At 60.3% G+C, this 114,847-nt stretch carries 112 protein-coding genes, 3 tRNA genes and 4 pseudogenes (2 of these 119 cut by a window edge); 57 read left to right on the top strand and 62 right to left on the bottom strand.

The annotated features are described in order from the left end of the window. Positions 1–514, top strand: the 3' portion of a protein-coding gene (locus GRO01_RS01435; RefSeq protein ID WP_062506985.1) for a DUF2272 domain-containing protein. The gene continues 407 nt to the left of window position 1, outside the view; only the last 514 of its 921 coding nucleotides appear in the window; its start codon lies beyond the left edge, outside the window; the stop codon is at positions 512–514. On the opposite strand, the gene GRO01_RS01430 is transcribed toward GRO01_RS01435, so the two are convergent. Further along, the gene (locus GRO01_RS01430; RefSeq protein WP_083541170.1) at positions 490–906 is read right to left on the bottom strand and encodes a rhodanese-like domain-containing protein; all 417 of its coding nucleotides are present in this window, start codon (positions 904–906) and stop codon (positions 490–492) included. The genes GRO01_RS01435 and GRO01_RS01430 overlap by 25 nt on opposite strands. A gap of 57 nt (positions 907–963) precedes the next feature. Here GRO01_RS01430 and GRO01_RS01425 point away from each other — a divergent pair, with 57 nt between their 5' ends. The 4 genes from GRO01_RS01425 to GRO01_RS01410 all read left to right on the top strand — a co-directional run bounded on the left by GRO01_RS01425 (position 964) and on the right by GRO01_RS01410 (position 5,580). Then, entirely contained in the window at positions 964–2,019 is a 1,056-nt protein-coding gene (locus GRO01_RS01425) for a cysteine synthase A (protein WP_062506968.1), read from the top strand. 99 nt (positions 2,020–2,118) lie between these two features. Further along, a complete protein-coding gene (locus GRO01_RS01420; protein ID WP_062506969.1) occupies positions 2,119–2,844 on the top strand; it encodes a response regulator in 726 nt (241 codons plus the stop codon). A 5-nt stretch (positions 2,845–2,849) separates the two neighbouring features. Continuing rightward, positions 2,850–4,445, top strand: a complete 1,596-nt coding sequence (locus tag GRO01_RS01415) for an ATP-binding protein (protein ID WP_062506970.1) — start codon at positions 2,850–2,852, stop codon at positions 4,443–4,445. Positions 4,446–4,533: 88 nt separating this feature from the next. Then, a complete protein-coding gene (locus GRO01_RS01410; protein ID WP_062506986.1) occupies positions 4,534–5,580 on the top strand; it encodes an aldo/keto reductase in 1,047 nt (348 codons plus the stop codon). A 49-nt stretch (positions 5,581–5,629) separates the two neighbouring features. On the opposite strand, the gene GRO01_RS01405 is transcribed toward GRO01_RS01410, so the two are convergent. Then, the gene (locus GRO01_RS01405) at positions 5,630–6,982 is read right to left on the bottom strand and encodes an RsmB/NOP family class I SAM-dependent RNA methyltransferase (protein WP_062506972.1); all 1,353 of its coding nucleotides are present in this window, start codon (positions 6,980–6,982) and stop codon (positions 5,630–5,632) included. 75 nt (positions 6,983–7,057) lie between these two features. Here GRO01_RS01405 and GRO01_RS01400 point away from each other — a divergent pair. The 7 genes and pseudogenes from GRO01_RS01400 to GRO01_RS13670 all read left to right on the top strand — a co-directional run bounded on the left by GRO01_RS01400 (position 7,058) and on the right by GRO01_RS13670 (position 14,182). Further along, a pseudogene (locus GRO01_RS01400) lies at positions 7,058–7,754 on the top strand (YggS family pyridoxal phosphate-dependent enzyme). Between the two features lie 115 nt (positions 7,755–7,869). Further along, positions 7,870–9,897 (top strand): potassium transporter Kup, encoded by a 2,028-nt coding sequence (locus GRO01_RS01395; RefSeq protein ID WP_083541172.1) that lies wholly within the window; start codon positions 7,870–7,872, stop codon positions 9,895–9,897. After that, entirely contained in the window at positions 9,894–11,072 is a 1,179-nt protein-coding gene (hemW, locus tag GRO01_RS01390; RefSeq protein WP_062506974.1) for a radical SAM family heme chaperone HemW, read from the top strand. Before GRO01_RS01395 ends, hemW begins: the two co-directional genes overlap by 4 nt. A gap of 36 nt (positions 11,073–11,108) precedes the next feature. Further along, positions 11,109–12,197: a nucleoside hydrolase gene (locus GRO01_RS01385; protein ID WP_062506976.1), complete on the top strand. Its 1,089-nt coding sequence runs from the start codon at positions 11,109–11,111 to the stop codon at positions 12,195–12,197. 23 nt (positions 12,198–12,220) lie between these two features. Next, the gene (locus tag GRO01_RS01380; RefSeq protein WP_062506978.1) at positions 12,221–12,640 is read left to right on the top strand and encodes a DUF1489 family protein; all 420 of its coding nucleotides are present in this window, start codon (positions 12,221–12,223) and stop codon (positions 12,638–12,640) included. A gap of 160 nt (positions 12,641–12,800) precedes the next feature. After that, positions 12,801–13,745, top strand: a complete 945-nt coding sequence (locus GRO01_RS01375; protein WP_062506980.1) for a VOC family protein — start codon at positions 12,801–12,803, stop codon at positions 13,743–13,745. After that, positions 13,742–14,182, top strand: coding sequence for a hypothetical protein (locus GRO01_RS13670; protein WP_167494557.1), 441 nt, complete (start codon positions 13,742–13,744; stop codon positions 14,180–14,182). The genes GRO01_RS01375 and GRO01_RS13670 overlap by 4 nt, the downstream gene beginning before the upstream one ends. Positions 14,183–14,256: 74 nt before the next feature. Here GRO01_RS13670 and GRO01_RS13490 read toward each other — a convergent pair whose 3' ends face one another. The 11 genes from GRO01_RS13490 to rimP all read right to left on the bottom strand — a co-directional run bounded on the left by GRO01_RS13490 (position 14,257) and on the right by rimP (position 27,449). Beyond that, complete coding sequence (locus GRO01_RS13490; RefSeq protein WP_244926365.1) at positions 14,257–15,093, bottom strand: FUSC family protein; 837 nt, start codon at positions 15,091–15,093, stop codon at positions 14,257–14,259. A 395-nt stretch (positions 15,094–15,488) separates the two neighbouring features. Then, positions 15,489–16,256 carry a hypothetical protein gene (locus tag GRO01_RS13485; protein ID WP_244926362.1) on the bottom strand — a complete coding sequence of 256 codons (768 nt, stop codon included), beginning with the start codon at positions 16,254–16,256 and terminating at the stop codon, positions 15,489–15,491. 4 nt (positions 16,257–16,260) lie between these two features. Further along, positions 16,261–17,679, bottom strand: a complete 1,419-nt coding sequence (locus GRO01_RS01365) for an NAD(P)H-dependent flavin oxidoreductase (RefSeq protein ID WP_062508506.1) — start codon at positions 17,677–17,679, stop codon at positions 16,261–16,263. Positions 17,680–17,743: 64 nt separating this feature from the next. After that, positions 17,744–19,894 (bottom strand): polyribonucleotide nucleotidyltransferase, encoded by a 2,151-nt coding sequence (gene pnp / locus GRO01_RS01360; RefSeq protein WP_062508504.1) that lies wholly within the window; start codon positions 19,892–19,894, stop codon positions 17,744–17,746. Positions 19,895–20,090: 196 nt separating this feature from the next. Further along, on the bottom strand, positions 20,091–20,360 hold the full coding sequence (gene rpsO / locus GRO01_RS01355; RefSeq protein WP_011253110.1) for a 30S ribosomal protein S15: 270 nt from the start codon (positions 20,358–20,360) through the stop codon (positions 20,091–20,093). Next, complete coding sequence (truB, locus tag GRO01_RS01350; protein WP_062508501.1) at positions 20,320–21,321, bottom strand: tRNA pseudouridine(55) synthase TruB; 1,002 nt, start codon at positions 21,319–21,321, stop codon at positions 20,320–20,322. Before truB ends, rpsO begins: the two co-directional genes overlap by 41 nt. A 98-nt stretch (positions 21,322–21,419) precedes the next feature. Beyond that, positions 21,420–21,848, bottom strand: a complete 429-nt coding sequence (gene rbfA, locus GRO01_RS01345) for a 30S ribosome-binding factor RbfA (RefSeq protein WP_011253108.1) — start codon at positions 21,846–21,848, stop codon at positions 21,420–21,422. Further along, positions 21,845–24,601 (bottom strand): translation initiation factor IF-2, encoded by a 2,757-nt coding sequence (infB, locus tag GRO01_RS01340; protein WP_083541314.1) that lies wholly within the window; start codon positions 24,599–24,601, stop codon positions 21,845–21,847. Before infB ends, rbfA begins: the two co-directional genes overlap by 4 nt. Further along, positions 24,598–25,272 (bottom strand): RNA-binding protein, encoded by a 675-nt coding sequence (locus tag GRO01_RS01335; RefSeq protein ID WP_228124168.1) that lies wholly within the window; start codon positions 25,270–25,272, stop codon positions 24,598–24,600. The genes infB and GRO01_RS01335 overlap by 4 nt, the downstream gene beginning before the upstream one ends. Next, positions 25,250–26,803, bottom strand: a complete 1,554-nt coding sequence (gene nusA / locus GRO01_RS01330; protein ID WP_062508499.1) for a transcription termination factor NusA — start codon at positions 26,801–26,803, stop codon at positions 25,250–25,252. Before nusA ends, GRO01_RS01335 begins: the two co-directional genes overlap by 23 nt. Before the next feature lie 34 nt (positions 26,804–26,837). Continuing rightward, positions 26,838–27,449 (bottom strand): ribosome maturation factor RimP, encoded by a 612-nt coding sequence (rimP, locus tag GRO01_RS01325; protein WP_062508498.1) that lies wholly within the window; start codon positions 27,447–27,449, stop codon positions 26,838–26,840. Positions 27,450–27,665: 216 nt separating this feature from the next. On the opposite strand from rimP, the gene GRO01_RS01320 reads away from it, so the two are divergent. The 3 genes from GRO01_RS01320 to GRO01_RS01310 are packed head-to-tail and all read left to right on the top strand — an operon-like array spanning position 27,666 to position 30,497. After that, positions 27,666–28,277: a hypothetical protein gene (locus GRO01_RS01320; RefSeq protein WP_062508496.1), complete on the top strand. Its 612-nt coding sequence runs from the start codon at positions 27,666–27,668 to the stop codon at positions 28,275–28,277. A 33-nt stretch (positions 28,278–28,310) separates the two neighbouring features. Next, entirely contained in the window at positions 28,311–29,564 is a 1,254-nt protein-coding gene (locus GRO01_RS01315) for an AAA family ATPase (protein ID WP_062508495.1), read from the top strand. Between the two features lie 3 nt (positions 29,565–29,567). After that, the gene (locus tag GRO01_RS01310) at positions 29,568–30,497 is read left to right on the top strand and encodes a hypothetical protein (protein WP_062508492.1); all 930 of its coding nucleotides are present in this window, start codon (positions 29,568–29,570) and stop codon (positions 30,495–30,497) included. Positions 30,498–30,516: 19 nt separating this feature from the next. Here GRO01_RS01310 and GRO01_RS01305 read toward each other — a convergent pair whose 3' ends face one another. Together GRO01_RS01305 and GRO01_RS01300 are read right to left on the bottom strand one after the other, a co-directional pair. After that, complete coding sequence (locus tag GRO01_RS01305; RefSeq protein WP_062508525.1) at positions 30,517–32,043, bottom strand: ABC transporter substrate-binding protein/permease; 1,527 nt, start codon at positions 32,041–32,043, stop codon at positions 30,517–30,519. Next, positions 32,043–32,837: an amino acid ABC transporter ATP-binding protein gene (locus GRO01_RS01300; RefSeq protein WP_371857367.1), complete on the bottom strand. Its 795-nt coding sequence runs from the start codon at positions 32,835–32,837 to the stop codon at positions 32,043–32,045. The genes GRO01_RS01305 and GRO01_RS01300 overlap by 1 nt, the downstream gene beginning before the upstream one ends. 189 nt (positions 32,838–33,026) lie before the next feature. Between GRO01_RS01300 and ccmA the strand changes: the two genes are divergently transcribed. Both ccmA and ccmB read left to right on the top strand, forming a co-directional pair. Then, a complete protein-coding gene (ccmA, locus tag GRO01_RS01295; protein WP_052327539.1) occupies positions 33,027–33,662 on the top strand; it encodes a heme ABC exporter ATP-binding protein CcmA in 636 nt (211 codons plus the stop codon). Continuing rightward, a complete protein-coding gene (gene ccmB, locus GRO01_RS01290) occupies positions 33,659–34,324 on the top strand; it encodes a heme exporter protein CcmB (protein WP_011253095.1) in 666 nt (221 codons plus the stop codon). Before ccmA ends, ccmB begins: the two co-directional genes overlap by 4 nt. Before the next feature lie 29 nt (positions 34,325–34,353). Here ccmB and GRO01_RS01285 read toward each other — a convergent pair whose 3' ends face one another. Continuing rightward, complete coding sequence (locus tag GRO01_RS01285; RefSeq protein ID WP_062508491.1) at positions 34,354–34,902, bottom strand: cytochrome b; 549 nt, start codon at positions 34,900–34,902, stop codon at positions 34,354–34,356. Positions 34,903–35,047: 145 nt separating this feature from the next. On the opposite strand from GRO01_RS01285, the gene GRO01_RS01280 reads away from it, so the two are divergent. Together GRO01_RS01280 and GRO01_RS01275 are read left to right on the top strand one after the other, a co-directional pair. Then, positions 35,048–35,626 (top strand): YqaA family protein, encoded by a 579-nt coding sequence (locus GRO01_RS01280; RefSeq protein ID WP_062508490.1) that lies wholly within the window; start codon positions 35,048–35,050, stop codon positions 35,624–35,626. 448 nt (positions 35,627–36,074) lie between these two features. After that, complete coding sequence (locus GRO01_RS01275; RefSeq protein WP_062508489.1) at positions 36,075–37,919, top strand: Hint domain-containing protein; 1,845 nt, start codon at positions 36,075–36,077, stop codon at positions 37,917–37,919. Positions 37,920–38,060: 141 nt separating this feature from the next. Here the strand turns inward: GRO01_RS01275 and GRO01_RS01270 are convergent, their stop codons facing one another. Then, entirely contained in the window at positions 38,061–40,025 is a 1,965-nt protein-coding gene (locus GRO01_RS01270; RefSeq protein ID WP_231490182.1) for a transglycosylase SLT domain-containing protein, read from the bottom strand. A 182-nt stretch (positions 40,026–40,207) separates the two neighbouring features. Continuing rightward, entirely contained in the window at positions 40,208–41,050 is an 843-nt protein-coding gene (locus GRO01_RS01265) for a uracil-DNA glycosylase (protein ID WP_062508487.1), read from the bottom strand. 99 nt (positions 41,051–41,149) lie between these two features. Between GRO01_RS01265 and GRO01_RS01260 the strand changes: the two genes are divergently transcribed. Genes GRO01_RS01260 through GRO01_RS01250 form a run of 3 tightly spaced genes read left to right on the top strand, consistent with a single transcriptional unit; the run spans position 41,150 to position 44,294 of the window. Further along, positions 41,150–42,925 (top strand): tetratricopeptide repeat protein, encoded by a 1,776-nt coding sequence (locus GRO01_RS01260; RefSeq protein ID WP_062508485.1) that lies wholly within the window; start codon positions 41,150–41,152, stop codon positions 42,923–42,925. Next, the gene (locus tag GRO01_RS01255) at positions 42,922–43,866 is read left to right on the top strand and encodes a 4-(cytidine 5'-diphospho)-2-C-methyl-D-erythritol kinase (protein ID WP_083541312.1); all 945 of its coding nucleotides are present in this window, start codon (positions 42,922–42,924) and stop codon (positions 43,864–43,866) included. Before GRO01_RS01260 ends, GRO01_RS01255 begins: the two co-directional genes overlap by 4 nt. A gap of 47 nt (positions 43,867–43,913) precedes the next feature. Then, entirely contained in the window at positions 43,914–44,294 is a 381-nt protein-coding gene (locus tag GRO01_RS01250; protein ID WP_062508523.1) for a hypothetical protein, read from the top strand. A gap of 18 nt (positions 44,295–44,312) precedes the next feature. Here the strand turns inward: GRO01_RS01250 and GRO01_RS01245 are convergent, their stop codons facing one another. From GRO01_RS01245 to GRO01_RS01200, 10 genes are all read right to left on the bottom strand, one after another. Beyond that, positions 44,313–44,651: a hypothetical protein gene (locus tag GRO01_RS01245; protein ID WP_141306733.1), complete on the bottom strand. Its 339-nt coding sequence runs from the start codon at positions 44,649–44,651 to the stop codon at positions 44,313–44,315. Further along, on the bottom strand, positions 44,644–45,039 hold the full coding sequence (locus GRO01_RS01240) for a response regulator (RefSeq protein ID WP_062508482.1): 396 nt from the start codon (positions 45,037–45,039) through the stop codon (positions 44,644–44,646). Before GRO01_RS01240 ends, GRO01_RS01245 begins: the two co-directional genes overlap by 8 nt. After that, positions 45,036–46,094: a protein-glutamate methylesterase/protein-glutamine glutaminase gene (locus GRO01_RS01235; RefSeq protein WP_062508480.1), complete on the bottom strand. Its 1,059-nt coding sequence runs from the start codon at positions 46,092–46,094 to the stop codon at positions 45,036–45,038. The genes GRO01_RS01240 and GRO01_RS01235 overlap by 4 nt, the downstream gene beginning before the upstream one ends. After that, positions 46,091–46,948, bottom strand: coding sequence for a CheR family methyltransferase (locus GRO01_RS01230; RefSeq protein WP_062508479.1), 858 nt, complete (start codon positions 46,946–46,948; stop codon positions 46,091–46,093). The genes GRO01_RS01235 and GRO01_RS01230 overlap by 4 nt, the downstream gene beginning before the upstream one ends. Beyond that, entirely contained in the window at positions 46,945–47,367 is a 423-nt protein-coding gene (locus GRO01_RS01225) for a chemotaxis protein CheW (RefSeq protein ID WP_062508478.1), read from the bottom strand. The genes GRO01_RS01230 and GRO01_RS01225 overlap by 4 nt, the downstream gene beginning before the upstream one ends. 2 nt (positions 47,368–47,369) lie before the next feature. After that, positions 47,370–49,424 (bottom strand): chemotaxis protein CheA, encoded by a 2,055-nt coding sequence (locus GRO01_RS01220; RefSeq protein ID WP_062508476.1) that lies wholly within the window; start codon positions 49,422–49,424, stop codon positions 47,370–47,372. After that, positions 49,421–49,780: a response regulator gene (locus tag GRO01_RS01215; RefSeq protein ID WP_062508474.1), complete on the bottom strand. Its 360-nt coding sequence runs from the start codon at positions 49,778–49,780 to the stop codon at positions 49,421–49,423. The genes GRO01_RS01220 and GRO01_RS01215 overlap by 4 nt, the downstream gene beginning before the upstream one ends. After that, positions 49,777–50,046 (bottom strand): STAS domain-containing protein, encoded by a 270-nt coding sequence (locus tag GRO01_RS01210; RefSeq protein ID WP_062508473.1) that lies wholly within the window; start codon positions 50,044–50,046, stop codon positions 49,777–49,779. Before GRO01_RS01210 ends, GRO01_RS01215 begins: the two co-directional genes overlap by 4 nt. Continuing rightward, on the bottom strand, positions 50,046–51,461 hold the full coding sequence (locus tag GRO01_RS01205; protein WP_231490178.1) for a methyl-accepting chemotaxis protein: 1,416 nt from the start codon (positions 51,459–51,461) through the stop codon (positions 50,046–50,048). Before GRO01_RS01205 ends, GRO01_RS01210 begins: the two co-directional genes overlap by 1 nt. A 176-nt stretch (positions 51,462–51,637) precedes the next feature. Beyond that, on the bottom strand, positions 51,638–52,567 hold the full coding sequence (locus GRO01_RS01200; RefSeq protein ID WP_062508470.1) for a retroviral-like aspartic protease family protein: 930 nt from the start codon (positions 52,565–52,567) through the stop codon (positions 51,638–51,640). A gap of 199 nt (positions 52,568–52,766) precedes the next feature. On the opposite strand from GRO01_RS01200, the gene GRO01_RS01195 reads away from it, so the two are divergent. Both GRO01_RS01195 and GRO01_RS01190 read left to right on the top strand, forming a co-directional pair. Beyond that, positions 52,767–52,843 (top strand) — tRNA-Asp (locus tag GRO01_RS01195). A gap of 73 nt (positions 52,844–52,916) precedes the next feature. Next, entirely contained in the window at positions 52,917–53,267 is a 351-nt protein-coding gene (locus GRO01_RS01190; protein ID WP_062508468.1) for a DUF3147 family protein, read from the top strand. Between the two features lie 9 nt (positions 53,268–53,276). Here the strand turns inward: GRO01_RS01190 and GRO01_RS01185 are convergent, their stop codons facing one another. Next, positions 53,277–54,047 carry an ABC transporter ATP-binding protein gene (locus GRO01_RS01185; protein WP_141306732.1) on the bottom strand — a complete coding sequence of 257 codons (771 nt, stop codon included), beginning with the start codon at positions 54,045–54,047 and terminating at the stop codon, positions 53,277–53,279. Between the two features lie 4 nt (positions 54,048–54,051). Further along, positions 54,052–54,891, bottom strand: coding sequence for an ABC transporter permease (locus GRO01_RS01180; RefSeq protein WP_062508465.1), 840 nt, complete (start codon positions 54,889–54,891; stop codon positions 54,052–54,054). 133 nt (positions 54,892–55,024) lie between these two features. Between GRO01_RS01180 and queE the strand changes: the two genes are divergently transcribed. The 3 genes from queE to GRO01_RS01165 are packed head-to-tail and all read left to right on the top strand — an operon-like array spanning position 55,025 to position 56,918. After that, positions 55,025–55,666, top strand: a complete 642-nt coding sequence (gene queE, locus GRO01_RS01175; protein ID WP_062508460.1) for a 7-carboxy-7-deazaguanine synthase — start codon at positions 55,025–55,027, stop codon at positions 55,664–55,666. Between the two features lie 2 nt (positions 55,667–55,668). Beyond that, complete coding sequence (queC, locus tag GRO01_RS01170; protein ID WP_062508458.1) at positions 55,669–56,394, top strand: 7-cyano-7-deazaguanine synthase QueC; 726 nt, start codon at positions 55,669–55,671, stop codon at positions 56,392–56,394. Further along, entirely contained in the window at positions 56,391–56,918 is a 528-nt protein-coding gene (locus GRO01_RS01165) for a 6-carboxytetrahydropterin synthase (RefSeq protein ID WP_062508455.1), read from the top strand. Before queC ends, GRO01_RS01165 begins: the two co-directional genes overlap by 4 nt. A gap of 20 nt (positions 56,919–56,938) precedes the next feature. Here GRO01_RS01165 and GRO01_RS01160 read toward each other — a convergent pair whose 3' ends face one another. Together GRO01_RS01160 and GRO01_RS01155 are read right to left on the bottom strand one after the other, a co-directional pair. Beyond that, positions 56,939–57,838 carry a fructose bisphosphate aldolase gene (locus tag GRO01_RS01160; RefSeq protein ID WP_062508450.1) on the bottom strand — a complete coding sequence of 300 codons (900 nt, stop codon included), beginning with the start codon at positions 57,836–57,838 and terminating at the stop codon, positions 56,939–56,941. Positions 57,839–57,994: 156 nt separating this feature from the next. Next, entirely contained in the window at positions 57,995–58,600 is a 606-nt protein-coding gene (locus GRO01_RS01155) for a CatB-related O-acetyltransferase (protein WP_062508448.1), read from the bottom strand. Positions 58,601–58,725: 125 nt separating this feature from the next. Between GRO01_RS01155 and GRO01_RS01150 the strand changes: the two genes are divergently transcribed. Beyond that, complete coding sequence (locus GRO01_RS01150; protein ID WP_062508446.1) at positions 58,726–59,568, top strand: SDR family oxidoreductase; 843 nt, start codon at positions 58,726–58,728, stop codon at positions 59,566–59,568. Between the two features lie 16 nt (positions 59,569–59,584). Here the strand turns inward: GRO01_RS01150 and folE are convergent, their stop codons facing one another. From folE to GRO01_RS01130, 4 genes are read right to left on the bottom strand one after another with little or no spacing between them, the layout of a single operon-like run. After that, entirely contained in the window at positions 59,585–60,259 is a 675-nt protein-coding gene (gene folE / locus GRO01_RS01145; RefSeq protein ID WP_080691937.1) for a GTP cyclohydrolase I FolE, read from the bottom strand. Continuing rightward, on the bottom strand, positions 60,256–61,155 hold the full coding sequence (gene folK / locus GRO01_RS01140; protein WP_062508444.1) for a 2-amino-4-hydroxy-6-hydroxymethyldihydropteridine diphosphokinase: 900 nt from the start codon (positions 61,153–61,155) through the stop codon (positions 60,256–60,258). The genes folE and folK overlap by 4 nt, the downstream gene beginning before the upstream one ends. Next, a complete protein-coding gene (gene folP / locus GRO01_RS01135; RefSeq protein ID WP_244926361.1) occupies positions 61,152–61,916 on the bottom strand; it encodes a dihydropteroate synthase in 765 nt (254 codons plus the stop codon). The genes folK and folP overlap by 4 nt, the downstream gene beginning before the upstream one ends. Positions 61,917–61,975: 59 nt before the next feature. Continuing rightward, complete coding sequence (locus tag GRO01_RS01130) at positions 61,976–64,507, bottom strand: putative bifunctional diguanylate cyclase/phosphodiesterase (protein WP_062508440.1); 2,532 nt, start codon at positions 64,505–64,507, stop codon at positions 61,976–61,978. A gap of 227 nt (positions 64,508–64,734) precedes the next feature. Here GRO01_RS01130 and GRO01_RS01125 point away from each other — a divergent pair, with 227 nt between their 5' ends. Then, positions 64,735–65,085 carry a hypothetical protein gene (locus tag GRO01_RS01125; RefSeq protein ID WP_062508439.1) on the top strand — a complete coding sequence of 117 codons (351 nt, stop codon included), beginning with the start codon at positions 64,735–64,737 and terminating at the stop codon, positions 65,083–65,085. A gap of 20 nt (positions 65,086–65,105) precedes the next feature. Here GRO01_RS01125 and GRO01_RS01120 read toward each other — a convergent pair whose 3' ends face one another. Next, entirely contained in the window at positions 65,106–65,864 is a 759-nt protein-coding gene (locus GRO01_RS01120) for a DsbA family protein (protein ID WP_062508437.1), read from the bottom strand. 232 nt (positions 65,865–66,096) lie between these two features. On the opposite strand from GRO01_RS01120, the gene GRO01_RS01115 reads away from it, so the two are divergent. After that, positions 66,097–67,515 (top strand): gamma-glutamyltransferase, encoded by a 1,419-nt coding sequence (locus tag GRO01_RS01115; RefSeq protein WP_062508435.1) that lies wholly within the window; start codon positions 66,097–66,099, stop codon positions 67,513–67,515. Between the two features lie 54 nt (positions 67,516–67,569). On the opposite strand, the gene fliP is transcribed toward GRO01_RS01115, so the two are convergent. Together fliP and GRO01_RS01105 are read right to left on the bottom strand one after the other, a co-directional pair. Beyond that, positions 67,570–68,337 carry a flagellar type III secretion system pore protein FliP gene (gene fliP / locus GRO01_RS01110; RefSeq protein WP_174787379.1) on the bottom strand — a complete coding sequence of 256 codons (768 nt, stop codon included), beginning with the start codon at positions 68,335–68,337 and terminating at the stop codon, positions 67,570–67,572. Continuing rightward, entirely contained in the window at positions 68,334–68,639 is a 306-nt protein-coding gene (locus tag GRO01_RS01105) for a flagellar biosynthetic protein FliO (protein WP_062508430.1), read from the bottom strand. The genes fliP and GRO01_RS01105 overlap by 4 nt, the downstream gene beginning before the upstream one ends. 170 nt (positions 68,640–68,809) lie before the next feature. Between GRO01_RS01105 and GRO01_RS01100 the strand changes: the two genes are divergently transcribed. The 8 genes from GRO01_RS01100 to recA all read left to right on the top strand — a co-directional run bounded on the left by GRO01_RS01100 (position 68,810) and on the right by recA (position 74,550). Beyond that, entirely contained in the window at positions 68,810–69,730 is a 921-nt protein-coding gene (locus tag GRO01_RS01100; RefSeq protein ID WP_062508428.1) for a GIY-YIG nuclease family protein, read from the top strand. Positions 69,731–69,856: 126 nt separating this feature from the next. Further along, positions 69,857–70,249: a flagellar basal body rod protein FlgB gene (locus tag GRO01_RS01095; protein WP_062508426.1), complete on the top strand. Its 393-nt coding sequence runs from the start codon at positions 69,857–69,859 to the stop codon at positions 70,247–70,249. Positions 70,250–70,261: 12 nt separating this feature from the next. Beyond that, complete coding sequence (gene flgC, locus GRO01_RS01090; RefSeq protein WP_011253054.1) at positions 70,262–70,669, top strand: flagellar basal body rod protein FlgC; 408 nt, start codon at positions 70,262–70,264, stop codon at positions 70,667–70,669. A 5-nt stretch (positions 70,670–70,674) separates the two neighbouring features. Further along, positions 70,675–71,022 (top strand): flagellar hook-basal body complex protein FliE, encoded by a 348-nt coding sequence (fliE, locus tag GRO01_RS01085; protein ID WP_062508424.1) that lies wholly within the window; start codon positions 70,675–70,677, stop codon positions 71,020–71,022. 2 nt (positions 71,023–71,024) lie between these two features. Beyond that, positions 71,025–71,297, top strand: coding sequence for a flagellar biosynthetic protein FliQ (locus tag GRO01_RS01080; RefSeq protein ID WP_062508422.1), 273 nt, complete (start codon positions 71,025–71,027; stop codon positions 71,295–71,297). Positions 71,298–71,412: 115 nt separating this feature from the next. After that, positions 71,413–72,228, top strand: coding sequence for a flagellar biosynthetic protein FliR (locus tag GRO01_RS01075; protein WP_062508420.1), 816 nt, complete (start codon positions 71,413–71,415; stop codon positions 72,226–72,228). Between the two features lie 3 nt (positions 72,229–72,231). Further along, positions 72,232–73,308, top strand: coding sequence for an EscU/YscU/HrcU family type III secretion system export apparatus switch protein (locus GRO01_RS01070; protein WP_062508418.1), 1,077 nt, complete (start codon positions 72,232–72,234; stop codon positions 73,306–73,308). A 204-nt stretch (positions 73,309–73,512) separates the two neighbouring features. Next, positions 73,513–74,550: a recombinase RecA gene (gene recA, locus GRO01_RS01065; protein ID WP_062508417.1), complete on the top strand. Its 1,038-nt coding sequence runs from the start codon at positions 73,513–73,515 to the stop codon at positions 74,548–74,550. 64 nt (positions 74,551–74,614) lie between these two features. Here the strand turns inward: recA and GRO01_RS01060 are convergent, their stop codons facing one another. Both GRO01_RS01060 and GRO01_RS01055 read right to left on the bottom strand, forming a co-directional pair. Beyond that, positions 74,615–75,589 carry a ferritin family protein gene (locus GRO01_RS01060; RefSeq protein WP_062508415.1) on the bottom strand — a complete coding sequence of 325 codons (975 nt, stop codon included), beginning with the start codon at positions 75,587–75,589 and terminating at the stop codon, positions 74,615–74,617. Between the two features lie 56 nt (positions 75,590–75,645). Next, the gene (locus tag GRO01_RS01055; RefSeq protein WP_062508412.1) at positions 75,646–76,323 is read right to left on the bottom strand and encodes an ATP-dependent Clp protease proteolytic subunit; all 678 of its coding nucleotides are present in this window, start codon (positions 76,321–76,323) and stop codon (positions 75,646–75,648) included. Positions 76,324–76,500: 177 nt separating this feature from the next. Between GRO01_RS01055 and GRO01_RS01050 the strand changes: the two genes are divergently transcribed. The 7 genes from GRO01_RS01050 (at position 76,501) to GRO01_RS01020 (ending at position 83,660) form a co-directional block, all read left to right on the top strand. After that, a complete protein-coding gene (locus GRO01_RS01050; RefSeq protein ID WP_062508407.1) occupies positions 76,501–77,535 on the top strand; it encodes an OmpA family protein in 1,035 nt (344 codons plus the stop codon). A gap of 118 nt (positions 77,536–77,653) precedes the next feature. Continuing rightward, the gene (locus GRO01_RS01045) at positions 77,654–78,880 is read left to right on the top strand and encodes an LL-diaminopimelate aminotransferase (protein ID WP_062508400.1); all 1,227 of its coding nucleotides are present in this window, start codon (positions 77,654–77,656) and stop codon (positions 78,878–78,880) included. After that, complete coding sequence (locus GRO01_RS01040; RefSeq protein WP_062508398.1) at positions 78,877–80,166, top strand: homoserine dehydrogenase; 1,290 nt, start codon at positions 78,877–78,879, stop codon at positions 80,164–80,166. Before GRO01_RS01045 ends, GRO01_RS01040 begins: the two co-directional genes overlap by 4 nt. Beyond that, complete coding sequence (gene glpX, locus GRO01_RS01035; protein ID WP_141306730.1) at positions 80,163–81,164, top strand: class II fructose-bisphosphatase; 1,002 nt, start codon at positions 80,163–80,165, stop codon at positions 81,162–81,164. Before GRO01_RS01040 ends, glpX begins: the two co-directional genes overlap by 4 nt. 10 nt (positions 81,165–81,174) lie before the next feature. Then, on the top strand, positions 81,175–82,974 hold the full coding sequence (gene recJ / locus GRO01_RS01030; protein ID WP_062508389.1) for a single-stranded-DNA-specific exonuclease RecJ: 1,800 nt from the start codon (positions 81,175–81,177) through the stop codon (positions 82,972–82,974). 41 nt (positions 82,975–83,015) lie between these two features. After that, positions 83,016–83,091, top strand: a tRNA-Glu gene (locus GRO01_RS01025). Positions 83,092–83,198: 107 nt separating this feature from the next. Next, positions 83,199–83,660, top strand: a complete 462-nt coding sequence (locus GRO01_RS01020) for a hypothetical protein (protein ID WP_231490176.1) — start codon at positions 83,199–83,201, stop codon at positions 83,658–83,660. A gap of 357 nt (positions 83,661–84,017) precedes the next feature. Here GRO01_RS01020 and GRO01_RS01015 read toward each other — a convergent pair whose 3' ends face one another. Then, positions 84,018–84,929 (bottom strand): LysR family transcriptional regulator, encoded by a 912-nt coding sequence (locus GRO01_RS01015; protein ID WP_062508386.1) that lies wholly within the window; start codon positions 84,927–84,929, stop codon positions 84,018–84,020. A 138-nt stretch (positions 84,930–85,067) separates the two neighbouring features. On the opposite strand from GRO01_RS01015, the gene GRO01_RS01010 reads away from it, so the two are divergent. Next, complete coding sequence (locus GRO01_RS01010; RefSeq protein ID WP_062508384.1) at positions 85,068–85,553, top strand: lipocalin-like domain-containing protein; 486 nt, start codon at positions 85,068–85,070, stop codon at positions 85,551–85,553. 382 nt (positions 85,554–85,935) lie between these two features. Beyond that, the gene (locus GRO01_RS01005) at positions 85,936–87,192 is read left to right on the top strand and encodes an MFS transporter (RefSeq protein ID WP_062508382.1); all 1,257 of its coding nucleotides are present in this window, start codon (positions 85,936–85,938) and stop codon (positions 87,190–87,192) included. A gap of 28 nt (positions 87,193–87,220) precedes the next feature. Here GRO01_RS01005 and GRO01_RS01000 read toward each other — a convergent pair whose 3' ends face one another. From GRO01_RS01000 to GRO01_RS00920, 19 genes and pseudogenes are all read right to left on the bottom strand, one after another. Then, the gene (locus GRO01_RS01000; protein WP_062108814.1) at positions 87,221–87,616 is read right to left on the bottom strand and encodes a hypothetical protein; all 396 of its coding nucleotides are present in this window, start codon (positions 87,614–87,616) and stop codon (positions 87,221–87,223) included. Between the two features lie 25 nt (positions 87,617–87,641). Next, complete coding sequence (locus tag GRO01_RS00995; protein WP_062508380.1) at positions 87,642–88,202, bottom strand: nuclear transport factor 2 family protein; 561 nt, start codon at positions 88,200–88,202, stop codon at positions 87,642–87,644. Beyond that, positions 88,195–89,046 carry an amidase family protein gene (locus tag GRO01_RS00990; protein ID WP_264787674.1) on the bottom strand — a complete coding sequence of 284 codons (852 nt, stop codon included), beginning with the start codon at positions 89,044–89,046 and terminating at the stop codon, positions 88,195–88,197. The genes GRO01_RS00995 and GRO01_RS00990 overlap by 8 nt, the downstream gene beginning before the upstream one ends. Before the next feature lie 106 nt (positions 89,047–89,152). Next, positions 89,153–89,449 (bottom strand): annotated as a pseudogene (locus GRO01_RS13665) (amidase family protein); the annotation flags it as partial. 30 nt (positions 89,450–89,479) lie between these two features. Then, positions 89,480–89,962 carry a flavin reductase family protein gene (locus GRO01_RS00985; protein ID WP_062508378.1) on the bottom strand — a complete coding sequence of 161 codons (483 nt, stop codon included), beginning with the start codon at positions 89,960–89,962 and terminating at the stop codon, positions 89,480–89,482. Further along, a complete protein-coding gene (locus GRO01_RS00980) occupies positions 89,959–90,717 on the bottom strand; it encodes a class II aldolase/adducin family protein (RefSeq protein WP_062508377.1) in 759 nt (252 codons plus the stop codon). Before GRO01_RS00980 ends, GRO01_RS00985 begins: the two co-directional genes overlap by 4 nt. After that, the gene (locus GRO01_RS00975; RefSeq protein WP_062508375.1) at positions 90,714–91,706 is read right to left on the bottom strand and encodes a ketopantoate reductase family protein; all 993 of its coding nucleotides are present in this window, start codon (positions 91,704–91,706) and stop codon (positions 90,714–90,716) included. Before GRO01_RS00975 ends, GRO01_RS00980 begins: the two co-directional genes overlap by 4 nt. Continuing rightward, positions 91,706–92,641 carry a PDR/VanB family oxidoreductase gene (locus GRO01_RS00970; protein ID WP_062508373.1) on the bottom strand — a complete coding sequence of 312 codons (936 nt, stop codon included), beginning with the start codon at positions 92,639–92,641 and terminating at the stop codon, positions 91,706–91,708. Before GRO01_RS00970 ends, GRO01_RS00975 begins: the two co-directional genes overlap by 1 nt. Then, entirely contained in the window at positions 92,638–93,372 is a 735-nt protein-coding gene (locus GRO01_RS00965) for an SDR family NAD(P)-dependent oxidoreductase (protein ID WP_062508371.1), read from the bottom strand. The genes GRO01_RS00970 and GRO01_RS00965 overlap by 4 nt, the downstream gene beginning before the upstream one ends. After that, complete coding sequence (locus tag GRO01_RS00960; protein WP_062108797.1) at positions 93,369–93,842, bottom strand: aromatic-ring-hydroxylating dioxygenase subunit beta; 474 nt, start codon at positions 93,840–93,842, stop codon at positions 93,369–93,371. Before GRO01_RS00960 ends, GRO01_RS00965 begins: the two co-directional genes overlap by 4 nt. Continuing rightward, positions 93,839–94,795, bottom strand: coding sequence for an SRPBCC family protein (locus tag GRO01_RS00955; RefSeq protein WP_244926360.1), 957 nt, complete (start codon positions 94,793–94,795; stop codon positions 93,839–93,841). Before GRO01_RS00955 ends, GRO01_RS00960 begins: the two co-directional genes overlap by 4 nt. Beyond that, a complete protein-coding gene (locus GRO01_RS13860; protein WP_231490171.1) occupies positions 94,677–95,105 on the bottom strand; it encodes an aromatic ring-hydroxylating oxygenase subunit alpha in 429 nt (142 codons plus the stop codon). The genes GRO01_RS00955 and GRO01_RS13860 overlap by 119 nt, the downstream gene beginning before the upstream one ends. 64 nt (positions 95,106–95,169) lie before the next feature. Continuing rightward, a complete protein-coding gene (locus GRO01_RS00950) occupies positions 95,170–96,327 on the bottom strand; it encodes an acyl-CoA dehydrogenase family protein (protein WP_062508369.1) in 1,158 nt (385 codons plus the stop codon). 137 nt (positions 96,328–96,464) lie between these two features. Further along, positions 96,465–98,837, bottom strand: a complete 2,373-nt coding sequence (locus GRO01_RS00945) for a TonB-dependent receptor (RefSeq protein ID WP_062108791.1) — start codon at positions 98,835–98,837, stop codon at positions 96,465–96,467. Positions 98,838–99,334: 497 nt separating this feature from the next. Beyond that, positions 99,335–101,417, bottom strand: a pseudogene (locus tag GRO01_RS00940) (PQQ-dependent dehydrogenase, methanol/ethanol family). A gap of 11 nt (positions 101,418–101,428) precedes the next feature. Continuing rightward, complete coding sequence (locus GRO01_RS00935) at positions 101,429–102,922, bottom strand: aldehyde dehydrogenase family protein (RefSeq protein ID WP_062508367.1); 1,494 nt, start codon at positions 102,920–102,922, stop codon at positions 101,429–101,431. A 187-nt stretch (positions 102,923–103,109) separates the two neighbouring features. Continuing rightward, positions 103,110–103,577 (bottom strand): MarR family winged helix-turn-helix transcriptional regulator, encoded by a 468-nt coding sequence (locus GRO01_RS00930; RefSeq protein ID WP_062108787.1) that lies wholly within the window; start codon positions 103,575–103,577, stop codon positions 103,110–103,112. A gap of 49 nt (positions 103,578–103,626) precedes the next feature. Beyond that, positions 103,627–104,901 (bottom strand): MFS transporter, encoded by a 1,275-nt coding sequence (locus GRO01_RS00925; protein WP_141306728.1) that lies wholly within the window; start codon positions 104,899–104,901, stop codon positions 103,627–103,629. Positions 104,902–105,033: 132 nt separating this feature from the next. After that, positions 105,034–105,252: pseudogene (locus tag GRO01_RS00920) on the bottom strand (transposase); the annotation flags it as partial. A 224-nt stretch (positions 105,253–105,476) separates the two neighbouring features. On the opposite strand from GRO01_RS00920, the gene GRO01_RS13260 reads away from it, so the two are divergent. Further along, positions 105,477–105,550: transfer RNA gene (locus GRO01_RS13260), tRNA-Ser, on the top strand. A gap of 134 nt (positions 105,551–105,684) precedes the next feature. Here GRO01_RS13260 and GRO01_RS00915 read toward each other — a convergent pair. Continuing rightward, entirely contained in the window at positions 105,685–106,266 is a 582-nt protein-coding gene (locus tag GRO01_RS00915) for a TetR/AcrR family transcriptional regulator (protein ID WP_231490169.1), read from the bottom strand. 155 nt (positions 106,267–106,421) lie between these two features. On the opposite strand from GRO01_RS00915, the gene GRO01_RS13475 reads away from it, so the two are divergent. The 9 genes from GRO01_RS13475 to GRO01_RS00870 all read left to right on the top strand — a co-directional run. Further along, positions 106,422–107,204, top strand: a complete 783-nt coding sequence (locus GRO01_RS13475; protein WP_062508365.1) for a xanthine dehydrogenase family protein molybdopterin-binding subunit — start codon at positions 106,422–106,424, stop codon at positions 107,202–107,204. Next, positions 107,167–108,555: a xanthine dehydrogenase family protein molybdopterin-binding subunit gene (locus GRO01_RS00905; RefSeq protein WP_062508363.1), complete on the top strand. Its 1,389-nt coding sequence runs from the start codon at positions 107,167–107,169 to the stop codon at positions 108,553–108,555. Before GRO01_RS13475 ends, GRO01_RS00905 begins: the two co-directional genes overlap by 38 nt. After that, positions 108,552–109,844 carry an FAD binding domain-containing protein gene (locus GRO01_RS00900; protein WP_062508361.1) on the top strand — a complete coding sequence of 431 codons (1,293 nt, stop codon included), beginning with the start codon at positions 108,552–108,554 and terminating at the stop codon, positions 109,842–109,844. The genes GRO01_RS00905 and GRO01_RS00900 overlap by 4 nt, the downstream gene beginning before the upstream one ends. Next, a complete protein-coding gene (locus GRO01_RS00895) occupies positions 109,834–110,250 on the top strand; it encodes an NUDIX hydrolase (protein ID WP_062508359.1) in 417 nt (138 codons plus the stop codon). Before GRO01_RS00900 ends, GRO01_RS00895 begins: the two co-directional genes overlap by 11 nt. A gap of 19 nt (positions 110,251–110,269) precedes the next feature. Further along, positions 110,270–110,881: a DUF1349 domain-containing protein gene (locus tag GRO01_RS00890; RefSeq protein ID WP_062508357.1), complete on the top strand. Its 612-nt coding sequence runs from the start codon at positions 110,270–110,272 to the stop codon at positions 110,879–110,881. Next, complete coding sequence (locus GRO01_RS00885) at positions 110,878–111,426, top strand: sugar O-acetyltransferase (RefSeq protein ID WP_062508355.1); 549 nt, start codon at positions 110,878–110,880, stop codon at positions 111,424–111,426. Before GRO01_RS00890 ends, GRO01_RS00885 begins: the two co-directional genes overlap by 4 nt. Continuing rightward, positions 111,423–112,265, top strand: a complete 843-nt coding sequence (locus GRO01_RS00880; protein ID WP_062508353.1) for a PhzF family phenazine biosynthesis protein — start codon at positions 111,423–111,425, stop codon at positions 112,263–112,265. The genes GRO01_RS00885 and GRO01_RS00880 overlap by 4 nt, the downstream gene beginning before the upstream one ends. Before the next feature lie 166 nt (positions 112,266–112,431). After that, positions 112,432–113,322 (top strand): LysR family transcriptional regulator, encoded by an 891-nt coding sequence (locus GRO01_RS00875; protein ID WP_062508351.1) that lies wholly within the window; start codon positions 112,432–112,434, stop codon positions 113,320–113,322. 139 nt (positions 113,323–113,461) lie between these two features. Then, positions 113,462–114,847, top strand: the 5' portion of a protein-coding gene (locus tag GRO01_RS00870; protein ID WP_062508349.1) for a serine hydrolase. Its footprint extends 222 nt past the window's final position; only the first 1,386 of its 1,608 coding nucleotides appear in the window; the start codon lies at positions 113,462–113,464; its stop codon lies beyond the right edge, outside the window.

Below are 114,847 nucleotides of genomic sequence, written 5' to 3'. Positions count from 1 at the left end.
GGACTCCCAGGGCACCCGTTTCGAGATCGAGCATGACGGCCATTACGCCTGGTCCGCAGCTTTCATTTCCTATGTGATGCGGGTCGCCGGAGCCAATAACCGCTTCCCGTACTCGCCCAATCACTCGACCTACATCAACGCCGCCGCCAGCGGACAGTCCAGCGGCGTCACGGCGCATGATCCGGGCACCTATGCTCCGAAGATCGGCGACTTGATCTGCGTCGGCCGCGGCCGCAGCAAGACCGTCACCTTCTCCATGCTGCCCACCAGCTACGGCTTTCCGGCCCATTGCGGCATCGTCTCCGCGACGAACCAGAACGCCCAGCCCTTCGGGCATGAGCTGAGCATCGTCGGCGGTAACGTGGATGATGCCGTGGCCCTCACCCATGTTCCCACGGACGCCAACGGCATGATCGCCGATGGTTCAGGCCACAGCTATGACAGCCGCTATCCCTGGTGCGCCGTGCTGGAAGTCCATTACGACGCGGATCAGGAACCCGACAGCGGCATGTGAGTGGACGGCAGGCCGCTGGCACGCCAGCCCTTGTCCGGACCATGCTGGTCCTCGAATCCGTCCACAATATTGCTGACATCCGCATAACCGGCATTTTCCGCCAGAAGTGCAGCATGATGTGACCGCATCCCCGACCGGCACAGGAACAGCAGCGGAGTCTGCTGGTCGGGAACGGCCTCGACCAGAGCCTCCACGAACTCCCGCTGCCGGTCCGGCTGCCAGGTCAGGCACAGGAGCGGCGCCGTCATTGCCGACGCGTCCGGCAGCCCCACATGTACCCATTCCGGCCGGGTCCGGACATCCACGAGAATGGGAACGGGCGCTTCCGGAGCCTGATTTTCGGGTTCTTTTTCAAGCATGTCCCATGCCTGTCTTGCCGTCAGAACCTTCATGCTCTTCCTCATCCTTCCAAAACGCGTTCTATAATTCACCCAGCACAGGAGTGAACTATGACTGACATCTCCCCGAACCGCCAAACCGTCTCCCCGGCCACCACGCCTGGATGGCAGACCACTTCCCCGGGCATGACCGCCGCAATCGGGGGCACACCCCTGATCCGCCTCAGACGCGCCTCCGAGGAAACGGGCTGCGACATCTACGGCAAGGCCGAGTTCATGAACCCGGGCGGCTCGGTCAAGGACCGTGCAGCCCTGGCCATCATCGAGAACGCCCTGAAGACCGGCGCCCTCAAGCCCGGCGGAACCGTCGTGGAAGGCACAGCCGGCAATACGGGTATCGGCCTCACACTGGTCGCCCATGCCGTTGGCTGCAAGGCCGTGATCGTCGTGCCGGAAACACAGAGCCGCGAGAAACTGGACTTCCTGCGCATGATCGGCGCAGATCTGCGTCTTGTGCCCGCCAAGCCGTATCGCGATCCGGGCAATTACGTCCATGTCTCGCGCCGTCTGGCCGAAGAGATCGGCGGATTCTGGGCCAACCAGTTCGACAATACCGCCAACCGTGAAGGCCACCGCACCACCACGGCGCGCGAGATCTGGGAGCAGACGGGCGGCAAGGTCGATGCCTTCACCTGCGCCTGCGGCACCGGCGGCACGCTGGCCGGCACCGCGCTCGGCCTGCGCGATCAGGCCAAAGCCGCTGGCAAGATGGCCCCGCGCATTGTCCTCGCCGATCCGGAAGGCTCCGCGCTGTATGGCTGGGTCAAGTCCAACGACCTCACCGCCACCGGCAACTCCATCACCGAGGGCATCGGTCAGGGCCGTGTGACGGCGAATCTCGAAGGCTCTCACCCCGACGACGCCGAACGCATCCCCGACGTCGAAGCGCTGGAGCAGATTTTCTCCCTGACATCGGAGGAAGGCCTCTCCGTCGGCGGCTCGTCAGGCATCAATGTCGCCGCCGCGATCAGAACAGCACGCCGGCTCGGTCCCGGACATACGATTGTTACAATTCTGTGCGACGGTGGTGCCCGATATCAGTCCAAGCTGTTCAACCCGGAGTTCCTGTGTGCGAAAAACCTGCCTGTTCCCCCTTGGCTGGCATAACATCGCTCCCATCCACACCCTGTCCGGAAATACCGTTTTCCGGACAGGCGGCATGAGCAGTCCGAACGCGGTCACAGCATTCCCGAAAGGCCTCTGGTCATGAGCACGGAAACCCTGCCCCATCTTCTGGTCGTGGATGATGACCGCGAAATCCGCGAACTGCTGAGCCAGTTCCTCGAACGCAACCACTTCCGCGTCACGGCCGCCCGTGATGCCCGCGAGGCCCGTAAGGCCTGGGCCAACGGGCATTACCAGCTCGTGGTGCTGGACCTGATGCTGCCCGGCGAAAGCGGCCTTGAAGTCGCGCGCTGGCTGCGCTCGCAGGACAATGTCCCCATCATCATGCTCACCGCCATGAGCGATGAGACGGACCGCATCATCGGCCTCGAATTCGGCGCGGACGACTATGTCGCCAAGCCGTTCAACCCTCGCGAACTCCTCGCCCGCATCCGCGCCGTCCTGCGCCGGACGGTCGATGTCGAGGACAAGCGTCAGGCTTCCGATACCCGCAAGATCCATTTCGCCGGCTGGTGCCTCGACCCCGTGCGCCGTCGCCTGCTGAACCCGGACGGCGCAGAAGTCTCCCTTACGGGCGGCGAATACGATCTGCTCATGGCCCTGCTCGAGCGCGCCAATCGCGTCCTGACGCGTGACATGCTGCTCGAACTGCTGCGCGGCCGTCAGGCCGGACCGTTCGACCGCGCCATCGACGTGGCCATCAGCCGCCTGCGCCGCAAGCTCGAGGACGACGGCCGCAACGCACAGGTCATCAAGACGGTCCGTGGCGGTGGCTACGTGCTCGCAGCGGAAGTGGAGCGTCTCTGAACCCGATGCACATCCTGCCACGGTCTCTCGTCGCCCGGACCAGCCTGCTGCTGATCGTGGGCCTTGCGGTCGTGGAAGCGGCGGGGCTCGGAATCCACGCGCTGGACCGCTTCGATCTGGAAAAGCGCAGTCAGGTCCATGAGGAACAGGTTCAGGTCTTTTCGATCTATCGCACGGTCGCGGAAGCCAAACCCGCCGACCGACACGATGCGATCGACGACCTGCATATCCCCTCCAACGTCACGGTGCTGCTGATCAAGGAGCCGGACCCGCTGATCGAGGGGCATGAAATCCCGTTCCCGGCGATGGCATCGCCGTCTTTCCTGCACCGCCTGCATGACGATCCATCAGGCCATGAGGGCTTTCCGCCTCCCGGTCCGATGGATCCGGGCATGCCGCATCCCGGCCCCGATATGGGTGGTCCGGGCTTCCCCGGCCCGATGGGACCACCCGGCGGACCGGAGTTTCACTTTCCTCCCGAACACCCCGATGCTGAGCATCCGGACGCCGAGCACCTGAACGGCGATCCCCGCTTTCCCGGCACCATACGCCGCCGCGACATGCCGCCCTTCATGCGCTGGGCGCTCCTGCCGTCCTCGCTCTATCCGCGCAAGGTCCTGATCGGGCAGAAAATGCGCACGCATTCGACCTCGATCCTCCTGCCGGACCGAGACTGCTGGCTCGTGGTACGTTTCGTCACCCCCCTGCCTAATCCGTTCGGCTCCCCGACCTTCATGATCGCCTTCCTCGTCATGTCGATTGCCGGAAGTGCGATGATCGTCTGGGCCACACAGCGCCTGATCGCGCCTGTCAGAACGCTGGCCAATGCCGCCGAAGCTCTTGGCCGGGACGTCCACACGGCGGCCCTGCCCGAAAATGGTCCATCCGAGATCCGCCGCGCCGCCATCGCCTTCAACACGATGGCCCTGCGCATCCGCCGTTTCGTAACAGACCGCACGCTCATGTTGACTGCCATCGGCCATGACCTGCGCACGCCCATCACGCGCCTGAAACTGCGTGCCGAATTCATTGACGACGAAGAACTGCGCAACAAGGTCCTGGCCGATCTGGACGAAATGGAAGCCATGGTCTCGGCCACGCTGGCCTTCGGGCGGGACAGCGCGTCCGCCGAACCCATCGTCTCGCTCGACCTGCGCGCCCTGCTCCAGACCATCATGGACGAGGCAGCCGAAAGCCTGCCAGACAAGGCCGACGACCTGTTTTATGAGCCGCCCAATGTTCCCGTCCGGATCAAGGCCCGCTCGGTGGCGCTCAAACGGGCCCTGAACAACCTGATCCTCAATGCCCTGAAATATGGTGGCAACGCGCATGTCACGCTCATTCCCGCCACCCACCCGGGCGAGAAGGGCAATGTGGTCAAGATCCTGATCGAGGATAACGGCCCCGGCCTGCCCGAAAGTGAGCTGGACCGCGTGTTCGAGCCCTTCGTCCGCATCGAGAGCAGCCGCAACCGCGAAACCGGCGGCAGCGGCCTGGGCCTCTCGATCGCCCGCACCATCCTGCATGGCCAGGGCGGCAATGTCCGCCTCGAAAACCGGCCGAGCGGCGGTCTGCGCGTTATCGTAACACTGGCCCCGTAACCCCGGTCCGGACAGGCCCGCACCTTGATCAATGGTGCCGGGCCTTCCATGCTGGGGGCCTCCCCCATTTTCTGATCAGGTCTTTTCCATGAAACAGCGTGAACTTGGCCGCACCGGCATTGCTGTCAGCGAAATCTGCCTCGGCACCATGACCTTCGGTCAGCAGAACACCGAAGCCGAAGGCCACGCCCAACTCGACATGGCGCTGGACCACGGCATCAATTTCATCGACACAGCCGAACTCTATTCCATCCCGCCCCGCGCCGAGACGCAGGGCTCAACCGAAACGATCATCGGAAGCTGGCTGAAAGCCCGCGGTGGCCGGGACCGCCTCGTCATCGCCAGCAAGGTCGTCGGACGCACCGCCATGCCGTGGTTCCGGCCCGATGGCGAGGAAGCACGCCTGACCCCGCGCCAGATCCGCTACGCCCTCGAAGGCTCCCTGCGGCGCCTCGGCACGGACTATATCGACCTCTACCAGCTCCACTGGCCGGACCGGAAAATCGGCCTGTTCGGCGCAGGCGGCACGACATTCCGTGACCTGCCGGAGGAAACATCCGTCCCCATCAAAGAAACGCTCGGTGTCCTCGGCGACCTCGTGAATGAAGGCAAAATCCGCCATGTCGGCCTCTCCAACGAGACCGCCTGGGGTGTCTCGAAGTTTCTGGAGGCCTCCCGCACCGGCCTGCCCCGCGTGGCGTCCATCCAAAACGCCTACAACCTCATCAACCGGACATTCGAGATTGGTCTGGCGGAAATGGCGCTTCAGGAGAAGGTCGGACTACTGGCCTACTCGCCGCTGGCTCAGGGCTATCTGACCGGGAAGTATCTCAACGGCGCGCGTCCCGCCGGGGCACGCACCACGCTGTTCGATCGTGGCCAGCGCTACCAGAAGCCCGGCGTTGATGAGGCTGTTACCGCCTATCATGTCCTCGCCCGCGAGGAAGGGATCGACCCCGTTCAGCTCGCCATCGCTTTCGTGACCTCACGGCCCTTCGTGACAGCCAACATCATTGGCGCCACCAGCCTCGACCAGCTCCGCACCATTCTCGGAGCGGAAGACGTGACCATCACCCCTGAACTGGAAGAAAAGATCAACGCCATCCATCAGGTCCACTCCAACCCGGCTCCCTGAGGCGGAGCATCCGGCATCGGGGCTTATGCGTCCCCGATGCCGGACGGGATCAGACCTTGATCAGACGCGCGGCAAAGAACCCGTCCATGCCGCCAAGCTCGCTCCACAGGCCCGGATGGGTGCGGAACATCCCATCCCAGGTCCGCGCGACAGCCATGTCGGCCAGTTCGGCTTCCGAGAACGGATCGAACTTCCAGCCACCACGCGCAATCGCAGCCTTGATCCGCTCCGGACCTTCCTCGTCCTGCAGCGAACACACGGCATAAAGCAGCACGCCACCCGGTTTGAGCATCTCATGTGCCGCGTCGATCAGCGCATCCTGACCTTCCGCCAGCGCCGTTACATCCCTCGGCCGCTTGATCCACAGCACATCCGGATGGCGGCGCAGCGTCCCCGTTGCAGAACACGGCGCATCCAGCAGAACCATGTCCACCGGCGCATCCGGACGCCATGTCGCGGCATCCGCCACGACCGTCTTTGCCGTAAGCTTGAGACGCGCGATATTTTCCTCAAGCCGCTTCGCCCGCGCGTCCTCACGCTCGACCGCCACGACATGCGCACCCGCCGTCGCAAGCTGCGCCGTCTTGCCGCCGGGTGCTGCACAGAGATCCACGACGGTCTTGCCCGCCACGTCTCCCATCAGCTTCACCGGCATCGTCGCCGCCACGTCCTGCGCCCAGAACGCCCCGTCCTCGAACCCTTCCAGAGCCGTAATCCGCGTCCCGGCCGGATAGCGGACGGAGCCGGTTGGCAGAACCTCGCCGCCCTCCGGTGCAACAGCCCCCGGACGCAGCGTCAGATCCAGCGGCGCCTCACGATGCAGACCACGCGAAATCGCCCGCGCCCGCTTGCCCCACGCACTCCACAGCCAGGGCGGCACATCCAGCCGGTCCTCGTCCAGACCTTCCAGCAGATCATGCCCTTCCCGCGACACACGCCGCAGCACCGCATTGGCCAGCCCCGCAAACGGTGCCAGACCACGACGACGCAGCAGATCCACAATCGTGCCGACTGCCGCATGAGGCGGCGTTTCCAGATGCAGCAGCTGCGCCACGCCCATGAGCAGCGCACAGCGCACCGGCTCGGGCGGCTCGCGGCGCAGCATGGGCTGAAGCAGTTCGGTCATGCTGCCCAGATGACGCAGGGTGGTCGCCGCCAGACGATGCGCGGACGCACGGTCACGCGGATCCATCGGCCCGGCGCGATCCAGCGTCGTCTCCAGCATCCGGCGATGCTCGACCACACCGCAGACGATATCGAACGCCAGATCGCGCGTCGGATCCGGCGCGGGACGGCGCTCCTGCGTCCTGCCCTGCGCAGGACCCCGCGAACGGCGTGAACCACCGTTCCGGTTTCCGGAGGCTGGATTACGGGGCGACGGATTGGAAGGCTTCTGGGTCATGACTGGCTATCGGTCTCTCGCATCCTGCCGAAATCGCATCTTGCGGCCACGGACGCAATGGCGTCTTCTCCAGACATGTCCGATCTTATTGCCCAGAACCTTATCAGCGGGAACCTCGCCGCCATCCGTCACCGCATCGCCCAGGCCTGCGAAAAGGCCGGACGCGCAGAGGCGGATGTCTCCCTCGTCGCCGTCAGCAAGTTCCACCCGATCGGGAGCATCGAAGCCGCCCTGAAAGCCGGCCAGCGCCTGTTCGGCGAGAACCGCGTGCAGGAAGCGGCCTCCAAGTTTCCGGAACTCCGCAAGACCTTCCCGGACCTGCGGCTGCACATCATCGGCGGACTTCAGACCAACAAGGCGGCTGAAGCCTGCCAGATCGCCGACATGATCGAGAGCCCCGACCGTCCGTCCCTGTCCGACGCCATCGAAAAGGGCGCACAGAAAGCCGGCCGCCTCCCCGAGCTTCTCGTGCAGGTCAATACGGGCGACGAACCGCAGAAATCCGGCGTTCCGCGCGAAGAAGCCAATGCTTTCATCGAAGCCTCGCTCGAAAGATTCGGACCCAAGGTCCGCGGCCTGATGTGCATCCCCCCCCGAAGACGAAGACCCTGCACCGCATTTCCGTCTGCTGCGCGACATGAGCCAGCAGCACGGCCTGCCGGTGCTCTCGATGGGAATGTCCGCGGATTTTGAAACCGCCATTGCCGAAAATGCGACGCTGGTCCGGGTCGGGACCGCCATTTTCGGAGCCCGCCCCGCGCCACAATCCTGACACGCGGCTTGCGTCCGCCGCAGAAATCTTGTCATGAGGGACAGTTGCCCTGATGCGGAGCCGCGCTTGAGAAGCGCTGTGACAGTAGACAGCGGCACTCTATTGACGCCCGTAAATGGAACCAGCGATGCCTGAACATGACGGTGACCACGCCTCCAACCCGCCTCATGGCGTAGGGATTCCCAGCGACTCCGGTGAAGTCGTCCAGACGATCGAGCAGGCCCGCTCGGAGGGACATACCCATGAGATCGGTGGCGAAGAGGACAGCACCAGCCATCAACGTCCCGCAGGGATGGGCGCACTGCTCGCGGTTCTGGGCGTGGTTTACGGCGATATCGGCACAAGCCCGCTCTACGCGCTGCAATCCTCGGTCAGCATAGTCAGTTCTCCGAAGGCCCCGGCCCAGCCTTGGGAAGTCATGGGACTTGCCAGCCTGACCTTCTGGGCACTGATGCTCATCGTCACCATCAAATACGTCATCCTCATCATGAGGGCCGATCATGATGGCGAGGGCGGCATCATCGCGCTTATGTCCCTGGCCCAGCGCGTCTGCAAATCACAACATTTCCGATGGCTCTTCGGCCTCGTAGGCATCGCAGGCACCTGCCTGTTCTTCGGCGACAGCATCATCACCCCCGCCATTTCCGTACTTTCGGCGGTGGAAGGCATTGAAACTTCCGTCCCCTCGGCCAGCCACATCATCATCCCACTGGCGATGGTCGTGCTGGTCGCCCTGTTTTCGGTGCAGGTGCTGGGAACGGGTAAGATCGGCAAGGCTTTCGGGCCGATCATGGTCTGCTGGTTCAGCGTGCTCGCCATTCTCGGCATCAAGGGTATCTTCCTTTATCCGCATATCCTGCTCGCCCTGTCCCCGACCTTCGCACTCGAATTCATCATCATGCACGGCTACCTGTCGTTCATCGCGCTGGGTTCGGTCGTGCTCTCCGTGACGGGTGCAGAAGCGCTCTATGCCGATATGGGCCATTTCGGCCGTGCTCCGATCCGCAAGGCATGGCTGTTCTTCGTCCTGCCATCGCTCACGCTGAACTATTTCGGACAGGCCGCCCTGCTGATCCGCGATCCGCACGCCCTGTCCAACCCGTTCTACCTGCTGGTACCGCACTGGGCGCAGATCCCGATGCTGATCCTCGCAACCTTCGCGACCGTGATCGCATCGCAGGCTGGCATCTCGGGCAGCTTCTCCCTGTGCCGCCAGCTCATCCAGCTCGGCTACCTGCCCCGCACCCGCATCATGCACACCAACGCCTCCGAGGAAGCGCAGATCTACCTGCCCTCCCTCAACTGGATCCTCGCCTTCGGCGCGCTGGTTCTGGTTCTGGCCTTCCGCTCGTCCTCAGCCCTGGCCGCAGCCTATGGCATCGCCGTGACCGGCACGTTCCTGTGCACCTGCGTTCTGGCCATGGTGGTGTTCCGCCGCGTCTTCGGCTGGAAATCCGCCACGGTCGGCATCGTCTTCGGCTTTTTCTTCATCGTGGACAGCATTTTCTTCTCCGCGAACGTGCTTAAGATCCCCGATGGCGGCTGGGTCCCGCTGGCAATCGGCATCATCAGCACCATCATCATGACCACCTGGAAGCGCGGACGCAGCCTCATCGCCGCCCGCCAGCAGGCGGATTCCATGCCGATGGGCTCTTTCCTCGCCCGCCTGCCACAGTCCCGCACGATCCGCGTCCCCGGTCTGGCCGTCTTCCTGACCGCCAACCCAGATGTCGTGCCGAATTCGCTGCTGCATAACCTCAAGCACAACAAGGTCCTGCACGACCACATTCTGTTCGTAACGGTCGAAAACCTCGACAAGCCGGAAGCCGAGCGCGGCCACCGCGCCATCGTTCAGGAACTCGCACCCAACATCCACCGCGTCATCGTCCGCTACGGCTTCATGGAGATGCCCAATCTTCCCCGCGCCCTGCTGGAACTGAACGCATTGGGCGTGGCCTTCGACGCCATCCAGGCATCCTATTTCACATCGCATGAGCTCGTTGTCCGCTCCCGCGTGCCGAAGATGCAGCTCTGGCGGATGTGGATCTTCCTTCTCCTCCTGCGCAATGCCGCCTCCACGACAGAGTTCCTGCGCATCCCGCCTGACCGCGTGGTGGAGTTCGGCGTCCGGATCGCCATTTGACAACCACATCACAACCCGGGCCGCTCTCCCTCTACATCCACTGGCCCTTCTGTCTGGCGAAGTGCCCCTACTGCGATTTCAATTCCCATGTCCGGGAGGTGATCCCGCAGCAGCGCTTCGCCGCAGCCCTGCGCCGCGAACTGGCGCATGACGCTGCCCGCCTGACCCACGATGGCGTCAAACGCCCCCTGCGCTCGATCTTTTTCGGCGGGGGTACGCCCTCGCTCATGGCGCCCGAAACGGTCGCCGCCCTGATCGAGGACGCGCATCTCCTGTTCGACGCGGAAGACGATCTCGAAATCACACTCGAAGCCAACCCGACCAGCGTCGAGGCCGGAAAATTCGCGGCCTTCCGACAGGCGGGCGTCAACCGCGTCTCGCTCGGCGTACAGAGCCTGCGTGACGACGCCCTGCACAAGCTGGGCCGCGAACACTCCGCCACACAGGCCATCCGCGCGCTCGAAACCGCCCGCACCCTGTTCCCGCGCATTTCCTTCGACCTGATCTACGCCCGCCCGGGCCAGAGCGGTGCCGACTGGACGGACGAACTCACCACCGCACTCGATCTCGTGGCCGATCACCTGTCGCTGTATCAGCTCACCATCGAGCCCGGCACGAAGTTCGAAGCCATGCACCGCCGTGGTGAACTCACCCTGCCCGATGAAGACACCGCCGCCCGCCTCTATGACCTGACCGGCGAAATCGCCGCCCGTCACGGTCTGCTCCCCTACGAAGTCTCGAACTATGCCCGCCCCGGCGCGGAAAGCCGGCATAACCTGACCTACTGGCGCTATGCGGACTATATCGGCATCGGCCCCGGCGCCCATGGCCGCCTTACGCTGGATGGCGAACTCTACGCCACGCGCCGCCATCGAGCGCCGGAACCCTGGGCGGAGCGCGTTGAAAAAACAGGCTCCGGCAGTACAGAAGAGACACTCCTCACACCGGAAGAAAAAGGCCGCGAAGCCCTGCTGATGGGTCTGCGCCTGTCCGAAGGCATCAACGAGGCCACCTTCGCAGCCCGCACGGGCCGCACGCTCATGGACTGCGTGGACCCCGCCATGCTCGAAGCCTGCATCGAGGAAAACTACCTTGAGCGGGACAACGGCATTCTGCGCGCGACGGGCGAAGGACGGCTCCGGCTTGAAGCAATACTGGCGCGTCTCGTCACTTGAAGGCATGATCCGGTCTTAATCCATCTGGAAGAGACCATGCGCCGACCCATTCTCTCTGCCCTTCTGGCCGCCTGCACCGTGCTGGCCCCGTTTGCCGCTGCGAACGCTGCCCCCGCTCCGAACTATGTCGTACTCGATAACGACTTCCTCGGCCCGGGCGGCTCCAACATCCAGTCCATTATTCCGCTGCTCAACCGCCCCGGCGTGACGCTGCTGGGCCTGACCTCTGTCATCGGCGATGACTGGGAAAACGCGGGCACGGCGCATGCCCTCCGCTTTCTGGAAATCGCCCGCCAGACGCAGATCCCGGTGGCTGACGGTGCCACCACGCCGCTGGTCAACACGGTGGCCGAGACGAAGCTGCGCGAACAGCAGTTCGGTGTCATTCCGTGGAAGGGCGCCTGGGGCGGTCTCGGCTCCATCGAGCACGTCCCGGCCACACAACCTGCCGTCGCCAAGCTACCGGAAAATGCGCCACATATCGCGGCCGATCCGCTCCCGGCCGCCATGTTCCTGATCCGCGAAGTTCACGCCCATCCGCATCAGGTCACGGTCATTGCCGCCGGTCCACTGACGAATCTTGCGCTTGCCATCCGCATCGACCCGACCTTCGCCGCAACCGCCAAACAGCTTGTCTTCATGGGCGGTCTGCTTGATGCCAGCATGATGTCCGTCACCGGCAATGCCGATTTCGCGTCCGATTTCAACATGATCATGGACCCCGAAGCCGCCCGCATCACCCTGACCGCGCCCTGGGCCTCCATCACCTGCGTCGGCAATGTCTCGAACGACATCATGATGACGCCTGAGCTTGCCAGCCGCATTGATGAGAAGCACAACACCGTTACGGACTATCTGAAAAAGTATCAGGCCCCCCTGCCGCTATGGGATGAACTGACTTCTGCCATCGCCGTTGATCCCACACTGGTCACGAAGTCCGTCACGGCCGTCATGGACATCAACATCGAACATGGCATGGATTACGGCCACGCCCATATCTGGCCGGACTCCACGGCGCCGAAAGCCATGGGCCTGCGCAAGGTGAAGATCGTGCAGTCCATCGACAAGACGCGCTTCATCAACGATTTCGTCTCACAGTCCCAGAACGCTCTGGGCGTGCACTAACCCAAGGAGGGCACCCGACACACATGCTGAACATCATCAAGCTGGCCGTCGGCTGCCCGAGCCTTGAAGTCCTGCGCGAGCGGTTGAACAACTACCGCGTCAACGGCCACGCCACCGTCCAGACCCGCACCATGCCCAAACGGGCCGAAGAGGTACTGGACGGTGGCTCGCTGTACCGCGTGATGGACGGCATGATCCTGTGCCGCCAGCCGATCATCGGGCTGGAAAGCTGCCAGCGCATGGATGGCAGCACGGGCACGCTGATCGTCGTGTCCGACGAAATCATCCCCGTCCAGCCGCGCCCCATGCGCCCGTTTCAGGGCTGGCGCTATCTGGAACCCAAAGACGCCCCGCCTGATCTCGGCAACAGTTTCGGTGACGATGGCATTGCCGAGCTTCCACCCCAGCTCCGTCGCGAGCTGGCCGAACTTGCCCTGATCTAAAGCCTTCCGGACCCAGCCGGCCTCATTTTCGCTGCATTCCGGGAACGGTATGGGACATGAAACGTCATGCTCCTATTCCGGGGAACCACATGACGTTCCCCTCCGCCCTGCCAACGCCCGAATGGTGCTCCGCGCAGGCCTGAACAGAAGGAGTGCCGCCTTGCCCCCCTTTCACCGTCCTTCCCGAGCAGGCACGGCTGCCGTCACGCTCTCGGCGGCCCTTTCCATCGGCCTCGGCCTGACGGCGGCCGCACCCGCCGCCCATGCCCAGACGACCGATACCCAGCCCGCAGCGGCCACCAGCGCGCCCGTCCTGCCGGGCAAGATCGTCTACGCCCAGCTCACGACGCCCGATTTAAGCAAGGCCAAGACGTTCTATGGCAGCCTTCTGGGCTGGACCTTTCAGGACCGCCCCGTCTCCCGCGGCCATTACGCCGAAGCTTTCGTGAACGGCCATGTCGTCGCCGGGCTTGTCGAGCGTCCCCTGCCCGATACCGCCAATCCACCCCACCCGATCTGGCTCCCCTTCATTTCGGCGCCTGACGTGCCGGCTCTGGCAAAATCATCCCGTCAGTGGGGCGCCAAGGTCGTCTTTCGCCCGACGATGATCCAGGGCCGCGGCGAGCAGGCCATCATCGCCGATCCACAGGGCGCCCTGTTCGCCACCTTACGCGCGCCGCAGGGTGATCCGAACGATACGGATACCACCGCACAGGGTGACTGGATCTGGAACGCCCTCCTGACGTCCACGCCCTCGGCCAGCGCCGGGTTCTACCAGAAACTCTTCGGCTATCAGGTCGAGGCCGCACCGGCTCCCGACACCAATCAGCGCTACATCCTTGAATCCCAGTCCGTGGCGCGCGCAACCGTCAATCCCCTGCCCCCACGCCTTCCACCCAACGCACGGGCCCGCTGGCTCAGCTTCGTGCAGGTGGACAGTGTGGGCAGTGCCGCCGAAAAAGCCGTGCAACTCGGCGGCCGCGTTCTGGTCGAACCGCATCTCGATCACCAGAACAGCATGATTGCCATCCTCGCCGATCCGGCAGGCGCCGCTTTCGGCGTTATGGAATGGCATGATCCCATCGCGGCAGGAGACGCGAAATGACCCGTCGGACAACAAAGACCTTCGCCCGCATCGGCGGTGCGCTCTGCCTGCTCGGCATGCTGTCCGGTTGCGTCGGCTATGACGGATATGGTTATGATGGTTACGGCGGCTATGGCGGCGGTGGCTATTACGGCGGTTATGACACCGGTTGGGGTGGTGGCTGGGGCGGCGGTTGGGGCGGCGGCTACGGCGTCGGCCCCTATCGTGGACGTGGCCCCGGCGGTCGCGGACCCGGAGGACGTGGACCGGGAGGACACGGGTTCGGTGGCGGACCCGGTGATCATGGCGGCCCCGGAGGCATGGGCGGACATAGTGGACCGGGCGGCGGGCCCGGTGGAGGCCATGGCGGTCCGGGCGGAATGGGCGGCCACGGTGGCGGACCGGGTGGCGGTGGCCATGGCGGTGGCGGCGGTCATGGTGGCGGCGGCCACCACTGACGCCCTTCCCGGCCTATCGACATAAAAAAAGCCGGAGACGACACCCCGTCTCCGGCTTTTCCTGTTTTCAGGCCCTAGCTGCCTGAAGGAGCCGAATTACGCCCCGCCCGTTCCAGCGCCGCAATCTCAGCCATGACCTCACCATTCTCGATCTTCCGGGCAATATCCGACAGTGACGCCCCGGCCTCAAGCGACGCCGCCGTGGCACGCCACCGCTCCCCGGCCTCGGCATCACCGTCACACAGAGCGGCCGAAATATCGAACCGCAGCAGCGTCGCCTCTCCGCTCAGACGCCGCAGGGCCCGCAACAGCGCATGAGCCTGCGTCGCACGCTCCCCGACAGCCGAGACACCACCAAGGATGGGCAGCGAGCCCCGGGCAAATTCCGCCCGTGTCGTGTCGATCCCTGCCTGCCGCTGGATCCTGTCCGTGACAACCGGATCATCGCGGGTCAGCACGGCCGCCAGATAGCGCAGGTTGCCCATGACCGCCGTCCGCAACAGACCGTCCATGTCCTGCCCCCGCCGCTGCGGACAGACCGTGAAGGCACAGAGCAGCCCAATCACACTGCCAAGCGTGTTATCGAGCATCCGCACCCAGGCCACGCCCTGCGACGGCATGATCATTTCCGTCACGACAATGAACTGCGCACTGATGAACACAACGAGCATGGTGTAATTTACCGCCCGCATCGCGATCGCCCCGATCACGAACACCGCCACCGCCGCCAGCATCTGCGCCGAGCCCGGCAGGAACGGTGTCAGCAACAGCGCCAGCACGCCACCGCCCACAGTTCCGAGCACACGCTCCAGCGCCCGCACCAGCGTCGTCTGCCCGGAAGGCTGGATCACCAGCAGCACTGCTACCAGCGCCCAGAACCCGTAATCCAGCCCGAGCCACCAGCTCGTCATGTAAGTGGCCAGCAGCCCCACCACGAGCCGGAGCGTATGCTGCCAGATCGCCGGCGTCAGGCGCGCCACATGCCGGGGCAGTTCGGCATCAAGCGGCAGACGTGCCTTCTGTGCCAGACCTTCGGCCAGCGTTCCCAGCGTCCGCGCACTGGTCGCCACCAACTCCCCGATCGGACCAGCCGTCGCAGGAATACTCTCCGCCAGCGCAAGTCCTTCCGCCGCCAGATGTTCAAGATCAGGCGTGGGCTCAAGTGCCGCGTCACTGGCATGCTGACACAGCGCGGAAAAAGCCGCGAGCGTGCCCCGCGCCTCGAAATCCAGCCCACGCGTCTCGACCAGATGCTCCACCGCCAGCATGGCCGTGAACAGGCGTTCCGCACCGGCCAGGGACGCAATCAGGCGTCCGCGCATGCCATAGCTGGCGTGCCCTGCATCAATCTGAAGCGCCAGACCGCGCGCCCGCTCAATGGCGGTGCGTACATTCTGCCGATGGATCGTTTCCTGAAGTCGCCCCGCCGCAATCTCGCCCGCCATGACCGAAAGCAGCCGGTAACAGCTCCCCACGGCCCGCCTTGCAGGCGCATAGGGATGCAGCGGCCAGATGACGAGGCACAGGAGCATGGCCCAGACGCCCCCCCCCCCCCGCCGAACGCCAAGCCAATGATGGCCGCGTCCTGAAATCCATGCGCCGGGAACCCCGTCCCTGCCAGCATGACGCATCCCAGAAGCGCGCAAAGCAGCGCCATGGAAGGCGTGAGCGCCCGCGCCATGCCTGTCAGCAGACCTGTCAGCACCAGCCAGGGTAGCACGCCCCAGAGCGGATAATCTGCGACAAGGGAGGTCACCCCGCCCAGAATCGCGCCACCCACCGTGAAAAGTCCAAGAATGCGGAACTGTTCGCGCGCCGTCCCGCCCGGCTCGATCAGGCAGCTCCAGAACGCCGCAAAGGCAGCCCAGGCCAGCACAGCCTGCTGTTCGTAAAGCGCAGGAAGCAGCGCCATGACGGTCGCCACCGCAGCCCGGCTTCCCTCGGCCGGAGCAATCTGCTCCGGACTGACAGGCACGGAATGTCGCGCCAGAAACTGCGTCAGAAAGTCGAACGGCCTGCCCCTGTTGGGGGCAGGCCGGGACGACGGACCAGTAGCAAGAGGATCGCGGACCATGTCCTCAGCGACCGGTCAGGATACGCTCCACGAGCTGGCCGACCGTCGGGACAAAGCCATTCGCGTAGAACGGGTCCGTGCCGAAGCGCCACGCATTCGTGCCGCCGAACATCAGATTATGGTCCATGACCACATCCTCATCCGCACCGGGCGGAATGTGGGAAATGGTCTGGAGCGTCTTCTGGATGCAGAAAGACCGCGGATCCGCCTTCTGACCCGTCGTGTACGGCTCGCGCTGCATCCAGTTGGAGAAGCGGCACTGCGACAGACAGCCCATGCAGGCCGTCTGGTCCGCCAGGATTTCGCGGCTGCTCTCCGGCGTCACAAACACCAGCGTATCATCCGGGGTCCGGAGTGCTTCAGTGAAACCAGCGGCTTCCCACTCCGCAATGCGCGGACGATCAGCAGCCGGCACGAACACCTCGCGCTTGCGGGCACCGACGCCATAGGACGCTTCATACCCGTCACCAGCTTCCTGACTGTAAGGCACCTGACGCTCGGACCGCGCGCGCAGATCGTTCAGGAAGCTGTTCTTGACGGCCGAGGAATAGAACCCGGTCGGGGAGAAGCGGTTGAGATACACATCCCCCTTCTTCATCGTCAGAAGGCGACGCTTCCAGGCATCGGGGATCGGGCTTTCCTGCGTCAGCAACGGACGGGTTCCGAACTGGAAGGCGATCGGCCCCAGTTCCGGATTGCCGATCCAGTCCTGCCATTCCTCAAGATGCCAAACGCCACCGGCCATGATGATCGGCGTCTCGTCCAGACCATAATTGCGCATAACGCGGCGCAGTTCGAGAACGCGCGGATACGGATCTTCCGGAGACAGCGGATTTTCCGTGTTGGACAGGCCGTTATGACCGCCCGCACGCCACGGATCCTCATAGACCACGCCACCCAGCAGTTCAGGCGCCTTGCTGTAGGCACGGCGCCACAGGGCATTGAACGCGCGTCCCGAGGAGATGATCGGGTAATACGGAATTCCGAAACGGACCGCGATGTCCGACAGGCGATACGGCATGCCCGCACCACAGGTCAGACCATGCACAAGGCCCGGAGCGCCTTCGAGGATGCCCGTAATGACTTCCTCGGCCCCGCCCATTTCCCACAGGATATTGACGTTGATCCGGCCTTTGCCGCCCGAAATGTCATGGGCGATCTTCGCCTGGGCGATACCACCATCAATGGCGTAGCGGATCAGTTCCTGCTGACGCTCACGACGGGTCCGGCCATGATAGATCTGCGGAACGGGCTTGCCGTCCTGATCGTAGCTGTCCGCATTGACGGCCGAGATGGTTCCGATTCCGCCGGCGGCAGCCCAGTGTCCGGCCGAAACGCCCGTGGAGACGGAAACACCTTTGCCCCCTTCGATCAGAGGCAGCACATCCTGACCACCAAAACGGAGGGTATCAATAGATTTCATGGGGACTGGCTGTCTCCGATACTCAGAAAAAAAAGGCGGGGCCTTGCGAGCCCCGCCCCAACACTCATTCGGCGTCGCGACGGGGCGGACGGCCCGGCTTGGCCCCCACGCTCTCCGTAATATCGGCGCCCGTGGCCTGATCGACAACCCTCATGGAGAGCTTGACCTTGCCGCGGTCGTCAAAACCGATGACCTTGACCTTCACGGCATCACCCTGCTTGACGACATCGGTCGTCTTCGCAACGCGGCCTTCAGCCAGTTCGGAGATGTGAACCAGGCCGTCACGCGGACCAAGGAAGTTCACGAATGCACCGAAATCAGCGGTCTTGACGACCTTGCCGTCATAGATGCGGCCGATTTCCGGCTCAGCGACGATGCCTTCGATGCGGGCAATGGCCTTCTGGGCCTGCTCGTCATTGGAAGCAGCAATCGTCACGGTGCCATCGTCACCGATATCGACCTTCGCACCCGAATACTCGACGATCTCGCGGATCACCTTGCCACCGGAACCGATCACATCACGGATCTTTTCCTTCGGCACGGAGATCGTGGTGATCTTCGGAGCATTGCCCGAAACGTCCGAACGGCCTTCCGTCAGGGCCTTGGCCATTTCGCCAAGGATGTGGATACGGCCTTCACGAGCCTGCTCCAGGGCGATCTTCATGATTTCCGGCGTAATGGACGTAATCTTGATGTCCATCTGCAGCGCGGTCACGCCGTCAGCCGTACCGGCCACCTTGAAGTCCATGTCGCCGAGGTGATCTTCATCACCCAGGATATCGGACAGCACGGCGTAGCCACGGTCTTCCTTGATCAGGCCCATGGCAATACCGGCAACCGGACGCGGCAGCGGAACGCCGGCATCCATCAGTGCGAGCGAGGAACCGCAGACGGTTGCCATGGAAGACGAACCGTTGCTTTCCGTGATCTCGGAAACCACACGCATCGTGTAGGGGAAGGCTTCCTTGGTCGGCAGCAGCGGGTGGATTGCGCGCCATGCCAGCTTGCCGTGACCGATTTCACGACGGCCCGGGGAGCCCATGCGGCCACACTCACCAACCGAATACGGCGGGAAGTTGTAGTGCAGCATGAAGTTGGAACGGTATTCACCTTCCAGCGCGTCAATGATCTGCTCGTCCTGACCCGTGCCGAGCGTTGCGACCACGAGGGCCTGCGTCTCGCCACGCGTGAACAGGGAAGACCCATGGGCGCGCGGCAGGATGCCGACTTCGGCCAGAATCGGACGGACCGTCTTCAGGTCACGGCCATCGATACGAATACCCGTCTTGAGGATGGAGCCGCGAACGACCTGTGCCTCAAGCTCCTTGAGCATCGGCTTGGCCAGTTCGACGTCCAGACCTTCCTCGGCCAGGATCTCGTTGATCCGGTCCTTGGCTTCGGCGACCTTCTTGTAACGGGCCTGCTTCTGACGCTCCTTGTAAGCGTCCGCCATCAGCTTGTTGCCGACCTTCTCGACGCGCTTGCGAAGGGCGATTTCTTCCTTCGTCAGCGACGGCAGATCCCACGGTGCCTTCGCAGCGTGCTCAGCCAGCGCGATGATGGCGTCGATGACCGGCTGGAAGGAGGTGTGACCCAGCGTGACGGCTTCGAGCATCGTCTCTTCCGAAAGCTCGCTGGCTTCGGATTCAACCATCAGCACGCCTTCGGCCGTACCGGCGACCATCAGGTCGAGCGTGCTGTCCTTGATCTCGTCATGCGTCGGGTTCACGACCAGTTTGCCGTCGATGCGGCCGATGCGCGCACAGGCGACCGGGCCGAAGAACGGAATGCCAGAGAGCGTCAGTGCAGCCGAGCAGCCGATCAGCGACACGAGGGCCGGATCGTTCTCGTTGTCGTAGCTCAGAACCGTTGCGGTGATCTGGACTTCGTTGCGGAAGTTCTCCGGGAACAGCGGACGGATCGGACGATCGATCAGACGTGCGTTCAGGACTTCGGCTTCGGACGGACGGCCTTCACGCTTGAAGAACCCACCCGGGATCTTGCCGGCGGCGTAAGCCTTTTCCTGGTAGTTGACCGTCAGCGGGAAGAAGTCCTGTCCCGGCTTGACGGTCTTGGCACCAACGGCGGTGCAGAGCACGACCGTGTCGCCATATGTGATCATGACCGCGCCGTCTGCCTGGCGTGCGACCTTGCCGGTCTCCAGGATCAGGGGGCGTCCGGCCCATTCGATTTCCTTGCGGAAATAATCAAACATGCATGTTTTCCCAAATTAAGGATGAAACCATCCCCGGGCGTCCGGCAGGTGGCGGAGCAGCGTTTCGGACGGCATGGCGGTGATGGCGGGAAGCCCCCGACATGACACCATGTGGCCTGAAACGCCGGTCGCGCACCCGCACCGCCGGACAGGCGATGGCGGGATGTCCGGGAGCAGGCTCCCGGACAGATCTAGCTCAGCGACGCAGGCCGAGACGCTCGATCAGGCTCTGGTAGCGGGCCTGGTCCTTGCGCTTCAGATAGTCCAGCAGGCTACGACGCTGACCGACCATCATCAGAAGACCACGACGGGAGTGGAAGTCCTTCTTGTGGGTCTTCAGGTGCTCGGTCAGGTTGACGATACGCTCGGACAGGATTGCAACCTGCACTTCCGGCGAACCCGTATCCGTCTCGCTCTGCTTGTACTCAGAAATCAGTGCCGTGCGGCGTTCTGCGGTAATCGACATCGTGTTCTCCAAAAAACTCGTGGTTTTCCAGCATCCGCGCTGCCCTGAGCCGCCCATGACAGACATGACACAGACCCAGCACGTGCTCTCCGATCATCGCGCGCCACAGATGGTCTTCCCCCTGCGACGATGCCGGCAGAGGATGCACGAGGTCCGCGGGGTCTATCGACTGCCCCCAGACGAGCATCCTTCCCTCCGCATCGGTGACGGCCAGCGCCGGGATGTCGACCAGCGCGGTCGCCGCATCCAGCAGAGGAGCCGGAAGAGCATCGGCGTTGTCCACAGTTTGAGTCGATTTGTCCAGTGATATCTGATCGATCGTCAGTGCGTGGCTCAGATCGAACGGCCCGCACTTCGTTCGCCGCAGCACCGAAATATGCCCGACCGTTCCGCAGGCCAGCGCGATGTCACGCGCGAGCGAACGCATATAAACGCCCTTGCCCGACTGCACGTCAAAGACGGCCGTATCCGCATTAGGACGTTCCACCAGCGTTATCGAATCGATCCGCGCCGGACGGGGTAGAAGTTCAGGCGGACGGCCGGCCCGCGCCATGTCATAGGCCCGCTCGCCCCCGACCCGCAGCGCCGAAAAGACGGGCGGCACCTGCATGACATTGCCGGTGAGCGCAGGCAGAACGGCACGGATCTGGTCATCGGTCGGGCGGTTCGGAGATGTCGCCAGAACCTCGCCTTCAAGATCATCCGTCGTCCGGCTTTCCCCGAAAGTCAGGGTGAAACGGTAACGCTTTGTCGCGTCCATGATGTAGGGAATGGTCCGCGTGGCCTTGCCGAACGCGATCGGCAGCACGCCCGAAGCCAGCGGATCGAGCGTTCCGCCATGACCGGCCTTTTTCGCGTCAAAAGCCCATCGCAGCTTGTTGACCATATCCGTGGAGGTCGGCCCCAGCGGCTTGTCGAGAATTAGCCACCCGTCGATATCGCGTCCACGTTTCCTGCCCATACATCCCGTCCTTGCTTTTGAAGGCCGCTGATAGACCAGCAGGGGGGCGGAATGCAAAAACGCCCCTCACCGGAAGTGAGAGGCGTTTTTTGAAAAAGTCACTCGGGCTTGGAGTTCAGATCCCGCTGGACTTCCGGAGACCGCATGATCTCGTCGAGTTCCATGGCGTTATCCAGCGCCGTATCAGGCTGGAAGTGGATTTCCGGCACTGTCCGGAGATTGAGAGCCTTGGAAAGCCCCGTTCTCAGGAAAGGTGCTACCCGCTTCAGGGCGGGCAGGAGAACCTCCACGTCACTCCGCCCCAGACGCGTCACGAAAGCCGTGGCATGTCTGAAATCCGGAGAGATGCGGACTTCCGTCACCGTAATCCGCACATCCAGCAGTTCCGGATCACGGAATTCGGTCCGGGCAAACAGCTCCGCCAGAACCCGGCGAACCTCTTCAGCCACCCGGAGCTGACGGGTGCTGGGCCCGTGAGCGGAGACGCCCGCGGGACCTTTCACGTCATGTCTGGAACGGGAACTCAAGCCGGGATCACTTCCATTTCATAGCACTCGACCATGTCGCCTTCGCGCAAGTCATTGTAACCCGCAAACGACAGACCACACTCGTAACCACGTGCCACTTCCTTGACGTCATCCTTGAAGCGCTTGAGCTGGCTCAGCTCGCCCTCATGGATAACCACGTTGTCACGCAGCAGACGCACGCCACAGCCGCGCTTGACGAGACCTTCGGTGACATAGCAACCCGCGACCTTGCCGGTCTTGGTAATGTTGAATACCTGACGGACCTCTGCGTAGCCGAGGAACTTCTCGCGGTGCTTCGGTGCGACCTTGCCCTTAACCAACTGCTCCACGTCATCCGCCACCTGGTAGATGATCGAGTAGTAGCGGATGTCCACACCCTCGCGCTGGGCCAGTTCACGGGCCTGCGTGGTTGCACGGACATTGAAGGCCACGATGATGGCGTCAGAAGCCTTGGCAAGCTGGATGTCGCTTTCCGTGATCTGACCAACACTGGCGTTCAGGACGCGGACAGCCACTTCCTCATGGGCCAGCTTCTGCACGGTCGTGGAAATCGCTTCCGCCGAACCCTGCACGTCAGCCTTGATGAGAAGGGCAACTTCCTTCTGCACACCGGCCTGGATCCGGGCCAGCATCTGATCAAGGGTACCACGGGCCGCAACCTGCGAGGCTGCTTCCTTCTCCTTGATCTTCCGCTGACGGAACTCGCTGATCTCACGGGCCCGCGCATCGTTCTCGACGACAACGAACGGCTCACCCGCACCCGGCACACCCGTCAGGCCGAGAACCTCGACCGGCAGGGACGGACCGGCTTCCTTGACCTGACGGCCACGGTCGTCGAGCAGCGCACGGATACGGCCCCATTCGGCACCGGCCACCACGATATCGCCACGACGCAGCGTACCCTTCTGGACGAGAACAGCAGCAACAGGGCCACGTCCACGATCCAGACGGCTTTCGATCACGACACCTTCGGCCACACGGTCCGGATTAGCCTTGAGATCCAGCAGCTCTGCCTGAAGCAGGATGCATTCCTCAAGCTTGTCCAGACCGGTACGCTTGAGGGCCGAAACCTCGACGTCCTGGGTGTCACCACCCATTTCCTCGACCACGATCTCGTGGCTCAGCAGTTCCTGACGCACGCGGTTCGGATTGGCGCCCGGCTTGTCGATCTTGTTGATCGCCACGATGATCGGAGCATTGGCAGCCTTGGCATGCTTGATGGCTTCGATCGTCTGCGGCATCACGCCGTCATCGGCAGCCACGACCAGTACGACGATATCCGTCACGGAAGCGCCACGGGCACGCATGGAGGTGAAAGCCTCATGACCCGGGGTATCGATGAAGGTGATCTTCTTCCCGGACGGCGCCGTGATCTGATACGCGCCGATATGCTGGGTGATGCCACCGGCTTCGCTCGCAGCCACATCCGTGGTGCGCAGCGCATCAAGCAGGGAGGTCTTGCCATGATCGACATGACCCATGACCGTGACGACCGGAGCACGCGGCTTCAGATCGGCTTCGCTGTCTTCAACGCCCTCGATACCGATTTCAACGTCGCTCTCGGACACACGCTTGATGCGATGGCCGAATTCCTCGACCACGAGCTCGGCGGTATCGCCATCAATGCTCTGCGCGGCCGTCGCCATGACGCCCATCTTCATGAGTGCCTTGATGACTTCACCCTGACGGGCGGCCATACGGTTGGCCAGTTCGGCGACCGTGATGGTTTCCGGCACGATGACGTCACGCACAACGCGGACCTGATCGGAACGCAGACGCTCCAGTTCGGCCTGGCGACGCTCACGATCACGCTGACGGCGGACCGAGGCCAGCGAACGCGTCTTGTCGTCATCACCTTCGATCGCAGCACGGACGTCGATACGGCCTGCACGGCGATCGCTGCCGCCACCCTTGCGGGACGGTGCGGACGGACGGCGCTGCGGTGCCGCAGCAGCCCCCGGACCACTGCGGCGCGGTGCGGGACGACGCTCGTCATCGCCACCAGCGGCGCCGGAACGCAGATGAAGCGTTTCGTTGTTACGGGCAGGCGCAGAGGAAGACGCTGCCGGACGCGACGGCTGGACCGGACGAGGCGGCATGATCGCACGCTCGGCCAGAGGACGCAGACGCTGCACCGGAGCAGCCAACTGAACACCACCGGTCGAGTGGCTGCGCGGATCGAGCGGAGCCGCCCGTGCAGCTTCCTCGGCTTCGCGTGCTGCCGCTTCGGCAGCGGCCTGCTCGGCAGCGCGTGCCGCAGCTTCAGCCGCAGCCTGCTCACGGGCAGCCTGCTGCTCGCTTTCCTTCAGGGCGGCGATTTCCGCAGCCTTCTGCTCGCTGATCAGACGCTCTTCCTCGGCAGCGCGACGCGCAGCCTCGGCAGCCGACATGATCTGGATCTTTTCTTCCTCGCGCCGCGCAGCCTCTTCAGCCGCGGCCTTGCGCTGCCCTTCAAGGGCGCGCTGGCGGGCTGCCAGTTCGGCTGCCGTCAGGGCACGTCCACCCGCACGGCCACCACGGGCCGCCGCACCGGCACCCGGACCGGACGCATTGCGCTTGGGCTTGCGGACCTCAACCTGCACGACCTTGGAACGGCCATGGCTGAAGCTCTGACGTACGGATCCGGCATCCACAGTACGCCCGACCTCCTGACGTCCAGCAGGGCGAAGCGACAGGCGGCTGCTTCTGGTCTGTTCGCCGCCCTGTGATGGGGTGTTGTTTCCGTCCTGGTTGCGCTCGTTGCCGTCGCTCATAGTTCCGCCTGTTCCTTACTGACCCCTGCGGGGTCTGGGAGCGGACGTCCTGCCACTCCCGAAAATCTCTCATGTTCGGCGATCAGGCGCTGTGCCAGCGCTCCTGGCGCCATCACCGCATAGACCGCCCGGTCCCGGCTGAACGCCGATTCCAGGACCCGATCGGGAACTGTCACCACCGGCAGAGAACGCCGGCCCGACACCAGTCTGGAGAACTCGTCCGGGCTTGCACTTTCCGAACGGATCACCACCCCTACCCTGCCTGAAGTGAGCCACTCCCGGCATTTCTGAAACCCGCAGACCGTCTGACCCGCTCTCCGGGCCAGGCTGACTGCGTCCAGCATCCGCTGCACCAGCGCGGCCTCGACCAGATCGGCCAGGCCGTCCGGTACGATCACCTGGGCTTTTGCCGCTCTGGCAAAAGCCTGTCGTGTGCGGGCGCTATCTAACACATCCCGGCTGGCACTCAACCACATTCCCCGACCCGGAAGCTTTCCGGCGAGGTCGGGCACAACCCGGTTATCCGGGCTGACCACGAAACGGATCATGCCTTCAGGCGGCTTCTGCTCTCGTGTAACGATGCATCGCCGCTCCGAGCCGCGACGCCCTAAAGCACCACGAACGGGACCATTATCAGTATCAGAAATATCAGACGTCGGTCGACTCCTCATCACCATTTTCGGGCTTTGCCGAGTCGGCTTCTTCACCATCGAACCAGTGCGCACGGGCTGCCATGATGATCTCGTTGGCGGCATCCTCGTCGATGGCATCCTCACCGAGGATCTCCACCAGTTCGTCACCGGCCAGATCCGCCAGATCGTCGAGCGTCTTCACGCCCTTCTCACCCAGCGTCACCAGCATCTGGTTCGTGAAGGTTCCCAGCTCGGCCACATCATCCGTGACACCCAGCGCCTTGCGCTGGTCGTCCAGGGCCTGTTCCTTGCTGGCCAGATAGTCGTTGGCGCGATGCATGAGCTCTTCGGCCACGCTCTCGTCAAAGCCTTCGATATCGTTCAGCTCGCCCGGATCGGTGTAGGCCAGTTCCTCGATCGTGTGGAAGCCTTCCGTTACCAGCAGGCCCGCGATCACGTCATCGACGTCCAGCGCTTCAACGAACTGCGAGGAGCGCTTGCGGAACTCTTCCTGACGACGCTCCGATTCCTCGGCCTCCGTCAGAATGTCGATGTCCCAGCGCGTCAGCTGGCTGGCCAGACGCACGTTCTGTCCGCGGCGACCGATGGCAAGCGAAAGCTGCTCGTCCGGCACCACGACTTCAACGCGGCCTGCTTCCTCATCCATCACCACCTTGCTGACTTCAGCCGGGGCCAGCGCATTGACGACGAATGTCGCAGCCTGCGGGCTCCAGGGGATGATGTCGATCTTTTCGCCCTGCAGTTCGGCCACGACGGCCTGAACGCGGGAACCACACATACCGACGCAGGCACCGACCGGATCAATCGCCGCATCGCGGGAAATCACGGCCATCTTGGCGCGCGATCCCGGATCACGGGACACAGCCTTGATCTCGATGATGCCGTCATAGATTTCCGGCACTTCCTGCGCGAACAGCTTGGCCAGAAAGGCCGGATGCGTGCGGGACAGGAAGATCTGCGGGCCGCGCGGCTCGTCACGCACATCATAAATGTAAGCGCGGACGCGGTCGGAATTGCGGAAAGATTCGCGGGGGATCAGCTCGTCGCGACGCAGCAGGGCTTCCGTATGACCGATCTCGACCATGAGGTTGCCATACTCGGTGCGCTTGACCGTGCCGTTGACGATCTCGCCCACGCGGTCCTTGAACTCGTTGTACTGGCGCTTGCGCTCGTATTCACGCACGCGCTGCACGATGACCTGCTTGGCCGTCTGCGCTGCAATACGACCGAAATCGATCGGCGGCAGCGGATCGACCAGATGCTCGCCGGCCTGGATTTCCGGCTGGAACTTGCGGGCGATGTGTAGCGGGATCTGGGTGTCCTCGTTCTCCACATGCTCAACCGCTTCGGTCCAGCGGCTCAGACGGACTTCGCCGCTCTTGCGGTCGATCGTCGCGCGGATGTCCTTTTCATGTCCGTACTTCGCACGGCCAGCCTTCTGGATGGCCTGCTCCATGGCTTCGAGCACTTCCTCGCGGTCGATGTTCTTCTCGCGGGAAACTGCATCTGCAACCAGCAGCAGTTCGGGACGTGTAACAGACGTGTCCATCAGATCGGACCTCCAGCCAGCATGAGACGGGTCATCACTTCTTTCCCGGCTTCTTCGGATTCAGTTTGGGCGCCTGGCGCGCTTCCCCGCCATCTTCCCCTTCGGAGTCCAGCCCTGCAAGGGCCGCACTCGCCTCGATCAGCGCATCCGTCAGGACCAGACGGGCCTTGCGGATATCCACCAGCGGCAGAACCGCCTCGCTTCCATCATCCAGCCGGATGATGGCATTGCCGTCGCGAGCCCCCATGACGGTACCCGAGAAACGACGACGGCCATTGAGCGGAACATCCAGTTCGGCCTTCGCCAGATGACCGGCGAATCGTTCCCAGTCCTTGGCGCGCGTCAGCGGCCGGTCGATCCCCGAGGACGAGACCTCCAGCATCCACGCACCCGGGATCGGATCATCAACGTCCAGAATGGCACCCACGGCGTGGCTGATCTGTTCGCAGTCTTCCACCGAGATCAGGGAGCCGTTCGCACGGTCCGCCATGATCTGGATCGTTGGGGTATCACGTCCCAGCACGGACAGACGCACGAGCTCATAGCCCAGATCGGCGAGCGTCGGCGCAATCCGCTCCGCAATGCGGGCTTCCAGCCCCGTGAGATGGGGCAGTTCGATGTCGGAAGAGGCGTTCTGCTGAGACAAGACAAAAAAGGCGGCCCGTCAGGGCCACCCCCCAAATGAGCGGAAGATGAATGGAATATGCCCTATGTAAGTCACCTCCCCACCAGACGCAAGAGGAACGCAAATCCCTTTGATCCGGAAGCTCTTATTCATTGGGCGAGTCGAAAGATTTGTTTACATTCCCATGCCGCGAAAGCCCTTGTCTTTGGACGCCGTCGGGAGTGAGATGGTTTCGAAATGACTGTCCAGCCAGAGCCCCGTCCAGAGCCGCGCCCGCAGCCCCTGCCATCCGAACCCGCGTCCAGAAGCCGGGCGCTGTGGGGCGGAGGCGGACTGATCGCGGCCCTGACGGTCGGGGCCGGTGCCTTTTTCTATACCCACAACACGGCCACACCACCTGCCCCGGCAATTGCCCCTCCGGCCCAGAACACCCCGGCCGTTCCGGCCGCGCAGACCGCCGCCGTCCAGCTGTCCATGCTCTCCCCCGCAAAAGCCCCTTCCGCCCTTGCCAAAAGCGGCTTCAGCCCTGCCGACCGCGCCCGCATCCTTGCGGCAGTCAAGGACGGCAAGATGCGCCTGGTGGAAATGCCGGTGCTGGATGCTTCCGGCGCTGTGGGACAGACAATCGATGTTACGGTCTCGGGCCTGACTCAGCGCGTCATTCTGACAGGCAAGTTCCAGCATCTGGTTATTCCCATCGTCGAAGCCGGGCAGATCCTTATCGCTCCCGTCAGCATGCCTCGCGCACCGGCCCTGACCATCGGCGCGCTGACGGCACTTGGCCCTCAGGCCCTGCCCGCCCTGACGACGCTTGACCAGCGCGTCCTGCTCAACGTGATCGTCCAGTAAGGAACCGCCCCGGTGTTCAAGTCTCTCGTACCCATGCTCAACCGGGCCATGCCGCTGATGATGGCGGCCTTCCTCATTCTGGCCGTGATTCAGGTCGCGGTCATGCTACACCTGTCGCTGAACGGGCTGTGGGCCGCCATCGAATGGGGACGGCGTTTCTATCTTCCGCTGGCAGGCATCAGCGCACTTCTGGCAGTCACGGGACTGGCGTATGAAACGTCAGCCGAAAAACTGGCGCGTCGCGGACTGCGCCGCAGGAAAGGTCTCATCATGGATGTTCTCAGCCGTCTGACAAACCGCGGAGCCCTTGAAGAGCTCATGGCCCGCGAACAGCGCGAAACCGTCATCGACGCCGACGAACTGGCCGCGTCCCTGCGCGCCCGTGTCATCGGACAGGACCAGGTCTGCGAAGACATCGCCCAGCAGATGCGCCGCCGCCTGGCGCTTCAGGTCCGCGGCAAGCCCGTCGGCATCTTCCTGCTCGCCGGCCCTCCAGGCACTGGCAAGACCTATCTGGCCAAGCAGATGGCCAAACAGATGGAACGCCCCCTGCTGCATTTCGACATGACGCAGATGTCCAGCGCCCATGCCGCAACCCAGCTTTTTGGCTCACCCAAGGGTTATGTGGGATCGGACACCTTCGGCAAGCTAACCGGCGGCCTCAAGGACAAGCCGGATGCCGTGGTCCTGCTCGACGAAATCGAAAAAGCCCATCCGGACGTCTTCAAGAAGTTCCTCACCGCCTGGAACGATGGCCATGTCACGGAAGCCTCCACGGGCGAGCAGGTTTCGACCACCCGCGCGATCTTCATGCTGACGTCCAATGTCGCGACCGAGGCCCTGACCGAAATCGCCGACCGCCTCGCCAACGAACCTGAAAAGATGCGTGCCGAGTCGGTCGAGGCCCTGCGCAAATCCGGCTTCGCGCCCGAAGTGCTGAACCGTCTGGACCGCATCTTTGTCTTCCGCCCCCTGCGCGGACTGGATCTTGCCCGCGTTGCAGCTCTCGAAATTGAAGCCATGATCGAAGGCTACGGCCTGCATGTCGAAACCGGCGGCATCGACGCCGGCGTCCTGTTCCAGGTCATGGTCAAGCAGAAGAACCTCGGCACCGGCGCCAGCGCACGTGACCTTGTCCGCTCCATCGAGGACATGGTCAGCGAAAGCCTCATTGTCGCCCGTCAGCAGGGTGCGAAGCGCGTCCGTCTCGTCACGCAGGAGGACGGCACCGTTATCACCGAAATCGCAAACGATACCGAAACCCAGCTCGGCCGGATGAGCCACTGACCCATGACGGCATTCGGACGGCTCTGGCGGCGCGCGCCCCTGTGGCGCACAAGCGTGATCGTAACGGTAGGCGCCCTCGGTATGGCCGCCTTCTATCCCACTCCGGCGCTCAAGAAAGCCATGCCGTGGCTTCCGGGGCACCTGCCTGGCGCAGCACCGTCAGCCGGGCAGCAGGCCGACCAGACTGCTGCCGGACCGGGGGGCGCACCCGGAGCAGGAGACCAGATCGGCGTCCCTGATCCGGGCATCGCCCAGCATGGAAGCATCATGATCGCCGGCCGCACCCTCCCGCTTCCGGCGGGTGACTGGCACCCGATCCTGACCGCCCGGAGCGGCGCGCATGGTGAACTGTCCCAGCAGATCCTGGCCCGCACCGATCGCGGCGTCGTCTCCGGCGTGATCGTGGTGCGCGCCACGCAGCAGCCCGTCCCGGCCGAACTCGCCGAACAGCTCGAAACGCCATGCCATGATGACCGCGACTACGCGGCCCATATTTCCGAACAGCCCGGTGTCTCTCAGGAATGCAGCTACACCAGCAATGCCGTCCTCGAAAACCAGAGCGTCAGCACCGATCCGTTCATCACGGCCGCATTTTCCCGGATGCGCACGCTCGGCTTCCCGATCCCGAGCCTGATGATCAATGTCGGCTGGTATCATGCGGCCGTGGCCGGCAAGAACACTGCCCATATCGAAACGGTGGAAACCCTCGTCGCCCCGATCGAACATGGTTCACGCCAGTTGCTCGCCCCGCCGCAGTACTGGAACAAGGCGTCGGTTCACAAGAACCCGGACGCTGCCCAGTTCATCGACACGCTGGACCGCTGGATGATCGGCTGGTCCCGCGTCCTGCGTCAGGGATTTGACGGCACGCTGGACACGTCAACTCTCGTCCCGCCTCTGATCAACGACCCTTCCGCTCCCCGTCCGGCCTAAACCGCGCCGGGCACCCTGTTCAGTGGTGCCCGGTTCCTGAAAACCCACGACCCAGCCGCCGTTCCGCCATCCTTGCCAGCCGCACGAACGGCAGCCCGAGCAGCAGGTAGGCCAGGCCGACCATGATCCCCGTTCCGAAATAATCGTAATAGGTGGAGGACAGCCGCACATAGGTCTGGCTCAGTTCCGTCAGCGTGATGACGGAGACGAGGGAACTGTCCTTGAGCAGCGAAATGAAGTCGTTAGTCATGACCGGCACGACGGTGCGGAAAGCCTGCGGCACAATCACGAGCCGCAGCGCCTGCCAGTGCGTCATGTTCAGCGCAATCGCCGCTTCCATCTGCCCGCGGGGCACGGACAGCAGACCGGCGCGATAATTTTCCGCCTCATAGGCCGCATAATTCAGGCCCAGAGACAGCATGCCCGCCATGAACGGCGACAAACGGATGCCGAAAGCTGGCAGTCCATAGAAGATGAACAGCACTTGGATCAGCAGCGGCGTTCCGCGCACCACCTCAACATACACGCCCGCCACGAAACGCAGCGGAGCCGCACCGTAATGCCGGGCCAGCGCCAGCAGAAGCCCGAGTGCCACGGCCAGAACCATGGCCAGCGCCGACACCGCCAGCGTCATGAGCGCCGCCTGCCCGATCAGCGGCAGGAAACTCACATAACGCCGGACCAGAACATGCCAGCCGCTGCCAGTCGTGTTCGCCATGGCCTGCCGGTAATGGTCCCATTCCGTCGGTGTGATGTCCGGCTGGCTGTTATCGCCTGTGTAGTTCGCCATCAGCGGCGTCCACAGGCTCCAGCGCGCCAGAATGCGGTGCAGCGTCCCGTCCTGAATGATCTCGCCCAGCGCCGCATCCACCTGATCACGCAGCGCGCGGTTCTCCGGCGAGAAGGCGATCCCATATTCCATGCTGCCGATTGGTTCGCCCACGAGCTTCATATCCGGGGAGATGCTGCCATAATACAGCGCAATCGGCGCATCGAGCAGGATTGCATCCAGACGCCCGTTGCGCAGATCCGAGAACGCATTCGTCTCTTCTTCATATGACCGCACGTTCGAGCCACCCTGGCGGCGCAGCATCCGCTCGGCCGTCGTATCCTTGATCGTCCCGACCGTATGCCCCTTGAGGGCATCCATCGTATCCAGACCGTTCTGGTCATGCCGGACGATGATGCGCTCGCTCGTCACATAATAGGGGCGCGAGAACAGCACGGCCGCCTTGTGCTCCGGCGTCATCTCGATGCCGTCCAGCACCATCCCGTACAGCCCGCGCGACAGACCGGGAATCAGCCCATCCCAGTCATTCTGGATGAACTTCGCCTGCCGGTGCATCCGCGAGGCGATCTCGTTGACCAGTTCGTACTCGAAACCGGTCATTTGGGATTCATGGGCCGGGTCATGGAAGACGTAAGGCACATTCGCCTCACCATCCGATGCCCAGAGCAGGTCCTGTGAGGCAGTAGGTGCATCGGCCAGCGCGACGGAAACAGGACTGATGGCAAGCGCCAGCAGGAGTGCGAAAAGTTTTTTCATCACAGCAGCGTCCGCAGGAACCGGCGCGTCCGTCCCTCCTGGGGGTTGGCGAACATCAGGTCCGGATCACCGCTCTCGACGATTTCCCCGCCTTCAACAAACAGAACACGGTCCGACGCCGCGCGCGCGAAACGCATGTCATGCGTCACCACAAGCTGCGTCATGCCCTCGTCATCCAGCGCCCGCATTACGGACAGCACTTCCTCGGAAAGCTCAGGGTCGAGCGCGGATGTCGGTTCATCATACAGCATTACGGACGGCTTCATCGCCAGAGCGCGCGCAATGGCCGCGCGCTGCTTCTGACCACCCGAAAGACTGTCCGGATAGCGGTCCTTCACACCTGCAAGCCCGACCTTCGCCAGAAGTTCGCAGGCAATGGACTGCGCCTCGTCACACGACATTTTCTTGACCTGGATCGGCGCCATCATGACGTTGTCCAGCACCGTGCGATGGGGAAAAAGGTTAAAGGCCTGAAACACCATGCCAACATGTGACCGCAGCTTATGGGCCTCAGCCTCATTGGCGCGGCTCCAGTGCTTTCCCGTGCACGCGACCATCACATCCTCGATCCGGACAGAGCCCGCATCCGGATGTTCCAGAAAATTGAGGCAGCGCAGGAACGTGGACTTGCCACATCCCGAAGGCCCGATCATCGAGATCAGCTCGCCGCGCTCCACGTCGAGCGACAGGCCCTTCAGAACCTCGTTCCCACCAAAGGACTTGGCGATACCACTCGCCTGCAGCACCAGATCAGCCAGTTCCGGAAACCCTCGAAAAAAGAGATGCACGATCACATGACCGCGCAGCCCTCATAACGGACCTGCGCCAGTGTATCGAGACCTTAATACAGGCCACGGCACAATTCATACGATCATCATATTCCGCCCATCCGGAGCCCGGCCCTTGCGAAGCACGTCCGCAGGGTCTCTAAAACAGAAAGACACACACCGGGACAGAACCGAACCCGCGCATGAGACCCTTTGATGACCAGCCCGTCTGACTTCCCCACGCCCCCCGTCCCCGGACGACTGCTCGACGTCGAGGACGTCACGGTGTTCCGCGGGGACCGGCTGGTTCTTGATGGCGTGTCCCTGACGCTGGATGCCGGGGATGCCATGATCCTGACAGGCCCGAACGGAGCCGGGAAATCCACGCTTCTGCGCACGATTTCCGGTCTGCGCCGGCCCGATTCAGGGGAAGTCATCCGTTATGGCAACCTGGCCTGGCTCGGTCATCAGGATGCGCTCAAGCCCGGACTGACACTGGCGCAGAACCTGGCTCTGGCTGAAAAGCTCGGCACCAACAGTCTGCCCGACGCCCTTGAAGCGCTGGACCTGACCCATCTGACCGATCTTCCAGCACGCCTCCTGTCCTCGGGGCAGAAACGCCGCGCCGCTTTTGCCCGCGTCATGCTCTCGGGTGCGCCGCTCTGGCTGCTTGATGAGCCGACCGTCGGACTGGACGTCGCCAGTATCGAGCGTCTCGGCGCCGTCATGGCAGCCCATCGCGCCAAGGGGGGCGCCATGATCGTCACGACGCATGTTCCGCTTCCCCTCGACAACACCCGTTCGCACGAGCTGCCCTCGCTCGCACATGTAGAGTCCTTCTGGCTGTCATGACCGCTTTTCTTGCCCTGATTGACCGTGACCTCCGTCTGGCGTTCCGCTTCGGCGCCGACACGCTGGCGTCACTGCTGTTCTTTATCTTATGCGGCAGCCTGTTCCCGCTTGCGCTCGGCCCCTCGCCCGACCTGCTGCGCCATATGGGGCCGGGCATCATCTGGGTCTGTGCCCTGCTCGCCTGCCTCCTGCCTTTGGATCGGCTGTTCGGAGCAGAACTTGAGGACGGCTCCCTCGACCTGCTGATGCTGACCGGCCCGGCTCCGGCCGCCGTAGCCTTTGCCAAGATGGCGGCCCACTGGCTGACGACCGGCCTGCCGCTGCTGATCGCCAGTATCCCGCTCGGTATCATGCTCGGCGTCAAAGGCTCGGAACTTCCGCTCCTGCTGCTCGGCCTTGCGATGGGTACGATGTCCCTCTCGCTCCTCGGCGGCATGGCAGCTTCGATCGTCCTGGGTGCGCGGCGGGGTGGCGTGCTTCTGCCGCTGCTGGTTCTGCCACTCGCAACCCCTGTGCTGATTTTCGGCGCGGCCTCCTCCTATGCCGGGCAGCTTGCAACATCGCCTGCCGCCAGTCTGGATCTGCTGGGAGCGTGCTTGTTCGCCTGCCTGCCGCTATGCCCCCTCGCCGCCGGACAGGGCCTGAAAGCCGCCGTGGGCTGAACCGGTTTTGCAATTCAATACGGGAGCTTTCAGAGCATCCGGTCCATGACCCTGTCCCTGCGGCCATAACGATGCAGCAGCGCCGCAATCACATGCCCGGCAATCAGCACGCCCAGAATCCATGACGAGAACTGGTGCAGCACATTCACCAGCGGCACGAAAACCGGAGCCTTATGCGCCAGTGGCGGCAGATTCACGACCCACATCATCGGGATCGGCAACCCATGAACGGAACTCCGTACCCATCCCGTCAGCGGCACGATCAGCATCATCGCATACAGCCCGAAATGCCCGGCCTGAACCGCCAGACGCTCTTCTTCCGGAATATCCGATGACATGGAGGGCGGTCGATGCGTCGCCCGCCAGACAAGCCGCAGGACCGTGAGGACAATGATGAACGGTCCGATCTCCTTATGGATCAGCAGCAGAAGCGCCTTCTGCGGCGTCGCCGCGTGCGGCATGATCCGACCGACATAAAACCCCAGCAGCCACAGCGGAATGATGATCGCCGCCATGCTCCAGTGAAACATCCTGGCCACAAGGGAATAACGCTGGAACGGCGGAAGGGTCTTGTCCATGAAACGGCAGCACTCCGGAAGAACGGTTCCGTTTCCTATAACCCGTTCCCCCGACGAAACACACATGACGCCGGGTTACGGATTTTCAAGCGCCCACAAGGCGGGTAGGACAGCACCCAGGCTCTTACAGGAATACCCGACCGCCATGCTGACACTGCTTTACAACCGCGTGACCGAACTGGCTGCCTCTCCGCGCGCCGTATGGTGGCTGATCGTCGTGGCCATGGCGGAAGCGTCCGTCTTCCCGCTTCCCGTAGACCTGATGCTCGTACCCATGCTGCTCGCCAACCGCGAACGGGCCTGGTTTCTGGCATTCGTCTGCACACTGGCCAGCGTCGGAGGCGGGCTGATCGGCTGGATCCTCGGCGCATTCCTGATGGAGCATGTCGGCATGCCGATCGCCCATTTCTATCATGCCGACCAGCGCATCCTGAATCTGGAAGCCATGTTCCGCCATTACGGCGTCTGGATCATTCTCGCCAAGGGCCTGACCCCACTCCCCTACAAATTCGTCACACTCGCCGCCGGGGCCGCCCACTTCTCCCTGCTACCATTCATCGCGGCCAGCATCGTCACCCGTGGGGCCCGCTTCTTCCTCGAAGCCGCCCTGCTCCGCACCTTCGGCGAACCGATCCGTGACTTCATCGAGAAACGTCTGGCTCTGGTCCTTATGGCGGCGCTGATCCTCATTACGCTTGGAATCGCGTTAATCGAGCTTCTCTAAAAATTAATTTAATCGTTATGAATGCGGTCTGTTTTTGCGCCATTCCTGAGCGTTTTACGCCGCATTTCAGAAAACCCACACACAGCAAAACAACAGATATCGTCAAAACACGTCGCATATCTGTTAATTTTGCGTTAGCAAGTCTGTGTCAAAAAATTTCCATAAATCAAATATTTAGACCGAGCAGTAGAGCAGGAACAAACCTGCAATCAAGCCCCCTATAGATTGCAATAATACCCCAAACAGCATCGAAATATTCTGTTTGTCAAAAACAATCAAATTCTTTCAAGTCAAAATGAATCTTAGAGTAACTTCTATTTGAGTTAATTTTTTATTGATTAGAATCGCCGCAAAGTACGAAGTAACTACATCCTGTTTCCAAATGCTGAACATCACATCTTAGAGGCAGGATATTATGTTAGTGCAATCCTAACACAGGGGAATTGGCATGACTTCGTATAGCGATGCTGATGCTACTTATACCGTCACGCAGAATGGTTTCCTGGGCCTCACAAGCACTGTAATCATACAGGATAGTTCAGGCAGCACCCTCCAGACTCTTTCAAATGTCCCAACAGGAAACATCATTACTGGGGATAGCTCAGTAAATGTTCTTGCAAGTCTTCTGAGCGGGACTTATGTCAGCGTTCCCGGATCAACCGGTGACATCAATATTCTTCTGAATGCCCTGAGTTCCGTTAATTTCTATATTGGCGGCGACACGACTGTTTCTCTGGGCGTCAGTGCAGTCTCGGGACTGACGCTGAATGTTATTGGCGGCCAGCTGAGTTTTTCCAGTGGACTTGTTGCCAGCGCGCTGCAGGGCTCCACAATCAACATCAGTGAAGGCGGAACCTATGTTTCCGGCTCCAATCTCGCCAGCGTCCTGACAGGCTCTACAATCAGCTTCGGGAATGGCGGTGGCACACTGGTCCTGAATGGTGGCGGAACGCTCATCAACCTGAGCGGAACAAGCATCACCAACTACAATCCAGCCAAAGACACGATCGAGCTGCAGAATACAGTTACCTCAATCAGCGGGTATACAATTTCCGGCACCGGATCGGCGCGCACCATTACGCTGTTTGGTGGCAACAACAATACTCAGATCGCGACCTATACCGTAACACTTGCCAGTGGCGTTACACTCAAGGCCGGCACCTATAATGCCCTGAGCTCGAGCAATAACCCACTCAGCATCACCTATTCCAAGGGCAACACCTATGTTGGTGTCTGCTTCCTTGCTGACTCCATGATCCGTACGCCATCCGGTGAAACACCGATCCAGGATCTCCGCACAGGTGACGAAATCCTGGCATGGCACGAGGGCGCTCCCACAGCCCGCAAACTCATCTGGACCGGCCGTCGGCAGGCCACCACCAACCCGGCCCTTCCGGATGACCAGGCTGGCTATCCCATCCGTATTCTCGCCAATGCCATTGCAGACAATGTCCCTCACAAGGACATGCTGATCACAGCAGAGCACTGCCTGTTCATGGACGGATGCTTCATCCCCGCCAGAATGCTGGTCAACGGCAAATCGATCTTCTACGACCGTTCCCTGACCTCCTATGAATACTTCCATGTCGAGACCAAGGACCATTCCGTCATCATGGCCGACGGAATGCTGACCGAAAGCTATCTCGATACAGGCAACCGGCACACGTTCCGGCAGGACGGAAAAATCCTTTCCATCGGTGGCCAGCACAAGAGCTGGGCGGATGCTGCAGCGCCCCTCGAAGTCAGCCGGGCTGTTGTTGAACCCCTGTATCGGCAGATCGAGGCCCGTGCATACACTCACACCGACTGCCAGCAGCATGAGCCGGCAACCGACAGCGCTCACACGCCCCAAACCACGAACGATCCCGATCTGCACCTTGTCGCATCAGATGGGCAGGTCATCTATCCAATGCGACAGACAAAGGACCGGACCCTGTTCATGATCCCGCCAGGCATCAGTTCAGTCAGGCTCATGTCCCGCACATCGCGTCCATGCGACATGATCGGGCCGTTCGTTGATGACCGCCGTGTCCGTGGCGTTCTGGTCGGGGATATCGTGTTCTTCGATTCCGGGTCCACAGTCGATCTCGAAGCCCATATGGAAAATCAGCCCCTCGATGGCTGGGCAGAACCCGAGAAGGCACACTGCCGCTGGACAACCGGCAATGCCCTCATCCCACTGGGCAATCGGGCGCCGCTCCATTTCGGCGTTCTCTCCGTCACCATTCTGGCAACCGGCACCTATTCCACAGACGTGTTTGCGGAACAGGAACAGACTGCCCTGCGGGCCTGATGCTTCAGAAAAGACTCCTACCGGTTCCGCTCACAACAGCTTTCGCCACTTGTGAGCGGATCCACAGTTTTTCAGACAGCCTTAAATCTTCAGAACAAAAAAAGCCCCGGCCTGAACCGGGGCTTCTTTGACTCTGAGACTTCAGTTCAGCGCCATACGCTCATGCGCCATGGCCTGTTCTTCCCTGAAAGACGGCCACTCAGACCGCGTCAGCGCCTTCAGCGATGGAGAGGGCAGCCCCATACGACGCGCATAAAGCCAGGTGTAGGTCAGCGCGCGATGGACATAATCACGCGTCTCACCATTGGGGAGCGTCTCCATGAAGAACAGTGGATCATGCATATCCGCCTTCTGCGCGCCTTCCCAACGGGCAATGGCCCCAGGTCCTGCGTTATAGGACGCCAGAACCCGCACGAGATCCCCACCCTCAGGCGGACGGACAGCTGCAACCCGGCTCGACTGTGTCGCCAGATACAGGACGTAAAGCTGACCGATCTCCAGATTGGAGGATGGGTTATGCAGACGGTTGACCATATCCGGCGCCACCGGGATCACTGCCACACCATGCGCGTCATACGTCATGTGCGATGTGGTGACGAAACTGGCCGTGACGGGACGGATCTGCATGAGACCATGGGCACCAGCCCCCGAAGTCGCGGATGGATCGAAATTGGATTCAACCCGCGTCAGGGCATAAACCAGCGCCGGATTCATCCGGAAGCCATGGGTGGGCTTCAGGGACGGCAGGGGAAGCGGCGTCGGCTTCGTCACCTGCGCTTCCTGATGCATGATGAGAGAGGCGAGCTGTTCGGACAGATCCTCATAACCCGCGGCCTGAGCCACAAGCTGAAGGGAACGGGACCGCGCACTGTCAGCCGCAACATCCATCCACATGCGACGGATCAGGTTCTCGGCCCGCATCCGCTCGCCAACCTGCAGCAGCGCATAAAGCTGACGCCCCTGCGGAAGGGCGCCCACAGCCTCGACATCGATTTCCGCAAGGACAGGTACGGGATCATGCAGCGTGACCTCTACGCCGCCATCCGGCAGACGTGCATGCCCATGACGCCCAAGCTCAAGCGTCTGGGCCGCCAGAATACCGTAGAATGTCTCGTGATGGATGGCAGCGCGATGCAGCCACTTCACATATCCCGTCATGTCATGACGACGGCCCTCGGCACGTGCCGCCCAGAAGGCAGCCGCCGCACGAAGCTCGATTGCCGTAACAGGAGCATTGGCCGCAGACTGGAACAGATCGTAAGCCGCCTCGATATGGCCCTCGCGCCAGGCCGCAAGCCCGGCCACATAGGCCGGCAGGCCCACCTGGCTGTTCCCACGACTGAATCCTGCACTGCCCTGCCGCAGAGCCAGAAGCGTCTCGCCCTGTGACAGCAGACCAAGCGCGACCTCGCCGTAAAGCTGGGCCGCATAAGGCGCCGTCATTCCCGGCGTAATATCCACAAGATGCAGCGCACTTTCCGCACCACGCACGCCTGTCTGCACCCGCTCCTGAACTGTCCGGTCCAGCAGCGGATTGCGTGCAAAGGCATGCATCAGCGGATCGGCCGGTGCAGACGTTCCCTTTACATCATCAGCCCGCGCATCAGGCGCGAGCGGCCGAATGAAGGACTGCGGCTGCACCGTCCCCGGAAGCGCAACCTTCAGAAGCAACGCCTGAATATTCGCCGCATCGGGTTGGGAAGCATAGTCATGAAGCCATGACCGGAGCTGTTCGGCAGCCGGATGCGCGCCCGGCGCCAGATAACGCTCGGCCAGCACATCCGACAGCAGGACATGATCCGTCACCAGACGCATCTGGTCCTGAACGATACGGGCATTACCCTCCCGCTGGGCCTGAAAGATCAGCCGGTAACGGCTGGCCATGGCCGCAGTCAGTGGATGAGGCAGCGAGACGACGCCATCGCCACCAAGGGCGGGACGGGCTTCGGCAAAAGCGGTTTCATCCCCCACCCGCTCCGGCTGGGGAGGGAGGTTTCGTGTGCTCTCCGCACGCGCTGCCGACAGTGAGCCGCCAGCCAGAATCAGCACGCTGACGAGCATTGCCCGTGCGGTACTGCCTGAAATGAAAGGGGGTATCCTTCGCATAGCAGCGGGTTGCTACCTGCTTTGCATACGATTGGCAAGAACTTGTTAAGTTTCGCACATCCTTGGACTGGGCAATGATATAACCCAACCCCAAAACAATCCAGTGGCAAACACCTGTCTTCGCGCGTTTTTTTACGTTTTCTCGAAGTTTTTTAACGCCAGGATTTGTACCCGATTGGTCCTCATTCTCCCGGATGGAGTTTCTCCATCAAAATCAGGAGATCCTGCCAGGCATTCCGCCGTGCAGCCGCACTTGCCCGCAGCTGAAGCGGATGCCGCATCGGCAGGAGCGGTACCGGAGTCGCAAGCCCGGGAACCGGAACCTCCGTCCACTTCCCCCGCAACCGTCCGACAGCCGCATCCGGCCCCAGCAGCATCTTCAGCGGCGTCACACCCATCGTCACCAGATAGCGCGGCCGACACAGGGCAATTGTCCGCAGCAGCAGCGGATGACAGGCCTGCATCTCCGTATCACTCGGCGTGCGCCCACCCGGAGGACGCCAGGGCAGAGCCGGCGCCATCGAGATCTGCCCCCGATCCATCCCGACCGAACGCAGCATCTTTTCCAGCAGCGTGCCCGCTTCCCCTGCAAAAAGCGTCCCTGAGCGGTCTTCATCCGCATCCGGAGCCTCACCGATCAGCATAAAAGGCGCGTTCTCCACAAAGACTGGCTCCAGCCGATGCGTCGCGGTCCGGGCCAGAAACAGATCGTCAGGCGCCTCCGTCAACTTCATCAACGTCGGAAGATCAGTCGCTTCTTCCACTGCACGCAGACGGGCCGCCGTTGTCGATGCGCCTCCCGTTCTCGCCACGGCTGGACGCCTGCCCCCCTGCCCCGCAGCCACATCCTGCGAACCCCGAGCAGACGCTTCCTGTGCATCCCCCATGCGTGGAGGCAGCTGCGGCGGCGCCTCGGAAAGGCGGTCCACCGGCAGTTCGCACAGAGCCTCGTCGGCTCCCCATTCATACTGTAGCTGGAGCGCGGCCAGCAGTTCGGCCCGGCTCACGACTGGCTGGGGCGTCATGGTCTATCCGTTCTGGTTGCCTCCCGCCCCTCCGTCACAGGCTCCCGAAAGGGATGCCAGTTGGCGTGGGGGGCCAAGAGGGCTAGAGTTTCGTCCATTATGCAGATCACACGCGGCTGGCCCAGATCATTCGAGGATTTTTCCCGTCCGCTCCGTCTGGCGCTTCCCGCTCTTGCGCTGGGCAGCTGCCTGACGGGAGCCGCTGTGGCCGCCGTTCCGCCTGCCCTGCTGCCAGCCGTCAATCCGGAGCACTCCCTGACCGGCTGGATGATGGCCGCCACCGTCATGATGGAGCGCGGCGACGTCCCGGCTGCCAATCTGGCTCTCTCCCACGCTCTGCCACTCGCCCCGCACAATCTTCGGTTGCAGCAGGACGCATTGCGCTATGCCGCAATGGCCGGTCAGCAGGCCGAGGCCGTCAAACTGGCCAATGCACTCCCGGACCACGACTCCGGCAGCGATATCGGTACGCTCATTCTCGCGCAGGACGCCTTCTCCCGGCAGGACTGGGCCGAGATGCGCCGCATCCTGACCCGCAATCCCCATCACGGTCCCCTCGTCGCGATCTCGGCCCCCGCTCTCATGGCCTGGAGCCTCGCGGCCGAAGGACACACCGACAAGGCCCTGAACCTGCTCGCACAGGCCGCCGCCCAGCCCGCGACCCGCAGACTCTATCTTCTGCACGCCGCCATGGTCGCCGAGCGCCTCCCCACACCGCAGCTCGCAGGACAGCTCTATCACCGCACGGGAAATGCGTCCGGTGATCCGCTGACGCTCCAGATCCTGTACGCGCAGCTTTATGGCGGCTGGCTTGAACGACACGGTCACCACAAGGAGGCCAGTGACACCATCGCCGCTCTTGGGGTGACGTCCCCGCTGGCGTCCCTCGTCATCGGTCCGCTCCAGCAGGCCCTGCCACACTTCAAGGCTCCCACCCCGGCCCTTGGCGGCGCCATTCTCAATCTGCAGATCGCCCTGATGGTCACGGACGCCATCCAGCAGGACGGCATCCCCCGGGACCCGGCCATCATCGCCCTGCAACAGGCCATTTTTCTCGACCCCAGCCTGACAATCGCGCGTATCTTCCTGGCCGACACCTTCCGCGAAGCCAACCAGATCGACAGCGGCCTCAAGGAACTGGACGGCATCACTGCCTCCGATCCCCTCGCTGCCCTGGCCGCGCAGGAACGGGTCAATCTCGCCCTGCGCTCAGGCGATCTGGAACGGGAAGCTGATGCCCTGCATCGCGCCCTGACCCTGCGCCCGGACAATCCCGAGTTCCTGATCCAGCTTGCCGAGGTCGAAGACCAGCGTGGCAGACATGCCGAGGCCATCGATCTCTATACCCGCGCGCTCAAGGCCTCCCCGCCCCGCAAGGAAGTCCTGTGGCCCATCCTGCTGGGCCGTGCGATGGCTGCGGAAGAGAGCGGCAACTGGGCGATGGTGCAGGATGACATGAAGCATGCGCTCGAACTTGCCCCGGATCAGCCCGAAGTTCTCAATTTCGTCGGCTATGCCAATATCGAGCACGACGCCGATCAGGCGAACGCCCTCGCCATGCTCAAGAAGGCCGTCGATCTCCAGCCCGCTGACGCCTCCATTCAGGACAGCTACGCCTGGGCCCTGCTGAAATACCGTGCAGACCTCAAAACCGCGCTGCCCATTCTCGTGCAGGCTGCCGAACACGCCCCTACCGACGCCGAGATCGGCTACCATCTTGGCGTTGCTTATTGGTATCTCGGACGGCATACCGAAGCACAGGACCAGTGGAACCAGGCTCTCGACGATAGTCCCCAGCCGCAGGACCGCGCTCTTCTAATGCAGGCGCTCCAGAATGGCGGTCCCCATCTCGCAGCTTTCGAACAGAAACAATGACCTTTTCAGAGACGATGCCCAGCACTGCTTCCACCCAGACCACGGCACAGGCCACAGCCCACGCCAAGATCAATCTGTTCCTGCACATCACCGGCCGCCGTGACGATGGCTACCATCTGCTCGACAGCCTCGCCGTTTTCGCAGGCGCAGCCGACCACGTCACGCTGGCTGGCCCCAGCGACACGATGTCGCTCACGATCAACGGACCATTCGGACAGGGTCTGGAAGCAGACGACCAGAACCTCGTTCTCCGCGCCGCCCGCGCCCTTCAGGTTCAGGCCAGCCCATCGTTCAACGGACTGACGGAAAATTTCCGGTTGGAACTGGAGAAAAACCTTCCCGTCTCTTCCGGGATCGGCGGTGGTTCGGCCGACGCTGCTGCAACACTGCGCCTGCTGGCACGGGAATGGAATGTCGATCAGGCGACACTTTTTCCGATTGCCGAAAAGCTGGGTGCCGACGTCCCCGTCTGCGTCGCCCAGCGTGCAACCCGCATGCAGGGTATCGGCGAAATCCTCGCCCCCGCCCCGATCCTGCCCGACGCTGGTCTGCTGCTGGTCAATCCCGGCGTCGGCGTCTCGACCCCGGATGTCTTCCGGGCTTTTGCCGCAGGCGGTGGCATTGTCGAACGCCCCGAGGCGTTTCTTCCGGAACGCTGGAGCACCGCGCAGGACATGGTCGCCGATCTGAACGCCACCACGAACGATCTGCAGGCTCCGGCGTTATCCCAGTGTCCCGTGATCGGCACGGTCCTGGCCTCAATCGCAAGCCTTCCAGACTGCCTGCTCAGTCGCATGAGCGGCTCCGGCGCCACATGCTTCGGCATTTTCCCGAACCCTGAAAGCGCCCTCAACGCCGCCCGCATCCTCAGTGAACAGAGCGCACGTCTGGGTTGGTGGACATGGGCGGGCGGTTTCCACCACACTGGATCTTCTACCTGATCCCAACAAAATACAGCAGGGAGTCGGACATCATGACAGCGCCACGCATGCAGGTCACACGCGCAGAAGACGGCAAAACCGTCGTCCTGACTTTTCTCGAAGGCAGTGGTGTCTCGGGAAGCCTTTCCCTAGACGAAGCCCAGCTCTCCCAGCTGATCACCAGTCTCGGTCTGGCCCATGCCAGCCTTGTCGAAAAACGCCCGCCCCCACCGATTGAGGGGGCACGCTTTACCCCTGTCTATACGACAAACTGGGCCCTGCAGATCGACGCCCTGACCGAAGGCTCCATGCTGGCCTTCCAGCATCCGGCCTATGGACCGGTCGGCGTTGTGTTCGGCCCGCAGGATGTCGAGCAGATCATTCGCGGCCTGCAGAAACAGCGCACCATGATCCGCTCCAATCCCCACGATGCCAGCCAGCCAAGCTGACGGCGCTTCGCTGCACCGTCAGAAGAGCTCCACATCTCCCGGCTCAACACAGGACCGGGAAGTCTGCCCCACCAAACGCTGACGCATCTCTTCAAGTGTCAGTTCATCCACAATGCGCCGTCCAACATGGAGGTCCTTCACGCCACTTTCGAGACTGAGCTTCTCGCAACCCTGCGCCAGCTGTCCCAGAACCTGCATGATCCGGTCAAAGCCCTGAAGCTCTGACCTGTTTTCAGCAGGCAACATCTCCAGACAGACTGCTTCCAGCCTGCGCAGGTCCTGAAGACTTACGGCAAGCTGAACGCCCATCCCGTCCAGAACCTGACTTAACGAGAGAGTATCCGGTACCTCAGGCACTGCAGATCGGCCCGAAAACGGCTTCAATACGGGATTTGAGCGAGCTGGCCGTAAAAGGTTTAGCAAGGAAATTGTTCACCCCTTCTGCAATCGCCTGCTGCACCAGATCCTTGCTGGCCTGTCCGGTCAGCATAATGAAACCTGTCTTTGCAGTATGCGGATTGCCCCTGACGGCCTTGAGCAGCTCAAGCCCATCCATATCCGGCATATTGAAATCGGAAATGATCAGGTGGACCGGATTGCTCTTGAGATGTTCCAGAGCTTCGACCCCGTTCCGAACCCCGGCGATCTGGGCAAACCCGATCTGGACAAGCGTGTTCCGCAGGATCGAGCGAATGGATGTCTGATCGTCGACCAGAAGAACAGACATGGAAGATGCGGAAATCATGGGTACGTCTCCAGAGAACGGCGTTCACACCGATTGAGAATGGCCTGGCCAATGGCGGAAAGGGGAAGCTGCGTTTCGACCGCACCCAGTTCGAACGCAGCTCTTGGCATGCCGTAGATGACCGAACTGGCCCGGTCCTGACCGATCGTGGATGCACCGGCATGCCGCATGGCCAAAAGCCCCTGCGCCCCGTCACATTCCATCCCGGTCAGGATCACTCCCACAGCATTCTTTCCGACCGTCTTGGCCAGAGAATAAAAAAGTTCGTCCACCGATGGCCGATGACCATTGACGGGCGGCGCAGCAATCAGCTGGCAGATATACTCGCCACGCCGGGCTCCCGGCCTGACGCGCAGATGGCGCTCCCCACCTGATGCGACATAAACCCGACCCGCCTGCAGAACATCGCCGTCCTCGGCCAGTCTGACCTCAGGCTTTACGATCCGGTTCAGACGACGGGCAAAGCTCTCCGAAAACTGCCGGGGCATATGCTGGACGATGACCGTCGCCGGGCAGTCCTCGGGGAAATGCTCCAGGACTTCCGTCAGGGCTTCCACCCCTCCAGTCGATGCACCAATTCCGACAACCACACCGGTTTTCGCGACAGCAACGGTCCTGTCTTCCGGACTCACCACTGCGACGGGAGGCAGCGATTTCGTGTCTGCCGCCCGAACAATCGCATCGCCCAGCCCTGCAAACGGATCCGTCCCGCCCTCAGGGGCCACTTTCGAATACCATTCGGCTGCCCCCATCCGGAGCGCCTGTTCAACCAGCCCTTTTCGACTGGCCAGATGACCCGACACCATCACGACCGGCATCGGGCGCAACCTCATGATCTTCTCAAGAAACTGCAGCCCGTTCATGGACGGCATTTCGAAATCGAGCGTGAGCACATCCGGATTTAAACGCACGATCAGGTCCCGCGCCTCAAAAGGCGTGCTGGCCGTTCCCACAACTTTGACCCGGCCGTCACGTTTGAGTGCGGCCGTGATCAGGGCACGCGTAGTCAGCGAATCATCGACGACAACGACAGTCAGGGGTATCGTCCCGCTCAAGAGTCAGTCTCCCCGAACGAGATCTTACGATAGGCATTGTAGCCGATGCTCTCCAGCCCGAACCGCTCGGGATGCGCGATGCGCTCCGAATGTCCCAGATAAAGCTCCCCACCCGGGAAAATCCGTTCGGCCAGATTGCGCCACAGCCTGTCCTGCGTTTCGCGGTCAAAATAGATCGCGACATTCCGACAGAAAATAGCATGGAAACGGGAAGAAAACGGCCAGGGCTCAACCAGATTGAGCCGCCGGAAACGGATCATGTCCCGCAGCTTTTCAGACATGACAACCCGGTCGCCCTCAAGCCGACAGAATGCCTGCCCTCCTTCATCAAACAGGGCTTCGGATTCCGAGGAATCATAACATCCTGTTCTGGCCTGGGTCAGAATATCGGAATCAATATCCGTCGCCAGAATCTTCGCTTTCAGGCCCGGAACCATGGACAGACACTTCATGACCGTCATGGCGATCGAATAAGCTTCTTCGCCACTCGAGCAGGCTGCCGACCAGATCCTGAGTTCTTCGCCACGTTCAATACGACGGTACATTTTCTGACGGAGCAGACGCTCCAGATACGCAAAATGATGTTTTTCGCGATAAAAACTGGTGACATTCGTCGTCAATGCCGAAACCAGATGCTGACGCTCGTCAACACCTGCATCACTCACCAGAAAAGCACAATACGCGTCAAAAGAGCCAAATCCCTCCTGCCGGACCCGACGGGAAATCCTCGAATAGACCAGGCTTTTTTTCTTTTCCGACAGGGCAATTCCAGCGTAGCTCTTCGCAATTCTGACAATGATCTGGAAATTTTCGTCCGAAATCGCATCCGCTTCCGGTGCGTTGATCACCGTCACTGCAGGCTTCCTTCGAACAGCGAGGAGACGTTCACGGAAAAGATCATGCGGTCGCCCAGCGACTGAATTCCGTTTGAAAAATATTTGAGATTATCACTGGATAATTCCGGAAGAGATCTGAAATCCGCTTCATCAACATCAGAAATATCCGTCACGTTCGTAACCGAAAAACCAATGATTTTACTGCCGTTTTTCAGGAAAATAATGGCTTTCTTTTCGCGCTTCTCTTCAGAAACGCCCATCATCTGTGCCATATCGACAAGCGGAATCACGGCTCCGCGGACATTGACCACCCCTTCAACAAAAGGCGGGGCCGCAGGAAAAGGCGTGGCCTGCGCCCATTCCTTGATTTCTTTCACGGCAGAAATCTGGACGGAAAATTCCTGATCACCCAAAGAAAAAACCAGAGCTTTTTCCATGATTATACTGTCTCCTCCAACAAACTTTCTCTTTTCTTCAGAAGCTCGCCAAAGAGAAATTCTACATCCAGAATGAAAGCCACATTTCCGTCGCCGAGAATTGTCGCCGTCGAAAAGCAGGAAATCTTTCTATAGTTCTCCTCAAGATTCTTCACGACAAATCTCGAATGATCTATAATCTTGTCTACAATAAAAGCGGTTTTTTCTTCGTTTTCGTTCTCAATAACGAAGCATATTTTCTGGCTTTTCCCATCAGGGACTGAACCAAGAATTTCCGCCGCATAAATGACGGACAGATAGCCATCCCTATAGGGATAGCCATACTTTCCTTCTCCAATGTGAAAGGCCTTCGTGGCATCATAGATTATCGTTTCCAAAACATTATTTACTGGAATAACAAAATCCTGCCCTTCGGCTTTGAAGATAATTCCTTCAATCACAGACAGGGTAAAAGGCAGGGAAATTGAAAAAGTCGTCCCCTTTCCTTTCGCCGAGCTGATGAAAATACGTCCATTGATCTGCTGGAGGCTTTGTTTGACAACATCCATCCCGACGCCCCGACCCGAAACGTCCGTGACTTCTGCGACCGTCGAAAATCCCGGTTCAAAAATCAGGGAATAGATCTCTTCACGATCCAGTCTCTGCCCCTGCTCGATAATCTTCTTTTCAACAGCTTTTTTATAAATCCGGTCCGGATCCAGACCCGCACCATCATCCTGAATTTCCACAATGATCCGACCCGAGCGCTGAAAAGCCCGGAGCCTGAGCAACCCTTCCGGATCTTTCCCCGCCTGAGCCCTGGTCTCTGCTTCCTCAATGCCATGGTCAATCGCATTACGAACCATATGCGTCAGCGGGTCAGACAGCTTTTCCAGAATGGAGCGATCGACTTCCGTATCCTCACCTTCCAGCACAAGCCGAACCTGCTTGCCTGTCAGTCTGGCCGTTTCCCGCACAACCCGCCCCAGCTTCTGGAAAACCGTCTTGATCGGATAGGCCCGCATCGTGATGACGTTCTCCTGCAGCTCATGAATGAGCTGTTCCTGGGCGGTCACCACATTTCCAAGAATTGAATCTCCCAGAACCTTGTTACGGCGCATCTGTGACTGGATCGCCCCCTGGTTGATCACCAGTTCACCAATCAGATCGACAAGTTTGTCGATCCGCTGGATATCAACCCGAACTGTCGCAGAATCCTTACGCTCAACCGGGTTTTTTACCTGAGGATCCGGCTTTTCCTCCCGTGGAGCAGAAGACGGTACGGCAACTGCTTCGGCTTCAGCATGATCGGGCAGCCGGGTAATAACCGCATGCACGTCATCACCAGACCACTCGAAAATCTCATCGATACTCGCGCGCGGTTCTGCCGTCGAAAGCAGGATTTCCCATACCAGATAGCTCTGACACGGTGAAATATCACCGAGTTCAGGAACAGGATCTATATCTACCGTGACCTGACACTGTCCCAGCCCATCAAGAGCAATGAGAATATTCCGCACGTCATCGCCACGCTCATAGAGCTGTGGCGACACCGTCATGACAATCGAATACTGCTGCTCTGTGGGCTCATCAATCTCGATTTTAACGGGAGCAAAGGATAGTCCGAAAATATCATCCATTTCGACATTTTCAGGCTCCGGTTCGACAACGGGAGCGTCCGAATGGAGATATTGCTCCAATTCAGCGGTTGTGCCGGGATCGACTTCATAGCTTTGCGCACCGCTTTTGAACGCAGCAACAATGTCGTACAGCGCATCCTTGCATTTCAAGAAAGTCGCGATGCTATCGGCATCCACAGTACATGCGCCAGATCTGAACCGGTCGAGTACGCTTTCAAAGAGATGGGAAAACTTTACCAGATCGTCCATTCCAAAGGCAGCGGCGCCTCCTTTGATGGAATGAACACAGCGGAAGATCGTATTGATCTTCTCTCCGTTCTCCGGTTCGTCTCCAAGTGTCGTCAGTTCTTCTTCGAGAAGGGCAAGCTGCTCGTCACACTCATCAAAAAAGATCTGCCGGATTGCGTCCATATCATCGGAGAAATCTTCTGCGCTCATGAGCTGACACGCCTCACTGCCGCAAGCAGCTTGGGACCATCAAACGGCTTCACAATCCATCCGGTCGCTCCAGCTTCCCGCGCGGCACGACGAAGCTCGTCCCCGGATTCTGTCGTCAGAAAGATAATCGGGACATATTTTGTCTCTGCCCGTGCCCGCAACGCTTTCGTCAGCTCCAGCCCGTCCATGCGTGGCATGTTCAGATCTGTTATGATGACAGCGGGCGAAAAGCTGCCGATCTTGTCGAGCGCATCAACACCATCTTCTGACGTTTCTACATCATAACCGTCTTTGCGAAGCTCTCGACTGACGAGATCCCGCATGGTCCGGGAGTCATCAACCACCAGAATATTCATGCCTTTTCTCCTGCAGTCAGAAGAAAATCTCCCCCCATAATGCGAAGACTTTCTCTCATGGCATCCGAAGCATTTCTGATTTCAAAGCTGGCATTCTGCTGCTGTGCCGTACGATAGGCTGACACCATCAACTGAAAGCAGAGCCCCCCCACGCGAGCCACATGGCTCCCATCCAGACAGAAGCCTTTGTCCTCGTTTTTAAGGAGTTCTGAAAAAGGAACGGCATAGCCAGTATCCAGCATTTCAGGCAGGACCAGAACGTCCATCAGCGAAACTCCTCCCATCCTTCATCCGAAGTCTGAAAGGAATTGCTGCCCCACTGCAAAGACGGAAGCGCTGCGTCTGATGCTTCTCCGTCAAAAGCCGGCTCGCCTTCATCCTGATTTCCCTGCAGATGAAACCGTTGCAAACTACCGACAAGTTCCTTGGCTTCCGCACTCAGATTGTGGCTGGCGGCCGTAGCTTCTTCCACCATCGCGGCATTCTGCTGCGTGTTCTGGTCCATCTGGCTGACCGCAACACTGATTTCCGACAGATCATTGGCCTGACTACGCGCCGCCGTCGCGATCTCTCCAATCAGAACGCTGATTTCGCTGACGTTTTCCACGATGGATTTCATTGCAATCCCCGTTTCTTCGACCAGGGAAGTTCCTCGGCTGACCTGCTGCGTACTTGAGGTAATCAGCCCCTTTATCTCCTTGGCAGCGTCTGCGGAGCGCTGGGCGAGAGCACGCACCTCAGCGGCCACGACAGCAAACCCTTTGCCGGCGTCACCTGCCCGCGCAGCCTCGACACCTGCATTCAGCGCCAGAAGGTTTGTCTGGAATGCGATATCGTCGATCAGCCCGAGGATCTGCGCGATATGGATCGAAGACTGCTGGATATCCTGCATGGCCGCCGTGGCAGCGGTCATGACTTCGCCGGACCGCTCCGCCCGGTCCCGCGTCTGGCTGGCCACTTCGCTTGCATGCACAGATGCCGCAGCAGTCTTGCGAACGGTTTCCGTGACGTTCCCGACCGAAACTGTGGTCTCTTCAAGGCGGGCAACCTGCAGCTCTGTCCGACGTGCCAGATCATCTGCTGCAGATGCAATTTCCGCAGAGCCGGAAGAAATGGTCGAAATGCTGTCGTTCAGCGAAACCATGACCTTCTGCAACGTCGCAGCCGTATCATTGAAATCTTCCCGCAGCCGCTCATAACGGGCCGGCAGAGCCTCCTCGAGGCGAAATCCCAGTTCCCCGTCCCGAAGACCGGTGATGGCGTTCCCCAGAATACCAATGACCCGTTCATGCTCGGCTGCCTCGTCCTGCGCCGACTGTCGGGCTTCCTCGGCTTCAATCCGGGCAGCCGCCAGAGCAGACTGCGCCTGCGACGCCATGACTTCGCTTCGTTCAGAATTTGTCCGGGCTTCCCCGAGCATGACCTGCAACCGAATGAGGCTGGATTCCCTCACGTTACGCGGCAGCGTTCCCTTGGCGGCCAGCTGCCTGACGGCACCAGTCAGCTCATCACCACAAGCAGCCGTCTGGAAATAGGCCACGACAATGGCGACCAGAAACAGCCCTACAATCGTAATTTCAGGAAAAACCGAGTGCCGGGCACTTTCGACAGACATGCCACCCGCCGTCAGTTCCCACCCGATCCCACCGACACAGAGCAGCACTGGCACAACGAATGCCATAAGCAGCCTCCTGCGCAGAGAGAAACTCCTTTGCATGGGAACGTCGCGTATGTCGGACATGCCAGACCGCCTCCAGAAACTCAGATCACATCCCGGCAGCCACACGCAGCCGACCAGATGCTTTCCTTCCTAGAGAACAGTTGATTGAAACTCCGTTAATGCCCGCTCAGACAATCTCAGGGAGACGCAGGAGGAATATCGACATCATGCTGGACAAACATGCGGCTGCCTTCACGTGGGATCCAGATCCGGTAGTGCTTCAAAACATCCGCCCCCAGCAACGCATCCGTATCAGGAAGAGCACCAGTGACCTTCAGCATGACATCCCGGAACGTGATGTCGCCCACCTGAAGGGTCTCAAAATGATGCCCGTAATTTTTGACCGGATCGCGTGTCAGCCCATATCCGATCGTCATCGGATCTTTCTCAAGCATGGCACGGGTGACACCTGCAGCGCGGGCCGCATCACGACTGATCAGGGTTGTCGCGGCCCCCGTATCCAGAACTGCTTCCGTAACATGCCCGTTCAGCCGGATATTCAGCGTAGTGCTGTGACCATCGTTATAGGGATGATCAATCGGAACCGCATGAATGCGTCCCGTCCACCCGGGGGTTGGCGTGCCACAGTCTTCCGTCTCGACCAGGCGCACCCGGTGCCCCGGCATATCCACGACGGTATCATACCGTCCCAGAAAATCGCGTCCGAACAGTCCTACAATCGGAAGGCCGGCAATCTGCCTGGTAAATTTACCAACCCCTGCAACCGCAACATTGCGTGCCTTGGAACTTCCCATATCCAGTGTGTCGATCGTCACGACACGCCCGTAATCCGCGCCTCCCACACCGCGCACGAACACGGATCCGCCCGTATCATTCAGACCAAGTGGTTCGATGAAACTCTGTCCGATCGTCGTAGAAAATGCACCTGTATCAATGACAAGCGCGACAGGATGCCCATTGATCGAAGCCCGGACGATCGGACTGCCCCAGTCATTCAGGATGGGCATGTCCCCACTTACAATCAGCTTGCACTGACGCGGTCCGCTTTGACATCCGGTAAGCAGCGCTCCCGTTACCAGCAGCGCCCCCAGTCGACCGAGCCTCATACCCGCCTCCACGTATCGTTTCGTTACAAGGGACACAGTCTTCCAGCAGCGGGCAAGACAGTTTTTTCAACTCAAATCGCATTTTTTTCCAAATCCCCTATTGCCACCCCCCGGGCAGGCTGATACATCACCGCCACCGACCGAGAGGAAGCCAAACAGCTTCCAAACGGAAGGCCCCAGGATGCTGAAAAGCAACCTTGCGGGTGTAGCTCAGTTGGTTAGAGCGCCGGCCTGTCACGCCGGAGGTCGCGGGTTCGAGCCCCGTCACTCGCGCCACTCCCCTTGAGGAGTTGGCCACTTTCTCCCAGAAAATAATTCCCGAAAACGATGGCTTACCTTAGGTAAGCGTATGGTTTTCTTCATTCTGAAATGTCTGATTTCGGGGCTTCTGATCGCAGCGGCTTCAGGCGTCGCCCGTCGCTATCCCGCAGCCGGAGCCCTGATTGCGTCCCTGCCTCTGGTCTCGGTCTTGGGCATGATCTGGCTCTGGATGGAAAAACCTGACCGTCTCATCATGAGCCGGCACGCCGAAGCAACGTTCTGGTACGTGCTTCCATCCCTTCCAATGTTTCTGCTGATCCCGCGTCTGCTCCGCACAGGGCTGCCTTTTTGGCTTGTCCTGACAGCAGGCTGTGCCCTGACGATTATCCTGTATCTCGGCACGAACTGGGCCCTGACCCGTTTTGGTTCAGGCGGCTGATAACAGAAATCAGCCAGCCTCTTCCAGATAGACGTCCAGAACTTCATCCGGCGTACCATCCATCCGGATATGTCCGTTCTCAAGCCAGATTACACGTGTGCACCACTGCCGCATGATTTCCGGCTGATGGGTCGAGAGCACCAGGATTTCAGCCTGCTCGACAAGCTCTTCCAGCCGGGCCTTGGCCTTGTTCATGAAGACCCCGTCGCCCGCCAGAAACCACTCATCCATCAGCAGGATCTGCGGAGAGGACGCCGTCGCAAGTCCGAACGCCAGACGCACGCTCATGCCCGCACTGTAAGCCTTGACCGGCATATCCATATACGGCCCAAGCTCGGCAAAATCCTGCACATCCTGCTCGATCCGGTCGATCTGCTGGCGGGACAGTCCTTCATACCGTCCCTTGAGACGGATGTTTTCACGTCCGGTCAGTTCCGGATTCATGCCCAGACTGCTGTCCAGCAGCGTCCGCATCGTCCCCTTGAGCCGGACCTGCCCGGCGACAGGCTCGTATATTCCCGCCAGCGCCCGCAGAAGCGTCGTCTTGCCGGCACCATTGCTGCCGATCAGCCCCAGCCGTTCGCCCGAATGCAGTGTGAAACTGATTTCCCGCAGCACACTGACAATGGTGCGTTCCCGCATATCGTGCATCAGATGAGCCGAAGGCGAGGATGGTGCAAACCGGGCCAGCGTCTTGCCAACCTGCCGCTTCAGGGAGCGGCTCTGGCCGTGATACAGCGGAAAATCAATACAGAGACGGTCGACAACAATACCGGGCATGACGTCAGATCCAGTAAGGAATACGCGAGCGCATCCGGCAGAACAGGATGGCCGCCAGAAGCCATAGAAGCACACTGTGCCCGAGAGCGGCCTCCCAGATCACCGGGTCCACCGTCTGCCCCAGGAGAGGCGCGCGGACGATTTCGAGAAGCGGATAAAACGGATCGAACAGCAGATATTTACGCCCCGTCGTAATCAGTTCCGGCTTCCAGATGACCGGCGTGACAAAGAAGAAAATCTGCATCAGGGACGCCACGATCGGCGCAATGTCCCGAAAGCGCGCACCCAGCATCCCGATCAGCAGGATCACGCAGAAACTGTCCAAAATCCAGATCGGCAGACTGAACAGCAGGCTCCAGATCTCATGCGGCCAGACATGGAAGATCGCAAATACGACAACGACAACAACCATGTTGTGAAGCAGGATCAGCAGATTCCTGACGATTACCTGCATGACAGGCAGACTGACTGGAATCCGCATCGAATGGAATAGGGACGTATTCTGCGTAAACACCGTTCCGGCATCATTGACGACCGTCCCGCCATATCCCCACAGCACGAGCGAGAGCGACAGGAAAGGCAGATAGGCTTTCAGATCCGTATGGAACAGATAGCCATAAACCACACCCATCGCACCGATCATCACGGCCGTGGACAGCGTCAGCCAGAGCGGCCCCAGAATGGACCCGCGATACCGCATCTTGATATCCAGCCAGCCGAGCGTCACGGCAAGCGGCAGCAGTTGCAGCCCTGCCTTCAGATCACTCCAGGCGGCGCGGACAAGCCCCCAGCCCCGAAGGGGCTCAAGCGTCAGAACAGGAGAACGGGCATTCATGTCTTCCATGCGCTCTCCCTACCATGAAAGCGGGCCCTGCCCATCCCCCCTGCCGCCGAAACATCCCTCTTGTGGCGCTGCATCGACCCGAGTTGATGATTTCCCTTGCATCCGGCGCCAACCTCGCCGACATGCTGCGGTCATGTCATATGCTGTGAAGGAAATGTTCGTGACCCTCCAGGGCGAGGGTGCACAGACAGGCCGCGCGTCGGTGTTCTGCCGCTTCGCCGGCTGCAACCTGTGGTCGGGCCGCGAGCAGGATCGCGCCACGGCCGCCTGCACGTTCTGTGATACCGATTTCATCGGCACGGACGGTGAAGGCGGCGGGCGTTTCGAGACCGCCGAAGCCTTGGCCGATACTATTGCAGCCTGCTGGACTGGTACGGCCGATGACAGCGGCCGGCGCTATGTCGTCTTCACGGGCGGCGAACCCCTGCTCCAGCTCGATGACGCCCTGATCGCCGCCGTAAAGGCCCGCGGCTTCGAGATTGCTGTGGAAACCAACGGCACCATCGCGGCCCCCGCGGGAATCGACTGGGTCTGCGTCAGCCCCAAACCGGGCGGTACACTCGTGCAGACCGAAGGCGCGGAACTCAAGCTGGTCTATCCCCAGCCGGAACTCCCGCCCGAGCTGTTCGAACAGCTTTCCTTCCGTCATTTCTGGCTCCAGCCGATGGACGGCCCCGACCGCATCGCCAACACACAGGCCGCCGTCGCCTACTGCCTGCGTCATCCGCGCTGGCGCCTGTCGCTCCAGACCCACAAGCTGATCGGAATCCCCTGACCATGACCATCAGCAGCAACACTGCTCTTGTCCTGTTTTCCGGCGGTCAGGATTCCGCAACCTGCCTCGCCTGGGCCCTCTCCCGCTTCGACCGTATCGAAACGGTCGGGTACGCCTACGGACAGCGCCACGCCATCGAACTCGAATGCCGCGAAACCCTGCGTAACGAGATGGCTGCCTTTTCGCCGGACTGGAAAGCACGCCTCGGCGAAGATCACACGATCGACCTCGCCTCCCTCGGCGCCCTGTCCGAAACGGCCCTGACCCGCGAGGCCGAGATCGGCCTGAGCGAAAACGGCCTGCCCAACACCTTCGTACCGGGCCGCAATATCATCTTCCTGACCTTCGCTGCCGCCCTTGCCGTCCGCCGCAATGCGCGCCATATCGTCACCGGTGTCTGCGAAACCGATTATTCCGGCTATCCAGACTGCCGGGACGACACGATCAAGGCGCTTCAGGTCGCCCTGAACCTCGGCATGGACCAGCGCTTCGTCCTGCACACACCCCTGATGTGGATCGACAAGGCCCAGACCTGGGATCTGACCGAAGAACTCGGCGGCCAGAAACTCGTAGATGTCATCAATCGTGACAGTCATTCCTGCTATATGGGCGACCGCACGCACCGGCATGACTGGGGTTACGGCTGCGGCACCTGCCCGGCCTGCAATCTGCGTGCCGAGGGCTGGCGCCGTTACCAGCAGAACCGCTCTGAGGGAGGCGCCGCATGACCGCTGAACTGGTCTTCACCCGTCGCTTCTGCATGGGACACCGGCTTATCACGGGCGCCAGCGAACGCTGCGCCATCCCGCACGGCCATAACGAATATGTCCGCGTGACGCTGCGCCCGGCGAAACAGGCCCGGCTGGACGGCCATGCGAACATGATCCTGCCTTTCGCCGAGGCCAAGACGCGCTGGCACCATTTCGTGGATAACAGCCTCGATCACGCACTCCAACTTTCGGAAACCGATCCGCTCCTCGCATGGTTCCGTGAGAACGAACCCGAGCGCGCCAGCCGGATCGTCGTCACGCCAGGTGATCCGACAACCGAGCTTATGGCCGCTCTCATGCTCGCCAAATTAACCGCCATCCTTGCGGATCAGGGCGATATTCTGCGCGTGCACGAGATCGAACTGGAAGAAACCCCGACCAACACCGTGCGCCTCGGCGGCAACCCGCAGCATTATCTGCCCGCCGTATCCCGCCCACCCGAACAGTGCTGGTGGAACCGGCCGGACGCCAGCATTTCCTGACATCCGGCCAAAGGCCTGCCTCAGACCTTGTTGACCGACGCCTCGTAGATCTCGTCGATCGCCTCTGCGAGCGTCGTATCGAACTGCGCATCATCCATCTGATGCCGCAGATCGCCAATCAGGGCACGGGAGAAGCTCGCAATCATCCAGTGATTGTGCCGCAGCTTCTCGCAGGCCTGATCCAGCGGATACCCGCCAGACAACGCCACAACCCGGACCATACGCGGATCACGGGCAATATCGTCATACAGATCCGCAACTTCCGGGATCGTCACCTTCAGCATGATCCGGGCGTCTTCGGGAAGCTTCTGAAGCTCTTCCAGAACACAGTCATGCAAAAGCTGCTCACAGGCTTTCTTGTCCGGGCTCTTGATGAGCACTTCCGGCTCAAGGATGGGCACCAGCCCATGCTTGCGGACCTGCTCCGCCACGGCAAACTGCTGCTGCACAACGGCCCGGATCCCGCTTTCAGAAGGCAGACGGATCGTAGACCGCTCCTTCGTCCCATAAACGCCCAGCTTTACAGCCCGCTCCAGCAGATCATCCAGCCCCGGCATCGGCTTCATCAGCTGAACACCGTCCGCCTCCGCTTCCAGCCCCTTGTCAATCTTCACGAACGGAACAACACCCCGCTCCCGCCACAGATAGGCCGGGACAGGCTCGCCGTTCACGTCGCCATCCATTGTGCGCTCAAACAGGATGGCCCCGATCACCTTGTCCCCGGTAAACGCAGGCGCCGTGATGATCCGCACCCGCATTTCATGCATGAGCGCGAACATCTCGTTCTCGCCGGAATAGTCACTTTCCGGGATGCCATACTGCTTCAACGCACCGGGCGTGGAGCCCCCGCTCTGGTCCAGAGCAGCAATGAAGCCCCCTTTTTCCGCCATCTGCGACATCATCGTTTCCGCGGTGCTCATCAAGATCCCCTTCGATACAGGGAAAACCGTCACCACTTCCGAAGGACCAGACCGATCGCCCCATGTCGCGGCACGTTTCCCGACAGGAGCCAATCGCGCCAGCACTTGGAATGGTTCCTGCGCCCCCGCTTCAAAAAACCGTACGGCAAAGTCCCCTCAGGGCTCTGCCTCGTTCTCCTGCGGCGCCTCATACAGATCCAGAAACGCCTCGATATCGTCGCTCATCAATCCAGCAGACCGCTCTTTCACGACCTCTTCCGGCCACTCCCACCAGGCCAGCGCCAGCAGTCGGGAGATCACGGATTCAGAAAACCGGTAGCGGATCACTTTTGCGGGATTCCCGCCGACAATCGCATAAGGCGGCACCGGTTTCGTCACGAGCGCCTGCGCGGCAATGACCGCCCCGTCCCCGATCGTCACTCCCGACATGATCGTGGCATGCGCCCCCAGCCAGACATCATTACCGATGACCACATCGCCTTTCGACGAATGATCCTCCTGCCCTTCCGCAGCCGGCGGCCAGAAATTTGAAAGCGTTTTAAACGGATAGGTGCTGACCAGATCGGCGCGATGGTTACCCAGAACAATCGTGACATTCGGCCCGATCGAACAGTAATCGCCCATCCTGAGCCCGGCCTCCCCCACTTCCAGAACCGTAGGCGCACCATAGGTGTGCGGGCCAATATCCCAGCCCCATTCATCAATCTGGGCCGCCAGCGCATAGCGCGTCAGAGCCTGAAAAACGTTGTTTCCAAAGGACATGGGCATCACTCCTTCATTCTGATGCCGGACATCCGGACCTGCCAACCGGGGCAGAAGAAACGGAACGACGGAACTGACCGGCGCGTTGGGATAAGGGTAACCTCCTCAGGTCAGGAAAGAACAGCATGAAAACCATCCTCATCACAGGCGCAGGCACCGGATTCGGGCATGAAGTCGCCCTGCGACTGGCTGCAAAAGGATTTAACGTCATCGCGGGCGTAGAAATCGCCGCACAGGTCCATGCCGTTTCCGAAGACGCAAAAAAACGCGGCGTCTCCCTGCGGGTCGAGAAGCTCGATGTGACCTGCGAAGGTGATCGCCAGAAAGCCGCAGACTGGGACGTGGACATCCTGCTCAACAATGCCGGTATTTCCGAAGGCGGCTCCGTCGCCGACATTCCAGCCGAAAACCTCCGCCGTCAGTACGAAGTCAATATCATTGGCCCCGTCATGCTCACGCAGCTCATACTGCGGAAAATGGTCGCGAAGAAGAAGGGCCGCGTTGTCTTCATGTCTTCCGTCGCCGGTCTGACTACAGACCCGTTCGCCGGAGCCTATTCATCGTCCAAACACGCCCTGGAAGCCATTGCCTCCGCGCTGAGCCAGGAAGTGAAGGAGTTTGGAATCGAGGTGGCCACCGTCAATCCGGGTCCGTTTCTCACCGGCTTCAACGACCGCATGTTTGAAACATGGAAGAGCTGGCAGGACGATCCTGCCCGGCGCCTGTTCGATTACAGCAAGATTGCCTTCCCGCACGAGCAGTACGATCCGGAACCCGTCTTTGAGACGACAATCGGCGTCCTGACTGGTGCCATCGACACCTACCGGAACGTGGAACCGAAAGAGATCATTCCCCAGCAGCGCGAACAGCTGGACGCCATCTGGAGCCAGAAGGTGACGGACGGCCTCGGCAAGCGTCCCGAACTCGTGCAGAAGGCCTACGACATCAAGCCTGCCACGCCGGTCTGAAGCCGGAAGAGCTGTCTCAGCCCCGCAGAAGCGACATGATTTCCATTCTGGCTGCGCTATCCCGCAGCCAGGTGCCCCGCGCAATGGAGGTCACGGTCGTGGACCCGGGCGAGCGCACGCCGCGCATGCTCATGCACATATGCTCGGCCTCGATCACGACCAGCACGGCTTCCGGCGCGAGCACATCTTCCATGCCCTGCGCGATCTGGTCCGTCAGGCGCTCCTGAAGCTGCGGACGACGGGCAAAGCCCTCGACCAGCCGTGCAATCTTGCTCAACCCTGTCAGGCGGCCACCTGCTGGCAGATAGGCAACATGCGCCTTGCCATAGACCGGCAGCAGATGATGCTCGCACATGGAATGGAAGCGGATGTCCTTGACGATCACCGCGCCATGATGCCGATCCGCCGAAAACTGCGTCTTCAGATGATCCCGCGGGTCCTGATGCAGGCCACTGAAAACTTCGAGATACATCTTCGCCACGCGCTGCGGCGTATCGAGCAGGCCTTCACGCTCCGGATTTTCGCCCAGTGCCTCAAGGATCTCCCGCACGGCACCCGCAATCCGCACTTCCGCATCCGCTGGCAGCGGCAATGCTCCCATGGGACGCAGTTCTTCGGAAGAAAGGCTGTCCTGACTGTCCGACAGACGTGCCGAGGCGGCGGTCATGATCGTGGCGTTCAGGTTGGTCATGCGGGTTCAGGCTCCTTGATGCCCCAACGGCCGGTGCCGTCAGGTGCGCGCCGGGTCACATCCCCCAGGCTCCGCGGCAGGACTGCTAGCGCGTCCCGCACGCGACGTCCACCAATGACGTGATCTGGATCAATTTCTGCAAGGGGCTCGAGCACAAAAGCCCGCTCGAACAGATACGCATGCGGCAGGGTCAGAACCCGGTCCCGGACGTCCCGCGCTCCATAATAAAGAATGTCGATATCAACAGCCCGCGCGCCCCAGCGCACACCCGGCACACGCCCCAGATCGGCCTCGATCGCCTTGCAGACCCGCAGAAGCGCATGAGGCTCCAGCGTCGTCCGCCCGGTGGCGCAGATATTCACAAATGCCGGCTGCTCCACCCCGCCCCAGGGCGCGCTGTCATACAGTGACGACACATCCGTAATCTCAAGCCCGTTCACAAGCGACAGCCGATCCACCGCCGCCGCCAGAACAGCCTCGCGCTCCCCCAGATTGCTTCCCAGCGAGAACGCAACCTCATGCACCCGGGCCTGCTCCACGGACACCGCCGTCCCTGAAACCGCATAAGGCACTGGCGCGGAAGGCTTGCGCACCTCGACCCGCACCCATTCCACACGCTCCAACCCCGCCAGCACCATCTCGGCGATACGCCCCGCCACTGTTTCGATGAGCTGAAGAGGCTGTCCCGTCACGATGGCCGAAGCGATATCGCACAGCGTCCCGTAACAGACGGCCTGCTCGTAATCATCGCCCGCAATCGCGCCTGACAGATCGGCCCGGATCTCGATATCGACCACAAAGCGCTGCCCGATCCGCGTCTCTTCCGGCAGCACACCGTGATAGCCAAACAGACACAGATCCCGCACGAAAACAGAAGTCAGGGCAGGAACGATCATCGGACATCCTTCAGAATCTGGCGCATTTTCAGCGCATCCACATGTTCGCGCACGTCATGCACCCGCAGGATCGCGGCTCCCTGCTCCGCTCCATACAGATTGGTCGCCAGCGTTCCCGCCAGCCGCTCGGACGCCGCGCGCCCCAGAAAATGCCCGAACATCGACTTGCGAGACACCCCCAGCAGAACCGGCAGTCCATATTCGGACCGCAACTCCCCAAGCCGTGCCACAGCCTCGACATTCTGAGCCTGCGTCTTGCCAAACCCGACACCGGGATCGAGCACGATCCGCTTCCGCGCCAGCCCGGCCCCCTCCGCCAGCTCCAGTGATCGGTCGAAAAACCGTCGCCAGTCCGCGCGCAGATCAAGCGCCGCATCCACCTCATGCCGGTTATGCATCAGCACGGCCACCGCATCCGAATCCGCCACCACAGATGCCATTTCCGGATCAGCCTGCAGCCCCCACACATCATTGATAACCGTAGCACCAGCCTCCAGCGCCTGCTTTGCGACGAACGCCTTGGTCGTATCCACTGAAACGACGGCCCCTTCCCCCACCAGCGTTCCCACAACAGGCGAAAGCCGCGCCCATTCCTCCTCTGCGGATACCGGTTCAAAACCCGGCCGCGTGGATTCCGCTCCCAGATCCAGCAGATCCGCCCCGTCCGCCAGCAGGGCGCGCCCATGCTCAAGCGCAGCCTCGGGCCGCAAAAACTGCCCCCCATCGGAAAAAGAATCCGGGGTGACATTCACGATTCCCATCACCGCCACAGATCCATTTTCAGACGGGATCTTCCAATGCTTCCCCATTGCCACCCCTTTCACAGACCCGCCACATTCCGTCTCCAGCACAGGGGCACAGTCTCTTCCGGCACAGGTGGTCCCAGAAAGAACCCCCGCACCTCCGTGCAGCCATGCTCCTGCAGATGCCGGTAATGCTCCGGTGAAGACACACCCTCCGCTGTCACCGCAATTCCCAGATCCATCGCCAGTTCGATCACGTTCCGCACCACTGCCGCACTGCGCGCATCCTGAAGCATATCCTGGATAAAGGCCGCATCCAGTTTGATCTTGGAAAAGGGAAACTGCCGCAGATACATCAGCGTGGAAAAGCCTTTGCCAAAATCATCCAGCGCAATCCGGACGCCCCGGCGCTCCAGTTCCCGGAACGCATGATAGGCAAGTGGCCCGGCTTCAAGCGCCCGGGTTTCCGTTACTTCAACCTGCAAGCGCTGCGGCGGCAGCCCGGTCCGCTCCAGAACATCAAAGATGCGATCCGCAATATCGGGAAGCGAAAAATGCGTCGCCGTCATGTTGACCGACACCCACAGGGACAAAGGCCATTGCCGCGCCGTGCGACATGCCGTCTCCAGAACCCAGAAATCAAACTCCAGCCCGTTCCCGGTCTCGATGATTATGTCGATGACTTTCTCGATCGACAGATATCCGTGAGACGACCCTTTCCACCGGCACAGCGCCTCAAAACCAACGACCTGACCCGTCCGGGCACTGGCGATCGGCTGATAGACGAGCGCGAACGCCTTCATCTGAAGCGCCTGACGCACATCCCGGAACAGGTTCTTCTGACGACTGTCCGCCAGTTCACCGCACGGGTCGAAAATACTGTAGCGCCCGACCCGCTCGCGCCGCGCATCTTTCAGAGCCGTCTCTGCGGCCTCCACAAGCGCATCCCCGTTCTCCACACCCGAGACGGCCATGCCGATCGCCGGCTCCAGCGTCACCACAGCGCCGCCCGGAACCTTTACCACGCCACTCAGAACTGACAGCATTTCCTGCGCCAGCGCCGCCGGGAAGCGTCCCTTTCCGTCGCGCGGCACATCCACCATAACTGCCAGATCCATTACGCCGTGCCGCGCCACAAAGCGGTTCCCCGCCCCGGCATGATCCTCACCCCGTTGCTCAGGCAGCGCCCCAAGTCGCGACGCGCTGACCTGCAGAAGATAAGCCGCTTCTTCGGCACAAACTTCATGCCGGCCTTCCGGTCCTGAAACATCCAGCGATACCAGTGCAAGCACAAAGTCCTGTGCCCCACGCGTCACTTCCAGCAGTCTTCTCTGGACATGTTCCAGACAGGCAAGACGGTTCGGCAGTCCTGTAGGTGCATCGACCCTGACCCGATGAAAATGCTGCTCCCGTGTCGCCTGCAGGGCCGTGACATCCATTCCCACGCCCCGATAGCCTCGAAAGATCCCTTCCCGGAACACCGGCTGCCCCGTCAGCATCCACCATTTCCCCGCAGGCAGCGCCCTGACCGCCAGTTCCCGGAATGCAAGCCTGTTGCCCAGACAATGCGCCAGATGCAGATCCGGTGACATCGCACCAGAGAGTTCCGCCCTGAGGAGCGTATTCCCAGGAGCTGAATCCGGAAGCCCCAGCACAGTGTACAGACTTTGCCCCGCAACCTCCGCTTCGACCCGCCCCAGCATCTGACACAACCCTGCGGACGGATTGCGCAGGCGTCCCTCTTCATCCGTCTCCCACAGCCAGCCACCACCCTGTGATACAGACCGTGGCATGAGAAGTGACAGGATCTCCGACTGTTCCCGCTCTTTCAGCCGCGTCATCTGCATGCGCCACAGCAGGACGTTCACCAGCCGGCTGACCCCGGCGACAAACAGTCCGCAGACCGTCACCTCAATGACAAAAGACGCCGTAAACGGCAGGGAACGGTGCAGGCATCCCTCCAGCAACGCGCCATACATTCCCGCCAGGATCGGGACCATCATGGCCTCAACCGCCCCCGCCACAGGAGCACAGAGCAGCAACGGCGCCATGAGACCCGCACATACGCCGATCGTCAGCACATGAACGTCTTCCCGATGCAGCCGGAATGCCAGAATGATGAAGACGAACCAGACGATGCCCAGAGCACCATTCAGTTGCCGAAGAGCCCGCCGGACCGAGCGGTCATCTGCGCATGAATAGTCCCGCAGTCTCTGAATTCTGGGCTGAATGGCAAGAATCCAGACCAGCAACGCTCCCCAGACACCTAAAAGCGGCACCGCAGCCAGCCAGCAGCCTGAAGACCACACGCCCAGCGCCACGACCGGCGCGCTGACGGCCTGAGCCAGAAGATGCAAGGGAAGAAGCAGCCGCAGCGTTCGTAACTGGCGCCCCTTGAAAGCGCTTTGCAGATGCGTCGGAACCTGTGGCGCCAGCACCCCGCCGCGATGGCCGCGGAGAAACCGGAATGCCACCCATCGCAGCAGCAGGGACCGCCGCCCCCAGGCCCTGAAACCGCCACCTGTCCCCGGGCCATCCGCAGCCGGATCTTCCGGTTCTTTCCCCTTTCCGGCGCTGCTCCCTGCGCCGGGACCTCTGTCGTCTGTCATACACCGTCATACCAGTGGAGCACGTCGAAAGCCTGAAACGGTCACCCGGACCGGAAGACCATTCCTTCGAAGGTCAGGAACCATACCCGTAAAAACGCTGTTCCCCAAACCCGGAACACGGAATTTTAACGGCCAGCCCGTTACCGGAGTTGCCACCGGGAACCTCCGGAGCATCACTGTGTTGTCAGACCAGCGACGGTCCCCGTCCCAGAGAAAGGAGAGACCCTATGTCCCGCATTGATGACACCGCTTTCGAGGGTGAAGACCGCAAGTACCGTGTAGCCACCGCAGAGGCGGAAGCCGCCCTCCGCGCCCGCGATAGCGGAGACAACACTCTGGCCGAGCGTCTGCTGGACGAGGCCGAGCATACGGATCCCGAAGCTCTTGCCAATGTCCTGCAGCGCGACAGTGACAGCCCGGCAGGCCGTGGCCACAGACCGCCCCCACCCGCATCGGATGAAGAAGTCGCAGCCATCACCCGCACGGTTCAGCCGGGCTCTGATGCACCGTCCCGAGCCGGAATCGTTGACGGCAACGGAGATATGGACGGCTCAGGCGCAGACAGCGAAAAGCGCTGAAACCGCCGCGCCCGCAGGCCTCAGGCCTTCCGGGCGCGATCCAGAAACGCATCCATCTGGTCCGGCTCAAGCGCACCAGGGGCCACGGCGGCCGTACCAAAAATGAAGGTCGGCGTTCCGTCCAGACCGACGGACCGTCCCTGATCCAGATTGGTGTTGATCAGCGTGATCGTCTGCGGCGAGTTCATGTCAGCTGCCAGCTTCTTCGCATCAATGCCATTGGCCTGAGCCAGTTCGGCAATCCGCTCCATGCTCGGCTTGGTGGTATCTTCCATCAGCGCCTTGCGCATGGCTTCATACTTGCCCTGCATGCTGGCCGCGAAAATGGCCCGCGTATCCAGCACACTGTTGTTACCCAGAACCGGCACGACCTTCTCGACCAGCCGCACATCCGGGTGACGGTTAAGGAAACTGTCCACCTCGCCCATCATGGACCGGCAGTACGAGCAGCGCGGATCATAGAATTCCACAACCGTGATCTTGCCATGCGGATTGCCCCGGATCGCAAAAGCAGGCGCAGTCTGTAACTCGCTCTGATGCGCCCGCACGGCCGCAAGCGTCGAATCCTGCTTCTGCTCTTCGGCCTTTTCACGGATCGAACGGATGGCATCCGTCAGGATGGTCGGATCGTTCTGCAGAGCCTCACGCATGATGCCGACGATCTCCGCCCGCTGGGCTGGCGTGAAGGACTCTGTCGGCGCCGCCAGAGCCTGACCGCCTACGAAAAAGGCCATTCCGGCAACAACGGCGCAGGCCGTGGCAAGAAGATGGTGTCTCAAGGAGGACGCTCCGGTTCAGCTGGGTGGAAAAGACGACTTCAGGTCCATACGCCATAAAGAACGCACGAGGCAAAGAGAAGACACCAACTCGCCCCTCCCACAAACTACAGATTACCGTTATGAGGGAATAACAGCCGGACCGGACCCACGGCGCAGACCCGTCTGCCCGCGCCCGTCACCCGCAAAGGCCACGAGGCCGGACAGTCGTGACCAGACAACGGAGAAACGCCAGGTGGCGCATCGTCAGCACCAGATTTCCACCCCGGACGCCCCACAGGGCCGTCGCGTGTCTTCCCGCTTCCCGGCCGCGCTGATGGCCACGGCTGCCTCAGGCCTTCTGCTGGGCGCCTGCTCGTGGATGCCCGGTGTCCAGTTCATCAGCAACAACGAAACCGCCGCTCCCGCAGGTGGCAGCATCGGCACGGTGGTTGCAGACGAGCCCCAGGCCGCTCTGATCGGTCATGACGTCCTCGCCCGCGGAGGCAATGCCGCCGACGCCGCAACCGCCACGGCCCTTGCCCTCGGCGTGACCCTGCCGTCCCGTGCCTCCTTCGGCGGCGGTGGCGCCTGTCTTGTCAGCCGTCCCGGCGAACCCGCCCAGGCCATCACCTTCCTGCCCCGCCCCGGCACCAGCAAAGGCGGCGACCGTCCGGCTGGAACAGCCGCCGAGTTCCGTGGCCTGTACCTGATGCAGCTCCATTACGGCACCGTCGATTTCAACGATCTCGTTGCTCCAGCCCTGAATCTCGCCAGCACCGGCATCACTGTCAGCCGCACGCTCGCCGCCGATCTGGCTGCCGTCCGCCCGGCACTTCTGGCCGACGACAACGCCCGCGCCATCTTCGGACGTGGCGAGGCCACGACCGTGGCCGCAGGTGACAGTCTAGCCCAGCCCCGTCTCGCAGGCTTCCTCGAACGCATCCGCGTCGCAGGTGTCGGCGATCTCTATAACGGTGCCCTCGCCGATGTTTACGTCACCGCTGCCCAGAAGGCTGGCGGCGGTCTGAACGACGAGGACATGCGCCAGACCCTGCCGGTCCAGACGGCTACCCTCACAACCCGTCAGGGCGGTGTGGACGCCTCCTTTCTGGCCCCGCCCGCCGATGGCGGCCTCGGCGCGGCCCTGCGCTATACGACCGGCGCTTCAGCCCAAGGGGCTGTCGCCGCATGGCGCGCTTCCGGCAATACCACGCTGGCCGCCGCACAGGCCGCGCTCGACAGCGGCCATTCCGGCAATGGCACCCTCCCGGCTCTTCCCGCCTCGACGTCCTTCGTCGTGACGGATCACTCCGGCATGGCCGTCGCCTGCGCCGTGAGCGAAAACAACCTGTTCGGTACGGGCCGCATTGCCGGCAGCACAGGCGTCGTCCTCGGCGCGTCCCCGGCCCGCACGCCGCAGCCCCTGCTCTCCGCCGCCGTCCTGCGTGACCAGCGCAACCTGCGCGCCGTCATCGCAGCCTCCGGCCAGAACGAAGCCGCCGATGCCGTCGGAGACGCTGCCCGTGCTGCCGCGCATGACACCCCGATCCCGCATGAAGGCGCCGGTCGCATCAACGCCATCCTCTGCCATGGCAACGATTCGTGCCGCGGTTCCACGGACCCCTGCGCCGCCGGCCTCGCCGCAGGCACCACGAACGACAGCCGGAACTGACAAAAAAAGCCCCGCCACTTTCAGACTGTCGGGGCTTTTCCCTGATCCAGACCTTTATCCGGTAAAACTTCGCACCAGACTTCCCGCCACAAGCGACCACCCGTCGACTACGACGAAAAAGATCAGCTTGAACGGCAGGGACACCGTACTCGGCGGCAGCATCATCATGCCAAGGCTCATCAACACGCTGGACACCACCAGATCGATGACCAGAAACGGCAGATAAAGCAGAAATCCCATCTCGAACCCGCGGCGAAGTTCGCCAATCATGAACGCAGGCACCAGCACCCGCCAGGGCGTATCACTGACCTTCGCCGGCGGCTTCTCATGCGCAATGTTCAGGAATGTCGCCACATCCGCAGGCCGCGCCGTCACAGCCATGAAATCATGGAACGGCTGGGCCGCTGCCGTCAGACCTTCCATTTCCCCGACCCGACCCGCCATCATCGGCTCGATCCCGGCATCCCAGGATTTCTGCAGCGTCGGCTGCATCACGAACAGCGTCAGAAACAGCGCCAGCCCGATCAGAACCGTATTGGGTGGCGTCCCCTGCGCGCCCAGCGCACTGCGCAGCAGCGACAGCACGATCACGATCCGCGTAAACGCCGTAATCATCACCAGCAGGCTCGGCGCCAGCGACAGAACAGTGATCAGCGCCGTCAGCTGCACCAGCCGACTGGTCGTCCCCGCACCACCAGAAGCACCATTCTGCCCCAGATCGATACTCACGGCCTGGGCATGCGCCAGATGCGGCATCCCCAGACACGCCAGCAGCACCAGAACCGGCAGCAGAACCCGAAGAACGCAGGCCATCTTCCTCATGCCACGTCCTCCGCGTCCGACGCATCCAGCGCCGACGCAAAGGTCTCGCGCTCCGTCCAGTCCATCAGGATGTCCTGATTGCCGCCCGTCAGAACCAGCACTTCGCGCGCGCCATACCGCACGACCGAAAGACGCCGCGTCCGGTCCAGAGCCATCTGCCCTACCAGCGACAGCCCAGCCTGCCCGTCCCGCGCCCCGCTCTTTTTCTGCTCCAGCAAACGGAGAAGTGGCCGCGCACAGAAAATCAGCACGATAATGAAAATCAGAGCGGCAATCGCGTTCACGCACTCATGCAGGGTCATAGGTCAGTCATCCTCATTCCCCGGCATGATGCCCAAGACCGGTTAATGACCGCTTAATTGCCCATCAGTTTTGCCAAAGATACTGCCCAAAAAGCAGAAAGCCCCTGTCCTGAGCGCCCTGTCCCTGTCACAGATATTTTTCTCAATGTTTCTGCGCAGGACCAGACGTCGTGAACGCCCACCCCCAGACGATCCAGATTTTCCTTCCCTCCGGCGATCCACAGGGAATCCGTACCGCCTCCATCACCACCCGGATCGTGCAGGTTGTCGAAATCCCCCGCCTGCGACTGGAGGAATTTCTGAAGCGGCCCGAAGCCAACTCGGTTGGCATCTACATCCTGTTCGGTGAAAACGACGAGACGGAACGGCCGAAAGCCTATGTCGGACAGACCGGAAATTTCGGAAACCGCCTGAAGCAGCACAACGAGAAGAAGGGCCTCTGGTGGAACCGGGCTGTCGTCGCCTTCTCGCTCACCCAAAGCCTGACCGTCACACACGCGCACTATCTGGAATGGCTCGCCCTCAGCCATGCCGCACAGGCCCAGCGCTTTGAAATGGACAACGGCACAGGCGGCACAAGACCCCATACCCTTCCCGCGCTGGAGGCAGAATGCCGCGAAGTCTTCGAAACGATCGACATCCTGCTGACGACCCTGGGATACCCGATTTTCGAACCCCTCATACGTAACCGCAATCCTGTCGCTGTCACTCAGACGACTGAACCTGTTCTGGATTCACAGAAACAGTCCATCCCAACCGAATTTTATTGTCACGCATCCGGCGTGGACGGACGCGCCCAGTATACGCAAGAAGGACTGGTGGTACTGGCAGGCTCTTATGGCCGCGCTGAAGTTTCTAGCAGTTTTAATTATGCTCAGAAGCGACAGGCCATGCTGGAGCAAGGTCTTCTCCGCATTGAAGGCGACCGCATTTATTTCACCCGCGACGTACTGTTCAAAGCCCCAAGTCCTGCGGCCACCGCCCTGCTGGGACATTCAGTCAACGGCTGGACGAAGTGGAAAGACAGCACCGGAAAGACTTTAGAAGAGGCTATGAATCGCTCTACGCCCGGTAACGACTACGAAGCCTGACGAGATCCCCTCACACTCTTCCCCCGCCGCAGAATCGATGGCTCAAGCAACCATTTATTAAAGATTTCGCGCCATCATGCGCTTCGCCGGGATTTTTCCGGCACCTGCATGATGGAGACTGTCTCGATGCGTAACATCGACCCAACCAGCGCAGGCGGCACCGACCTTTTTTCTCTGGGCCGTGACCGCATGAACTGGCTTCAGGCGCGCCAGCAGGTGCTGGCCGGCAACATCGCCAATTCCGACACACCGGACTATCAGGCCAAGGACGTATCCCCGTTCGAGGCGGCGATGAGCGAGTTCGACATCACGCCCACTGTCACCCAGCCCGGTCATATCGGTTACAACGCCTCAGGCACCCACACCATCGAGACCACATCCGAACAGTCCCTGGACGGCAATCAGATTTCCCTGGACCAGCAGATGGAACAGGTCGCGGACGTGAACGACCAGCAGCATCTCGCCGTGAACGTCTATTCGAAATACCTGAGCATGTTCCAGACGGCACTCGGCAAGTAAGGAGCCTGACGGATGAACCTGTCCACCACCATCGGCATTTCCGCAAGCGGCATGGATGCACAGGCCCAGCGCCTGCGCATCGTCGCGGAAAACCTCGCCAATCAGGATACGACCGGCTCCCAGCCCGGCGCGGATCCCTATCGCCGCAAGACCATCACCTTCGCCGAACATGTAGACGACGAAACGGGCGCTTCAACCGTGGATGTCCAGAATGTCGGACAGGACATGTCGGACTTCGATACACGCTATGATCCCTCGCATCCGGCCGCTGATGAACGCGGCTATGTCAAGGTTTCCAACGTGGATTCCATGACCGAGATGATGGACATGCGTGAAGCCGAACGCTCCTACGAAGCCAACCTCAACGCCCTTTCAAGCACCCGGACCATGCTGTCCCGCACGCTTGACCTTCTGAAATAACCCTGATGCTCACATCCCTCTCCCAGGCCCACAATGCCTACGCCGTCCAGAGCCTCCAGAGCCGCCTTCAGGACGTCACGGATGACGTCGATGACGGTATCCGCTCCTCCGCCTCCACCAGCGACAGCAGCTCCGGCACGGATTTCGGCTCGGTTCTGTCCCAGTCTATCGGCAGCGTCATCGACGGTGGCCATGATGCCGAAACCAAGGCCGCACAGGGCCTGACAGGCGGCGGTGACATGACGCAGATCGTCACAGCGGTCTCCAATGCCCAGCTTGCCCTCCAGACCACGACCGTGATCCGCGACCGCATGGTCCAGGCGTATCAGGACGTGATGAAAATGACGATCTGACCATGCAGGCCATCGATCTCGGCGCCATTTTGGAGCAGACCTTCCTTGTCGCTCTCAAGCTGAGTGCTCCTGCTCTCCTGACCGCGCTCGGGGTCGGCCTTCTGGTCTCGCTCGTGCAGGCCGTCACCCAGCTCAACGAGGCCACACTGTCCTTCGTCCCGAAGGTTCTGGCCATTGGCGCCGTCATGGTCATGGCCGGTTCCTTCATGACGGCCACACTCGTCGGCTTCACCCGGCATCTTTTCGATCAGTTGATCCTCGTCGGCACGACCTGAAACCACGCCGCCTTTTAAATCCGGAGTTTGCCAACGTGTCCGTGCTCAGACAATCCAACCTGAAAGACGCGTCCCGGTGAACTCTGGCCTTGCAGACACTGCCGGAGCGTCCACCATGCCGGGTCTGGACCTCAGCGGCCCGGCCCTGAGTATCTGGGCCCTGGCTTTCGTTCTGGTCCTCTCCCGTACCGGCGCGGTTGTCATGGTCATGCCGGGCCTTGGCGAGCAATCCATGCCCATGATGATGCGCGCGGGATGCGCCATCACCCTCACTGCCCTGCTGCTTCCGCTTGTCGCACCTTTGCTGATGCAGGCGCATCTCGACACCCTCGCTCCTATTGCACTGGGAGGCATGATTGCCGTTGAACTCTTCGCAGGTGTCCTGATCGGCTGGATGGCCCGATTGATCTGCATGGCCTTGCCGATCGCCGGCCAGATCATCGCAGTCTGCATGGGCATTTCCAGCGTGCTCCAGCCGGATCCCGATCTCGGTTCGGGCAGCTCCGCCCCCGCCCGCTTCCTGAACCTGCTGGCACCTCTCGTGCTTCTCGTCACCGGCGCATACATTCTTCCCATCCGCGCAATCCTCGGCAGCTACAACATCATCCCGCCGGGCGGCGCGCTGTTGCTCACCGCCAGCCATGCTCACTGGAACCTGCTGGGAGACTCCGCCCAGGGCATCATCCAGCTTACCGAGCACAGCTTTGCCCTCGGACTGGAACTCAGCGCGCCTTTCCTGATCCTGTCGCTCGTCTGGCAGGGCATGCTCGGCATCATGACGCGCCTGCTCCCCACGCTTCAGATCTACAATGCCGCAAGCCCCCTTCAGCTTCTGGGCGGCATCGCCCTTCTTGGACTGACCCTCAGCACCATGATCGCGGTTTGGCAGGGACAGGTTTTCGACGTGCTCCGCGCCCTGCCCGGCCTCTGAACGATGTCTGATTCTGACGACAAGACAGAAGCCCCGTCAGCCCAACGGCTCCAGAAAGCGCGTGATGACGGCCAGATCGTCATGTCACGCGAGGCCATGAGCTTCGTGGCACTCCTCGGTGGCTTTACCGGGATCTTCATGCTCCTGCCCTATCTTGTAGCTGATTTCGTCCACAGCATGCGGGCGCTCATGGCCAATGCAGGCACGGTCCCGATGGCGCAGGGCGGCCTGCTCAACAGCACGAATCACGCCATTGAGGCCGGCCTGTCCCTGGCCGTCCCGATCGCCGCAACCGTTGCCGTATTCTGCCTCGCCGCAGGCTTCCTGCAGACCGGCTTCCTCATCCATCCCGGTTCGCTGCTGCCGAAGTTTGAGCGCATCTCTCCGCTCGCAGGCTTCAAACGCATTGCAGGCGGCGGAACACTGCCGGACACGTTCAAGGCTCTCGCAAAATTCGCTGTCTTCGCCATCATCATGTGGAACATCTCCAGAAACGCCATCCCTACGGCAGCACGGATGGTCGGACTGGAACCCGGTCCCCTTCTGAAAATGATGTCGGATCTGGGCTTCCGGGCGGCTGCCGCCATGATCGGCGCCCAGTTGGTCATCGCAGGGGCCGACATTTTCTGGATGCGCTTCCGTCACATCTCCAAACTGAAAATGAGCCGCGAAGACCTCAAGGACGAATACAAAAACACGGAAGGCGACCCACACGTCAAAGGCCGCCAGAAAGCCCTGCGTGCCAAAGCGGCCAAACAGCGCATGATGGACGCCGTCAAAACCTCAACAGTCGTCGTGACCAACCCCACGCACTACGCCGTCGCCCTTGTCTATGAACGCGGAGGCGGCGGGGCACCAAAGATCGTAGCCAAGGGCATGGATGATGTCGCAGCGCGTATCAGAGAAATTGCACAGGACAACCGCATCCCAATCGTTGCCAATCCGCCCCTGGCCCGCGCGCTTTTCACGCTCCCGCTCGACAGTGAAATTCCAGCCGAGCATTTCAAGGTTGTCGCGGCAATCATCGCCTATGTCTGGAAACTCAAACGGCCTGCCAACCGTTCTGCACCTCTAAGATAACCAGGGGTCCGCCCGCAGGAAAAAATCTTCCTCCAAAGCCTTCCTCCCCCTTGGCGTGACCGGGGGCAGACATGATATGTCTGCCACAAGAACATTTGTGAACATGGAACGCTGGCAGCCGCAGAAATCACGGCTCTTTGCGAGAATGGCCACCCGGTCTATCGTATCCTGTAAACGCCAGCCCCAACCTATTGCGAGGATTGAATGGACAAGACCAAGGCGCTTGAAGGCGCACTCAGCCAGATCGAGCGCGCCTTCGGCAAGGGCTCGATCATGCGCATGGGCCAGCGTCCGAAGGTGGAAGCCAATGTGATTTCCACCGGCTCCATCGGGCTGGATATCGCTCTCGGGATCGGCGGCCTGCCGCGCGGTCGTATCGTGGAGATCTATGGTCCGGAAAGCTCGGGCAAGACCACTCTTGCCCTGCATGTCTTGGCCGAAGCCCAGAAGAAGGGCGGCACCGTGGCCTTCGTCGACGCCGAACATGCGCTCGACCCCGGCTATGCCCGCAAGCTGGGTGTCAATATCGACGATCTTCTGCTCAGCCAGCCCGATGCCGGCGAACAGGCGCTGGAAATTGCCGACACGCTGGTCCGCTCCGGTGCTGTTGACGTGCTGGTCGTGGACTCCGTGGCGGCCCTCGTTCCCCGCGCCGAGCTTGAAGGCGATATGGGCGACAGCCATGTCGGTCTGCATGCCCGTCTCATGAGCCAGGCCCTGCGCAAGCTCACGGGAACGGTCTCGCGCTCCAATACGCTCGTGATCTTCCTGAACCAGATCCGCATGAAGATCGGCGTGATGTTCGGCAATCCGGAAACGACGACGGGCGGTAATGCGCTGAAATTCTACTCATCCATCCGTCTGGATATCCGCCGCATCGGGTCCATCAAGGACAAGGACGAAGTCGTCGGCAACCAGACGCGCGTCAAGGTCGTGAAGAACAAGATGGCGCCTCCGTTCCGTCAGGTCGAGTTCGACATCATGTACGGCGAAGGCATCAGCAAGATGGGCGAACTGCTCGATCTGGGCGTGAAGGGCAACATCGTCGAGAAGTCCGGCGCATGGTTCTCCTTCGACAGCCAGCGCATCGGACAGGGCCGTGAAAACGCCAAGCAGTTCCTGCGCGAGCATCCGGAGATGGCCTCCGAGATCGAGCGTCGCATCCGCGCAGAAGCCGGCGTCCTTTCCGACGCTCTGATGACAGATCCGGAGCCCGACGCAGACGGCAACCCAGAAGACTGAAACGAAAAAGGGCTCCTTCCGGAGCCCTTTTTTTATGCCGTGTGACTGTCGTGAAGAAGGTCGCTCAGGCAGCGATCTTGCTCCGGACACGATCCCAGAGCTTTGCCCCCTTGATGATCGCACGCGCAATTGCCGGCGTCGTCGTCGGCCGCAGCAGACGCGGGTCATAGCCGGAGAACCGGCGGTCATCCTCGTCCAGACAGAGCTGCATCAGGTCCGGAAGACTGATGTCCATTGTCGTCATGTCCTTGGCACCTGTGACCGTGAAATTGTTGTCCTGGGTGTGCTCTTCCCCGTTCTCGTCAATCGAGCGGGCCAGCCCCATGCGCTCATAGGCCAGGAACAGCCAGACCCCGATCACACGCAGCTCGAACCACGGCCGCTTCCAGAACGGCATGGTCGCCCGGTGCCAGGCCAGCCAGTTCGCGAATAGCAGGATATGGCGGCACTCTTCCTGCATCACCGGCTCAAACGTCTCGATCAGTTCCTGCGGGAACAGCCCGGCACGCTCGGCCAGCGCGAACAGACCGAACGCAAAGAAGCTGTCCACACATTCCGAGAAACCCGTGACCAGATACGCCCATTCCGTATCCTTCGGCGTGACATACGGAGGCTCCGGCGCCATCGGAATGTTATAGGCCTCGACCAGCTTGGTCAGGACTTCCTTGTGCCGGTTCTCTTCCCAGGCATTGCGCGACAGCGCATCCTTCATGTCCGGGTCGGTGATCATATCCGCATAGGCGGCCATGCGTAGACGGGCCTTGCCCTCAGTCTGGACCGCAATATCCCAGATCGGCAGCGACGTGATGCGATGCAGCGTCTCCGGATCCAGCTTCGGCCAGTCGATCACGGACGGCTTGTAAGGATTGAACGTATCACGGAACATCGCGGCGACGGCCCGTTTGTGCTCTTCCGTACCGGGCTTGAGCGGCCCCTGGATCGGGCTGCTCCAGTGGCGCGCTTCGTAATCAACGCGCTCGAGCGTCTTCTCCGACGGTGCGTCGGGAAGATGGGAATAGATTTCGGCCAGGCTTTTCATGACTGTGTTCGCGGCGTGCCGGAAAGGCACGCCGTGCCCCTTGGAGCTTGTAGTTTTTACTTGAGTTCGGTTGCCGAGTGGATGATGCGGTTCACGAGGCCATAGGCAATGGCTTCATTGGCCGACATCCAGTAATTCCGGTCCGTGTCCTTGGCGACCTTTTCGTAAGGCTGCCCGGTTTCCTTCGCGAAGATCCGGTTCAGACGCTCGCGCATCTTGATGATCTCGCGGGCCTCGATGTCGATATCCGTTGCCGGACCACGCACGCCGCCCATCGGCTGATGCAGCAGAAAGCGCGTGTTCGGCAGGCAGACACGCCGCTCCGGACGACCGGCGGCATAGATCAACGCACCGGCGGACGCGACCCAGCCGGTTCCGATCATGTTGATCGGCGCGATCGAATCCACGAAGCGGATCATGTCATGGATGGTGTCACCACTCTCCACATGACCGCCCGGCGAGTTCACATACACATCGATCGGCTTGTCGGACGTCCCGGCCAGCGCCAGCAGGCGGCCTGTGACGTCGCGGGCGATCTTGTCGTTGATACCGCCGAAAATCAGAACTTTCCGCTGATCGAACAGACGGCCTTCAAGCTCGCTGATCGGGCCGTTCAGCGTCTTGTTGTCGTCTTCTTTGGTTTCGGGCTCCGGAGCATCCGGCTCGTCGTCCAGGCGGGTCGGGGTCATTCTGGTGATATCCATATCGTTTCCAGATCCAGCATGCATGTTCATATCCCCTATCCTGCGCCTCGTTTTCGTCGGTGCCAAGTCCTCCTTCGGACCGGGCTTCCGATCAGGCCTGACAGGAACTCTCGCCATCCCTGTCACGAACCGCTAGGCTCCGCCGCGTTTCGACATTCTAAAGACGGCAGGAACGGCACAGTGGTCCCAGGGAACAGCAGGCAGCCCATGACAGCGGCAACACGCAGGACTGCGGGAAAAATTCCCTTTCTCGTGCTGATGACCGCACCACTGCTGGCGGGCTGCCAGCATCAGGACATGACCGACACCGTAACCGGCTGGTGGCACGGTTTTGAAGGCGGCGAGATCGCCAAGCTGCGCGCCCCGCCGCCGGGCGAAAACCTGCGCTACCCCCATGTCGGCCGCACACCGACAAAGGCTCCGGATCTCCCCACTCCCGAGGCCCGGCTGTCGCTGACAACCCAGCTCGAAGCCCAGCGCAATCTGGCTCAGCGCGAAAGCGCGGCACAGGGCGCCCTGCCGACCATTCCCCCGCCGCCCAAACCGGCCCCGGCAACGCCTGCGACGACGGCGGACACCGAACAGAGCGGCATGACCATGACCGCAGTCGGACAGCCCGAAACTCCGGCTCCGGAATCCCCGTCTGCCGTCAACCCGGCCCCGAACCTCCCAACCGAGCCCCCCGCTGCGGCTCCAGCACCAACGCCCACACCAGCACCGGCCACTAAACCCGCTCCCGCGAAGAAACCTGCCGCCCCGCCACCGGCACCGGAAGCCGAACTTCCCGCCGTGGTCACAAAATCCATTCCCCCGACCCCGCCGGGCGAGTTCCCGCAGATCGGTGACCTGCCTCCGCCCCCGCCGCAGTTCCCCGGTTTCGACCTTCCGCGCGATGCCATGGTCAGCGACCCCATCCGTCCGGACATCGACACCTCGACGCCCGAAGGCACGCTGATCCGCTTTCAGCCGGCAACCGATCACGTCGCCGGCAACCCGCAGGGCGAGTACCAGCACATCATTTCCCAGCGCGGAAACCAGCGCCTGACCATCCGCGGCTTTGGCGCCTTCATGAGCGCAGACGCGGCCCTCGCGCCAGCAGACCAGAATCGGGAGATTGCGCTCGGCCTGCTGCGGGCCCGGGTCGTTGCCCGCGCCCTGATCGAGCGCGGCGTCCCCGCTTCTGCGATCGTCCTCAAGGCCGAAGCCATCGGCGACGGCGTCCGCGTCACGATCGGAGGCTGATGCCCGGAAAATGGCTGGAAGATGACATTGTGAAATCAGGCGCAGTCAGACTGTTCCACTCCTGAAAAAACCTGTCTATCGTCGCTGCTCCCTTTCACCTTCTGTCCCAGAGCTGGTCATGACCGAAGAGTTCCACCGCATCCGCCGCCTGCCGCCCTACGTGTTCGCTGAAGTGAACAAGGCCAAGGCCGCCGCGCGAGCCGCCGGTGACGACATCATCGATCTGGGCATGAGCAACCCCGACAGCGCGCCCCCGGCTCACGTCGTGCAGAAGCTGATCGAGACAGTCGGCAATCCGCGCGCGCACGGCTATTCCGTCAGCCGCGGCATCCCGGGCCTGCGCAAGGCCATGGCGAACTATTACGAGCGCCGCTTCAACGTCTCGCTGGACCCGGAAACCGAAGTCATCGCAACCCTTGGCTCCAAGGAAGGTCTGGCCAATCTGGCCGCCGCCATCACGAGCCCCGGCGACACGATCCTAGTCCCGAACCCGTCCTACCCGATCCACCAGTTCGGCTTCATCATCGCCGGCGCCTCCGTCCGCTCGATCCCGGCCACACCGGACGAGGACATGCTCCGCGCGCTCGAGCGTGCCGTCCGGCACTCGGTCCCCAAGCCGACAGCCCTGATCGTCAACTTCCCGTCCAACCCGACAGCATTTGTCGCAAATCTCGATTTCTACAAGGAACTCGTGGCCTTCGCGCGCCGGGAAGAGATCTGGATCCTGTCCGATCTGGCCTATGCGGAAATCTATTTCAACGAGAACGAACCGCCCCCGTCCCTCCTCGCCGTTCCGGGCGCAAAGGACGTAGCTGTTGAGTTCACGTCCATGTCCAAGACCTATTCCATGGCAGGCTGGCGCATGGGCTTTGCGGTCGGCAATCCGCGCCTGATCCAGGCCCTCACACGCATCAAGTCCTATCTGGATTACGGCGCCTTCACCCCGATCCAGGTCGCCTCCGTCGCCGCCCTGAACGGCCCGCAAAACTACGTTTCCGAAATCCGCGCCATGTACAAGGACCGCCGGGACGTTCTCCTGCGCGGCCTTCAGAGCGCCGGATGGGACGTCCCCGCGCCCGCAGGATCGATGTTCGCCTGGGCCCCCATTCCCCCCGCTTTCGCCGAAATGGGCAGTGTCGCCTTCTCCAAGCTGCTTCTCAAGGAAGCCGGCGTGGCGGTTGCGCCCGGCCTCGGATTCGGGGAATACGGCGAGGGCTTTGTCCGGATCGGACTTGTCGAAAACACCCAGCGGCTGCGTCAGGCGACGCGGGCCATCAAGGGCTTCATGTCCCGGCACGGCGCCGGGGCCGGAACCGCTGATCTTCTTGGAGCTGCATCATCGTGAAACCACTGCGGATCGGACTGGCTGGACTCGGGACTGTCGGGATCGGTGTCATTCGTCTCCTGCGTGAGAACGCTGACATGATTACCGCCCGGGCTGGCCGCCCGATCGAAGTCGTGGCCATCACGGCCCGGGACCGCACCCGCGACCGCGGCGTGGACCTGTCCGCCATGCGCTGGCACGACAGCGCCACCGCCGTGGCGCAGGACCCGGAGATTGACGTCGCCGTCGAACTCATCGGCGGCTCCGAAGGCCCGGCACGTGACATGGTGCGCACCGCGCTCGAACGCGGCCTGCCGGTCGTGACCGCCAACAAGGCACTCGTGGCCCTGCATGGCGACCGCCTCAGCCGCCTGTCTTCGGAAAAAAATGCCCCCCTCCTGTTCGAGGCGGCTGTGGCCGGGGGCATCCCCGCCATCAAGCTCGTCCGCGAAGGACTGGCCGCCGACCGCCTCCTCAGCGTTGGCGGCATCCTGAACGGCACCTGCAACTACATCCTGACAGAAATGCGCGCCACGGGCCGGGACTTCACCGACGTCCTGACCGAAGCACAGGCCAAGGGCTATGCCGAAGCCGAACCCTCCACGGACGTGGATGGTTGGGACACGGCGCACAAGCTGGCCATCCTCGCCGGTCTGGCTTTCCAGCCCATAGCCTTCGACACCCTGTCCGTTCAGGGCATCCGCGACATCACGGCGACCGACCTGAAATTCGCCGATCAGCTCGGATACCGCATCAAGCTCCTCGGCATGGCCCGGCACGCCGAAAACGGCACCGTCGCCGCCTGGGTGCGTCCGTGCCTCGTCCCGGCCAGCGCCCCCATCGCCAGCGTTGAGGGCGTCTTCAATGCCGTCTCCACACAGGGCGTCTTCAGCGGTCCCATGACCATCTCCGGTCGCGGTGCCGGCGAAGGCCCGACCGCCAGCGCCGTGGTCGCCGATCTGATCGATCTGGCGCGGGGAACCGCCATTCCCGTCTGGGGCACGCAGTCCGTTCCGGCCCCCGCCACCTGCGCAAATCTCGCTGATTTGAACAGCGCATTCTATTTACGTCTGAACGTTCAGGACCGTCCGGGCGTAATGGCTGACCTGACATCTGTTCTTCGGGACCATGATGTCTCCGTTCACTTTGTCTCCCAGCATGATGCTGCAACAGGATGTGCTGACCTGGCGATCGTAACCCATCAGGTTCCTGAAAAGGCCATCCATGCAGCTGCCACAGCGCTCGCGGTCCTTCCTGTCGTGACAGGAAAGCCTCTGGTGCTCAAAATCGAGGATCCCCTTGCGTGATCGACCCTCAGAATGTTCTCCCGTACCGCGTCACTGACCGCAATCTTGCTCTCGAGCTCGTCCGCGTAACGGAAGCAGCCGCGATCGCCTCCGCCCACTGGACCGGCCGCGGCCAGAAGAACGAAGCCGACGGCGCCGCCGTTCAGGCCATGCGCGCTGCATTCGACACCGTCGCCATCGACGGTGTCGTCACCATCGGCGAAGGCGAGATGGACGAAGCACCGATGCTCTATATCGGTGAAAAGGTCGGCTCCGGCGGCCCGGCCATGGACATCGCGGTCGATCCGCTCGAAGGCACCAATCTGTGCGCCAAGAGCCTGCCCAACGCCCTGACGGTCGTGGCCCTCGCCGAACGCGGCAAGTTCCTGCACGCGCCTGACATCTACATGGAAAAGATCGTCGTCGGCCCCGACCTGCCCGAAGGCGTGGTGGATCTGGATGCCTCTATCGGCAACAACCTCCGTTCGCTGGCCAAGGCCAAGAAGCGCGATGTCTCGGACATGGTTCTCTGCGCACTTGACCGCGAAAGACATGAAGAACTCATCGCCCATGCTCGCGAAGCCGGCGCACGCGTCATGCTCCTGAGCGACGGTGACGTGGCGGCTGCCATCGCCACCTGTATCGATGGCAGTGGCGTGGATCTCTATGCCGGTTCGGGCGGCGCTCCCGAAGGCGTTCTGGCCGCCGCAGCCATCCGCTGCATGGAAGGCCAGATGCAGGGCCGCCTCCTGTTCGAGGATGACAGCCAGCGCGAGCGTGCCCGCGAAATGGCCAATGGCCTCGATCCGGCCCGCAAGCTCTTCCTGCACGACATGGCCTCCGGTCACGTCCTGTTCTCCGCAACAGGCGTCACATCCGGCCCGCTGCTGAAGGGCGTGGAACGTCCGAGCCCGACCCGGGCCCGCACACATTCCATCGTCATGCGTTCAAAATCCGGCACGGTGCGCTATATAGAAAGCCATCATACCTTCAAACCGAAGGCAAAAGCCGCTTCCTGAACGGAGAACCATGCTCGCAGATGATACGGGTGCCGTCCTCGGCGTAACCCGAAGTGCAGGACACCGCCGCTGGATCTGGCGGGATCCCCGCCTGGCGGAAGCTGACAACCGTCTGGCTCTCGGTCTGGCCCAGCAGGCCGGCATTCCTGAACTTCTGGCCCGTATTCTCTCGGCACGAGGCGTCGCATCACACGACGCCTCCTCCTTCCTCAATCCCCGCCTGCGCGACGCCATGCCCGACCCGTCCTGCCTGCAGGATATGGATCAGGCCGCCGAACGCCTCGCACAGGCCGTGCGCAACCGCGAGCATGTCGGCCTGTTCGGCGACTACGATGTGGACGGCGCCTGCGGAACTGCTCTCGTCTGCGACATGCTGCGCGAACTGGGCTGCACCGTCAGCACCCACATTCCCGACCGCCTGACTGAAGGCTACGGCCCCAACACTGCAGCCCTCGAGAACCTGCTCTCCCAGGGCGCCACGCTTCTAGTGTGTATCGACTGCGGCACAGCAGCGATCGACATCCTCAACGACCTGACCGACCGCGCCGACATCATCGTGCTCGACCACCACAAACCCGACGGCGCAGCGCTGCCGAAAGGCATCGTGGTCAACCCGAACCGTCTGGACTGCACGTCCGGGCTGGGCAGCATCTGCGCCACGGCCGTCGCCTTCCTCACCATGGTCGCCACGATCCGCCACCTGCGCCGCACCAACTGGTTCGACGAAGGCCAGGTCATTCCCGACCTGCTCAAACGCCTCGACCTCACGGCGCTGGCGACCATCTGCGACGTCATGCCCCTGACCGGCCTGAACCGCGCGCTGGTCATGCAAGGTCTGCGCGTCATGTCCCGCGGCGAGCGTCTCGGTCTGGCCACGCTGTCCTCCGTCGCAGGCGTGAAGGAAGAAGCCAGCGCCATGGCCTGCGGCTTTGCCCTCGGTCCCCGCATCAACGCTGGCGGTCGCATCGCACAGGCCGATCTGGGCCTGAAACTCCTGCTGTCCGATGATGTCGTGGAAGCCCGCGCCCTCGCCGAACAGCTCGACCGCGTGAACCGCCAGCGTCAGACCGTCGAATCCACAATCCTCGATTCTGCCATGGAACAGGCGCAGCAGCAGCTCGATGCGGGCCACGCCGTCATCTTCCTGCATGGTGAAACATGGCACCCCGGCGTCGTCGGCATCGTCGCAGGCCGCCTGAAAGAGCGCTACAACCGCCCCGCCCTCGTCGCGGCCCTGACGGACGGCGTCATCAAGGGCTCGGGCCGCTCCGTCCCCGGACTGGATCTCGGAACCGCCATCATCGCCGCCCGCCAGAACGGCCTGCTTCTCACTGGCGGTGGCCACGCCATGGCCGCCGGCTTCTCGCTTTCTGCCGATCGTGCCGACGAATTCCACAACTGGCTCGACAGCCAGCTTTCCGGCGCCCTCACCCTCCCCAAACAGGACGCCCTGAAGCTCGACGGCATCATGACGCTGGCCGGCGCCTCCATCGCGGTCGCTGACCAGCTCGCCCGGCTGGAACCCTTCGGTCCCGGCAACGAAGAGCCGGTCCTCGCCATCAGCAATGTCCGCTGTGTCAAAAGCGAGCGTATCGGCAAGGACGGCAACACCCTGCGCGTCATCCTGCAAGGCGAGGATGGAGGCACACGCCTGCGCGGCCTGGTCTTCCGTGCAGCGGACAAACCCTTCGCCGCCCTGCTGGAAGACCGCTCGATGCCTCTGGTGCATGTCGCAGGCACATTGCGGGCCGAGACATGGCAGGAGAGAAAAAATCTGTCTTTTTTCATTTCTGACGCTGCCCCGGCTTGACGCCCCCGAAAGACGCCCCTATACACCCGCTCACGCCTCCAGTCCCGTTCGTCTAGAGGCCTAGGACACCGCCCTTTCACGGCGGCAACACGGGTTCGAATCCCGTACGGGACACCAAATTTTTTTGGTAATGATATCAGCAATTTAGAGCTATATCGGGCGCCAAAACCAAAAAATTAAGTAGCGATTTTGGACCAATTCTGGACCAATGACGATTCCGTCTCATGGCCCGTATAAAGTCCGCCGAGAATGCCAAAGATCCTGCAACAGGACGCCCTCTGCCTGATGGCGTGAATTGCCGGGGGCCCAAGCAATACAGGGCCCGCAAGCCGGTCAGCGGCCAGCGGATCACCAGAACATTTGACACCGCCCGTCTTGCCCGCGCGTGGCTCGAGGAAACCTCGGTCAAAGTGCGCGAAGGGCGTCATATCGACGTCCGGGCCCTGGATGGCCTCGTGCTCCGAACCCTGATTGAGCGCTACCGTGACGAATGCATGGCTCACCGCGAGGCTGACCGGACAGGCCATATCCCGGCACTGCTTCGCGATCCCATCGCAGACCTGAATCTCTCTCGCCTGACAGTTCCAGCAGTTCGAGGCTTTCGCGACCGTCAGGGCAAGATCTGGCCGCTGCGACAGTCGTCAAGCGGCTCAATCTCTTGGCCTCCATCCTCAATCATGCCATGAGCGAATGGGATGTCCCGCTCTCGCTGAACCCGGCTTCGGGACGCATGATCAAGCGGCCGACAGGCGCCGATCGCAAGCGCAACCGACGACTGCAGGAAGACGCTCCGGAGAGCCCAACGCCCCCTTTTCCTCCCAACATGACAGAAGCCAGCGAATATGACCGCCTGCTTGCCGCAGTGACGTCCGAAAGCCATGCGGTTCACCGTCATGTTGCCGCCCGAACAGGCAGCGCATCAACTCCGTGCACTTGTCCAGAACGCCAACACCGCTGCCCTGCATCAGAATAATCCTGTTCGATCGACCAAGAGACAGGCGTCATATCACGTCTGAGTAAGAGATGGGCGAGCTTGCATCCGCCTAAAAGAAACCAGCAACACGCAGATGGGACTTAAGACTGTGCAGGAAGGCGCGGACACTGGCCTGCGTATATTTCCGGTTGGGCAACACGGCATGAAGGTCGATTTTCTCCCCTTGCAGATCAGGGAAAATCCGCATGAGCCTTCCCTGTTCCAGATCATGCTTCACATCGCAAAGGAGCTTGTAGGCGATTCCTTCTCCCGAAAGCGCCCAGTCATGGATGATCTCAGCATTCGTGCTCGAAAGACGGGGTTCGACCGTAATGATCTCCGTCTGCAGATCGTTACCGATGACCCAGCGGTCAAGAAGGGCCATTGTCTTGTTGCGCCTCAGACAGAGACAGTGATGGGTCGCCAGGTCCTGCGGCGTTACCAGCGGGGGATGGCGGGCCAGATACTCAGGCGATGCACATAGGACCCGCACTGTCGAGGCCAGTCTGGTGACAACCGCATCCGGAGAATCAGGAAGGCCCAGACGCAGGACGACATCGAGAGAATCACTGGTGTCATAAAAACCTTCCGAGGCCAGTGCCAGATTGACCAGCAGGTCCGGATGCGTGGCACTGAAAGTGGCCAGAAAAGGTGCTATCAGGCGTCGCCCGAGTTCTACCGGAGCGCCGATCCCGAGCGTTCCCCGGGGAATATTGGTATTGGATGAAATCTCCTCTTCCAGACTGTCAACGAGCGCGAGAATTTCCACGGCGCGCTCATGGTAGATCCGCCCGTTTTCACTCAGCCCGAAATGCCGCGTATTCCGGACGACCAGCAGGCTGCCCAGCCGGCTTTCCAGACGGGCGAGACGACGGGACACAGTCGCGGGCGATGTCTGGAGATTGCGGGCACAGACGGTCAGACTGCCGGAGGCGACAAGATGGGCGAAGAAGCGCAGGTCCCCTGTTTCGTCATGGCGCATCCTGAGCCCCCTAAAAGCGGAATTCGATTCATTCTTGCATCTGACGTAATATTCCCTTTCCGATGATGCGCCTACTGAAAGGTGATCGGCCTGCGTTATAGAACGCCCAGAAACGCCACACAGGGTCGGGAAAACAGCATGGCTTCAGTCTTTCGAGTCACGACATCCGATGACGGAAATCCGAAACAACCAACGCTGAAAGATCAGCTTGTCGGCACCTGGAATCTCGTTTCCTACCGAGTGGAGGAAAAGGATACGGGAACATTCATCAATGCGATGGGCCCTTCACCACGCGGACGGGTCATTTTTACGCCTGATGGATGGGTGGCATTCAACCTGGAGGGCAGCCATCGCCATCCAGCTGAAACGGAAGCCGATTATCCGGCCCTTATGAAAACGCTGGTGGCCTATATCGGGCGCTATCGCGTCGAGGGAAACCAGTGGATTACGCAGGTTCAGACAGCCTGGGCACCAGAATGGGTGGGCACGGAACAACGCCGGACCGTTGTGGTCAGCGGCACAACCGCAGACGTTACGACGCCGTGGCGGAAGATGCCGAACTGGGCTCAGGGACGGCTGTCCCGCAGCCTCATCCGTTTCCAGCGCGCTGATGACCGGACATAAGGGTCCATATCATTTCTTATGCAATATGATTACTGCCACATAGAGATGCGCAGTTTCTTCAGCCTTCTGCCCACCCCGTTCTGCTTTATTCGTCGCCAGATCGGCACATCATTGCGCACGCGGCCCATAGTCTCCAGAAAATAGTTACCGCTGTTTTAATCCCCCAAAACTGCGGATACCGTCGATATGGAGGCAGGAATTTGATTCAGGTTTCATAAAAAACCTAAAAACAAGCGATTTCTATGGATGGATAGACGACCTTCCACCTCACTGGAACCGGTCTCTTCCTAGAAAAAGATTATACATTAAAATGGAATGTTCTTATGGATATTTCACATGAATATTCATATCATATCGCTTCCGAACAGAAAAGGACGCGGGCATGGTTTTGGCTTCTCCCCGAGGGATCATTGCGTTATTCGCCAGCGCCTATGTGCTCTCGTTCGTGGACCGGCAAATTCTTGCTTTGCTGGTTGGCCCTATCAAAACCGCTCTTTTGCTTTCGGATTTTCAGTTTGCCCTGCTTAATGGACTGGCATTCTCGCTTCTGTACTCGATACTCGGCCTGCCTATTGCAGCCCTCAGTGATCGGATAGCCCGCCCCCCCATCATCGTCGCTGGCATCATCATCTGGAGCGTAGCAACGATTTCCTGTGGTTTTGCACAAAATTTCTGGCAACTTTTCATATGCCGTATGGCCGTTGGTGTCGGTGAGGCAGCCCTTGTTCCAGCCGTATATTCCTTTTTGGCTGATATTGTCACGCCTTATAAGCTCGGCCAGACACTCGCACTGTTTTCGCTTGGCTCCTTTATTGGAGCAGGTATCGCTTTCCTGTTCGGCGGAATGCTGATCGGCCTGTTGCATACGACACATGAATGGCACGGCATCATTGCCTGGAAACTCTGTTTTCTGTGTGTCGGATTGCCAGGCCTGCCTCTGGCCCTGCTTATTGCACTGACTGTTCGCGAACCTGGCAGACGTCACGCCAGTTTTCAGAAGGAAGATACAGCTTCGGAAACAGCCTGGGGGTTTTTTCGACTTCACTGGAAATTCTTTACCTGTCACTTTCTCGGCTATTCCTCCACAGCCATCATATTGTTTTCCCTCCTGAGCTGGATGCCTGCGCTGTTCTTAAGGTACAGACATTTTTCCCATCAAAGCGTCGGGGAAATTATGGGACTGACAGCGATTTTCTGCGGATGTGCAGGAGCATATGTCAGCGGGCGGCTTATTGATTTCCTTGGCCGTCGCAATCATCCATTTCCAGCAGCCACAATGGGCATTACCGGTGCCCTGTCCGCCCCCGCATTGCTCTGGGGATCTATCGCTTCACCGAATATCCCGTTTGGTATCATGCTCTTTGCGATGTCGTTCTTTTGTGCCGCACTGCCGATGCCGCCGTCAGCCATTGTCTTACAACAGTCGGTTCCAAAAACATTCCGATCCCAGTTTTCGGCAGTACTGCTTTTCTGTAATGCGCTAATTGGTCTGTCTGGTGGCTCAATGCTGGTCGGATATCTCGATGACCATGTGGCCGGCGTCGCAATTTCCTTGCCGTTGGTAACATGTGGCGGCGGCCTGCTGGCGGCGTTGCTACTTTATGGCTCGACCCGGTTTGATAAAAAGGTTCTTTTTTAAAAGAAAGAACCGGAAAACTTGCCTGGGTTTATGAGCAGAATGTTTCCTGCAGATGCTTCCACAGCAGTTGTTCTCCCTGCCCGGCGGCACAGAACAGAACGCTGGACCAGCGCTCGGTTCTGGTCTCTCCCTGTGTCTGGATTTCACGATAGAATGCAAGCATCCCACCCTCGAAAGCATGAAGAACTTTCACGTCCTCGATTTCCATGACCAGGCCCGGACGACTGCCACGAAGCGAGGGTAAGACTTTCGCAAACATTTCGAACGTCACCAGACGCCCGGCCGCCCCCACCATCATGTAGTCCGGCGTCATGCGATCCAGAATATCCTTCGGATCACTGCTGCCCACTCCACAAAACCAGTCCTGAAGCAGACGATGAAGTTCGATGATCTCTGCCGATGCAGCGCTTTCAGTATTTTGCATGAACGTGGTCTTTCGTAAAAACAGATTAGGGGTTCATCAGAACAGAGTGCTTTGGAAATGTCTCGGCCCATCCACTTTTCAGGGGAGAAATAAACACGTTTTCCGTCCGTGTCCGAGCAATTTTCCAGACCCCGTCTTCACGACGGAACAGGTTGTTCAGCCGGCTGGACCGTAGAAGCGAGGATCCATCACTAAAGATCCAGGGTTGGCAATGAATCCACTGTCCGTCCGCATGATCGCCGTGAACATGGATCTGTTCCGACGTCAGATAATGCACGTTCAGCAGAAGTTCGGGGTCACGCTTTTGGCCCCAGAAAGCCTGAAAATGCGACCGAATTGCGTTCTTGCCGACGCAGCGGCCGAACTGGTTGTCATAATACTCGCCGACACCTTCCCAGACTGCATCTTCAGTATACAGGTCCATAATCCGGTCCACGCGCTGCCCATCGTCTTTCACATCAGCTTCAGGGCAGGGTGTGTCGCACAGGAACATGTAACGCGCCTGGATCCTGCGGATGTCAGCCTCTGCTTCCAGTGTGACAACACGCTGTTCCAGTATTTCCAGTCGCGTCAGAAGTTCACTCATGACCGGTATCCTGCACGCAAATGGAGGGAACGGGGCGTGCAGGAAAAAGCGTTTCAGCCCATGTGGCATAATCCAGCAGGGATTCATCCTCACCAAATGCGCCCAGAAGCTGAATCCCGACTGGCAGGCCGTTTACACCCGTAAAGCCGGGAAGCGTGACGGTTGGCAAACGCAGAAGCGTCCATATGCGGCTGAAAATCGGGCTGCCTGTCCCGTCTTCTTTCTTTGGCGCCTCCCCAGGAGCCGCAGGAGCCAGCAACAGATCATAACGCGTAAAAACATCGGCAATCTGTGCACGCAACCTGTCTGCTTCCGCGAGAGCCTGCCGATACGTCGCATAGCCGATCGCACGTCCCGCTTCGATCAAGCTGACAATCTGGCTGCTGAGCAAGGCGCGTTGCTCGGCATATTCCCAGCCCAGCGCCTGGCAGGCCTCGTAGCTCATGATCGTCACATGCAGGTCAGCCGCGGCTTTGAATGCAGACAGATCGACGTCTTCAACAGGTGTCTCTCCACCCAGGCAGGCACCTGCCTTTTGCAAAGCCATACGGGTCGAGTCCTCAGCCTGATCCCACCAGGGCGTACGACAGACTCCTACCCGCTTCGGGACAGCGGATTTCACCGTACTGGCAGTCGGAACCGGCCCTTTTAAAACGCTGTCTGCAAGAACCGCTGTTTTAACATCCGGCGTAATTGTGCCCAGCGTATCAAAAGACGGTGCTAACCCTTTGATTCCCGCCCCGGCATAACGTCCATAAGACGGTTTGAACCCCACTACGCCGCAATAGGATGCAGGCCGCGTAAGAGAAGCCGCCGTCTGGGACGCCAGCCCGATATCGATCATGCCGGCTCCCACAGCCGCCGCCGAGCCACTCGACGACCCCCCCTGGCGTGCGTGAAAAATCATAGGGATTGACTGTCGGACCAGCCCGGAAAAAAGCAAATTCCGTTGTCACCGTCTTGCCGACACACAGGGCCCCGGCCGCCTTGAGCTGAGTGACACATGCGGCATCATTGGGAGTATGATGCCCTGCGTAGATCGGTGATCCATGCGCCGTCGGGTAATAGGCCGTGTCGATGATATCCTTCACCCCGACACTGAGGCCCGAAAGCGGCCCCTTTGGTGCATTACCGGCGTCATGACGCAAGCGGACCGGATCATAAGAACTGAAAGCCTGAATGCTGGCTTCGTGACGTTCAATCCGCGCCAGAAGAACGGTGGCAGTATCGGGAGTATTTTCGCTCATCGGGAGCCTCTTTTCCGGATAGGGAAGAATTCAGGCGAGAAGGTCGAACGTGCCTCGATAATAAAGCAGAGGAGGCATCTCGCCATCCTCGTTCATTGTGATGTGCACGGGACGGGCGAGGAAGATTTCATGTGTTCCACCCCGCAGGGTCTCAATGACTTCCACCCCGATCTGCACCAGGGCATCACGAACAAAACACGTACCATCATCGTGGCGGATACAGTGTTCGTCCATGGATTTGGCATGGGACGGCATGGCGAAATGCCGGGCAATGCCTTCCTGCGAATTCGTGAGAATACTGATGCCAAAGCGCTGGCTCTGCTCGATAGCCCGGCATGTCGCGCTTTTGCGGTTCAGGCAGACCAGCAGCGTCAGCGGATCAAGTGAAACGGAACTCAGGGCACTGATTGTTGCCCCCTGCTCTCCCTCATCCGAAGTTGCCGTCACCACAGCGACACCTGTCGCAAAATGCGCCATCGCCTTACGAAAAACGTCTGAAGTTACGCTCGTCATGCCTTGTCTCCTGTCCAGAGCGGTCCACGTTCCTTGCGCATCTTGCGCACAGCGGCATCAAACATCCTGTCTGCCGCCGATGATCCGGAAATCAAGGTGGCGGCGTCTCGCGCGCATCCCCGTTTGATATCGTCGGAAATCAGCACATCCGGACCAGGAATCTGCCCTGCATGGCACTGAATTTCCGCAGCACGCTGCACGATCCACAACAGGAAGAACGTGCGCGCCACATCAGCTTCTCCTACGGCAATCCCATGATTGCGCAGAACGAGAACATGCTTGTCGCCCAGGCTTTCGAGCATCCGGGGGCGCTCTTCGTCATAAAGGGTGATGCCTTCAAAGGCATGATAACCCACCCGCTCAAAGAGCTGCGCGCCGTAAAAATTATCATGGCTGAACCCGGCCTGCTTCATTGCCACGGCACAGACTGCGTTCGTATGGGTATGGATGACACAGTGAATATCATCACGGGCAGTATGAATGGCGCCATGAAGGGCAAAGCCGGCAGGATTGGGTTTGTGTTCCGCCTCGGTGATCAACTGTCCGTCGGCATTAACGACCAGCAGGTTGTCAGGCGTCACCTCGTCGTAATTAAGACCAAACGGGTTGACGAGATAACGTGTTGGCGTGCCCGGAAGGCGGACGGAAATATGATTGAAAATCATCTCCGTCCAGCCGTAATAATTGATCAGATGATAGCACTCGGCCAGCCGGACTCTCAGCTGCATTTCTTCAGTCGTCATGTCCATCGTCATGATCGTATTCCCTGTGCCTGCACGCGTTGTGCGGCCTTGAAGGTTGCCAGTTCAAGAACGGTTGACGTAACGGGCATCGGCACATCATGCGCCTGCCCGATTTTCGCAATTGTCCAGCCGATTGCGTCCAGCTCCAGTGTGCGCCCCGCACAGTAATCCTGAAGCATCGAGGTACGGTGTGGACCTGCCTTCGCAATGGTGTCCCGGATCTCATCCACGTCATGCAGGTTGGAAAGACCGCAGGCAGTCCCGACTGCGAGGGTTTCTTTAAGGATGTCAGCAATAACAGCCTCTGTTGATACTGCGCCTGCCAGAGTGGAAAGGCTGGCTTCACAGACCACCGAAAGCGGATTGGTCGCCAGATTGGCAGCAATCTTGTTCCAGATATCGCATCGGATCTGCGGACTGGACCGTGCCGTAATCCCCGCCTGCTGCAGGACATGAAGGACATGGCTCAACCTGTCATCAGGCATGCCGTCCACCATCCCCAGAACCAGCATCGGAGCGCGGGCGGAAGACACCACTCCCGGTGCCGTCTGTTCTGTCATGGCATAAGCCACGGCGCCGACGAGGCAGGAGCGAGAAAACAGGTCTGACAGGCGTCCATCTGGATCCAGCACAGGTGCCGCTGCCTCAAACGCTCCGTTTGGGTCGGTGGCCATCCACCACGGCAGACCATTCACGACCGGAATGACAAGCGTCTGACGGCCAACAGCATGCCTGACGGTTTCAGCCAGTTGAGGTAACTGGTGAGACTTTCCAGCCAGCAGGATCACATCCTGATGACAGTCCGGCGCTCGCGTATCCGCTATGGGATGGCAGATACTGCGGTCCTGTCCATCATCCAGAACCAGCCCGTTTTCGTGCAGTGCCTGAAGCGTTGCACCCCGCGCCACGACCGAAAGGGAGGCCTCTGTCCGCGCCAGCATCGCGGCCAGGGTTCCCCCCAGCGCTCCAACACCTGCGACGCAGATTTTCAGCCCTGCCATTACAGATCCACAACCAGCAACGGCGACTTTGCGCGCGAACAGCACAGTGCGATCTGGTCAGTCCGTTCATCTTCGGTCAGATATTCGTCCCGATGGTCGGGGTCCCCTTCAAGAAGGTCAACGACACAGGTTCCGCAGATCCCCTGCTCGCAGCTGACCGTGACCTTTACGCCTGCCCGTGCCAAAGCGGCAGTAATGGGTTCGTCTGCACCAACCTGCACCCGGACGCCGGATTTTGCAGCCAGAACCTCGAATGTTTCTCCCCCACTAATCGGAAGTGCGGAAAAAGCTTCCCGGTGGATCTGCGCTTCCGTCAGGCCAAGAGCAAGGGCTGCCTCCTGCACCCCATCCATCAATGCAACCGGACCACAGGTATAGACATGTCCACGTCCAATGCCCTGCAGCACAGAAGACAGATCAGGCCGGGACGTGGACGGATTACTCCGGTCATGTATCTGCACACGGTCAGCAAAAGACGAAGCCTGCAGGAAAGCTGCAAAAGCAGGATCGCGCGCGACATAGTGCAGGGTGAACGGCACATTGCGGTCGCCAAGCTCATGCGCCATGGCGATCAGAGGCGTTACTCCAATCCCGCCGCCAATCAGGACATCAGGCCCTTCGGACGGCACCAGTGGAAACAGATTACGGGGTGCACCGATTTTGAGCACTGCACCCGGCCTGACTGTTTCGTGCACGGTGCGTGAACCGCCCCGGGAATTTTCTTCCAGGAGCACGGCCAGACAGTACCGTGTCTTATCCGCCGGATCGCCGCACAGGGAGTACTGGCGAACAAGGTCATCTCCCAAAATCAGGTCAATATGCGCACCTGCCTCCCAGGGCGGCAGTTCGTCCGTTACGGGAAGCAGATCGAAAGACAGGACTTTCCCGATCAGTTCACATGATCCGACACGGACTTCGATCGTCTGTGTGCTCATCGCATGTACAATCCGCTGTTGATGTCGATTGTGGAGCCCGTGATAGCCCCTGACAGGGGATGCGCCAGTTCCGCGACCATGCGCGCCACGGAAAGCGGGTTGCCGAGCTGCCCTGTAGGTAATCCGGCTATCAGCCCCGGCATTTTCTCGGCACCGATTGTCTCCGCCACGGATGGAAGATCCAGCGGCCCCGGAGCAATCGCATTCACCGTGATGCCAAAGGGGGCGAGGTCGCGTGCGAAAACTTTCGTCAGTGTATGGATCGCACCTTTCGAGGCTGCATAATGCGCACCCGTTGCTGTGCCGCCGTTTTCACCGGCCAGTGACCCGATATTGACGATCCGCCCCGGAGCATTCTGAGCTCGCAACCTGCGCGCAAACCGCTGACATCCCAGAAACGTGCCGCGCACATTGACCGCCATGACCGCATCGAACGTATTGATATCGATCTCGAGAACCTTCTGCGCCTTCATGACTGCGGCATTGTTCACCACGAGCCAGGGCAGGCCGAAATGCCGTTCCACCGCATCCAGACCGGCCTCAACCGAAGCTTCGGACGCAACATCCATTTTCAGGGCAAACGCCTGATCGCCCCAGTCCGCAACAGAAGCCTTCGCGGCATCAAGATCCAGATCAGCCGCAACAACCCTGTATCCCTCTGACAGAAGATGCCCGGCGATACAGGCTCCCAGACCCCGCGCAGCCCCTGTGACCAGTGCAACCCGGCTCAAAGGATATAACTCACAGCGGTCAGCGCCTCGGTTGAGATCAGCAGACGCACGACCTTGAGCGCGATTTTCAGCCCGTCCTCAGTCATTTCCAGACGATAGTTCAGGTTGGCGGCATAGTCATGAACGCGGCCCTGCCGCAGTTCCTGAAGCATCTGGGCGCAGCGCAGGGTGCAATGCGTGTCACTGCTCTCCAGCATCCGGTAACGCGACAGAAGCCGGACTGTCCGTGCCGGGGGCGCTGCAGAAATAGAACGACCGCTCAACAGCCGTACGACGCGCTTTTCACGCATCTCGGCATCGTCATAAGCGTAATTCAGAACCTTCTCGAAATCTTCCACATCGGGGTCAATCGGAACGACATAGCGCCCTTCTGGCGTATAGAGTTTCAGCCAGTCGTGAAAATCGCCATGGTCGAGCATGTCAGCTTCGAGCGTGATAAGTGAAATGGCATCCTGTAGCGTAATGCTCATGCCCCTGCCTCCTCCGACATCGCAATCAGCCATTGTCTGTAGGCTGCCCGCATCCCTGTTTCGGCACTGACGTCGCTGAACAGATTTCCATCCTCACGCCGTGCTTCATGGCCAAGACCACGATTCAGCAGGATGGAAATATCCTTGCCCGCCAGTGATCCGCGCTGCACCCGGTCCCACGCTTCTGCATCATCGGGAGTTCCGAAGCCCATCGGACCCTGAAAATGTTCGTGAAGCCGCAGACGCACTTCATTGGCAATATCAGGACCGCCATCCATACCAATGGCGATATGGCGGATTTCGGTCTCGGTTACACTCAAAGGCCGCAGGACCCGGAAAAAGGCCATGGAACAGGCAAGGTTCGGGAAAAGATTGAGATTGAAACCCGATCCACCTACGGCACGTACGATCTTGCGGACCTGCTCGTCAGGATAGTCCTTGGCCAGTTCCGCGGCCAATTCAGCAAAGCGCTCCGGAATAGGGGCATCAAGCCCTTCATCCAGATCAACCAGCTCCGGAATCATGACCATGACCGAGTGCCCATGCCCCAGGTCTTCAACAAAACCTGCACCTTCAACGAAATCGAACGTATTCTGTGTTTCCGCATCGACGGAATCCAGAAAGGACTTGTGGACGATCGGGAAGTGATAGGCGTCCGTTGTGTTTTCGAGCTGGATCTTCCAGTTGCCCGGGAAGGTGAACTTGTGTTCACCCATCGTCTTGACCGGCCAGCCGGCCCCCTGCTTCATGAAGAGATCAATCCAGGGCTTCGCACGGCCCAGCCACTCATCGAGGGACATGATATCCTTGTCGAAACTGGCAAAGATCAGCCCGTTATACTCCTCGACCTTCAGGGAGATGAGCGGCAGTTTGGACTTGTCCAGCTGCCCCGTATAGCCCTCCTGATGAGGAACCCCCCCGAAGAGCACCATCCAGACCATATGCCCAGCCATGATAGGGGCAGACGAAACTGGCCGTCTTGCCATGCTTGAGCTCACATACCGTCGCGGCACGATGCCGGCAGCGGTTGAGCATGACATGCACCACACCCTTGCGATCACGCGACACTATGACCGGGTGAGACCCGACGAATGTCGTGATGAAGTCACCGGGTGCCGGCAGATCACTGCGATGCGCAACCCAGATCCAGTTGTGCATGAAGATGCGATCCATCTCCATGTCATACAGATCCGGATTGCTGTAGATCGAGCCATCGGCACGGTCGTCGTCCAGAAGGCTCTTGGGATCGGGCAGGCCCTGCATGTGCAATATTTCCCTTGTTATAGTCTGCAATGATGTTTCGCGGAAATTCAGGAACAAGCGGAATTCATGGATAACCAGGTCGGTTTCCCCGCCCCAGAATGACACGTCCCGCGGCTTCGTAATTGCCTTTCGCCATGAACGCATGCTGTGCAACGACACTGCAGTCCTGCATGCAACGTCCCAGAATATGCTCACTCTGCACAGCAGCGATGCCACCAAGCTCGAAGCACATGCGTGCGACCTGCGCGGCCACCTGGGCAGCATGCGTGGCCGCCAGACGAATACGGTTGGCAAGCGTTTCGGGTACGGTCTGTCCATCCAGAAGCAGGCCCCAGGCTTCTTCTGTTACACCGTAGAAAAAAGCCCGCGCCGCCGAGAGCAGCGCTTCAGCTTCGCCAACAACAGCCTGGACATGAGGACGATCCGCCATGGTAGGCGCACCAGTAATGGAACGGCGTCCCGCTGCCAGCGCCGTTACTTCATCCAGCGCCCGACGTGCACAGCCCAGCCCCACGACCGTTAGCACCTGTGCCGCCAGTCCCAGAGACGGATACTGATAGATCGGTTTGTCCAGCATCGGCTTGCCGCCACGAATGAACGTCCATTCCTCGGCTACCGGGACATTTTCAACGACGACATCATGACTACCCGTACCGGCAAGGCCAATTGTGTCCCAGGTTTCCTCGATCCGGACGGAAGAGGCAGGCATGACAGCGGTACGCGGCAACCCGCCACTCTCGCCAGCTACGGCAATACCAACCCCGATCAGTGACGCTCCGGGGCTGCCGCTGGCATAAGGCCAACGACCGTTGACGATGAAATCATTGCCGACGCGCTCCGCAGCCTGGGGAGGGAAAATGGCACCGGCAAAAACAACATCGGGGCCATCCGCGTAGATCTTTTCCAGCGTCGATATGGGCAATGCAGCCAGATAGGTTGCTGAAACTCCAAAACTTGCGACCCAGCCTGCAGAGGCATCGGCGTGGGCAATCGTTTCGATCAGGCTGAGAAATGCCATCGGAGAAGCCTCAAGCCCTCCGAAGCAGTGTGCCACAAGTGCACGATAAACACCCGCCTTGCGAAACCCTTCAACGATATCCTGCGGAATACGGCGGGCTTTGCGGAATTCCAGCGCACGCTCCCGGATCGTTTCCAGCAGTGGCGCGAGTGCGGGATCTTTCAGGAGTTCACCTGACTGCCCATCGGAAACATGCTTCAACATCAGATGTCCTTGTTCAGGAGCAGCTTTAGCTCCAGCGGCGATCCATGATTGTTACGCTATCGGCATTTAGTGGATTATTCCACTACTTTTTCACAAAAATTTCCGCTGGTGTCTGGAAGCAGCCCAGCGGAAAAGTGTCAGAATGCGACCCCGCCCTGAATGTACCACTGACGACCGCGGTCGAAGGATTTCTGGTAGTTTCCAAAGCTTCCGGAATAGCTGCCCCAGGCCATGAATTTCTCGTTCGAAGCGTTATCCAAGCCAACCATGGCGTTATATTTCTGGTTTGCACTAACCCAGCGCGCGCTCATGTTCACCGTTATATACTTGGGCTGTATCAGCGCGTTGTACATGATGGCATTCAGATTGGCATTGTAGCGGGACCGATAGGTGGCATCTACCCGAGGGGTAAGGCTACCATACTGACCCAGGTCGATCCTCTTCGAAACGCCAGCATTGGCCGTCCATTTCGACACAAGGACAAACATGGAGTTCAATCCAAGTCCCTGCACACTTGCGGTTAGGCTCGTGTAATGCGCATCCGTTTCCCCAACGGAACCACTTACCGTCCAACCGTCTCCGAGCGCATACTGACCTTCAAGTTCAAAACCCGAGATATGGGCTTTGCCTGCATTGGTATAGTATGGTCCGATATGCGTGGCATCAGACACCAGAAGCTGCACGTCATCATAAAAAGTGAAAAAGCCAGCGGCACTGATACGCAGACGATGGTTGAGTCCGTAAAACTTCAGCCCACCCTCGAAAGTATTGACGCTTTCCGGACGAAATGAAGGAGGAGCATTGGTAATATTCGTCAGGCGCTGCGTAAATCCGCCACCCTTGAACCCTTGTGAGAACGTTGTGTATCCCATCAGTTCCGGCGTAAACTGATAGGAAAGATTGACCATTGGCGTCCAGCGCGCATTGTTGTTGTGATAGGACTGATACGGAACAATGCGGGTTCCAACAGGCGTGGAAACGATGGGGGCACCAATAACTTTGGTAATATACTGATCAGGAGTAAAAGTTTTGTTGTCTTCCGTGTAACGCACACCTGCCGTAAATGTCAGTTTTTTGGTGATATTATAGGTTTCCTGCGCATAGGCAGCATAGTTCTTGTCCTTGAAATATCCGCCACTTTGCAGACTTTCGACATAAAACTCCGTCGGATTTACGTCCGCTCCACTTTGGGCAAAATAGTAAACACCGGCTGAATAATGAAGCCTGTTACTAAGAGCATGCCCGTTGACCTGAAATTCTTCAGAAAACTGCTTTTCGAGATAATGATCCGTAACGTAATTGATCCCGATAGGAGAAGAATCACGATCCTGGGCAAACGCACCGACTGTTTTGCGATAGGCCGTAATGGACTTCAGATCGAAATACTGGGAAAGTTCGTAATCAACAGTGCCCGAAGTCGACCAGCTTGTCAGATTCGAATAATCGGGCTGGCTACCATAGTTCGTGTTCTTGCTAAAATAGCTGGAGTTGTAACAACCTGCCCCCGGACAGTTTAGCAGTGTTCCCCCATGCATGGCGTTGTTAAGCGCTATCATGCTGCCTGTCGCATCCGGATTGACGCCCGTTGTCACATACGGGGCGCCATTGCTCCGATCGCGCGTCCAGTCACCGCGCAAAGTAACATTCAGCTTGTCGATGGGATGCCATCGCAAAGCCCCTTTATAGACCTGTGTGTCCTGGTTGCCGAGTTCGCGCTGGTTTTTCTGGTTAGGGGCATGCACGTAACCATCCTGCATGAAACTACCAGCCGAGAAATTGGCAAACAGCGTCTTGGATAAAGGCACATTGAAAAAGACACGTCCGTTAATCCGGTCAGCCGTTCCGTATTTCACGTCCGCCTTGGCAGAGAGCTGACTGTTCGGTGTCAGTGACGAAACAGAAACCGCCCCGCCAATGGTATTACGCCCGAAAAGTGTTCCCTGCGGGCCGCGGAGAACAGACACATTGGCAATATCGACCATGTTCAGTACAGCCCCGACAGGACTGCCGACATAGACGCCATCAACATACATGCCGACCCCGGGATCGACGCCGAACGAGAAATCCGTCTGTCCGATACCGCGAATGAACACAGCTGCCGCATTTGCAACACCCGAATTGGATGCCACGTTTCCAAAGGAAATATTCGGCGCCATATCCTGAATTTTTGCGAGAGACGTGATGCCGCGCTCGGTAAACTGGGTTCCCGTTACGGTCGTCATGGAAATAGGCGTGCGCTCGATCCGTTCACTCCGGCGCCGAGCCGTGACGGTAACTTCTTCAAGCCGCGTTGCGTTGACGTCCTTGCGTGCCGCCTTATGCGCAACACTCTTCTTGCCCGAAGCGCTGGAGACGGTCTTTTTGACTGCTGCAGCATCTGCCACGTTTGCATCAAGCATAAATGAGAATGCCATAGCCGAGCATCCCGAATATAGAAAAGCGGCCCGGATGGCTCTGGCGGCACAACGAACGGCCGGTCTGGACGCAGTACTCGATGTTTTCAAGCGCATAATACCTGCTCCTCCTTACTGCGTCGGGTCCGATCTGCGGACGCGAGTTTTCAAGACGATATCGAAACATCATTACGGAGGATGAATGGATCTCCAGATCGCTCTGATTCTGCGAGTTCGTTGCTTCCCCGGATTCTTTCGACAATCTCAACTTCGATATCTTGTGAAGTTTCCACTGAAATGTCCACTTGATTCGTTGCGTTTCCGGCATATTAAATTACGCGGCAGGCGCGGACATTTTTTCAATCCAACGCAAGTGTCAAACAGACTATATGTCTGCACGACCACCATCTTCGAGGTGGCCTGTCCATTGAGGACAATTTCTCATATTACCCTCAATGGACAGAATTTGTTTATCAGTTCTGAAGTAGATTTTATTCCGTATAACCAACAACTCGCCTCACCACAGAATTAGAATCACTGAATTAGGTTCCCATTCCACGAAAGTATTAATAATAAATATATGGTTGTTATTTTTTATCCGCGACCAAACCCGGTCAATGATTGCGACTTATGAGAAAATTACGGATTTCTTCTATTTCAGAGGACTTCAAGACATCAGAAAATTTTGGCATTCCGTAATTTGCCAAGGCTCCTCTCCCAACCACGGCATGGAACCCCTGCATACTTTCAAGAGCGCCGGACCACCGTAAATCAGGTAGAACACCACCTGAAACCGCATTATCGCCATGGCAGGCCATGCAGTAATTCTGATAAATTCCGTAGCCTTCCTGAGCTTTTTTTTGATCGAAAGTCTGTGCTGTTTTGACAGGGCGCTGTGACTGACGTGTCTCCGGTGGAAGGCTGTCATGTCCATTGAGGGCAAATACCAGAAGCCGGGAATGGTTGATGCTTGTATTCCTGATCCGGGCAAGCGCTCCGCCCATCAACGGAAATGCTCCGCCCCAGCCAACTTCTATCGCCACATACTGCCTTCCGCCTACGGCATAGCTCACCGGGGGCGCTACAATTCCTGTATGCGCATCAAACTGGAAAAGCGTTTTGCCCGTATTGGCATCATAAGCCTCAAAAGTGCCCGTAGAGAGGCCCTGGAAAACCAGATCTCCGCCTGTCGCCAACACACCACCATTCCAGGGCGCACTATGCTCTACCCGAAACGCCGGTTTGCCAGCGACAGGATCCCAGGCCAGAAGCCAGCCCTGAACGGTTTTGGAAACGGCCTCCAAAACTTTCGGATCAGCTGGAAGCCCCGTCATGTCGATGCCCAGATTGACGCCAATCTTATGCAGTTGCATGTGTTCATTGGCCTTGAACGGCTCTGGCAGCTGCTGAGCGGGAATATAGACGTATCCGCTCCGCGGACTATAGGCCATCGGCGCCCAGTTATGCCCCCCCCAGTGAGCCCGGAATGCCAAACCATGTCTTGCCGCTGACCGACCACATGGCGTCGGGTACAATATCCGGGCGTCCGCTCTTTGGATCAAGGCCTTTGGCCCAGTTCTGGAACGTATACGGCGTGCCAGACAGAAACTCGCCCGTGGCTGCATCCAGCATGTAGAAAAAGCCGTTCTTTGGTGCCTGCACCAGCACATGGCGCATCTTTCCCTTGACCGGCAGATCCAGGATCATCATGGGTTGAGACGCCGTAAAATCCCATTGGTCTTTTGGGGTCTCCTGGAAATGCCAGACATATTCGCCGGTTTCCGGTCGCACCGCGACAATGCTGGCCAGAAAGAGATTGTCCCCCACACCATTAGAGCGGAATTTGTAATTCCATGGGGAGCCGTTTCCGACCCCCAGATACACCAGGTCTGTAACCGGGTCGTAAACAATGGAATCCCATACGGTTCCCCCGCCACCGGAATGTATCCATCCGCCGGTCGGGCTCCATGTCGGATATGCCAGCGAAGAAAGCGCTTTGTCAGACGCTGCGTGATCGGGGGCATTTTCCGGAGCGGGAACCGTAAAGAACCGCCACTTCAGTTTCCCGGTGACTGCATCGAACCCTGAGACGAACCCCCTCGCCCCGAATTCGGATCCCCCATTGCCAATGATGACCACATTCTTCGCAATCCGCGGTGCACCATCAATAGTGTAAGAACGGATGTCCCCCAGTGTCTTGTCCTGCGGGATCGTGTTCACGCTCCAGATCAGTTGCCCGGTTCTGGCGTCCAGTGCAATCAGCCGCCCGTCAAACGTACCAACGTAAACACGGCCATTCAGATAAGCCACTCCGCGATTGACCGTATCGCAGCATCCTCTGGCCGCAATCGTTCCGGGCACCCTGGGATCATACCGCCACAGGACACGCCCCGTAGCTGCATCAAGTGCTTCGACCTTGCTCCAATTTGTCGTGGTGTACATGACACCATCAATGATCAGCGGCGTTGCCTCCTGCCCTCGCAGGCTATCGAAATCCTGATGCCATACCAGCCCGAGCTTCCCGACATTTCCCGTGTTGATCTGCTTCAGGGGGCTATATCGCTGCTCGAAAGCCGTGCGCCCATGCTGGGGCCAGTCATCGGGCGAACCCAAACTGCCCTGCGCAAGCGCCGATCCACCCGAAAGTGCAGTCGCACAGCACAGAACGAGCGCCGTCAGGGGAAAAATTCTAGCCATCCCGAGGCCTCTCAATGCTGGATACAGATGGATTTGGTTTCGGTGAATGCGTCCAGCCATGCTGTTCCAAAATCGCGCCCGATGCCGGATTGCTTGATCCCTCCAAAAGGCATGTTCGGATCAATCATGACATGGCTGTTGACCCACACCGTTCCCGCTTCCATGCGGGGTGGCAGCTTCATCGCTGCTTCCAGATTGTTCGTCCACAAACTCGCAGCCAGTCCGAAATTTGTATCATTTGCTTTTGCAAGGGCTTCTTCGGCGCTGGACACTCGTGTCAATGTCATGACAGGGCCAAATACTTCTTCCCGTGTCAGGGCCAGCGTGTCGTCGGGATTGAGAACCAGCGCAGGGCGAATATAGAACCCGTCCCCTTCCGGGACCTGCGGGCCTCTCAGCATCTCTGCCCCTGCCTCGCTGGCACGGTCCAGATAGGACTGGACTTTCTTCTGCTGCGGTCTGGACACTACGGGATTGATAAATGCCGTCGGGTCCATTCCCGGTCCGATACTCATTCCCGAAAGGGCGATCTCCAACCCGGCAGCGACCCTGTCAAACAGAGGCGCCTCCACATAAATCCGCGAGCAGGCCGCGCAGACCTGACCCTGATTGAGAAAGCCAGCCATTGTCAGACCATTCACGGTCCGCTCGATGTCAGCATCAGCCAGCACGATGGCAGGATTCTTGCCGCCCAGCTCTAGCGAAACGCGCGCCAGCCTCGAGGCGCATTGCTCTGCAATCTGCTTTCCTACAGGGGTCGAGCCCGTAAATGTCACCTTAGCAACATCCGGGTGGCTGACCAGAGCTGCACCAGCCACGGCCCCCATCCCCGTCAGAACATTGAAAACGCCGTCAGGCACGCCGGCTTCAGTGGCCAGCTGCGCAAACCACAACATGGTCAGTGGCGTGATTTCAGACGGTTTGACGACCACCGAACACCCGGCAGCCAGAGCCGGAAGAACTTTCCATACCCCGATCAGGAGCGGAAAATTCCAGGGCACGATACCCGCCACCACGCCAATCGGCTCCTTGCGCGTGTAAGCAGTATAGCGCGCACCAGGTGGCATCGCGATGGAAACATCCAGGCTCTGACCGGTGATCTTGGTTGCCAGACCTGCCACATACCGGATCCAGCTCTGCGCGCCTCCGGCTTCAAGAATCCGGGACAGCGTAATGGACTGCCCCTGTTCTAGGGTTTCAAGCTGGGCAAGAATCTCTGCATCACGCTCTACCAGATCAGCAAGACGCAGCAGGATCCGTTCACGTTCAGAAGGGCGCATATCGCGCCAGACGCCTTTGTCAAAGCTGCGCTTTGCCGAAGCAACCGCGTGCTGGACATCGTCAAATCCGGCATCCGCCACAGATGACAGGACTTTCCCTGTCGCAGGATTGAAAACGGGCAGACGCGTCTGAACGCTGGAATCGACCCATTGACCATCAAGGTAAAGGCCGTGCTTACGGTCCAGAAACATCTGAACGTCAGGAAGAACGGATGTCACGGTCATAGGAATTCTCTCGTTTTGCACGCGCTATGGCAGAAGGACCAAAGCGATACATCTCGATGCTATTCCGGAATGGTGGATAATTCCACTTATTTATCGAGTTTTTGTTTCACGTGCCTTATGCGCACGGAAACACCCCGTGACCTGGGGTTACGACCTTTTGTGCAGTGAGCAGACGTTGCGACAGATTTCAGTAGATATTGTCGTAGATCCGGCGGGTCATCGCCATGAAGGCCTGTATCTCCTCATCCGACGCGTCGCCGAAAGCACGTTCGAAAATATGCCCGGCCTTGGCACGAACCTGAGAGAGCGCAGCCCTACCCTTCTCGGTCAGGCGGACTTCCGTCACCCGACCATCCGTCTGGGAGACGCATGTCCTGACCAGATCCTCGCTTTCCATCCGATAAATCAGCTTGGTCATGGTAGACACACGGATCACCGCAAGATCCGCAATCCGACTTATGGTCGCAAACTCATATTCATGCAGAATATTTAGGACGCGCCAGCGCGGCACATCCATTCCAATCGGTTTTAGATGCGCGTCCATTCGCAAATGATAGAGTCCGACCAGACGAGACAGATGAAAAAACGGCGATGTCTCCGGAGAGAATGCAGGATCGCCGGGATGCGCCTGCCGCCAGGTCTTGCCACGTCTCAAGTCATATTCCTATCAGATCGGTCATGAATATTACGACTAGCCGATAGTTTCAGAACTGGGAAGAATGATCCTCCACAACCTCATGCATCCCACTCCGATACAGCGCCATTGCAGATCCCAGCGCAAGCAGGAAAACATACACCATGATCCCCGTAACACTGCCCGTTCTGTAATACAGCACGGTCGCCAGGAACGGAGAGATCCCTCCTGCTAGGGTGGAGCCCAGTTCATGCGCCAGCGCTACTCCCGAATACTGGCAAAATGGGGGAAAGAGGCGCTCAAGCAGTATGGGCTCCACCGCGATCATGGGGGCATGGCCCAACATCATGATTAAAACAAACCCTCCAATCACCGCGACAGGCTGTCCTGTAGACACCACCCAGAAAAATGGCACTATCAAAAGGACGAGAGCACAGATACCCGCCAGATAGACCTGTGCAGCCCCAAACCGGGTTGAAAGCCACCCGAAGAAAGGCATGGCAAGCCCATCTGCGATCAGCCCGCAGGTCATACCCGCAAGCAACAGACTATCCGGCACATGGTGCGCCCGACCGTAAACCAAACCGAACACCGATATCAGATAGATTCCGCCGTTCTCCGCCAGACGGATTCCCACTCCCCGGATCACCGTAAGCGGCTTCTGACGCAGGAACTGCATCAGGCGCGGCTGCCTGGCCTGTGGCAAAGTCTCTTTTCCTGAAAGCTCTCTCTGGGATCTTAGAAAAAGTCCCACTGCCACAAATGGAAGCGTTGCCAGGAAGCCAAATCTCCACCCCCATGAAAGGAAGACGTGTTCAGGCATATGTCGCAAACCCCACATCGTGGCCGTACCCAACACCATGCCCAAGGCCACGCCGGACTGGCTGAGTGCCAACGCGATGTTCCGCTGGTCCGGGCGACCTGGGGGGCGGGCTTGCCCGATCACTAGGGCACTTCCAGCCCACTCCCCCCCTGCCGCGATTCCCTGCACCAACCGCAACACTAGCAGAAGCAGCGGTGCCAACAGACCGATCTGTTCGTAGGTCGGCAAAGTGCCGATCAGGGCTGTAGCACCCCCGATAATGAAAAGGGTCCAGCGCAGAGAGGTTACCGATCCGTACCGGTCCCCAATAGCTCCAAAAATCATACCGCCCAAAGGGCGCACGAGAAATCCCAACGCAAATACGGCGATCGTCTCGATTTGCGTCAGAAATGGGTCATGTTGCTGACTGAAAAAGATACGCGAAAAAACCAGCGGGGTCGCTGCCGTGTAGAGCGCAAAATCATACCATTCAACAACATTGCCTATCATCGCGCTGATCGTTGCCAGTTTTACCGTACGCACCCAGATCGCCCCCATAATTCCGTTTTTATATCGGATCGATATTTATAAGAAATTTCAACTGAAATATTTTTGGAATCCTCGTTCTCTGCTATCAGGAAAAGGTCGGAAAAATCCCAATCTTAGGCTCAGGGCTCATAGCCAGAACATGACGGTTGCAGCGAGACAGATGGCCGAGAAGAAGACGGCCAGGCATCGGTTGTAGCGTGTTGCGACCCGCCGCTAGTCCTTGAGCCTTCCAAACATGATCTTGATGCAGTTGCGGCGTTTGTATTTCGGCCTGTCGTATCTGACAGGTCTCCCGCAATATTCCCGTCCTGAAATACAGGGCTTTATCCCTTTCTCTTCCAGGGCATACGTTCTGATCGGTGAGGACGTATGCTTCAACTGGGGAGCGGGATAATTTTGGATGTAATTGGAGTGGCAGGCCTCTCAGAGGGCCATCATGAACCGTGCTGAGCGCAGAGTTTGGAGGCATCAACGTCTATGAGTTGGACCAATCCTCGTTTCATCGCATGACACATGCGCGATACACGTCGACACCATAATCCACTGTCTTAATTATATTTATTTGAAAATCCCTTTGATATGAAAAGGTTTGATTCGCCCTTTCACGGCGGCAACACGGGTTCGAATCCCGTACGGGACACCACGGCTTTCAGCCAGAAATCAGAATATTTCCAAAGCGGCTAATGGTCCAACCAGACCGTCACAGCCAGAATGCATCTGCGCTCCAGACCGCCCCTGCAATGACAGACCTTGGCTGACCGTCAGATCGTGCGTCGTTCAGGAAACCTGATCCACGATTTTCTGAATCCAGATATCTGTAATGGGCGCATACGGAATAAGCATCCGGTAATAAAACGCTCCATACAGCAGATCGAGCATAAGTTCTCCCATCTGCGCAGTCACTCCAAACTGCTCCAGCGCTTCAATCCCAGCCCTCCTTCTCGGAGCAATCCATCGATCCCAGAAAGCCTGTTCCAGAACAGGACTGGATTGCGCAGCGGCCACCATATGCCGCAGGAGCTTCCGTCGCGGCTCATCCAGCGCATGGCTGAGATCTTCAAGAGCAAAAACCAGCGTTTGCCGGACATCCCGCCCGGCCCGATAGGCAATCCGCGGCGTCAGTTCTGACAGGAACGCATCCATGACGACAGCTGCGGCACTGTTCCAGCGGCGGTAAAGCGTCGTTTTGGCAACGCCCGAATGGCTTGCAATCGCCTCCATCGTCACCCGCTCCGGCCCCAGATCATAAGCGAGCTTCAAGGCTGCTGCCTGCGCAGCTTGGGTCGCTTCCTGACTGCGTTTGCGGCCACTCCCTGCCGTAGAGGCTTTCGAAACATGAATGGGCTCAGGCGTGTTCAAGAAAGATCTCCAGCGTGTATCCCCCGGAAAACTGCCACCAACTGATCTTTTTCGCAACGCTCCGTATCGTTTATTGACTACGATACGGAGCGTATCGTAACAATTACTCTATCGCCTGATGATGGTCGGAACCAGACAGACGCCGGAGCAAACCTGTGATTGGACAATCCATCCAGAAATGGGACGCCCTCGACAAAGCCAGAGGGGCTTTCCTGTATCCTTCTGATCTGCACCGCGATCACTGCGTGCATCTCAAGGTCCTGCGGGCCAACCGGGCCCATGCTCGGATCCTGTCAATCGATACGGCGGCCGCACAAAATGCCCCTGGCGTCCTGCGGGTTCTGACCCACGCCAATATTCCGGGCCTCAACAGCTTCGGCCTGATCGCAGCGGATCAACCTGTTCTCTGCCATGACCGGGTACGCTTTTCCGGTGACGCCGTGGCCCTCGTCGTGGCCGAAAGCGAGCAGGAAGCCCGGGAAGCCTGCCAGCTCATCCATGTGGACTATGAGGACCTGCCCGCCATACTGGAAGCGCGCGAGGCACTGACCCCGGACGCGCCCCGGATCGGACAGAACGGCAATCTCTGCCATCAGGTCGATCTGGGCTTCGGCAACGTGGAGGCCGCTCTGGCAGAGTCCGAGCACGTCGTGCGCCTGACTTACAGCACAGGACGGCAGGAACACGCATTTCTGGAGCCGGAAGCAGGCATCGCCTATCGCGATGAACGGCAACGGATCGCCATCATCTGCGGCGGCCAGAATCCCTTCGCGGACCAGAAGCAGATTGCCGCCATCCTCGGCGTTCCGCTGGAGCAGATCTACGTCTCCCACCCACCCATGGGGGGGCGCGTTTGGTGGCAAGGAAGACCTGAACGTTCAGGCGCATCTGGCTCTGGCGGTGCAGGCGACAGGACGGCCGGCCCGCTATGTTTATGAGCGCGAAGAAAGCATCGGCTATTCCGTCAAACGGCATCGCTTTGAGGTTGATGTCGAAGTCGGCTGCGACGCCACAGGAAAGCTGACCGGCTTCCGGGCCAGCCTTCTTGCCGATACCGGAGCCTACATGACGCTGGGACCGGCCGTCCTTGTCCTTGCTGCCGAACATGCCTCCGGCCCCTATCGTTTTCAGGCAAGCCGGATTCAGGGCCAGGTCGTCCATACCAATACCGGCAATGCCTCGGCCTTTCGCGGCTTCGGCAATCCGCAGGTTATTCTCGGCATCGAACAGGCAATGGATGCGCTGGCGGCAAAATGCGGCCTCGATCCCGTTGATTTTCGCCTGAAAAATCTTCTTTGTGGTGGGGACCGTGCCGCAGCCGGACATATCGTCCGCAATGATGTCACCCTTCCCCGTCTGATCGAGGCGGCCCGCAAGGGACCGTTGCTTTCCGCGCTGTCCGAAGAACGTCCGCCACCAGACCCGGACGGCAAGCTCCGCGCGACCGGTTTTGCATTTGTCTGGCAGGGTTTCGGGCTGGGAGCCGGCGCCGAACCCGGATCAAGCGTAACCCTGCGCCGCGACAAAAACGGACATTTCTGGCTGGACTGCTCCAGTGCCGATCTTGGCGAGGGCAATCTGTCCGCGTTCCAGCAGATCGCCGCGTCCGGGCTGGGCTGCAACCCCCATGACATCCGCCTCGATATCGGCACGACCGACAATACGAATTCCTGGTCCACGAACGCGTCCCGCTCCGTCGTCGTGACAGGCAACGCCGTGGCACAGGCCGCAAAACAGCTCGCCACGAGAATAGAAGCCGGCGAAAGCGGAGCGCTTGAAGAGAAGGCGCATTTCGCTCCTTTGTTCCCGGAAAAGCTGACGCTCGGTGCGCCTCATGTTGGCTATTCCTACGGCATACAGGCCGTTCGCATCGCACTGGATACCGCAACCGCCAATGTTACGATGGAAGAGGTCGAGACATGGCTTGATGCCGGAACGGTCATCAATCCTGATGGTGTGACCGGGCAGATCGAAGGCGGTCTGGCCCAGGGACTTGGGTTCGCCCTGAGCGAAGACCTCGTGCAACGCGAGGGGCGCGTCCTGAACAACCGCTTCTCGTCCTACATCCTTCCCACAATCCGCGATGTTCCAACGGATGTCCGCGTCCATCTGATCAATCACCCCGATGCATCCAATCCCCTAGGCGCACGCGGCATTGCGGAAGTCGGACTGACACCCGCAGCGGCGGCCATTGCCAATGCGCTGGCACGGTGCCTCGGACACCGTTTCGAACAGTTTCCAATCAAACCGGAAGCCATTCTCCCGGTCATGGAAAAGGCCCTGTCATGATCACCTTCCAGCTCAACGGCGCGCCCATCCAGATTGCCGATCAGGGCCAAACCCTTCTGCAGGTTCTCCGCGACGATCTGCATCTGAGCGGTGCCAAGCTCGGCTGCGGCGAAGGGGAATGTGGAGCCTGCACGGTTCTCGTGAATGGGCGGCCCGTCTGTTCCTGTCTTATCGCGACCGAAACGCTGGAAGGCGCAGCCGTCACCACCATCGAAGCCTTGGCGGAGACGCCTGACGGGTCGGAAATCTGTTCCGCTCTGGCACGCACCGGAGGCGTTCAGTGCGGGTTCTGCACGCCCGGGATCGTCATGGCCTGGGCCGGGCGGCATCCGGATGACACTCCGGACGATGCCCTTGAAGGGAATCTCTGCCGCTGTACGGGATATGTAAAAATCCGCTCCGCGCTGGAACAGACAGGCAGCCTTCCAACAAAGCCGCCATCCACTTTCGACAAGGCAGATCTATCCCTGAAGGACGCGCTGGCCTGTCTGGCTGAAAACCCCGACCTGATCCCGATTGCAGGCGGAACCGACCTCGTAGTGCGTGCGGGGCACAACCTACAGTCCCTGCGCCTCTTTCCGCTTGCACGACTGAATGCCCCCGAACTACATCAGGTCTTCCGGGAAGGCAACACTCTCGTCATCGGCGCCCTGATGCGCTGGCAGGATCTCCTGCATGACCCTGTCATCGCGCAGACCGTCCCGATCCTCCGGGACGTCGCCTATGGTGTTGGAAGCCCCCAGATCAGAAATGCCGCAACCATTGGCGGCAACATCGCCACCGCCTCTCCGGCCGGAGACGGTCTTCCGGCTCTGGTCGCGCTTCAGGCCCGCATCAGACTGGTCCACCGGGATGGAACCCGGGAAATGCCCATTGCAGACTTCATCACCGGCCCTGGACGCACGCAACGCAGGTCAGGAGAACTGATCACCGGCTTTGTCATCCCCGCAAAATGTCTGGGACAACCACAGACATTCTCAAAAGTCGGCCCTCGCAAGGCGCAGGCAATTTCAAAGCTTTCCCTCGCAACGGTCAAAGTGCCTGACGATCCCGCCGGGATCAGCTTCGCATTCGGAGCCGTCGGCCCCATTCCCATGACATGTCCAAAGGCGCACCATGCCCTTGCCTCAGGGATACGGGACGAAAACCATCTCAGATCCGTAGCTGAACAGGCGATGTCCGAAATTACGCCGATCGACGACATGCGTTCCACAGCGTCTTACCGCAGACGCGTCGCTGGAAACCTTCTCATACGCCATTGCCGGGAGCTCTTCGCCCATGACAGTTGACACATTGCCCCGTGCAGGTTGCGGTGCCGTCCTCCTTAAAGAAAACTGCCTGCTGCTCGTGTACCGCAAGCGCGATCCGGAACGCGACCACTGGGGCCTTCCGGGCGGAAAGGTCGAGCCGTTTGAAACCCTGCAACAGGCCGTCAGACGGGAAATTCTCGAGGAAACAGGCCTCCAGATCGAACGGGTGAGCCTGCTCTGCGTCGTGGACCAGATTGCCCCGGATCGGAATGAACACTGGATCGCGCCCGTCTACATCGCCGAAGACTTCACCGGGAACGCTTCCATCAGGGAACCTGAAGCCCTTGGGGACGTGAAATGGTTTCCACTTGAGCAGCTCCCGGACCGATTGACGCATGCAACCCAGGTCGCACTTCAGGCCCTGCAGGACCGGGATGCGTCCTGAACGATACGAAAGTTGAACCGTGACCGAAAATACCGGAAAGACCGATCTCACCAGCCTCTGGCAAAACGGGGTCTGGCTCAACAAACCCCGCCAAAGCGCCATCACGCCCGATACCCTTGAGATGACGACAGACAAGGGAACCGATTTCTGGCGCGAGACCTTCTACGGCTTCACCCGTGACAGCGGGCATTTCTATGGCCTGCCTGCACCATCCCGCTTCACCGCGCAGCTCCGTATCCGTGCCGAATATGAAAAGCTGTACGATCAGGCCGGCCTCATGATCCGCATTGACGAACAACACTGGGTCAAGGCCGGGATTGAACTCTCGGACGGGCGCGCCATGCTCAGCAGTGTCCTCACGAATGGCCGTTCAGACTGGGCGACTGCTCCGTACGAAAGCGATCCAACAGATTTCTGGATGCGCGCCACAGTCGCAGATGGCGTGCTGCGGCTTCAGGTCTCCGCTGACGGCAGGATTTGGCCCCTCGTGCGTCTGGCACCCTTCCCGAAAGCAGCGTCCTGCCTCATCGGCCCGGTGTGCTGTACCCCGGAGCGGGAGGGCCTGAAAGTCCGCTTTTCCGACTGGACGCTCACTCCACCACTCGGCAAACCGCTGCACGATCTGACATGATGTCCCCACAAACCGAAAAGCAGAAAATGCTGGCTGGCGAACTCTATGTCGCCAGCGATCCCGAATTGCAGCAGGACATGGCGCAATGTGCGGACTGGCTCGTCCGGTATAACAACCGACAGGCCTCTCTGTCCGAACGTCTGGGCGCAGCAGGCGAAAACGCCTGTATCCGGCCGCCTTTCCATTGCGATTACGGCTATAATATCTTTATGGGAGACAACGTCTTCCTGAACTTCAACTGCATCATCCTGGACGTGGTCCCGGTCAGGATCGGAAGCGGAACGCAGATCGGCCCCGGTGTTCAGATTCTGGCAGCGGATCACCCCCGAGACCCGGCATTACGCCAGAAAATGCTGGAATCCGGCCGCCCCGTGACCATCGGGGAAAATGTCTGGATCGGTGGCGGCGCCATCATCCTGCCCGGCATCACAATCGGAGATCATGCCATTATCGGCGCAGGCAGCGTCGTCACACACGACGTCGCCTCTGGCACAACCGTTGCAGGCAATCCGGCACGAATTTTGCACAGGACCCTTCCCCCATGACTGACTTCCACTTCCAGCAGATTGACGTTTTCTCCTCCGAGCCGACCAAGGGCAATCCGGTGGCCGTTGTCATCGGCGCCGATGCCCTGACCACGCAGCAGATGTCCGCTTTTGCCAACTGGACGAACCTGAGTGAAACGACCTTCCTGCTCCGCCCGACCACCCCGGAAGCAGATTACAGGGTCCGTATCTTCACGCCCCGGACCGAACTGCCCTTTGCCGGACATCCCACTCTGGGAAGCTGTCACGCCTGGCTGGCCGCAGGAGGCCAACCGCGGGGCGATACAATTATACAGGAATGCGGCGCAGGCCTTGTCCCGGTTCGCTCCTCGGACGGCCTCCTCGCTTTCGCGGCTCCCCCATTGCTGCGCTCTGGCCCGGTGGAACCGCCTCTGCTTGAGCGGATCGCCAAAGGGCTGAAAATCCCCGTCTCATCCATCCGCGCGTCCGCATGGACGGATAACGGACCGGGCTGGGTCTCCGTCATGCTTGGCTCGCGACAGGAAGTTCTGGCGCTCGAACCGGATTACGCCGCCCTGTCAGACCTCAGCCTTGGCGTCATCGGCCCATGGAACCCCGTGCTGGATGGAACACAGGCACAGTTCGAAGTACGCGCCTTTGCAATGGGCTGCGGTGTCAACGAAGATCCCGTGACCGGCAGCCTGAATGCCGGACTGGCCCAGTGGCTCATTGGCGCCGGACTTGCGCCAGAGCATTACATTGCCAGTCAGGGCACCTGCCTTAATCGCACAGGGCGCGTCCATGTCGCTTCGGAAAACGAAACCGTCTGGATTGGCGGCGCAACGACGACCCTGATCGAAGGCATGCTACGGCTATGACACGCCCTCGCCCGGACGCAGCACCGGGCAATCCGGAACGCCGATCACATCTCCTTTTGCAAAAGAAACATAAAAAGGGTTTCATTCATCCGGAAGAATGTGGCCCTTCGCCCACGCGCTTTCCGCGAACAGTTCAAAAAACCATCCTTCAGAACAGGGACCTCCCATGCGCCTGCGCCAGATCGAAGTTTTCTATGCGATCATGACGACAGGTTCGCTCCGACGGGCCGCCGAACTGCTCCACGTCTCTCAACCTGCCGCCAGCAAGGTCCTGCGCTACGCCGAACAGTCACTGGGATTTGCGCTGTTCGAACGGGCGGGAGGACGGCTCGTCCCGACCCGGGAGGCCCGCATCATGCTGCCTCACGTCAACGCCATTTTTGAAAAACTGTCCGATCTCAAGCGTCTGACCGACAATCTGCGTTACGCCCGTGACGGACATTCGATCAGTATCGGATGCGTCCCAAGTCTGGGCCTGAGTCTGGTGCCGCGCGTGGTGCAGCGTTACCGCAAGGACCATCCGGGCATGGAACTGACGATCGATGCCATGCACGGGACCGAAATCGTCTCACGCATCATGAACCATGATCTCGATCTCGGAATTGTTTTCGGGGACTATACATCTGACGGACTGACAGCCCTGCACCTTGCGGATATTCCGCTGATGCTGATCGATAGCAAAAAAGGCGAAGGCCCCGTCAGCGTCACGGATATCGACCCCGAGCGCTATATCGGCCTCAGCGAAAACGACCCCACAGCCCGCATGCTCGACATGCTGCTGGAAGAAGCCGGCATTCCCGCCAAAACGCATGTACGGGTCCGCACCCATTTCATGGCCGCCGAACTCGTGCGCCTCGGCGGAGGCTGCGCCATCGTGGATGCCGTAACCGCCCTGCACCATCCGGGCCTGTCACGTCCACGTCCCCTCTTCCCGCCGCTAAGCGTGACCTGCACCGTGCTATTTCGGGCCGATCATGCTCTCTCACATATCTCGCAGGATATTCTTGCCCTGCTGCGAAGCGAGCTGGACGTCGATCTCCTCGCCCTGAAAGAATGACAACCGTCCCTTAACCCGAGGTTAAGAGCACCCTGCATCTTAAGGCACGACAGGCGGAACGTTTCGTGCTCTGAATTACGCTTCTTTCTGCATGGCCCCCGCCTGATCCGGGGCCTGAAAATCGTATTCAGAGCCGTTCATGATCCAGCCCGCCCGACAGTCCTTCATGCTCGCCATTTCGGCAGCACTTCTCCTTTCCACGACATGCGCCACCCGCGCTGCCACACTACCAGCGGGCCTGACCGAACAGAACATCACCACAACGGTGGAACACGCACGCTTGGCCTTCGACGTGCCGGGCATTGCGGTGGCCGTGGTGCAGGATGGCGAAGTCGTGTTCAGCCGCGGCTATGGACGACGCGCGCAGGACAGTGCGAGCGCGCCGGTAGACACCCGCACGATGTTTGCCATCGGCTCCAACACCAAGGAATTCACCGCAACGGCGCTGGCTCAGCTTGTCGATCAGGGCAAGCTGAAATGGAACGACCGCATTATCGACCACATGCCGGAATTCCGCGTGGCCGATCCGTCCATCACACGGGACTTCCGCGTTTCGGACCTGCTGACGCATCATAGCGGCATGGGACTGGGCGCCGGGGACCTGATGCTGTTTTCACACAGCACGTTCACTCGGCCGGAAGTCCTGGCCGGTCTGCCATTCATGCCGTTCACCGCGTCCTTCCGCAGCGAATACGCCTATAACAATCTTCTCTATGTCGTCGCAGGCGCGCTGGTCGAACGCATGACGGGCCAGAGCTGGGAAGAAGTCGTCCAGAAGCACCTGATCGATGCCGCGAGCCTTCCCGCCTGCCAAAGCACACCGCCGGTCAAAGGCCAGACGAATGTGGCCACCGGCGAAGGCGAAAGCACAGTCCTTCCTGAACGGAGCGCCCTCCGCCTGCCAGCGGTCGCTCCCGCCGGTGGCATCTGGTGCAGCGCCGATGGCGTGGCGCGCTGGGCCCAGACCTATCTCAATGGCGGCCGCGCCCCGAACGGCCAGCAGATCTTCAGCCAGACCAGCCGCGACGCGCTCTGGGCGCCACACGGACTCCTGCCCCTGCCCGACACGGCGGATGCCACAAAGACCCATTTCCGCGCCTATGGCTACGGCTGGTTTATGGAGGATTTTTTCGGTCTGAAGCGCGTCTGGCACACCGGTACCATTGGCGGCATGGTTAGTTATGTGACGTTCCTGCCTGAACGGAAATCAGGCATCGTCGTGCTCACCAACCATGACGATCCCGGAGCGACATACGCCATCGCAACAACGCTCAGTTCCTATGTCGCAACCGGCAAGAGCGCGGACTGGGTCACCCATTTCCAGAACGAAAAAACCGCCAAACAGGCCGCAAATGCGAAAAGGGCCGCCGAAACCGGCCCCGGCTCCCCCGCACGGCCCTTCATTACGCTCTCACACGACGCGCAGCAGGACTATGTCGGCACCTATCGCGATGACTGGCGCGGCCCGATCACGATCAGCCGACGCGGGGCAGACCTTCGGATGTCTTTCAGCCATGCCGATGGC

Source organism: Gluconobacter roseus NBRC 3990 (assembly GCF_006538885.1).
Lineage (GTDB): Bacteria > Pseudomonadota > Alphaproteobacteria > Acetobacterales > Acetobacteraceae > Gluconobacter > Gluconobacter roseus.
Note: the sequence above shows the minus strand (reverse complement) of the source record. Positions and strands in the feature narration are given on the sequence as shown.

Bases quoted from the DNA above. Each gene is read 5' to 3' on its own strand.
- GRO01_RS01430 (WP_083541170.1), bottom strand. From the start codon at position 906: ATGAAGGTTCTGACGGCAAGACAGGCATGGGACATGCTTGAAAAAGAA.
- GRO01_RS01425 (WP_062506968.1), top strand. From the start codon at position 964: ATGACTGACATCTCCCCGAACCGCCAAACCGTCTCCCCGGCCACCACG.
- GRO01_RS01420 (WP_062506969.1), top strand. From the start codon at position 2,119: ATGAGCACGGAAACCCTGCCCCATCTTCTGGTCGTGGATGATGACCGC.
- GRO01_RS01415 (WP_062506970.1), top strand. From the start codon at position 2,850: ATGCACATCCTGCCACGGTCTCTCGTCGCCCGGACCAGCCTGCTGCTG.
- GRO01_RS01410 (WP_062506986.1), top strand. From the start codon at position 4,534: ATGAAACAGCGTGAACTTGGCCGCACCGGCATTGCTGTCAGCGAAATC.
- GRO01_RS01405 (WP_062506972.1), bottom strand. From the start codon at position 6,982: ATGACCCAGAAGCCTTCCAATCCGTCGCCCCGTAATCCAGCCTCCGGA.
- GRO01_RS01395 (WP_083541172.1), top strand. From the start codon at position 7,870: ATGGAACCAGCGATGCCTGAACATGACGGTGACCACGCCTCCAACCCG.
- GRO01_RS01385 (WP_062506976.1), top strand. From the start codon at position 11,109: ATGCGCCGACCCATTCTCTCTGCCCTTCTGGCCGCCTGCACCGTGCTG.
- GRO01_RS01380 (WP_062506978.1), top strand. From the start codon at position 12,221: ATGCTGAACATCATCAAGCTGGCCGTCGGCTGCCCGAGCCTTGAAGTC.
- GRO01_RS13670 (WP_167494557.1), top strand. From the start codon at position 13,742: ATGACCCGTCGGACAACAAAGACCTTCGCCCGCATCGGCGGTGCGCTC.
- GRO01_RS13490 (WP_244926365.1), bottom strand. From the start codon at position 15,093: ATGACGAGCTGGTGGCTCGGGCTGGATTACGGGTTCTGGGCGCTGGTA.
- GRO01_RS13485 (WP_244926362.1), bottom strand. From the start codon at position 16,256: ATGGTCCGCGATCCTCTTGCTACTGGTCCGTCGTCCCGGCCTGCCCCC.
- GRO01_RS01365 (WP_062508506.1), bottom strand. From the start codon at position 17,679: ATGAAATCTATTGATACCCTCCGTTTTGGTGGTCAGGATGTGCTGCCT.
- pnp (WP_062508504.1), bottom strand. From the start codon at position 19,894: ATGTTTGATTATTTCCGCAAGGAAATCGAATGGGCCGGACGCCCCCTG.
- rpsO (WP_011253110.1), bottom strand. From the start codon at position 20,360: ATGTCGATTACCGCAGAACGCCGCACGGCACTGATTTCTGAGTACAAG.
- truB (WP_062508501.1), bottom strand. From the start codon at position 21,321: ATGGGCAGGAAACGTGGACGCGATATCGACGGGTGGCTAATTCTCGAC.
- infB (WP_083541314.1), bottom strand. From the start codon at position 24,601: ATGAGCGACGGCAACGAGCGCAACCAGGACGGAAACAACACCCCATCA.
- GRO01_RS01335 (WP_228124168.1), bottom strand. From the start codon at position 25,272: ATGAGGAGTCGACCGACGTCTGATATTTCTGATACTGATAATGGTCCC.
- nusA (WP_062508499.1), bottom strand. From the start codon at position 26,803: ATGGACACGTCTGTTACACGTCCCGAACTGCTGCTGGTTGCAGATGCA.
- GRO01_RS01320 (WP_062508496.1), top strand. From the start codon at position 27,666: ATGACTGTCCAGCCAGAGCCCCGTCCAGAGCCGCGCCCGCAGCCCCTG.
- GRO01_RS01315 (WP_062508495.1), top strand. From the start codon at position 28,311: ATGCTCAACCGGGCCATGCCGCTGATGATGGCGGCCTTCCTCATTCTG.
- GRO01_RS01310 (WP_062508492.1), top strand. From the start codon at position 29,568: ATGACGGCATTCGGACGGCTCTGGCGGCGCGCGCCCCTGTGGCGCACA.
- GRO01_RS01305 (WP_062508525.1), bottom strand. From the start codon at position 32,043: ATGAAAAAACTTTTCGCACTCCTGCTGGCGCTTGCCATCAGTCCTGTT.
- ccmA (WP_052327539.1), top strand. From the start codon at position 33,027: ATGACCAGCCCGTCTGACTTCCCCACGCCCCCCGTCCCCGGACGACTG.
- ccmB (WP_011253095.1), top strand. From the start codon at position 33,659: ATGACCGCTTTTCTTGCCCTGATTGACCGTGACCTCCGTCTGGCGTTC.
- GRO01_RS01285 (WP_062508491.1), bottom strand. From the start codon at position 34,902: ATGGACAAGACCCTTCCGCCGTTCCAGCGTTATTCCCTTGTGGCCAGG.
- GRO01_RS01280 (WP_062508490.1), top strand. From the start codon at position 35,048: ATGCTGACACTGCTTTACAACCGCGTGACCGAACTGGCTGCCTCTCCG.
- GRO01_RS01275 (WP_062508489.1), top strand. From the start codon at position 36,075: ATGACTTCGTATAGCGATGCTGATGCTACTTATACCGTCACGCAGAAT.
- GRO01_RS01270 (WP_231490182.1), bottom strand. From the start codon at position 40,025: ATGCGAAGGATACCCCCTTTCATTTCAGGCAGTACCGCACGGGCAATG.
- GRO01_RS01265 (WP_062508487.1), bottom strand. From the start codon at position 41,050: ATGACGCCCCAGCCAGTCGTGAGCCGGGCCGAACTGCTGGCCGCGCTC.
- GRO01_RS01260 (WP_062508485.1), top strand. From the start codon at position 41,150: ATGCAGATCACACGCGGCTGGCCCAGATCATTCGAGGATTTTTCCCGT.
- GRO01_RS01255 (WP_083541312.1), top strand. From the start codon at position 42,922: ATGACCTTTTCAGAGACGATGCCCAGCACTGCTTCCACCCAGACCACG.
- GRO01_RS01250 (WP_062508523.1), top strand. From the start codon at position 43,914: ATGCAGGTCACACGCGCAGAAGACGGCAAAACCGTCGTCCTGACTTTT.
- GRO01_RS01240 (WP_062508482.1), bottom strand. From the start codon at position 45,039: ATGATTTCCGCATCTTCCATGTCTGTTCTTCTGGTCGACGATCAGACA.
- GRO01_RS01225 (WP_062508478.1), bottom strand. From the start codon at position 47,367: ATGGAAAAAGCTCTGGTTTTTTCTTTGGGTGATCAGGAATTTTCCGTC.
- GRO01_RS01220 (WP_062508476.1), bottom strand. From the start codon at position 49,424: ATGAGCGCAGAAGATTTCTCCGATGATATGGACGCAATCCGGCAGATC.
- GRO01_RS01215 (WP_062508474.1), bottom strand. From the start codon at position 49,780: ATGAATATTCTGGTGGTTGATGACTCCCGGACCATGCGGGATCTCGTC.
- GRO01_RS01210 (WP_062508473.1), bottom strand. From the start codon at position 50,046: ATGGACGTTCTGGTCCTGCCTGAAATGCTGGATACTGGCTATGCCGTT.
- GRO01_RS01205 (WP_231490178.1), bottom strand. From the start codon at position 51,461: ATGGCATTCGTTGTGCCAGTGCTGCTCTGTGTCGGTGGGATCGGGTGG.
- GRO01_RS01200 (WP_062508470.1), bottom strand. From the start codon at position 52,567: ATGAGGCTCGGTCGACTGGGGGCGCTGCTGGTAACGGGAGCGCTGCTT.
- GRO01_RS01190 (WP_062508468.1), top strand. From the start codon at position 52,917: ATGGTTTTCTTCATTCTGAAATGTCTGATTTCGGGGCTTCTGATCGCA.
- GRO01_RS01185 (WP_141306732.1), bottom strand. From the start codon at position 54,047: ATGCCCGGTATTGTTGTCGACCGTCTCTGTATTGATTTTCCGCTGTAT.
- GRO01_RS01180 (WP_062508465.1), bottom strand. From the start codon at position 54,891: ATGGAAGACATGAATGCCCGTTCTCCTGTTCTGACGCTTGAGCCCCTT.
- queE (WP_062508460.1), top strand. From the start codon at position 55,025: ATGTCATATGCTGTGAAGGAAATGTTCGTGACCCTCCAGGGCGAGGGT.
- queC (WP_062508458.1), top strand. From the start codon at position 55,669: ATGACCATCAGCAGCAACACTGCTCTTGTCCTGTTTTCCGGCGGTCAG.
- GRO01_RS01165 (WP_062508455.1), top strand. From the start codon at position 56,391: ATGACCGCTGAACTGGTCTTCACCCGTCGCTTCTGCATGGGACACCGG.
- GRO01_RS01160 (WP_062508450.1), bottom strand. From the start codon at position 57,838: ATGAGCACCGCGGAAACGATGATGTCGCAGATGGCGGAAAAAGGGGGC.
- GRO01_RS01155 (WP_062508448.1), bottom strand. From the start codon at position 58,600: ATGTCCTTTGGAAACAACGTTTTTCAGGCTCTGACGCGCTATGCGCTG.
- GRO01_RS01150 (WP_062508446.1), top strand. From the start codon at position 58,726: ATGAAAACCATCCTCATCACAGGCGCAGGCACCGGATTCGGGCATGAA.
- folE (WP_080691937.1), bottom strand. From the start codon at position 60,259: ATGACCAACCTGAACGCCACGATCATGACCGCCGCCTCGGCACGTCTG.
- folK (WP_062508444.1), bottom strand. From the start codon at position 61,155: ATGATCGTTCCTGCCCTGACTTCTGTTTTCGTGCGGGATCTGTGTCTG.
- folP (WP_244926361.1), bottom strand. From the start codon at position 61,916: ATGGGAATCGTGAATGTCACCCCGGATTCTTTTTCCGATGGGGGGCAG.
- GRO01_RS01130 (WP_062508440.1), bottom strand. From the start codon at position 64,507: ATGACAGACGACAGAGGTCCCGGCGCAGGGAGCAGCGCCGGAAAGGGG.
- GRO01_RS01125 (WP_062508439.1), top strand. From the start codon at position 64,735: ATGTCCCGCATTGATGACACCGCTTTCGAGGGTGAAGACCGCAAGTAC.
- fliP (WP_174787379.1), bottom strand. From the start codon at position 68,337: ATGAGGAAGATGGCCTGCGTTCTTCGGGTTCTGCTGCCGGTTCTGGTG.
- GRO01_RS01105 (WP_062508430.1), bottom strand. From the start codon at position 68,639: ATGACCCTGCATGAGTGCGTGAACGCGATTGCCGCTCTGATTTTCATT.
- GRO01_RS01095 (WP_062508426.1), top strand. From the start codon at position 69,857: ATGCGTAACATCGACCCAACCAGCGCAGGCGGCACCGACCTTTTTTCT.
- flgC (WP_011253054.1), top strand. From the start codon at position 70,262: ATGAACCTGTCCACCACCATCGGCATTTCCGCAAGCGGCATGGATGCA.
- fliE (WP_062508424.1), top strand. From the start codon at position 70,675: ATGCTCACATCCCTCTCCCAGGCCCACAATGCCTACGCCGTCCAGAGC.
- GRO01_RS01080 (WP_062508422.1), top strand. From the start codon at position 71,025: ATGCAGGCCATCGATCTCGGCGCCATTTTGGAGCAGACCTTCCTTGTC.
- GRO01_RS01075 (WP_062508420.1), top strand. From the start codon at position 71,413: ATGCCGGGTCTGGACCTCAGCGGCCCGGCCCTGAGTATCTGGGCCCTG.
- GRO01_RS01070 (WP_062508418.1), top strand. From the start codon at position 72,232: ATGTCTGATTCTGACGACAAGACAGAAGCCCCGTCAGCCCAACGGCTC.
- recA (WP_062508417.1), top strand. From the start codon at position 73,513: ATGGACAAGACCAAGGCGCTTGAAGGCGCACTCAGCCAGATCGAGCGC.
- GRO01_RS01060 (WP_062508415.1), bottom strand. From the start codon at position 75,589: ATGAAAAGCCTGGCCGAAATCTATTCCCATCTTCCCGACGCACCGTCG.
- GRO01_RS01055 (WP_062508412.1), bottom strand. From the start codon at position 76,323: ATGAACATGCATGCTGGATCTGGAAACGATATGGATATCACCAGAATG.
- GRO01_RS01050 (WP_062508407.1), top strand. From the start codon at position 76,501: ATGACAGCGGCAACACGCAGGACTGCGGGAAAAATTCCCTTTCTCGTG.
- GRO01_RS01045 (WP_062508400.1), top strand. From the start codon at position 77,654: ATGACCGAAGAGTTCCACCGCATCCGCCGCCTGCCGCCCTACGTGTTC.
- recJ (WP_062508389.1), top strand. From the start codon at position 81,175: ATGCTCGCAGATGATACGGGTGCCGTCCTCGGCGTAACCCGAAGTGCA.
- GRO01_RS01020 (WP_231490176.1), top strand. From the start codon at position 83,199: ATGGCCCGTATAAAGTCCGCCGAGAATGCCAAAGATCCTGCAACAGGA.
- GRO01_RS01015 (WP_062508386.1), bottom strand. From the start codon at position 84,929: ATGCGCCATGACGAAACAGGGGACCTGCGCTTCTTCGCCCATCTTGTC.
- GRO01_RS01010 (WP_062508384.1), top strand. From the start codon at position 85,068: ATGGCTTCAGTCTTTCGAGTCACGACATCCGATGACGGAAATCCGAAA.
- GRO01_RS01005 (WP_062508382.1), top strand. From the start codon at position 85,936: ATGGTTTTGGCTTCTCCCCGAGGGATCATTGCGTTATTCGCCAGCGCC.
- GRO01_RS01000 (WP_062108814.1), bottom strand. From the start codon at position 87,616: ATGCAAAATACTGAAAGCGCTGCATCGGCAGAGATCATCGAACTTCAT.
- GRO01_RS00995 (WP_062508380.1), bottom strand. From the start codon at position 88,202: ATGAGTGAACTTCTGACGCGACTGGAAATACTGGAACAGCGTGTTGTC.
- GRO01_RS00990 (WP_264787674.1), bottom strand. From the start codon at position 89,046: ATGATCGATATCGGGCTGGCGTCCCAGACGGCGGCTTCTCTTACGCGG.
- GRO01_RS00985 (WP_062508378.1), bottom strand. From the start codon at position 89,962: ATGACGAGCGTAACTTCAGACGTTTTTCGTAAGGCGATGGCGCATTTT.
- GRO01_RS00980 (WP_062508377.1), bottom strand. From the start codon at position 90,717: ATGACGATGGACATGACGACTGAAGAAATGCAGCTGAGAGTCCGGCTG.
- GRO01_RS00975 (WP_062508375.1), bottom strand. From the start codon at position 91,706: ATGGCAGGGCTGAAAATCTGCGTCGCAGGTGTTGGAGCGCTGGGGGGA.
- GRO01_RS00970 (WP_062508373.1), bottom strand. From the start codon at position 92,641: ATGAGCACACAGACGATCGAAGTCCGTGTCGGATCATGTGAACTGATC.
- GRO01_RS00960 (WP_062108797.1), bottom strand. From the start codon at position 93,842: ATGAGCATTACGCTACAGGATGCCATTTCACTTATCACGCTCGAAGCT.
- GRO01_RS00955 (WP_244926360.1), bottom strand. From the start codon at position 94,795: ATGGCTGGGCATATGGTCTGGATGGTGCTCTTCGGGGGGGTTCCTCAT.
- GRO01_RS13860 (WP_231490171.1), bottom strand. From the start codon at position 95,105: ATGCAGGGCCTGCCCGATCCCAAGAGCCTTCTGGACGACGACCGTGCC.
- GRO01_RS00950 (WP_062508369.1), bottom strand. From the start codon at position 96,327: ATGTTGAAGCATGTTTCCGATGGGCAGTCAGGTGAACTCCTGAAAGAT.
- GRO01_RS00945 (WP_062108791.1), bottom strand. From the start codon at position 98,837: ATGCGCTTGAAAACATCGAGTACTGCGTCCAGACCGGCCGTTCGTTGT.
- GRO01_RS00935 (WP_062508367.1), bottom strand. From the start codon at position 102,922: ATGACCGTGACATCCGTTCTTCCTGACGTTCAGATGTTTCTGGACCGT.
- GRO01_RS00900 (WP_062508361.1), top strand. From the start codon at position 108,552: ATGATCACCTTCCAGCTCAACGGCGCGCCCATCCAGATTGCCGATCAG.
- GRO01_RS00895 (WP_062508359.1), top strand. From the start codon at position 109,834: ATGACAGTTGACACATTGCCCCGTGCAGGTTGCGGTGCCGTCCTCCTT.
- GRO01_RS00885 (WP_062508355.1), top strand. From the start codon at position 110,878: ATGATGTCCCCACAAACCGAAAAGCAGAAAATGCTGGCTGGCGAACTC.
- GRO01_RS00880 (WP_062508353.1), top strand. From the start codon at position 111,423: ATGACTGACTTCCACTTCCAGCAGATTGACGTTTTCTCCTCCGAGCCG.
- GRO01_RS00875 (WP_062508351.1), top strand. From the start codon at position 112,432: ATGCGCCTGCGCCAGATCGAAGTTTTCTATGCGATCATGACGACAGGT.